Source organism: Humibacter ginsengiterrae (genome assembly GCF_054780115.1).
Genome location: NZ_BAAGWY010000008.1, coordinates 54,506 through 168,670 on the forward strand (window position 1 = coordinate 54,506; position 114,165 = coordinate 168,670).

At 67.7% G+C, this 114,165-nt stretch carries 99 protein-coding genes and 1 tRNA gene (2 of these 100 only partly in view); 36 read left to right on the forward strand and 64 right to left on the reverse strand.

Annotation, left to right across the window (positions count from 1 at the left end; all coding sequences use genetic code 11):
* Positions 1–841, forward strand: the 3' portion of a protein-coding gene (locus ACYVII_RS11225) for a zinc-dependent alcohol dehydrogenase family protein (protein ID WP_460534960.1). Its footprint begins 131 nt before the window's first position; 841 of the gene's 972 nt are visible here — the last part of the coding sequence; its start codon lies beyond the left edge, outside the window; the stop codon is at positions 839–841.
* Between the two features lie 130 nt (positions 842–971).
* A complete protein-coding gene (locus tag ACYVII_RS11230) occupies positions 972–1,427 on the forward strand; it encodes a large conductance mechanosensitive channel protein MscL (protein WP_460534962.1) in 456 nt (151 codons plus the stop codon).
* 44 nt (positions 1,428–1,471) lie between these two features.
* Here the strand turns inward: ACYVII_RS11230 and ACYVII_RS11235 are convergent.
* The 7 genes from ACYVII_RS11235 to ACYVII_RS11265 all read right to left on the reverse strand — a co-directional run bounded on the left by ACYVII_RS11235 (position 1,472) and on the right by ACYVII_RS11265 (position 8,398).
* Positions 1,472–1,556 (reverse strand) — tRNA-Ser (locus ACYVII_RS11235).
* 28 nt (positions 1,557–1,584) lie between these two features.
* Positions 1,585–2,688, reverse strand: coding sequence for a winged helix DNA-binding domain-containing protein (locus tag ACYVII_RS11240; RefSeq protein WP_460534964.1), 1,104 nt, complete (start codon positions 2,686–2,688; stop codon positions 1,585–1,587).
* Positions 2,689–2,720: 32 nt separating this feature from the next.
* Entirely contained in the window at positions 2,721–3,416 is a 696-nt protein-coding gene (locus tag ACYVII_RS11245; RefSeq protein ID WP_460534966.1) for a hypothetical protein, read from the reverse strand.
* A gap of 299 nt (positions 3,417–3,715) precedes the next feature.
* Positions 3,716–5,110: a glycoside hydrolase family 32 protein gene (locus ACYVII_RS11250; RefSeq protein WP_460534968.1), complete on the reverse strand. Its 1,395-nt coding sequence runs from the start codon at positions 5,108–5,110 to the stop codon at positions 3,716–3,718.
* Between the two features lie 50 nt (positions 5,111–5,160).
* Positions 5,161–6,036 carry a carbohydrate ABC transporter permease gene (locus ACYVII_RS11255; protein ID WP_460534970.1) on the reverse strand — a complete coding sequence of 292 codons (876 nt, stop codon included), beginning with the start codon at positions 6,034–6,036 and terminating at the stop codon, positions 5,161–5,163.
* Positions 6,033–6,992, reverse strand: a complete 960-nt coding sequence (locus ACYVII_RS11260) for a carbohydrate ABC transporter permease (RefSeq protein ID WP_460534971.1) — start codon at positions 6,990–6,992, stop codon at positions 6,033–6,035. The genes ACYVII_RS11255 and ACYVII_RS11260 overlap by 4 nt, the downstream gene beginning before the upstream one ends.
* Positions 6,992–8,398, reverse strand: coding sequence for an ABC transporter substrate-binding protein (locus tag ACYVII_RS11265; protein ID WP_460534973.1), 1,407 nt, complete (start codon positions 8,396–8,398; stop codon positions 6,992–6,994). Before ACYVII_RS11265 ends, ACYVII_RS11260 begins: the two co-directional genes overlap by 1 nt.
* Before the next feature lie 269 nt (positions 8,399–8,667).
* On the opposite strand from ACYVII_RS11265, the gene ACYVII_RS11270 reads away from it, so the two are divergent.
* On the forward strand, positions 8,668–9,744 hold the full coding sequence (locus ACYVII_RS11270; RefSeq protein WP_460534975.1) for a LacI family DNA-binding transcriptional regulator: 1,077 nt from the start codon (positions 8,668–8,670) through the stop codon (positions 9,742–9,744).
* Positions 9,745–9,827: 83 nt separating this feature from the next.
* Here the strand turns inward: ACYVII_RS11270 and ACYVII_RS11275 are convergent, their stop codons facing one another.
* From ACYVII_RS11275 to ACYVII_RS11325, 11 genes are all read right to left on the reverse strand, one after another.
* Positions 9,828–10,205 (reverse strand): type II toxin-antitoxin system VapC family toxin, encoded by a 378-nt coding sequence (locus ACYVII_RS11275; RefSeq protein ID WP_460534977.1) that lies wholly within the window; start codon positions 10,203–10,205, stop codon positions 9,828–9,830.
* Entirely contained in the window at positions 10,202–10,459 is a 258-nt protein-coding gene (locus ACYVII_RS11280; protein ID WP_460534979.1) for a ribbon-helix-helix protein, CopG family, read from the reverse strand. The genes ACYVII_RS11275 and ACYVII_RS11280 overlap by 4 nt, the downstream gene beginning before the upstream one ends.
* Positions 10,460–10,502: 43 nt before the next feature.
* Positions 10,503–13,076, reverse strand: a complete 2,574-nt coding sequence (locus ACYVII_RS11285) for a GH32 C-terminal domain-containing protein (protein ID WP_460534981.1) — start codon at positions 13,074–13,076, stop codon at positions 10,503–10,505.
* Between the two features lie 305 nt (positions 13,077–13,381).
* Complete coding sequence (locus ACYVII_RS11290; RefSeq protein ID WP_460534984.1) at positions 13,382–14,263, reverse strand: HAD family hydrolase; 882 nt, start codon at positions 14,261–14,263, stop codon at positions 13,382–13,384.
* Positions 14,260–15,528, reverse strand: coding sequence for a serine--tRNA ligase (serS, locus tag ACYVII_RS11295; protein ID WP_460534986.1), 1,269 nt, complete (start codon positions 15,526–15,528; stop codon positions 14,260–14,262). The genes ACYVII_RS11290 and serS overlap by 4 nt, the downstream gene beginning before the upstream one ends.
* Positions 15,529–15,643: 115 nt before the next feature.
* Positions 15,644–16,987: an alpha-L-fucosidase gene (locus ACYVII_RS11300; RefSeq protein WP_460534988.1), complete on the reverse strand. Its 1,344-nt coding sequence runs from the start codon at positions 16,985–16,987 to the stop codon at positions 15,644–15,646.
* Complete coding sequence (locus ACYVII_RS11305; RefSeq protein WP_460534990.1) at positions 16,987–18,003, reverse strand: Gfo/Idh/MocA family protein; 1,017 nt, start codon at positions 18,001–18,003, stop codon at positions 16,987–16,989. Before ACYVII_RS11305 ends, ACYVII_RS11300 begins: the two co-directional genes overlap by 1 nt.
* On the reverse strand, positions 18,000–18,983 hold the full coding sequence (locus ACYVII_RS11310; protein ID WP_460534992.1) for a Gfo/Idh/MocA family protein: 984 nt from the start codon (positions 18,981–18,983) through the stop codon (positions 18,000–18,002). The genes ACYVII_RS11305 and ACYVII_RS11310 overlap by 4 nt, the downstream gene beginning before the upstream one ends.
* 47 nt (positions 18,984–19,030) lie before the next feature.
* The gene (locus ACYVII_RS11315; RefSeq protein ID WP_460534994.1) at positions 19,031–19,927 is read right to left on the reverse strand and encodes a carbohydrate ABC transporter permease; all 897 of its coding nucleotides are present in this window, start codon (positions 19,925–19,927) and stop codon (positions 19,031–19,033) included.
* 1 nt (position 19,928) lies between these two features.
* Positions 19,929–20,798 carry a carbohydrate ABC transporter permease gene (locus ACYVII_RS11320; protein ID WP_460534996.1) on the reverse strand — a complete coding sequence of 290 codons (870 nt, stop codon included), beginning with the start codon at positions 20,796–20,798 and terminating at the stop codon, positions 19,929–19,931.
* A 147-nt stretch (positions 20,799–20,945) separates the two neighbouring features.
* Positions 20,946–22,247, reverse strand: coding sequence for an ABC transporter substrate-binding protein (locus tag ACYVII_RS11325; RefSeq protein ID WP_460534998.1), 1,302 nt, complete (start codon positions 22,245–22,247; stop codon positions 20,946–20,948).
* A 109-nt stretch (positions 22,248–22,356) separates the two neighbouring features.
* On the opposite strand from ACYVII_RS11325, the gene ACYVII_RS11330 reads away from it, so the two are divergent.
* Positions 22,357–23,589, forward strand: a complete 1,233-nt coding sequence (locus ACYVII_RS11330) for an ROK family protein (protein ID WP_460535000.1) — start codon at positions 22,357–22,359, stop codon at positions 23,587–23,589.
* 33 nt (positions 23,590–23,622) lie between these two features.
* On the opposite strand, the gene ACYVII_RS11335 is transcribed toward ACYVII_RS11330, so the two are convergent.
* A complete protein-coding gene (locus ACYVII_RS11335) occupies positions 23,623–27,105 on the reverse strand; it encodes a carbohydrate-binding protein (protein ID WP_460535003.1) in 3,483 nt (1,160 codons plus the stop codon).
* Between the two features lie 144 nt (positions 27,106–27,249).
* On the opposite strand from ACYVII_RS11335, the gene ACYVII_RS11340 reads away from it, so the two are divergent.
* Positions 27,250–28,332: a diacylglycerol/lipid kinase family protein gene (locus tag ACYVII_RS11340; protein ID WP_460535006.1), complete on the forward strand. Its 1,083-nt coding sequence runs from the start codon at positions 27,250–27,252 to the stop codon at positions 28,330–28,332.
* Between the two features lie 91 nt (positions 28,333–28,423).
* Here ACYVII_RS11340 and ACYVII_RS11345 read toward each other — a convergent pair whose 3' ends face one another.
* A complete protein-coding gene (locus ACYVII_RS11345; RefSeq protein ID WP_460535008.1) occupies positions 28,424–28,840 on the reverse strand; it encodes a GNAT family N-acetyltransferase in 417 nt (138 codons plus the stop codon).
* A gap of 19 nt (positions 28,841–28,859) precedes the next feature.
* Complete coding sequence (pheA, locus tag ACYVII_RS11350; protein ID WP_460535011.1) at positions 28,860–29,858, reverse strand: prephenate dehydratase; 999 nt, start codon at positions 29,856–29,858, stop codon at positions 28,860–28,862.
* Positions 29,859–29,932: 74 nt separating this feature from the next.
* Between pheA and pgm the strand changes: the two genes are divergently transcribed.
* A complete protein-coding gene (gene pgm, locus ACYVII_RS11355) occupies positions 29,933–31,552 on the forward strand; it encodes a phosphoglucomutase (alpha-D-glucose-1,6-bisphosphate-dependent) (RefSeq protein ID WP_460535013.1) in 1,620 nt (539 codons plus the stop codon).
* 131 nt (positions 31,553–31,683) lie between these two features.
* Here pgm and ACYVII_RS11360 read toward each other — a convergent pair whose 3' ends face one another.
* From ACYVII_RS11360 to ACYVII_RS11380, 5 genes are all read right to left on the reverse strand, one after another.
* On the reverse strand, positions 31,684–32,490 hold the full coding sequence (locus tag ACYVII_RS11360; RefSeq protein ID WP_460535016.1) for an ABC transporter permease: 807 nt from the start codon (positions 32,488–32,490) through the stop codon (positions 31,684–31,686).
* A 9-nt stretch (positions 32,491–32,499) separates the two neighbouring features.
* On the reverse strand, positions 32,500–33,342 hold the full coding sequence (locus tag ACYVII_RS11365; RefSeq protein ID WP_460535018.1) for an ABC transporter ATP-binding protein: 843 nt from the start codon (positions 33,340–33,342) through the stop codon (positions 32,500–32,502).
* Between the two features lie 96 nt (positions 33,343–33,438).
* A complete protein-coding gene (locus ACYVII_RS11370; RefSeq protein WP_460535020.1) occupies positions 33,439–34,299 on the reverse strand; it encodes a DUF4097 family beta strand repeat-containing protein in 861 nt (286 codons plus the stop codon).
* Positions 34,300–34,387: 88 nt separating this feature from the next.
* Complete coding sequence (locus ACYVII_RS11375; protein WP_460535021.1) at positions 34,388–34,894, reverse strand: toxin-antitoxin system HicB family antitoxin; 507 nt, start codon at positions 34,892–34,894, stop codon at positions 34,388–34,390.
* 87 nt (positions 34,895–34,981) lie between these two features.
* Positions 34,982–35,620, reverse strand: coding sequence for an amidase domain-containing protein (locus ACYVII_RS11380; RefSeq protein WP_460535023.1), 639 nt, complete (start codon positions 35,618–35,620; stop codon positions 34,982–34,984).
* A 200-nt stretch (positions 35,621–35,820) separates the two neighbouring features.
* On the opposite strand from ACYVII_RS11380, the gene ACYVII_RS11385 reads away from it, so the two are divergent.
* A complete protein-coding gene (locus ACYVII_RS11385) occupies positions 35,821–37,245 on the forward strand; it encodes a L,D-transpeptidase family protein (RefSeq protein WP_460535025.1) in 1,425 nt (474 codons plus the stop codon).
* Between the two features lie 57 nt (positions 37,246–37,302).
* On the opposite strand, the gene ACYVII_RS11390 is transcribed toward ACYVII_RS11385, so the two are convergent.
* Positions 37,303–38,256: an amidase domain-containing protein gene (locus ACYVII_RS11390; protein ID WP_460535027.1), complete on the reverse strand. Its 954-nt coding sequence runs from the start codon at positions 38,254–38,256 to the stop codon at positions 37,303–37,305.
* Positions 38,257–38,545: 289 nt separating this feature from the next.
* On the opposite strand from ACYVII_RS11390, the gene ACYVII_RS11395 reads away from it, so the two are divergent.
* On the forward strand, positions 38,546–40,714 hold the full coding sequence (locus tag ACYVII_RS11395) for an MDR family MFS transporter (protein ID WP_460535029.1): 2,169 nt from the start codon (positions 38,546–38,548) through the stop codon (positions 40,712–40,714).
* A 140-nt stretch (positions 40,715–40,854) separates the two neighbouring features.
* Positions 40,855–41,886, forward strand: a complete 1,032-nt coding sequence (locus ACYVII_RS11400) for a LacI family DNA-binding transcriptional regulator (protein WP_460535032.1) — start codon at positions 40,855–40,857, stop codon at positions 41,884–41,886.
* A gap of 48 nt (positions 41,887–41,934) precedes the next feature.
* On the opposite strand, the gene ACYVII_RS11405 is transcribed toward ACYVII_RS11400, so the two are convergent.
* The gene (locus ACYVII_RS11405) at positions 41,935–42,789 is read right to left on the reverse strand and encodes a DNA-methyltransferase (RefSeq protein WP_460535034.1); all 855 of its coding nucleotides are present in this window, start codon (positions 42,787–42,789) and stop codon (positions 41,935–41,937) included.
* Between the two features lie 58 nt (positions 42,790–42,847).
* Between ACYVII_RS11405 and ACYVII_RS11410 the strand changes: the two genes are divergently transcribed.
* Positions 42,848–43,144: a GNAT family N-acetyltransferase gene (locus ACYVII_RS11410; protein ID WP_460535036.1), complete on the forward strand. Its 297-nt coding sequence runs from the start codon at positions 42,848–42,850 to the stop codon at positions 43,142–43,144.
* Here the strand turns inward: ACYVII_RS11410 and ACYVII_RS11415 are convergent.
* The 5 genes from ACYVII_RS11415 to ACYVII_RS11435 all read right to left on the reverse strand — a co-directional run bounded on the left by ACYVII_RS11415 (position 43,129) and on the right by ACYVII_RS11435 (position 47,180).
* On the reverse strand, positions 43,129–44,163 hold the full coding sequence (locus tag ACYVII_RS11415; protein WP_460535038.1) for a PHP domain-containing protein: 1,035 nt from the start codon (positions 44,161–44,163) through the stop codon (positions 43,129–43,131). The two genes, ACYVII_RS11410 and ACYVII_RS11415, sit on opposite strands and share 16 nt — an antisense overlap.
* Positions 44,164–44,213: 50 nt before the next feature.
* A complete protein-coding gene (locus tag ACYVII_RS11420; RefSeq protein ID WP_460535041.1) occupies positions 44,214–44,522 on the reverse strand; it encodes a hypothetical protein in 309 nt (102 codons plus the stop codon).
* A gap of 69 nt (positions 44,523–44,591) precedes the next feature.
* The gene (locus ACYVII_RS11425; RefSeq protein ID WP_460535043.1) at positions 44,592–45,641 is read right to left on the reverse strand and encodes a lipoate--protein ligase family protein; all 1,050 of its coding nucleotides are present in this window, start codon (positions 45,639–45,641) and stop codon (positions 44,592–44,594) included.
* A gap of 38 nt (positions 45,642–45,679) precedes the next feature.
* A complete protein-coding gene (locus tag ACYVII_RS11430; RefSeq protein WP_460535045.1) occupies positions 45,680–46,525 on the reverse strand; it encodes an alpha/beta fold hydrolase domain-containing protein in 846 nt (281 codons plus the stop codon).
* Positions 46,526–46,541: 16 nt separating this feature from the next.
* Positions 46,542–47,180, reverse strand: a complete 639-nt coding sequence (locus ACYVII_RS11435) for a dihydrofolate reductase family protein (protein ID WP_460535047.1) — start codon at positions 47,178–47,180, stop codon at positions 46,542–46,544.
* A 118-nt stretch (positions 47,181–47,298) separates the two neighbouring features.
* Here ACYVII_RS11435 and ACYVII_RS11440 point away from each other — a divergent pair, with 118 nt between their 5' ends.
* Together ACYVII_RS11440 and ACYVII_RS11445 are read left to right on the forward strand one after the other, a co-directional pair.
* Positions 47,299–47,820, forward strand: coding sequence for a MarR family winged helix-turn-helix transcriptional regulator (locus tag ACYVII_RS11440; RefSeq protein WP_460535049.1), 522 nt, complete (start codon positions 47,299–47,301; stop codon positions 47,818–47,820).
* 5 nt (positions 47,821–47,825) lie between these two features.
* The gene (locus ACYVII_RS11445; protein WP_460535168.1) at positions 47,826–49,127 is read left to right on the forward strand and encodes an MFS transporter; all 1,302 of its coding nucleotides are present in this window, start codon (positions 47,826–47,828) and stop codon (positions 49,125–49,127) included.
* A 62-nt stretch (positions 49,128–49,189) separates the two neighbouring features.
* On the opposite strand, the gene ACYVII_RS11450 is transcribed toward ACYVII_RS11445, so the two are convergent.
* Positions 49,190–50,584: an MFS transporter gene (locus ACYVII_RS11450; RefSeq protein WP_460535051.1), complete on the reverse strand. Its 1,395-nt coding sequence runs from the start codon at positions 50,582–50,584 to the stop codon at positions 49,190–49,192.
* A 323-nt stretch (positions 50,585–50,907) separates the two neighbouring features.
* Here ACYVII_RS11450 and ACYVII_RS11455 point away from each other — a divergent pair, with 323 nt between their 5' ends.
* Together ACYVII_RS11455 and ACYVII_RS11460 are read left to right on the forward strand one after the other, a co-directional pair.
* The gene (locus ACYVII_RS11455) at positions 50,908–52,944 is read left to right on the forward strand and encodes a DUF6807 family protein (RefSeq protein WP_460535053.1); all 2,037 of its coding nucleotides are present in this window, start codon (positions 50,908–50,910) and stop codon (positions 52,942–52,944) included.
* Positions 52,941–54,047 carry a M24 family metallopeptidase gene (locus ACYVII_RS11460; protein ID WP_460535055.1) on the forward strand — a complete coding sequence of 369 codons (1,107 nt, stop codon included), beginning with the start codon at positions 52,941–52,943 and terminating at the stop codon, positions 54,045–54,047. Before ACYVII_RS11455 ends, ACYVII_RS11460 begins: the two co-directional genes overlap by 4 nt.
* A gap of 43 nt (positions 54,048–54,090) precedes the next feature.
* Here ACYVII_RS11460 and ACYVII_RS11465 read toward each other — a convergent pair whose 3' ends face one another.
* The 3 genes from ACYVII_RS11465 to ACYVII_RS11475 form a co-directional block, all read right to left on the reverse strand.
* Positions 54,091–54,468, reverse strand: a complete 378-nt coding sequence (locus ACYVII_RS11465; protein WP_460535057.1) for a hypothetical protein — start codon at positions 54,466–54,468, stop codon at positions 54,091–54,093.
* 29 nt (positions 54,469–54,497) lie between these two features.
* Positions 54,498–55,133 (reverse strand): nucleotidyltransferase family protein, encoded by a 636-nt coding sequence (locus ACYVII_RS11470; protein ID WP_460535059.1) that lies wholly within the window; start codon positions 55,131–55,133, stop codon positions 54,498–54,500.
* An 81-nt stretch (positions 55,134–55,214) separates the two neighbouring features.
* Complete coding sequence (locus tag ACYVII_RS11475; protein WP_460535062.1) at positions 55,215–56,462, reverse strand: UPF0158 family protein; 1,248 nt, start codon at positions 56,460–56,462, stop codon at positions 55,215–55,217.
* Between the two features lie 144 nt (positions 56,463–56,606).
* On the opposite strand from ACYVII_RS11475, the gene ACYVII_RS11480 reads away from it, so the two are divergent.
* From ACYVII_RS11480 to ACYVII_RS11495, 4 genes are all read left to right on the forward strand, one after another.
* Entirely contained in the window at positions 56,607–56,897 is a 291-nt protein-coding gene (locus ACYVII_RS11480) for a type II toxin-antitoxin system RelE/ParE family toxin (protein ID WP_460535170.1), read from the forward strand.
* Positions 56,890–57,192, forward strand: a complete 303-nt coding sequence (locus ACYVII_RS11485; protein ID WP_460535065.1) for a helix-turn-helix domain-containing transcriptional regulator — start codon at positions 56,890–56,892, stop codon at positions 57,190–57,192. Before ACYVII_RS11480 ends, ACYVII_RS11485 begins: the two co-directional genes overlap by 8 nt.
* Before the next feature lie 562 nt (positions 57,193–57,754).
* Positions 57,755–58,039 (forward strand): helix-turn-helix transcriptional regulator, encoded by a 285-nt coding sequence (locus ACYVII_RS11490; protein ID WP_460535067.1) that lies wholly within the window; start codon positions 57,755–57,757, stop codon positions 58,037–58,039.
* Positions 58,040–58,118: 79 nt separating this feature from the next.
* On the forward strand, positions 58,119–58,562 hold the full coding sequence (locus ACYVII_RS11495) for a VOC family protein (RefSeq protein WP_460535069.1): 444 nt from the start codon (positions 58,119–58,121) through the stop codon (positions 58,560–58,562).
* Between the two features lie 10 nt (positions 58,563–58,572).
* Here ACYVII_RS11495 and ACYVII_RS11500 read toward each other — a convergent pair whose 3' ends face one another.
* Genes ACYVII_RS11500 through ACYVII_RS11515 form a run of 4 tightly spaced genes read right to left on the reverse strand, consistent with a single transcriptional unit; the run spans position 58,573 to position 63,048 of the window.
* Positions 58,573–59,712 carry a mandelate racemase/muconate lactonizing enzyme family protein gene (locus ACYVII_RS11500; protein ID WP_460535071.1) on the reverse strand — a complete coding sequence of 380 codons (1,140 nt, stop codon included), beginning with the start codon at positions 59,710–59,712 and terminating at the stop codon, positions 58,573–58,575.
* A gap of 53 nt (positions 59,713–59,765) precedes the next feature.
* A complete protein-coding gene (locus ACYVII_RS11505) occupies positions 59,766–60,683 on the reverse strand; it encodes a beta/alpha barrel domain-containing protein (RefSeq protein ID WP_460535073.1) in 918 nt (305 codons plus the stop codon).
* The gene (locus ACYVII_RS11510; RefSeq protein WP_460535075.1) at positions 60,680–61,588 is read right to left on the reverse strand and encodes an NAD-dependent epimerase/dehydratase family protein; all 909 of its coding nucleotides are present in this window, start codon (positions 61,586–61,588) and stop codon (positions 60,680–60,682) included. Before ACYVII_RS11510 ends, ACYVII_RS11505 begins: the two co-directional genes overlap by 4 nt.
* Positions 61,585–63,048, reverse strand: coding sequence for a Gfo/Idh/MocA family protein (locus ACYVII_RS11515; RefSeq protein ID WP_460535077.1), 1,464 nt, complete (start codon positions 63,046–63,048; stop codon positions 61,585–61,587). The genes ACYVII_RS11510 and ACYVII_RS11515 overlap by 4 nt, the downstream gene beginning before the upstream one ends.
* Positions 63,049–63,168: 120 nt before the next feature.
* Here ACYVII_RS11515 and ACYVII_RS11520 point away from each other — a divergent pair, with 120 nt between their 5' ends.
* The 3 genes from ACYVII_RS11520 to ACYVII_RS11530 all read left to right on the forward strand — a co-directional run bounded on the left by ACYVII_RS11520 (position 63,169) and on the right by ACYVII_RS11530 (position 68,240).
* A complete protein-coding gene (locus ACYVII_RS11520; protein WP_460535078.1) occupies positions 63,169–64,275 on the forward strand; it encodes a LacI family DNA-binding transcriptional regulator in 1,107 nt (368 codons plus the stop codon).
* 554 nt (positions 64,276–64,829) lie between these two features.
* On the forward strand, positions 64,830–67,091 hold the full coding sequence (locus ACYVII_RS11525; RefSeq protein WP_460535080.1) for an alpha-L-rhamnosidase: 2,262 nt from the start codon (positions 64,830–64,832) through the stop codon (positions 67,089–67,091).
* Positions 67,092–67,172: 81 nt separating this feature from the next.
* The gene (locus ACYVII_RS11530; RefSeq protein WP_460535081.1) at positions 67,173–68,240 is read left to right on the forward strand and encodes a LacI family DNA-binding transcriptional regulator; all 1,068 of its coding nucleotides are present in this window, start codon (positions 67,173–67,175) and stop codon (positions 68,238–68,240) included.
* A gap of 9 nt (positions 68,241–68,249) precedes the next feature.
* Here the strand turns inward: ACYVII_RS11530 and ACYVII_RS11535 are convergent, their stop codons facing one another.
* The 3 genes from ACYVII_RS11535 to ACYVII_RS11545 all read right to left on the reverse strand — a co-directional run bounded on the left by ACYVII_RS11535 (position 68,250) and on the right by ACYVII_RS11545 (position 73,182).
* Positions 68,250–69,101: a dihydrodipicolinate synthase family protein gene (locus tag ACYVII_RS11535; RefSeq protein WP_460535082.1), complete on the reverse strand. Its 852-nt coding sequence runs from the start codon at positions 69,099–69,101 to the stop codon at positions 68,250–68,252.
* Positions 69,098–71,797 (reverse strand): glycosyl hydrolase family 2 protein, encoded by a 2,700-nt coding sequence (locus tag ACYVII_RS11540; protein WP_460535083.1) that lies wholly within the window; start codon positions 71,795–71,797, stop codon positions 69,098–69,100. Before ACYVII_RS11540 ends, ACYVII_RS11535 begins: the two co-directional genes overlap by 4 nt.
* A gap of 383 nt (positions 71,798–72,180) precedes the next feature.
* On the reverse strand, positions 72,181–73,182 hold the full coding sequence (locus ACYVII_RS11545; RefSeq protein WP_460535085.1) for a LacI family DNA-binding transcriptional regulator: 1,002 nt from the start codon (positions 73,180–73,182) through the stop codon (positions 72,181–72,183).
* Positions 73,183–73,528: 346 nt separating this feature from the next.
* On the opposite strand from ACYVII_RS11545, the gene ACYVII_RS11550 reads away from it, so the two are divergent.
* The 5 genes from ACYVII_RS11550 (at position 73,529) to ACYVII_RS11570 (ending at position 79,653) form a co-directional block, all read left to right on the forward strand.
* A complete protein-coding gene (locus ACYVII_RS11550; RefSeq protein WP_460535086.1) occupies positions 73,529–73,996 on the forward strand; it encodes an L-rhamnose mutarotase in 468 nt (155 codons plus the stop codon).
* Complete coding sequence (gene rhaI, locus ACYVII_RS11555) at positions 73,993–75,156, forward strand: L-rhamnose isomerase (RefSeq protein WP_460535088.1); 1,164 nt, start codon at positions 73,993–73,995, stop codon at positions 75,154–75,156. Before ACYVII_RS11550 ends, rhaI begins: the two co-directional genes overlap by 4 nt.
* Positions 75,153–76,070 carry an alpha/beta hydrolase gene (locus tag ACYVII_RS11560; protein WP_460535090.1) on the forward strand — a complete coding sequence of 306 codons (918 nt, stop codon included), beginning with the start codon at positions 75,153–75,155 and terminating at the stop codon, positions 76,068–76,070. The genes rhaI and ACYVII_RS11560 overlap by 4 nt, the downstream gene beginning before the upstream one ends.
* A 104-nt stretch (positions 76,071–76,174) precedes the next feature.
* Positions 76,175–78,211: a bifunctional aldolase/short-chain dehydrogenase gene (locus ACYVII_RS11565; RefSeq protein ID WP_460535093.1), complete on the forward strand. Its 2,037-nt coding sequence runs from the start codon at positions 76,175–76,177 to the stop codon at positions 78,209–78,211.
* Positions 78,208–79,653: a rhamnulokinase gene (locus ACYVII_RS11570; protein WP_460535095.1), complete on the forward strand. Its 1,446-nt coding sequence runs from the start codon at positions 78,208–78,210 to the stop codon at positions 79,651–79,653. The genes ACYVII_RS11565 and ACYVII_RS11570 overlap by 4 nt, the downstream gene beginning before the upstream one ends.
* Positions 79,654–79,812: 159 nt before the next feature.
* Here the strand turns inward: ACYVII_RS11570 and ACYVII_RS11575 are convergent, their stop codons facing one another.
* The 10 genes from ACYVII_RS11575 to ACYVII_RS11620 form a co-directional block, all read right to left on the reverse strand.
* Positions 79,813–80,901 carry a GDSL-type esterase/lipase family protein gene (locus tag ACYVII_RS11575; RefSeq protein WP_460535097.1) on the reverse strand — a complete coding sequence of 363 codons (1,089 nt, stop codon included), beginning with the start codon at positions 80,899–80,901 and terminating at the stop codon, positions 79,813–79,815.
* Between the two features lie 37 nt (positions 80,902–80,938).
* On the reverse strand, positions 80,939–82,540 hold the full coding sequence (locus ACYVII_RS11580; RefSeq protein ID WP_460535099.1) for a right-handed parallel beta-helix repeat-containing protein: 1,602 nt from the start codon (positions 82,538–82,540) through the stop codon (positions 80,939–80,941).
* Between the two features lie 2 nt (positions 82,541–82,542).
* Positions 82,543–85,236: an exo-rhamnogalacturonan lyase family protein gene (locus ACYVII_RS11585; protein ID WP_460535101.1), complete on the reverse strand. Its 2,694-nt coding sequence runs from the start codon at positions 85,234–85,236 to the stop codon at positions 82,543–82,545.
* Positions 85,229–85,882, reverse strand: a complete 654-nt coding sequence (locus tag ACYVII_RS11590) for a DUF1961 family protein (RefSeq protein ID WP_460535103.1) — start codon at positions 85,880–85,882, stop codon at positions 85,229–85,231. Before ACYVII_RS11590 ends, ACYVII_RS11585 begins: the two co-directional genes overlap by 8 nt.
* Positions 85,879–86,556: a rhamnogalacturonan acetylesterase gene (locus tag ACYVII_RS11595; protein WP_460535105.1), complete on the reverse strand. Its 678-nt coding sequence runs from the start codon at positions 86,554–86,556 to the stop codon at positions 85,879–85,881. The genes ACYVII_RS11590 and ACYVII_RS11595 overlap by 4 nt, the downstream gene beginning before the upstream one ends.
* Complete coding sequence (locus ACYVII_RS11600; RefSeq protein ID WP_460535107.1) at positions 86,553–87,494, reverse strand: carbohydrate ABC transporter permease; 942 nt, start codon at positions 87,492–87,494, stop codon at positions 86,553–86,555. The genes ACYVII_RS11595 and ACYVII_RS11600 overlap by 4 nt, the downstream gene beginning before the upstream one ends.
* Positions 87,494–88,477 carry an ABC transporter permease gene (locus tag ACYVII_RS11605; protein ID WP_460535109.1) on the reverse strand — a complete coding sequence of 328 codons (984 nt, stop codon included), beginning with the start codon at positions 88,475–88,477 and terminating at the stop codon, positions 87,494–87,496. The genes ACYVII_RS11600 and ACYVII_RS11605 overlap by 1 nt, the downstream gene beginning before the upstream one ends.
* Before the next feature lie 64 nt (positions 88,478–88,541).
* Positions 88,542–90,089 (reverse strand): type 2 periplasmic-binding domain-containing protein, encoded by a 1,548-nt coding sequence (locus ACYVII_RS11610; RefSeq protein WP_460535112.1) that lies wholly within the window; start codon positions 90,087–90,089, stop codon positions 88,542–88,544.
* 21 nt (positions 90,090–90,110) lie between these two features.
* Complete coding sequence (locus ACYVII_RS11615; RefSeq protein WP_460535114.1) at positions 90,111–90,794, reverse strand: YesL family protein; 684 nt, start codon at positions 90,792–90,794, stop codon at positions 90,111–90,113.
* 41 nt (positions 90,795–90,835) lie between these two features.
* Positions 90,836–92,233, reverse strand: coding sequence for a right-handed parallel beta-helix repeat-containing protein (locus ACYVII_RS11620; RefSeq protein ID WP_460535116.1), 1,398 nt, complete (start codon positions 92,231–92,233; stop codon positions 90,836–90,838).
* 403 nt (positions 92,234–92,636) lie between these two features.
* On the opposite strand from ACYVII_RS11620, the gene ACYVII_RS11625 reads away from it, so the two are divergent.
* Positions 92,637–93,566, forward strand: a complete 930-nt coding sequence (locus tag ACYVII_RS11625; protein ID WP_460535118.1) for a 2-hydroxyacid dehydrogenase — start codon at positions 92,637–92,639, stop codon at positions 93,564–93,566.
* Between the two features lie 15 nt (positions 93,567–93,581).
* Here ACYVII_RS11625 and ACYVII_RS11630 read toward each other — a convergent pair whose 3' ends face one another.
* Positions 93,582–94,544 (reverse strand): aldo-keto reductase family protein, encoded by a 963-nt coding sequence (locus ACYVII_RS11630; RefSeq protein ID WP_460535120.1) that lies wholly within the window; start codon positions 94,542–94,544, stop codon positions 93,582–93,584.
* 150 nt (positions 94,545–94,694) lie between these two features.
* On the opposite strand from ACYVII_RS11630, the gene ACYVII_RS11635 reads away from it, so the two are divergent.
* Complete coding sequence (locus tag ACYVII_RS11635; RefSeq protein ID WP_460535122.1) at positions 94,695–95,621, forward strand: FadR/GntR family transcriptional regulator; 927 nt, start codon at positions 94,695–94,697, stop codon at positions 95,619–95,621.
* A gap of 66 nt (positions 95,622–95,687) precedes the next feature.
* Positions 95,688–97,025 carry an alpha-hydroxy acid oxidase gene (locus ACYVII_RS11640; RefSeq protein ID WP_460535125.1) on the forward strand — a complete coding sequence of 446 codons (1,338 nt, stop codon included), beginning with the start codon at positions 95,688–95,690 and terminating at the stop codon, positions 97,023–97,025.
* A gap of 40 nt (positions 97,026–97,065) precedes the next feature.
* On the opposite strand, the gene ACYVII_RS11645 is transcribed toward ACYVII_RS11640, so the two are convergent.
* Positions 97,066–98,043, reverse strand: coding sequence for a transglutaminase-like domain-containing protein (locus ACYVII_RS11645; protein WP_460535127.1), 978 nt, complete (start codon positions 98,041–98,043; stop codon positions 97,066–97,068).
* 92 nt (positions 98,044–98,135) lie between these two features.
* On the reverse strand, positions 98,136–98,633 hold the full coding sequence (locus ACYVII_RS11650) for a hypothetical protein (protein WP_460535129.1): 498 nt from the start codon (positions 98,631–98,633) through the stop codon (positions 98,136–98,138).
* A 136-nt stretch (positions 98,634–98,769) separates the two neighbouring features.
* Between ACYVII_RS11650 and ACYVII_RS11655 the strand changes: the two genes are divergently transcribed.
* Entirely contained in the window at positions 98,770–99,276 is a 507-nt protein-coding gene (locus tag ACYVII_RS11655) for a sigma-70 family RNA polymerase sigma factor (RefSeq protein WP_460535131.1), read from the forward strand.
* Positions 99,273–100,067, forward strand: a complete 795-nt coding sequence (locus tag ACYVII_RS11660) for an anti-sigma factor family protein (protein WP_460535133.1) — start codon at positions 99,273–99,275, stop codon at positions 100,065–100,067. Before ACYVII_RS11655 ends, ACYVII_RS11660 begins: the two co-directional genes overlap by 4 nt.
* Positions 100,068–100,075: 8 nt before the next feature.
* Here ACYVII_RS11660 and ACYVII_RS11665 read toward each other — a convergent pair whose 3' ends face one another.
* Positions 100,076–101,038 (reverse strand): acetylxylan esterase, encoded by a 963-nt coding sequence (locus ACYVII_RS11665; protein ID WP_460535135.1) that lies wholly within the window; start codon positions 101,036–101,038, stop codon positions 100,076–100,078.
* Positions 101,039–101,068: 30 nt separating this feature from the next.
* Positions 101,069–102,370, reverse strand: coding sequence for a UDP-glucose dehydrogenase family protein (locus tag ACYVII_RS11670; protein ID WP_460535137.1), 1,302 nt, complete (start codon positions 102,368–102,370; stop codon positions 101,069–101,071).
* Between the two features lie 95 nt (positions 102,371–102,465).
* On the opposite strand from ACYVII_RS11670, the gene ACYVII_RS11675 reads away from it, so the two are divergent.
* A complete protein-coding gene (locus ACYVII_RS11675; protein WP_460535139.1) occupies positions 102,466–103,137 on the forward strand; it encodes a hypothetical protein in 672 nt (223 codons plus the stop codon).
* Positions 103,138–103,141: 4 nt separating this feature from the next.
* On the opposite strand, the gene ACYVII_RS11680 is transcribed toward ACYVII_RS11675, so the two are convergent.
* The gene (locus ACYVII_RS11680; protein WP_460535141.1) at positions 103,142–104,617 is read right to left on the reverse strand and encodes a peptide MFS transporter; all 1,476 of its coding nucleotides are present in this window, start codon (positions 104,615–104,617) and stop codon (positions 103,142–103,144) included.
* Between the two features lie 91 nt (positions 104,618–104,708).
* Complete coding sequence (locus tag ACYVII_RS11685) at positions 104,709–106,985, reverse strand: glycoside hydrolase family 3 C-terminal domain-containing protein (protein ID WP_460535143.1); 2,277 nt, start codon at positions 106,983–106,985, stop codon at positions 104,709–104,711.
* A gap of 80 nt (positions 106,986–107,065) precedes the next feature.
* On the opposite strand from ACYVII_RS11685, the gene ACYVII_RS11690 reads away from it, so the two are divergent.
* The gene (locus tag ACYVII_RS11690) at positions 107,066–108,145 is read left to right on the forward strand and encodes a winged helix DNA-binding domain-containing protein (RefSeq protein WP_460535145.1); all 1,080 of its coding nucleotides are present in this window, start codon (positions 107,066–107,068) and stop codon (positions 108,143–108,145) included.
* On the opposite strand, the gene rocD is transcribed toward ACYVII_RS11690, so the two are convergent.
* Together rocD and ddaH are read right to left on the reverse strand one after the other, a co-directional pair.
* On the reverse strand, positions 108,146–109,369 hold the full coding sequence (gene rocD, locus ACYVII_RS11695) for an aspartate aminotransferase family protein (RefSeq protein WP_460535147.1): 1,224 nt from the start codon (positions 109,367–109,369) through the stop codon (positions 108,146–108,148).
* A complete protein-coding gene (gene ddaH / locus ACYVII_RS11700) occupies positions 109,342–110,133 on the reverse strand; it encodes a dimethylargininase (protein WP_460535172.1) in 792 nt (263 codons plus the stop codon). The genes rocD and ddaH overlap by 28 nt, the downstream gene beginning before the upstream one ends.
* Positions 110,134–110,356: 223 nt before the next feature.
* On the opposite strand from ddaH, the gene ACYVII_RS11705 reads away from it, so the two are divergent.
* From ACYVII_RS11705 to ACYVII_RS11715, 3 genes are all read left to right on the forward strand, one after another.
* The gene (locus ACYVII_RS11705) at positions 110,357–110,794 is read left to right on the forward strand and encodes an Lrp/AsnC family transcriptional regulator (protein ID WP_440292784.1); all 438 of its coding nucleotides are present in this window, start codon (positions 110,357–110,359) and stop codon (positions 110,792–110,794) included.
* Between the two features lie 108 nt (positions 110,795–110,902).
* Complete coding sequence (locus ACYVII_RS11710; protein WP_460535151.1) at positions 110,903–111,724, forward strand: response regulator transcription factor; 822 nt, start codon at positions 110,903–110,905, stop codon at positions 111,722–111,724.
* Positions 111,721–113,214 (forward strand): sensor histidine kinase, encoded by a 1,494-nt coding sequence (locus tag ACYVII_RS11715; RefSeq protein ID WP_460535153.1) that lies wholly within the window; start codon positions 111,721–111,723, stop codon positions 113,212–113,214. The genes ACYVII_RS11710 and ACYVII_RS11715 overlap by 4 nt, the downstream gene beginning before the upstream one ends.
* A gap of 7 nt (positions 113,215–113,221) precedes the next feature.
* On the opposite strand, the gene ACYVII_RS11720 is transcribed toward ACYVII_RS11715, so the two are convergent.
* A protein-coding gene (locus tag ACYVII_RS11720; protein ID WP_460535155.1) for a C40 family peptidase crosses the window boundary here: on the reverse strand, positions 113,222–114,165 show its 3' portion. 391 nt of this gene lie beyond the right edge of the window; 944 of the gene's 1,335 nt are visible here — the last part of the coding sequence; its start codon lies off the right edge, out of view; its stop codon occupies positions 113,222–113,224.

Sequence of the window (114,165 nt, forward strand, 5' to 3'; positions counted from 1 at the left end):
CGTCATCCGCCGAGGAACGCTCGGGTCGTCGTATCCGCAGGGTATGGTCCCCGGCAGCGAGGTCGCCGGTGTCATCACGTCTGTCGGTTGCGGCGTCGATACCGAGTGGGTCGGCCGACGGGTGTGGGCCTTCACCGGCACGAGCGGCGGGTATGCCGAACACGCAGTTGCGCAGCTCGAAGACGTCACCCCGCTCCCGTCCGGGCTTTCCTCGATCGACGCGGTCACGCTGGGCAGCGCGGCCACCGTCGCGCACTTCGCGCTGGCGCACGCGCGCTTCGCCGCCGGTGAGCGCATACTGGTCCGCGGCGCGGCAGGAAGCATCGGGATCGCCGTCGTCGAGCTGGCGGCGCACGTCGGGGCGAGTTCGATCGCGGTGACAACGGCATCCGCCGAGCGCGGCCGGCGACTTCGCGCCCTCGGCGCCACGCACGTTCTGGACCGCGCCGGAGCCGGCGATCCGAACGCAGCCGAGATGTTCGACGTGATCATCGATATCGTCGGAGGACAGCAACTGCCCGCGTTCCTTGACCGACTCGCACCTAATGGGCGACTGGTGCTGGTCGGAGCCGTTGCCGGGTTTCCGCCGCCGGATTTCGGAATGTCGCTGATGCGCGCATTCCAGCAATCGCGGTCTTTTGCAACATTCAGCCTGGCGACGGTGCCCGTCCATGAACGCAACGCAGTCCGGGCAGATCTGCTCGAGGCGGCTTCCCGTGGCGAGCTCTCTGCGATCGTGCACGACGTGCTTCCGCTGGCGCACGCGGCGGAAGCTCACCGCCGGATGGACGATGGAACCGTCTTCGGAAGGATCGTGCTCGATCCCCGTACCGGCCGGTGAGCCGAGCGGCACCGGAAAATGACGACCCGGGCGCGAAATACCGGCATCGGCCTCATTACGCTACTACGCTCAAAAGGCCAGGTCCCGCGGAATTCTGGCGCTTGAAGAACACGTCCCAAAGGGGGGAAACATGTTTCGAGGATTCAAAAACTTCTTGATGCGTGGTGACGTGATCGTCGTCGCAGTCGGCCTGGTGGTTGCACTCGCATTCAGCACGCTGATCGCCGCATTCACGACAAACATCATCAACCCGCTCGTCGCAGCCGCGCAGGGCGGCAAGACGTCGCCAGGGCTGGGCTGGCAACTGGTCTCCGGCGGCGGCAATGGCACGTTCCTGAACCTGGGAGCGTTCATCTCCGCGATCATCTACTTCATCATCTTCATGCTCGTCGTGTACTTCGTGATCGTCGTCCCCTACCGAGCCGTGATGAAGCGCCAGGGAAAGACCGTGTTCGGTGACCCGACGCCCACAGCCACCTGCCCGTCGTGCCTCTCCGACGACCTACCCCTGGCGGCCACCGCGTGCAAGCACTGCGGCCGCGACGTCCCGGCCAGCGACGCGGGCGCACCAAGCCGGCGTCACTGAACCGCCATCGGCGGAAGCGCGTTCTGATCCGGTCTATTCCTCTGCGGAGGGCGTGGGATTCGAACCCACGAGGCGTTTCCGCCCACTGGTTTTCAAGACCAGCTCCATCGGCCGCTCGGACAGCCCTCCAGCCGCCGAGTCTACCGAGCACAGGCGCCTACTCGAACTCCAACCGCAGACGCAGCAACTCGGCGAGACTCTCGAGCTCGGTGCGCACGGCATCCTTCGCCTCGGACGTGAAGGGCTCGTCCTCGTACACGCGGTGCACCCGCAACACGGATGCCGGCAGATCGCTCGTGGCATCCACCTTGCCGACCAGGCGGTCGCCGTGCAGCACAGGGAGCGCGTAGAAGCCGAACCGTCGCTGCGCCGCCGGCTTGTACATGCCGAGCTGGTAATCGAAGTCGAAGAGCTCGGCGAGACGCTTGCGGTCGAAGACCAGCCGGTCGAACGGGGACAGGATCGCCGTGCGGCCCTCGAACTCGCGGTCGAGCTGCGCGGGATCGACCCGCCAGGTGCCGCGCACGCCCTCGATGACGGCCGGCTCGCCGGTGTCGCCGACATCCATCGGCTCGAGCTGCGTCTGGGTGGTGTGCGCGCGGGCGACGCCGAGCGAGCGAAGGCGGCGGGTGCGGCGCTCGCGCAGGGCGTCCGCCAGCGGCACCACCGGATCGTCGGGGTAGATGCGCTCGGCCAGGTCCCACTGCCGTTCCCGGCCGAGCCGGCCGGCGACCGCGACCTCGCCGCGCTGCTCCATGAACTCGAGCATCATCGCCGAGTTGCGTCCGGTGTTCCACCCGCTGGACTGCCACGGCTTCACGCACTTGTCGTCGGGCAGGTCACGCGAGATCATCGGGCCGCCGTGGCGGATTCGGTCGAGGATGTCCCGCCGCAGCGCGTCGTTCGCCTCCACCCACCCTGCCTGGGCGCGTGCCCAGCCCCGCGCGGCCTCGCCCGGCCACGCCTCCATCTCGGCCCGATACAGGGCGACGTCATGGGCAGGACGCATCATGCTTCGCAGTTCCACCATCACGTGGGATGCCAGTGCTCGCCGCAGATCGTCCGTCCGGTAGAAGCGCCCCAGCCGGCTCCACAGCACGAGGTCGGCGCTCGGCGCGACCGTGGCGGTCGGCTCGTACTGCACGAGGGTGAGCCTGCGCACCGTATCGAGCAGATCGACCGGACGCGCGGCATCCAGCAACTGGGCGCGCACCGCGATGCGGCGGGCATCCTGCCGGGTGAGACGGTGCGGTTCGGTCACGGGGTCAGGCTACGAACCACTACCGACGTGTCCTACCAGTCGGAGGCAGGTGCGGCCACGATCGGCACATCGACGCCGTGCCAGATGGCTCCGTAGTTGTAGTGGCCACCGGCCCAGGGCGAGTCGATGATGGCCTGCACACTGACCGAGACAGGAGCGTTGGAGTCGAACGCCTGCGCGATGCCCGAAAACAGATCGCGCCGGAGTTGCTGCGCGACATACGAGGCCGCGATCGTGAGGTTGTCGTAGCTGCCGAAGCCCGCTCCCCCGCCCGACCCCAGCCCGTTGTTCAGTGGGTTGTTGCGCAGCCACCAGCTGTTCGGGTCGTTCTCGGAGTCCATCCACTGCAGCATCACGGTGAGGTTGTTCGGCGTCACCGGGAACTTGCCGTCTTGCAGAACGAGAGCGGCCCAATCGGCATTCGTCGTGCCGCCGACGGTGATGGCCGACGATCCATCCGGGCGGGTGAACCCTGCTGAATTGAACTTCGGCTGATCCACTGCCGCTTGCGCGACGTGGGCTGAGACATGAAGCGACTGCGTGTTCGCGATCAACTGGTCCGCGTACAGCGTGCCCGCCGGGCCCGTGGCAGCGTTCGCCGGAAGCGCCACCATCGCACTGCCGGCCAGGAAGACGGCGGCCGCCGCCGCAGCCGTCACGCGGCCGCGCGAACGCCACTCCTTCACCGCGGCGCGGTGCTGCACCCGCTTGGCCCGGGCATCCTCCATCTGAGGAATCCTCCGAACAGCCGCCCTGCGCCGGCGCCCGCGGGCAGAGCGCACCGCCGAAGCGGCCTCACGGGCGGCTCGTCGAGTGGGGTAAGCAGTCATGGAATCTTCGATGTCACGGGGCACGCATCGCGTTCACCGCAGCGGGTCGGGGGCGAGGAGTGCTCCAAGTCGACCGAAGCACTCAAGGACCGAGGGTAACAAAGTCCCTTGCGCGCTGGAGCTAAAAGCAAAGGCCATTTCTGGCCTTTGCCGCGACGCCAGCGCCGACCGCCGTCTCGGCGGTCGGTTCGCGGCAGTCACTCCAGCGCAGCTACCGCCGGCGCCGGTTCCCCGATGGTCACTGCCGCCGTCAGACTCCAGATCAGCACGCCGTCCGGCGCCTCGACACTCCAGCCCGATCCGCTGAGCGGATACGCGCGGGTCGTGAGCGAACGTCCGGCGCTCGTGAACGCCTCGATCACCGAACCGTCGAGGAAGACTCGCAGTGCAGGACGGCCGGATGCCTCGTCGAAGGCGTCGGAGGCGACGACACGACCGCCGCGCGCACGGGCATCCGTGCTGGCATGGTCCGTGTCGATCGTCACCGTTCCGCGTTGCGGGTCCAAGTCGATATCGACCCACTCGTCGGCGGCGAAACGCAAGCGGATGCGACCGCCGACCCCGGCGGGGACCACCAGTTCCGACTGAGCGGCGAGCGCTGCGCCCTGAGCAGCACGGGCATCCCCGCATCGCAGTTCGACGAGTGCGGCATGAGGCTCGGTGCACAGCCGGTCGACCCCGGCGGCATCCCGAGCGAGCCACACGTGGCGCGGCAGAGCGATCGCACCCGACCAGCCCTCCTGTTGCCACCATGCCGGGTCGCGGCCCTCCATGATCCAGCCGAAGAGAAGCGGCCCGTACGAGCTCTCGCGCAGCACAGAAGGCGCGTAGAAGTCGTGTCCGTCGTCGACGCGTCGAGGTTCGGGCGTCCCATCGATCGCGAACGCGAGCACGCCGTCGGGGCCGTCAGCGAACGACCACGAGCAGACCACAGCCACCTCGCGTCCAGCCACCCGCACCACCTGCGGACACTCCCAGCCCTCGCCGGTATCGATGGGCCGAGCCCCGTCCTCGATGCGGGTGCGCTGCAACTCGGCCAGATGCCCGTCGTAGCTCCAGTCCAGCCCGTCGCGCGACACGTAGTGGCGGATCGCCGCCAGCCCGCCCTCGGCGACCGCACCGACCGCCATGTGCCAGCCGTCGGCATCCGTCCACACGAACGGGTCGCGGAACATGCGGATGCCCTCTCCCGCGTCTGGATCGTCGAGCAGCCGGGTCGGAGGCCCGAAGTTCGTGCCGTTCTCATCGCTCAGGGCGGTGACGATGTGCTCAAGAGCTCGCCCGTGCACGTGCCCGGAGTAGTACGCACGAACCCGGTCGCCGTCGACCACGGTGTTGCCCGACCAGCAGCCTTCCGAGTCGAGGCCACCGGGAAGCGGGCTCATGGCCGGGCGGTGCAACCTCCAGTGCACGAGGTCGTCCGTCGTCGCGTGCCCCCACTCCACCGGCACCGCCATGTCGGCGAGTGCCCGCGACTGGTAGTACAGATGGAGCACGCCGTCCAGCTCGACCGGTCCGTTCGGATCGTTGAGATATCCGCGCGGCGGACTGATGTGGAACAGCGGGCGGTGATGCGGATGCCGGTCGGCCATCAGCGCAGACTCCTAGCGGGTGTGGTGGGTGTGAGCGGTACCGAGGGCGACTAGCGGAACGAGCCCGCTGTCACGCCCTCGATGAAGTAGCGCTGGGCGAAGACGAACAGCAGAACGCTCGGGATCATGGCGAGGATGACGCCGGCCAGCACGATCGAGATCGACCCGGTTCCGAGGTTGCCCTGCAGCCCCACGAGGCCGAGCGGCAGCGTGAAGTGATCCTGCGAGTTGAGGAAGATCAGCGGCCGGTAGAACTCCGCCCAGAAGCCGGAGAAGTTCAGGATGGCCAATGTCGCGATCGCGGGGGTCGCCATGCGCGCGTAGACGTGCCAGAACACGCCGAACTGGGTGGCGCCGTCGATGCGGGCGGCCTCGCCGAGCTCCCGCGGCATCTGCATGAAGTACTGCCGCATGAGGAACGTGCCGAACGCGCTGCCCAACGCCGGGATGATCAGTGCGCTGAGCGAGTCGCTGAGGCCGAGCATCCTGACGATGATGAACACCGGGATGATGATCGTCTGCAGCGGCACCATCATGGTGGCGAGGAACACGGCGAAGATGGTGTTCTTGCCCGGGAACGAGACCATCGCGAACGCGTAGCCCGACAGCGTGCACGTGATGGTTTGCCCGACCACGATGAGCACGGTCACGATCACACTGTTCACGAAGAACTGACCGATCGGGATCTGGTTGAACACGGCGACGTAGTTGCCGAAGTCCCAGTCCGTCGGAATCCACTGCGGCGGGTTCGAGAACGCCGCGGCGGGCGTGCGGAGCGACGTGCTGAGCGTCCACAACAGCGGACCGAACGCGAAGATCGCGCCGACGATGAGCACGATCATCCCGGCGACGCTGCCCACCTTCACGATGGGGCGCCGGCGACGCCCGGCGATGCGGGCAGTGCTGGAGGCTTCGAGCGTCGTCATTGGTAGAACACCAGCTTTCGGGCAGCGAGGAATTGGATGCCCGTGATCAGCAGGATGATCACCAGCAGCAGAATGGCGATGGCCGACGCGTAACCGAACTGCAGGTTCTGGAATCCGGTCTGGTACATCGAGATGGTCGCCGTCGTGGTCGCCGTGCCTGGCCCACCCTTGGTCATGATGAACGGCTGGTCGAACAGTTGCATCGCGTTGATCATCGCCACGACCGTCGCGAACAGGATGGTCGGACTGATCAGCGGGACCTTGATGCGGAACAGCGTGCGCCATGGTCCTGCGCCGTCGATCGCCGCCGCCTCGAGCACGTCGGTCGGCACAGACGTGAGGGATGCCACGAACAACACGAACGTGAACCCCACCTGCTGCCACACGACGATGACGATCATCGTGATCTGCGCCGTCGCCGGGTTCACCAGCCACGGTACGGCGGGAAGTCCGAGCTGACCCAGGTAGTAGTTGATGAGCCCGAACTTGGCGTCGAACAAGTACCCCATGAAGATCGAGACCGCGGCGGAGGACGCCAGCAGCGGCAGGTAGAACGTCGTGCGGAACAACGCCTTCGTCCACTTGTGCTTTCGGTTGTTGACGAGCACCGCCAGAAGCAGGCCGAGGCCGATCTGCAGGATGACGATGCCGATTGCCAGCAGGATCGTGACGCCGAACGACGACAGCACCTGGTCGTCGGAGAACAGCCTCGTGAAGTTCTTGAGTCCGACGAACTGCGGCGGGGTGATGACGTCCCATGAGAAGAACGAGAGCCCGAGCGACACGAGGATCGGGATGAGCGTGAAGACGGCGACGAACACCACCGCCAGTCCGATCATCAGGTAGCCGAACGTCGCCTGCCGCCGGGCCTCCCGCCGCGCACCTGGGCGGCGGGAGGAACGGTGGGAGGCGGACATGCGCGCGATCTCCCGCGTGCTTTCCGCTGTGGCGGTCATCAGGAGTTCGCCTGGGCCTTCTCGAGGTCGGACTGCATGCCGTCGAGGGCCGCCTTCGCGTTGCCGCTCGACACGGCCTGCGTCGTGCGCTGGTTGAGCGAGGTGGCGAGCGCCTGGTAGTACGGCGGGGCGGAGATCGGCACCGACCCGTTCAGCTGATCCCAGAACACAGACCAGTGCTCCGGGCCCGTGCTCTTGTAGCGGTCGGCCGTCATGAGCGACTTGCGAGCAGGGGTCGTCACGTTGCCCGGGTAGACCAGGCCGAACGTCTCCGGTTCGACCAGCATCTTCACGACCTCCCAGGCGAGGTCCTTGTTCTTCGAGGTGTTGAAGATGCCGTAGCCGGCTGCGCCGAACAGGGACTTGTTGCTCTTCCACGTCGGGAAGGGCGCCACGTCGAACGATCCGGTCTTCATGCCGGCGTTGTGCAGGCCGCCCGCCCAGAAGCCGCCGCCGATCGTCATTCCGATGCGGCCCGACGCGAACAGACCCTGCAGAGTTCCACCGCCTCCCACGTCGGGCGAAGGCGACAGGTTGGCCTTCTGCAGCTCGATCACGTACTCGAGCGCCTCGACGGCAGCGGCGGAGTTCGCGGTCGGTGCGCCCCACTTCCATCCGCCGCCGCGGCCCTTGGCCAGCGGGTTGTTCGCGTAGGCCTTCTTCCACAGCCAGTCCCCGCCGGAGTACTTGCCTTCGGTGAGCAGGTTGCCGTCGTTGGCGTAGAGGAACGAGGTCCAGCTTCCCCACAGCCGCACGACCCAGTCGAAGGCGTTGGTGTTCGACCCGAGCGCGGCGAGCTTCTGCGCGTTGTTGTGGAAGTCATCCATCGTCCACTGCGCCGACGGCGCAGCAAGCCCTGCCTTGGAGTACAGGCCGGTGCTGTAGAACATGCTGCCTGCGTTGAAGCTGTCGGTGAGCTCGTACAGGTGCCCCTGGTACATCATCGATTCGACGAGTGTGGGATGCACGTCGTCGAAGTAGCTCTTCAGCGCGCTCATGTCTTTGGTGACGTAGTCGTCGAGCGGCACGATCATCTGCTTGGCGGCCATCTGCTGCAGGCCCTCGGTCGCCACGCTCACCAGATCGGGAGCGGAGCCTGCGGCGATCTGCGTGAGCACCTTGGCGATGAAGTCGTTCCAGTCGGTGCCGTTGATTCCGGTGATCTCGAGGGTGGCGTTCTTGTCGATCTTCTTGATCTGCGGCTGCAACGCCTTCTGCAGCGTGTTCGCCGCGCTCTGCTGCCCGAAGTAGAGCATCTTGAGCGTGGCCGAGGCGTTCTTGCCGCCTCCACCGCCTCCGGTCGATGAGCAGGCGGCCAAAGATGCCAGCCCGGTCATGGCCAGCCCGGCTCCGCCGAGCTTCAGTAGCGTGCGACGATCCATGGTCGGGCCGAAGCTGCCGGTCATAGTTCGCTCCTCTCTGAGCGTTTGTTCGAGGGTTCTGTTCGAGGGTGTTCGTGTTCTGGGTTCGGATGGTGGGCGGTACGTTTCGAGTCGTCGTATCGGTGTCGGCCGCGGTAACGACATTTACCAATACGTATTTGCCCGAGCAGCATAACCCCAGGCGAGTCGCAATAGCAATACGTATTGGTTTCGTGACAAGATGGTTACGTCGCGAGGCATGGCAGAGCAACGCGATGACAGTTCACTCCGCCACGCGACGAGAAGGAGCGAGGATGCCCGACCACGAGAATCGCCCCCGGTCGCGAGCGGACGCCGGGCAGGCGGCCGGCACCGAGCAACGTCGCGTCACGATGAAAGACGTCGCCAAGCGCGCCGGCGTCTCGCAACCCACGGTGTCGTTCGTGCTCAACGACCGGCGGGACGTGTCCGTCGCCGACGAGACTCGCGCACGCGTCTTGCAGGCGGCCAAGGACCTGAACTTCCAGCCCAATCGCGCCGCGAGGGCGCTGCGGTCGAACAAGTCCTACACGGTGGGAGTCATCGCCAATCGCATCGTCTCCCAGCCCTATGCCGGTCAGATCGTGCTCGGCGTGCAGCAGGCGGTGCAGCCTGCCGGCTACGTGTGCTTCGTGGTCGAGACCTCCGAGTCGGCCGACGCCGTCGACGCCGCGGTGCAGAACCTCGTCGCCCAGGGAGTCGCCGGCCTGATCTACGCCGCTCCGGGCCCCGAGCCGATCCATGCGGCGGCGACCGAAAGCGACGTGCGCACGATCTTCGTGAACTGCTGGGCCGACAACGTGAAGGGTGCGCCTCAGATCCTCGCCGACGAGTATCAGGGCGGGCGCGATGCGGCCGCCGCGACCTTCGCGGCGGGGCACCGGCGTGTGGCATACCTCGGCGGTCCGGCCGACGACTACGCGTGCAAGGAGCGCGAACGCGGGCTTGCGGATGCCGCGCGCGACGCCGGCATCGATCCCCGGAGCATCCGTCGTGAGCACGGGGATTTCCAGGTGCACTCCGGCTTCGACCTGGCTCTGAAGGTGATCGGGGAAGACCAGCCGACCGCCCTGATCTGCGGCAACGATCGCATGGCGGTCGGCGCGCTCATGGCCGCGCACGCCGCAGGGCTCGACTGCCCTCGCGACGTCAGCATCGTGGGATTCGACGACCAGCCCGACATCGCCGACCAGCTGCATCCGCCGCTGGCGACCGTGGCTCTTCCGCACCTTCAGATGGGGTTGGCGGCGGGGGAACTGCTGCTCGCCGACGAGGAGCCTACGGGCACCCGCCTCATCCCGTGCACGTATGTGCCGCGCGGTTCGCTGGCGGCGCCGAGGGCTCGTTCGTGACGAGGCATCCGAGCACGCGCTTACGCCCGGCAGGTGGCTTCGATCTGACCCCGCCTCGACGTCGCAGTGCGCTGGCTACGTCATCAGTACGGCGTCGACAAGTCAGCGAACATCGGGAAGTGCTTGACGTTCCTTGTGAGCAGTTGCGCGTCTAGCGCGATCGTTGTTGCAGCGATCGCGAGGTCTGCAGAATCGATGCCGCGGTTGCGAGGAAGCCACTTCCTCCCGAGTTCGCCTGCGATCTCGGCAACCTCCTCGTCCAGCGCATGCCACGTGACGGCGCCGAGCAGCCTGCGCGTCGCCGCCTCCTCGGACGGGCGCATGCCCGCCAGAACTTCCAGCTTGACGATCTCGCTGGAGTGCAGCACACCGGCCTCACGCGATTCGCGGAGCACTCGCACCGCTTCCCGATCCCCTCGGAGAACGTCGATGAGTACCGAGGTATCGACCACAACCGTCATGGCTGGGCCGCGTCCCGCAATCGTCGACCGGAACGAACGCGCTCTACGTACTCTCCTCCGTCGAGTGCGCGTGCCTTCCATGCACCGGCTGCGCCGTCGATGGCGCGAAGATCGGCCTCGGCGTCTGTTGACGGCCCGTATCTCCACGTCACGGCATCGCGGATGAGTGCGGAGATCGAACGCCCCGTGCGTGCCGCTTCACGGTCGAGGAGTCGCCGCTCCTCGACCGTGAGCGATATTTGCGTGCGAAGCATGATGTAAGACTACATCACGTACATCACGCGCCGATGGCACGGTCTACGGCTGCGTTCCTCCTGCCTCGTCGGTCCAGACCGACTTGAGATTCCAGGCCTTCAGCGAGTCGACCGTCGCCGTGCCGCCCGTGGCGAACGCGCTGACTCCCGTGCTGGAGGCATCCGGGAAGATCTGCTCCGTCAGCACCCGCGTGCCATCGCCGGAGAAGACCTCGACCGATGACGCGTCGACGAGGATGCGCAGGCTCAGCGACCCGTTCGCATCCAGCGGCAGCGGCGCCGAGTTGCGGCCGTTGAACGCCGAGCTGAAGCTCGTGTCGCCCGACTTGCCGCGGTCGACGTAGAGCTCGCCGGTCGTCGTGTCGTATCCGATCTGCGTGTACTGACCGGCTCCGGCGCGCACGTTCAGGCCGAACGACGATGCCGTTCCTGCGCTCAACTGCGCCTGGATCTCCAGCTCGTCCCCGGTCGCCTTCAGCGGGGTCGTCGTGTCGGAGACGCGCAGGTTGCGCACCGTGCGGACCGGTCCGGTGCGCAGCGAGTCGAGACGGTCGACCGGCTGCTGCACGAGTTGCACCTGGCCGCCGATCGTCTGCAGCGAGACGGTGCGCGGGAACGACTCGGCTCCCTGCCACGGCGAGGTCGGCACGTTCGACGCGTACGCCCAGTTGCTCATCCAGGCGATGTCGACGCGCTGACCGTGCGGTGCGTCATTCCAGGTGTTCTCCGCATAGAAGTCCGCGCCGTAGTCGACCCAGTGGGCACGCTGCAGCTGGTTCAGCGCGGGCTGGTCGGCGAGGGTGAAGTCGTCGGCGAGCACATGCCCCCAACCCCCGGTGGCGTGGTCGACGACCTCGATCCGAGCCTGCTGCCCCTGCAGATCCTTCAGGTTCCACGAGGCCCAGTCGAGATTCTCGCTGTTCGCGCCGGTGGACGAGCGCACCACCTGGCCGTTCACGACCAGGTTCACGGATGTCTGCGTGTCCCACGCGGGCGCCTGCTGCGTGGCGAAGACGATGTCGCCGACCATCAGGTGGCCCCAGCCTTGCGAGCCGTCGTTCTGATCGACGACCTGGATCTGCGCCTGCTGCCCCTGATACGAGCTGGTGTCCCAGTTCGTCCAGGCGAGCGTGCCCGAGTTGTTTCCCGTCGCGCTGGCGACGACCTTTCCGCCGACCAGGAGGTTCACCGCCGTCGGGTTCGCCTGGCTCATCGGATGCTCACCGCCGGCCGTCTGCAGATCGATGTACGGGCTGTCGACGGTGAACGTCGGCGAGGTGATCGCGCCTTGCCCGGGATCGCCGTCCGGCCCCCACGTGTCGAGCACGCCCGAGCTCACCTGGTTGCCCAGCTGCTCGTGACTGGGGCCGGTGCCGACGAACGATCCGCTCGTCGTCCATCCCGGGTCGTAGCTCGTCCCCGAGAAGTCGGTGAAGACGGTTCCGGCCGGCAGAGTGCCGAATGGCGCCGCGTTCGGCACGTAAGGGTTGTTCCCGCCGCCGACCAGGAAGTTCAGATACGGCTTGTCGATGGTGAAGGCGGGCGAGGTGAGGGAGCCGGTTGAAGCGTCGCCGCCGTTAAAGCTGTTCGCGACGTATGTTCCCGGGTTCCCGGTGATCGACTGCTGGTTGGGCAGTGCACCGGGCGAGGGTGCGGTGCCGAACGCGCTCCCGGTGGTCGTCCAGTCGCCGTAGCTGCCGGATTCGAAGTCATCGAGCGCGGTTCCGGCCGGCGGCGTGTATGTCGCCGGCCCGTCGGGCGTGAAGCTCGAGCCGTTGAAGTCGCCGACGAAGTACTGCACGCCCGTGCTGCCGACGCTGACGCTGAGCACCCACTTCTGGTTGTGCCGGTTCCCGTCCACGGGCAGCTGGTAGAGGTCGGGCATCTCCCACACACCCGTGGTGGCGCCGGCAGGGCCGAACGTGCCCACCTGCTTCCACGTCTTGAGGTCGGGCGAGGTATAGAACGCGGTCTTGTACTGATCGCTGAGGGCGACCACCATCATCCACTCGTGACCCGGCTCATACCAGAACACCTTCGGATCGCGGAAGTTCACGGACTGGATGTCGATCACGGGATCGCCGGCATACCGCGTCCATGTGCGGCCGTCATCCGTGCTGTACGCGATGTCTTGCGACTGGATGTTCGTGCCCTGCTGCACGCTCGTGTAGACGGCGACCATCGGCGGGTTCTTGCGCGTTCCGAACCCGCTCGTGTTATTCGTGTCGACGACCGCGCTTCCGGAGAAGAACGCGCTGCTGCCCGGGTCGGGAGCGGGACCGGTGACCGGGATGTTCTTCCAGTGCACGAGGTCCTTGCTCACGGCACCCTTCCACGTGCCGTAGCTGAACAGGTAGTACAGGCCGTCCTTGTAGACGAGGCCATTCGGGTCGCCCATCCATCCGGTCGGGAGGCTGAAGTGGTACTGGGGGCGATACGGCTCTTGATACGAAGGCGGCGTGGCCGCGGAGCCGGCGGTCGCGGTGAGCCCGGTGATCGCCAGGGCGCCGACGACTGCGGTCGCGGCGAGTGCGGCGATGCGGCGGCGCGTGCGCCGCCACGGCCCGAGTGGACCGGATCGCCGCTTCCGCGGCGCGTGTTGGGGAGAACTCGTCATGACGAAGGTGCCTTCCTCTCTGAAGGATGCCGACGTCCAGACGGCATCGTCCTGATGGCCTATTGATACGTATTGGTACTGACAACATCGGCCCTCGGATCAAATCGTGGGGAGTGAATGTGTCGCCGCCTACCAATACGTATTAAGGTAGCCGTTCACGATTCTGTCCCTGGTACCGACGTCAGTCAACCCTCGTCGCGTCGCACCGACCTCAATGCGCGCGAGACTGCACACTCAGCCGAGACCGTAGGTGATTACGGCCTTCCCCGGGGGCCCCGGGCAATCTCGCGCCCCTTCGGCCGCACTCAGAGCGCGCGGCTCGCAGCCACCGAGAACAGCACCTCGGCAAGCCCGTCGTCATCCACCGTGCCGGTCACCTCGTCGGCCTCGGCCTTCACCTCGTCGGGCGCCTGACCCATCGAGACCGCGCGCCCCCCGCCGGATCGTGCCAGACGGAACATCTCGATGTCGTTGCGTCCATCGCCGACGACGAGCAGGGCATCCGTCGGCAGTCCCAGCCGGTCGAGCACCCGGGCAAGCGCGCTGCCCTTGCTCACACCCTCTGGTGCGATGTCGAGCCACGCGGCCCAGCCGACCGCGTAGGTGACCTTGCGCAGCCCCATCTGCTCGACGATGCCGAGGAACTCTTCGGCATCGTGCGACGGCGACACGACCACGACACGGCTGACGGGCTCGCGCGCGAGCTGCTCGAACGGCACCGGGTCCGCCGACCCGAGCGTCCAGCCGGAGGAGTCCATGCCCTCCGTGTACTGCCGCGTGCCGTCGGCCTCCTCGACCATGTAGCTGCCCTCAGGGAGGAACCCGTGCACCAGCTCCAGCACCGGCCGGGCGTCGAACGTCTCCACGAGCGCGCGCCGGTATCCGTCCCCGTCGCGCTGCATGATAACGGCGCCGTTCGAGCACACGACGTACTCGGGGGTCATGGCGAACTCCGCCAGCACATCGCGGGCGGTCTCCCAGCTGCGACCTGTCGCCAGCGTCACCTCGTGACCGGCTTCGATGGCCGCGAGCACGGCATCCTTCACCGCATCGGATGCGGACCCGTCTTCGTGCAGCAGCGTTCCGTCGACGTCGAGCGCGACGAGCAGGCGGTCGGATGCCTGCGCCTCGGACGACGAATGTTCCGCTTCGAGATCCTTGCCGACCGCAGATCGCTCGCGGGTCATGCGGCGACCGGCCGCAGCACGTCGAGCCCGCCGAGGTACGGCCGCAGCACCTCGGGAACCGTCACGGAACCGTCGGACTGCTGGTGCGTTTCGAGCAGGGCGACGATCCAGCGCGTCGTGGCCAGTGTGCCGTTCAGGGTCGCCGCCGGGGTGGTCTTGCCGCTGTCGGTGCGGTACCTGATCTGCAGGCGCCGCGCCTGGAACGTGGTGCAGTTCGATGTGGACGTCAGCTCGCGGTACCGCCCCTGCGTCGGCACCCAGGCCTCCACGTCGTACTTGCGGGCGGCGCTGGATCCGAGGTCGCCTGCAGCGGTATCGATCACACGGTACGCCAGGCCGAGGGACTGGAGCAGCTGCTCCTGCAACGCGAGCAGGTGCAGGTGCTCCTCCTGGGCATCCTCTTCGGTCGTGTAGACGAACATCTCGAGCTTGTTGAACTGGTGCACCCGGATGATGCCGCGCGTGTCCTTGCCGCCGCTTCCGGCCTCGCGCCGGTAGCACGTCGACCAGCCCGCGTAGCGCAGCGGTCCGTCGGCAAGGTCGATGATCTCGTCGGCGTGGTAGCCGGCGAGGGCGACCTCGCTGGTGCCGGTGAGGTACAGGTCGTCGGTTCCGAGGTGGTAGACCTCGTCGGCGTGAGCGCCGAGGAATCCGGTGCCCTGCATCACCTCCGGCTTGACCAGGGTGGGCGTGATCATGGGCGTGAACCCGTTCTGCAGCGCGACGTCGAGCGCGTAGTTCATCAGCGCGATCTCCAGCCGCGCGCCGACGCCCTTCAGAAAGTAGAAGCGGGCGCCGCTCACCTTGGCGCCCCGGGCCATGTCGATCGCGTCGAGCTTCTCGCCGAGCTCGAGATGGTCGCGCGGCTCGAAGTCGAAGGTCGGAATCGTGCCCACCTCGCGCAGCGTGACGAAGTCATCCTCGCCGCCGGCCGGAACACCATCGACGATCACGTTGCCGATGCGCCGAACGGCGTCATCGAAGCGCTCCTCGGCAGCGGATGCCTGCGCCTGCGCCTCCTTCACCCGCGCCGCGAGCTGCTGCGCCTGCGCGACGAGCTCCTTCTTCTCATCCTTCGGAGCGGATGCCACACGCTTGCCGAATGCGTTCTGCTCGGCTCGCAGAGACTCGTATTCGGTGATCGCCGCACGCCGTGCCGCGTCGGCGGCGAGCGCGGCGTCCACGGTCTCCGGAGACTCCCCCCGTGCCTCCTGCGAACGCCTGATGAGGTCGGGGTTCTCGCGCAGAAGGACGGGATCGATCATCGCTCAATTCTATGGGCGACTGAGTCGAGAGCTGAGCGAGCTCGCTCGCTCAGCCGAGGCGATGGAGCCCGTGAGCGGCACGCCGCGATATGTGCGCGCTGGGGAGCGTCCGTCCTTAGCGCAGGAAGAGCTCGACCACCGGCACGGCGACATCCGGACGGTGGACCGGCAGAGTGATGGTAAGGGTACCCTCGGGTTGTCCGCCCTGAGTGAGATTGTTCGCCACCGTGTCCGACGCGATGACGCGCGTCTTCAACTCGCTGGCGTCGTTGAGCAGTTGGGCGTACTCGACTCGTCCCGCCAGCCCTGGCAGATGCAGGCTCTCGAACGGCCACGCGAAAAGATGCGCATAGAGCCGGCCCTCGCGTTGCGTGTAGCGCACGTCCGCGGGCGGGCTGAACGAACTCGCGCCCGCACCGTAGATCGATCGTGCGTGCAGCCGCATCCATTCGCCGAGGCCTTGAAGCGACTCCGTTGTGCCGGCGTCGAACGCCCCGCGGCCGTTCGGCCCAACGTTCAGCAGCAGGTTGCCGTTCTTGGAGACTCCGTCGATGAGCATCCGCACGAGCAGGTCGGACGACTTGCGGTCGGTGTTGTCGCGGTCATACCCCCAGCTCCCGTTCAGCGTCTGGCACGCCTCCCACAGCACGGGCAGACCATCGATCTCCATCGGGCCATCCGGCTGGTACTGCTCGGGCGTGACGAAGTCGCCTGGAATGCCGAGGCGATCGTTCACCAGGATGCCCGGCTGAAGCTCCCGCACCATCCCCAGAAGCTCCTCGGCACGCCAGTCGGTAGCGCCCTTGCCGCCCCAGACCGATGGAACCGTGTCTTCCCCATAGGAGAAGTCGAAGAACAGGTAGTCGATGCGCCCGTAACCGGTGAGCAGCTCGCGAATCTGTCCGTGCAGATATCGGCGGTACCGCTCCATCTCGCGTCCCGCATTCAGCGCAGCGACAGCGGGCTCGTCCCGCAACGGATGACGCCCATCCACAGTGAAGTCCGGATGGTGCCAGTCGACTAACGAGTGATAGAGACCGACCTTGAGTCCCGCCTCCCGGGCGGCTTCGACGAACTCGGCCACCACGTCTCGGCCGAACGGCGTGTGCATCACCGTGTAGTCGGTCAGCGCTGAATTCCAGAGGCAGAACCCGTCATGGTGCTTCGTGGTCAGCACCACGTATCTCATGCCCGCCGCTTTCGCCGCTCCAGCCCAAGCCCTGGCGTCGAACTGATCCGGGTCGAAGTGCGACGCGTACCGCTCGTAGTCGGGTACAGACATCCGCTCACGACTCATCAACCACTCGTGCCTTGCGCCGAGCGAATACAGCCCCCAGTGGATGAACATGCCGAATCGGCCGTGGACGAACCACGCGACATCCGCGGTGGCGTCTGTCGGAGAACTGTGCGTGACAACGCGTTGCAACGCGCGCGCCTTACCGGTGCGTGCTTGAGGCATCACCTCGCCAAGGGCGACAGCTTCGCAGGCTCGCCGGTTTCGATCGAGCGGTACGCGGCGTCGATGAGCGCGACACCGGCCAGGCCGACGCGACCGTCGGGCTGCGCGTTCCGATTGTTCCGCGCTACTGCCTCGACAAACGAACCGATGAGACGCCCGTCGAGCGACTCTCCGTAGCCGAAGGTGAGCGCGCCGCGGTCGTTCCAGCCCTCGATGATCGAGGAGAACGGCGCGATCTCTGCTGCACCAGACGTACCGATGACGGATAGGGTGACCAGGTCGCCGGTATCGGCCGAGCCGGCGGGTCGCGACCACGAGCAGTCAATCGAGGCGATCACGCCGCTCGGGTAGCACAGTGAGATGAGCCCGGCAGTTTCGACAGCCGCCTCGGCGTCACCCGGTATGTCGTTCGCGATCGCATAGACATCACTCGGGGACTCCCCGAGCAGATCGTCGATCAGGTCAGCGGCGTGCACAACGTGGTCAGTCACGGCGCCTCCGCCGCTCAGGGATGGATCGGTGAACCAGGACCGCACCGTGGGGATGCTGCCGCAGTTCGTTGCGTTCACCGACACGATCTCTCCCAGGTCGCCACGTCGAACGGCAGACCGCAGTTGCGAATAGGCAGTTGAGGAGCGTACGGGGAGAGCTGTCATCAGAACGATTCCCGCCCGCTCGGCCGCCGCAAGCATGGCAGCCGCATCCTCGACCGCCGTCGCCAACGGCTTCTCGCAGAGAACGTGTACGCGCTCCTCAGCAGCACGTAGCACCAGGTCTCGGTGGCGAACGTTCTCCGTGCACACGACGACAGCATCGGGGTGCCAGGCCCAGACATCCTCGTACGAGTCGAGATAGTCGACCCCGAGCGATTCAGCAAGCCGCGGACCGCGCACCTCAAGCCCGTCGTCAAAGCGGTCGGGGTCCGTTGCGACGAGTTCGACGTTTGAGTGCTGCTGAAGCGCGGCGATGTACTCCAGTGAGTGCGTGTGTGCCAGGGACAGAATGGCGACCTTCATGCCGCAGCCACCTCTTCGTTTTCGGAAAGCGCGACGGAGCGACCAGATGCGGCGGAACGCGCTACCGCCTCGGCAATGCGGATCGCCTCGACGCCGTCATGCGCGGTCACTCGCGTCTCAGTGCCGTCGTCGACCGAGCGGACGAAGTCCGCCAGTTCTGCCCGGTACGGACTCGTCGCAGCATCGAAGCTCGGCAGGATGTCGTCGGCCAGGGCAGGCAGACCGACATGGGAGTAACCGGGTTTGGCTGCGGAATCGGATCGCAGAGTCCCACGCGACCCTGATACGTCGAATCTCGTGCGGAACTCGATCGGAGCCGTTGTCCAGGTCGCCGTCAGCTGGGAGACGGCTCCGGATGCGTGGGTGAGGAACGCCTGCGTGCTCTCGTTGCCCCTGTACGAACGCGTTCGTGCGAACACCCGGGTGACATCGCCCGCGATCCATCGAGCGATGTCGATGTCGTGGATCATCAGGTCCAGCAGCACACCGCCCGACTGCGACGAGTCGAGGTACCAACCGTTCTTCGGGCTTCGGCCCTGCCGGGTGAACCGCTGCACTCCGACCTCGCCGAGCGCGCCGTCTTCCACAGCATTCCGCAGGGCGACGTAATCGGGAAAGTATCGAACGACGTGCGCCGGGAACAAAGGGACGCCCGCCTTGGCGAATCCGTCCGCCAAGTCTTCAGCCTCGGTGAGCGTTCGCGCCAGAGGCTTCTCGCAGACCGTCGGAAGTCCCCGCTCCAGTGCGGCGCGGGCCAGCGAGGAATGCACCTGGGTGGGCGCGCAGATGTCGACGATATCCGCGCCGTCGAGCACGTCGTCGAGGCTCTCGGCCACCGTGCCGCCACCGTGCCGCTCGATCAGAGCGGAGGCGTCGTCGGCCACCGAGTACACGAGCACGTCGAGTCCCAGATCGAGCCACGCGGGAAGATGGGCGTTGGCGATGCCGCCGGCCCCGATGAGGCCAACTGTCCGATTCATCGGCGGTGAGTTCCTTTCGTCAGGAGAAGCGAGCGGGCTGAGGCGGATCACTTGCCGATGCCTTCCGTCATCCCGCTGACGACGCGGCGGCCGACCCAGAAGTAGAGGAGCACCATCGGGGCAACGACGATGACGATCCCGGCGAACAGCCCGCCCCAGTCGGAGGTGTACTGCATGTCGGAGTAGAAGTTGAGCAGGGCGACGTTGAGCGTCTGCATGCCCTGATTCGGAACCAGCAGGAGCACGATCATCGTCTCGTTCCAAAGCCCGAGCACGTTCAGCACGGTGACTGTGACGATGCCCGATTTGGCCAACGGCACCATGATCGTGCGGAATGTGCGGAACGGACCCGCGCCGTCGAGGGCGCTCGCCTCCTCCAGCTCCGAGGGCAACGATCTGAAGTACCCGACGAGAACGAACACGCTGAACGGCAGGCTCATGGCGACATAGAAGATCGCCACCGTGATCCGGGGATCCCAGGCACCCGTGACCCACTCGACCATGAACCGCGAGAGCCCCACGCTGATGAGCACCATCGGCACGGCGAAGGCTTGGAACGGAACGCTCATGCCCGCCGAGAACAGCGAGACGATCGGACCGGCCGAACGGCCCCCGAGCCGTGCGAGCGCATACGCCGCCGGCACGCTCAGCAGCATGATGATCGCCACTGACACCACGACGAGCACGACGGTGTTGAGGGCGGCAATGCCGAGGCCCGAGTTGTTGAGCGTCCTCCAGAAGTTGTCCCAATGCCACGTGGTCGGCAGCCCGATGGGATCGGCGAAGATGTCCCTGGATGACTTCACCGAGTTGAGGAAGATCCAGGCCAGCATGGCGATGTTGATCGCCACCCACAGCCACAGCGACGCCTTCAGCGCGAAGGACACGAAGGTGCTGAGTGCCGAGGAGAGCGATGGCCGGCCGGCTTTGATGACAGCATCCACGTCACATCTCCAGAGGTTCGCGTCGAGAGATCCGACGAGAGAGCAGAATCAGAACGATCGTGATGGCGGTCATGATCACGCCGATGGCGGCCGCGGACCCGAGCTGCGGAATGCCGCCGCCATGTCCGCCTGTGACGCGCAGATACTGCTCGACGGCGAGAGCGCGCGCCTGCAGGGGCGGGTCCCCCGCCGTGCCCGTGAAGGCGATGATGATCTCGAATGTCTTGATGCCGGCGATGACCCAGAGCACGGCCGCGACCGAGACCATGTCGCGCGTGAGCGGGAGCGTGATGTTCCGGAACTGCTGAAGGAGGTTCGCCCCCTCGATCTGCGCGGCTTCGTAGAAGCTGGCCGGAATGCCGTCAACGGCTGACATGAGCAGCACGACGTAGAACCCGGCCGCACTCCAGGTGAGCCCGAGCATGATCACCTGCAGGATGTCGTCCGGCGCGAGCCAAGGCCGTTGCAGCCCGTTCAGGCCCAGCGCGCCCAGCGCCGTGTTGATCAGCCCTTGCGGGTTGAACAAGAACGACACGGACAAGCCGATGGCGATCGGAGAGATGATGAACGGCACGAAGATCGCTGAGCGGATGAAGCCGTGTCCTTTGGTCGTACGCAGCACGATCATGGCCCCGCACGCGATCACGAAGATCGCGGCTCCGACGACGGCCGTCAGAACGAGCGTGTTCCAGAACGATGAGAGAAAGACCGGGCTCGAAAGCATGTTCAGGTAGTTCTTGACTCCCACCCACCGGAAGGGCGAACCCAAGCCTGCCCAAGATGCGAAGCTGAGCGCCATGCCGAACACGGCCGGACCGATGAACAGAACAACGTAGACGATCAGTGCCGGCAGGAGAAGCGGCAGGTACATTCGCCGTCGCTCCCGTTGGAGAGCGCCCCCGACGCGCCGTCGGTCCGAGGGCCGGGATCGATCCGCGAGAAAGGATCCCGGCGCCTCGCCGCTGAGAAGGCTCCCGGCTTCGGCAGTCGTTGAGTCTCGTGCGATGGCCATGCTGTGCTACTGCTTCAACAAAGCGGCTGTCTGCGCCTTGCCCTGAGCGAGGAACTGGTCGACGCTCAACGAGCCGCCGATGAACTTGTCGTCGAGTGGCATGAAGATGTCGGTCCACCACTGCGGGGCGCTGGTCGCTACGCCGTCGAAGTCGTAGCTGATCGTCTTCGTCGTGTCGATGCTCTTCTTGATCCCGGCCAATGACGTCGGTGCCGGGGAGTCGCTTCGGGACGGAATGTTGCCGGCATCGGTCGCGATGCGGTCGTCGTACTTCTTCTGCATGGCGAAGGCGAGGAACTGTGCGATCTGCGCTTGCTTCTTCGACTTCGGATTCGCCGCCCAACCGAGAGCGCCGATCGTGACGACGCTGGGCTTGCCTGCCGTCGTGGGCGGGAAAGCCATCACCATGGGCCTCTGGTTTGCACTCTTTGCCGGCGCGGTCTCGCTGGCCAGCCAGGTGCCGTTCAGGTTGTACAGGTGGTCTCCGTTGGCCCACGCGTTCTGAGCAGCCGGGTACTTCGTCGCCATGTAGTCGGCCTCGAAGAGGTCGTCGGAGACGAGCTTCTCAAGCTCGACGGCCGCCTCGCGGACGGCGGGCTTGTCCCAGGCCGAGGCGCTCTTCGAAAGGCTGGCGAGTGTGCCAGGGCCTCCTGTGGCCAGCATGAGCTGGAAGATCCAGAACGCGTTGTAGGAATCGACCGTGCCGTCGAGCGCGATCGGCTGCTTGCCCGTCTGCTGCTTCTGCTTCTGTGCCAGGGCGAGGAAGTCGTCGAACGTCGCCGGGGGCTTCTTCGCGAACCCCGGATCGACGGTGGCGTCGTACCAGAGGCCCTCGGAAAAGACCGTGTGCGGCACGAAACCGTACCCTTTGTCGTCGGAGATGGCTTTCAGCACGCTCGCTGGGAGAACCTGCTTGATGGTCTTGTTCTCGCCGGGGATCTCCGTGTTGAAGATGGCCGACATGTTGCCGAGCGCGCCGGCTTGGCGGAATTCTGGCGTGTGGTCGATTGCGGAGTCGAAGATGTCAGGGCCGGACCCGGTCGCGATGGCGTTCTTCACCTGGGTCTCTTCGGCATTGCCGAGCCACTGCACGTCGACCTTCTGCCCGGTCTTGGTCTCGTAATCCTTGATGATGCTGCCGAACAGCTTGGCCTGCGGAGTGCCGGATGCCCACGCACTCCAATAGACGAGGGGCGTCTTCGAAGCAGCGCCTTCGCTGTTGGACTGCATCTTCGTTCCACAGCCGGCAAGGGTGAGGGTGACAGCGAGTGCCGCGGCAACCGTTGCGGCGATTTTGCGCTTGCGCATGGGAGGTCCCAATCTTCTGTGATCTTCAATGATCCTGACCGGGCTGCTGTGCCCGTGTTGAGATTATATACACAGTTTCTGTTTTAATTATTTCTCCTAAGGTGAAGCCATGAACGTCCTCCTCGATCGCGGGCAGACACTGCTGCACAACGCAGGCGATCAGTCGCGGCTGCGCCGCCTTAATACGCTTGCGGTCATCGAAGCGATCCGCGAGGAGGCGCTGACCATACCGGTCACCGCGAAAGCGACGGGGCTGTCGAAGACCTCCACCGACTCGCTGATATCCCACCTCGTCCAACTGGGCTGGGTGGTTCCGGTCGATCCGCTCACGCCCACCGGCGCGGGTCGACCGGCCATTCGATACCGCTTCAAGGCCGAGGCCGCCGTCGTTCTGGGCATCGACATCGGCCGCCACACGGTGCGCACTGAGCTCGCCGACCTGAACGGAGAGGTCTTCGCCGCCGCAGACACCCCGGCTACCGAGCAGGACGGCCCGCTCGACGTGCTGGCCTCAGCGGTGGCTCTCGCCGATCGCCTGCTCGCCGACAACAAGCGCGAGCGATCCTCGGTGTGGGCCATCGGAGTCTCACTTCCGGCCGTCGTTTACCAGGATGTGATCACGCGCGGCCCAGTCGGCTGGGCGGGCGTGAATGCGAAGGAAATCCTGGGCGCCGACTTCGACTGCCGCATCGTGGTCGAGAACGATTCGAACCTTGCCGCCTTCGCGGAGGCGTGGAAGGGCAGCGCCGCCGAGGCCTCCGATCTCGTCTACATCCACTCGGGTAACCGAACGGGGAGCGGATTGGTCATCAACGGATCACTCTTCCGCGGCTCCAACGGAGCCGCTGGCGAGATCGGCGCGATCCATGAAGTGGGATGGGAGACGGCGCAGAGACACCTGCACGGCGTCCAATTGGAAGACGGCTCGCTCGTCGACCGCGAAGCGGTGTTCGACGCCGCAGCGAAGGGCAGCGTGTCTGCCCTGGCCGCTGTGCGGCGGTTCAGCGAAGACATCGCCATCGGGGTGGCCGCGCTCGTCCTCACCGTAGACCCGGAAATCGTCGTGGTGGGCGGTGGGAACGTTCGCGCCGGTGAGGTCTTCCTGGAACCGCTGCGGCGGCGGGTCGAGGCTCTCTGCATCGCACGGCCCGCACCACCGATCCTTCCTTCCATGCTGCGCGAGCGTGCATCCATCACCGGCGCTGTCGGATACGCCGCAACTACCGTGCGTGAATTACTCCATGCGGCGGCGGCGAGCGGCGACAGTCTTCCGCGTGCCGATGTGCATCCGTCGAAGTGGCCGGGCGCCGCCGACGAATACGGAGTGCTGCAGATCCGGTGATGGACCGTCGCCGGATCTGCAGCGCTCGTCCTTTTACGACGTCTTCGGCTGTTGGACGATGAAGGCATCCACGATCGCGATACGTCCATCGCTGGCATATGTATCGTCGTTGGTCACTCGAATGGTGTGCGTGCCCGGCGCGAGGTCTCTGACGACGAACACCGGCTGTTGCGCCGCCCTCAGTGAACCGAAGCAGTTGACGGTTGCCTTCTTCGCCCCGTCGATCGCGATGTCCACGCTGCCCATGTCGGTGTAGCGCTCGGTGAGGAATGCGATGCCGGTGCCCGTGAACGTGTACTCCGCGTAGTCGCCCGCGGACGTCGAGTAGTGCACGTCATCGCCGAAGTCTCCTAGACCGCGGTGGCTGTCCGTCCCCCAAGTGCCCGAGTAGGTGATCGCCGAATCCGTATCGTTGACCGTACTGAGGGTGACGTTGGGGTCGGTGACGGTGAGCGTCACACCAGAGGTCAGTCCGTCGAGGTCTACAGAAAGAGTCGCCGTGCCCCAGCCCTTCGCGGTGACGGTCCCGTCCGAGTCGACCGTGGCCACCGACGGGTCTGACGAGGAGTAGGTCACGCCGTCGGTGACGGTCTTCCGCGAGCCGTCCATGCTGATCGCGGTCGCGGTGAGCTTATCCGTGTCGCCGACCGACATCGACGTCGGACCCGCTGCCGCCACCGCCTTCAGCACATCGGTTGTGGCGGTGAGACCGAAGTTCTCGAAAAGCACCCCGGTACCCGTCCGCGGGCTCTCTCCGATGAACCGCACGTTGTGAATGCCCGAGGTCATCTCAACCCAGGCGGACACGTTCTGGAAGTGCCCGTCCCCTCCTGTGTCGGGCACGTTGACAGTCGTCGCATCGCCGTCGACGTCGAACTGAAGCTGCTGAGCCTCATCTGATGCGACACGCAGATCGAGTTTGTAGTACCCCGTGTACGGGACGTAGATGTTCTCGTAACGCAGGTAGTCCTGCTGGTCGATGCTGCCAACCGCAGTGACCGCCTTGCCGTCGTCGTGGTACGTGCCGGCGACAACTCCGGTGTCGGGGCCGTCCCAGCTGTATTCCTTGGCCAGATTCCACTGCATGTTGTAGTCAGGCGCGGCGATCGTCGCGTGATAGCCGCCCTGCCGGTCGAAGCGCATCCAGTTCCAGACGATGTTCGACTCCGCCGAGATCCAGACGACCTTGAGGGCGTGGGTGCCTGCAGCGAGCGGCACGAAGAAGTTGGCCGTCTTCGCGTTGGTCACGCCACCGGTGGGATCGAGCGTCAATGCACCTGTCGCGTCCCTGCCGTCGACCTCGAGGCGGAACGAGAGAGGATCGCTGTTGGTCGTCGAGTACCTGAACTGCATGAGATACGTCGCGCTTGCAGCGACATCGACGTTCTCGTAGCTCAGCCAGTCCCCCGAATCGATCACCGAGACGCCCGGCGTCCCGTCGTCGTCGATGTCGTCGAGAGCCTTCAACCAGGTCCCGCTCTGATCCGTCGCCGATTCCGCCTGAATGGTGAACTCATCGGGATTCGCCAGCGTGAAGCGCATCCAGTTCATGAAGAACCAGCTGCCGTCATCCCGCACGACACGGATCGTGTGCCGTCCCTGCGTCAGCGGGAGCTCCCGCTCGATCGTGCTGTAGACGTTGTAGCCGCCGGTGTCGGGAGTGGCGACCGAGCCCACGGCATCCTTGCCGTCCACCAGCACGTGGAAATGGTCGCCCTGCGATGCGGATACTCGGAACTCGGTCCGATACGTGCCTGTCACGGGCACCGTCACGTTGTTGTACTCGGCCCAATCCCCGGCCTGTCCCATGTAGAGGGCGCCGAAGCCCCCTTCGGCGGGAGGCTCGACGCCGTATGCACCCTGCGCCGCGGTGTAGTCCTCGTTCTCCACGCGGAACTGGAACTGCGCTGGCGGAACGACCGCATCGGGAGCGGACGCCGTGACCATCACCGATCCGACGGGATAGATCTTGTTCTTACCGTCCGGCATCGCCAGCTCGATGCGTGGCATTCCGGTCGAGTCGACCATCGCGACGGCGAGTGTGTATGAGCCGGGGCGCACACTGCGCGGCAGCGTGAACGAAGAGCGCACCTGGTCCGCATCTCCCTTGAACCACTTCGTCTGATCGACCGTGGAGTCGGTGCCGCTCCACGCCACACGGCCATTCGAAGGATCGAGGAGGTACACCTTCAGCGGGTACTTCTTCGGGCTGAAGCCGGCGCCGTTGTTGGTCCACACGCCCGCGAGGTTCAACCTGCCACCGGGCTTCACGCTATCGGTGTACGTCGCCCTTTGCATCACGAACCGATATCCGGAGTATCGCGCGAGGGTGGTGAACCATTCACCGTAGGCCTTCTTCATCGCGTCCCAGTCGGCGAAGCTCGTGTTGTTGATGCCCTGCAGATTCGAGTGATACGCCTCGATAGCGTTCTTGACCACGAGCCGAGGATTGTTGAGCATGATGCTGCTGTTCCAGTTCGAGCCCTCCGACACCTGGATGTGATCGCGGCGCTCCAGACGATTGATGTACGAACTCTCGCTGGTCGTGTCGTACTGCATCCACGCGAACGCACTGTTCACGGTGTCGGATCGGAAGCCCCAGTTCTTGTTCTCCGCCGCGACGTCATAGGCGAAGGCGGTGAATCTCTTGGCCTGGGTGTCTGCATCCGTATCCGTTGGAACCACGTTGGCGCCGGGGTTCTCCATCATCACCATGGACTTGCGGAACGAGTCGCTGTATATCCCCAGGATCTTGTGGAGCGTGGTGGTGCGTGTCGCATCATCCGGCCACGGGAAGTTCAAGGCGTCGTTCCAACCGGACCACTCGCCGAATAGCGAGAACGCACGCAGATCGACCCAGGCAATCCCTCTGTTCCCGTCGTAGCGCTTCGCGAACGCGTGCACCGCCTTCGACAACGCGCTCAAGTAGATGGGGCTGTAGTACAGCGGCTGCTTCGAGTAGTACTTCCCGTTGTACTGTGCGAGCCGATAGGGAGCCTTCTCCACGTCGAAGAGCCAGGCAGGCGGGTACTGGTAGGGAAAGACACCCGGGTCGTTCTTCACGTCGGGGGCGTCAGACATCAGCAACTGGATCTCGGCGGTCTTCCCTTGCTGATCGACCCTTCTCATGAACCTATCGAACCTGCCCCAGGAGAATTTGTTCGCCCTCGGCTCGAAATCGGACCACGCGATCTGAACACGAACGATGTCCGCATCATCGGGGATGCGTTTGCGACCATCGATGAAATCGGTGATCGCGGGATCGTTGCTGAAGGTGTAACCCGCCGCGTCGGCCGGCTTTGGGCTGTTGATGTCGAAGGCGGTGCCGGTGTACGGATTGCCGTGGAGAACCTCGTGCGTGTCCGTAAACGTCACCGTGCGTTCGTGGTCGGTCCGGGACGCCTGCGCAGCGGCAACGGACGTCGAACGATGCGTCACCTTTGATGGCCCGGCTGGCGCCGACAACGCGCCGACGCTCAAGACACCGACGACGATCGCGGCCACGAGACCTTTCATGCGACTTCTCCTCCTTGAGCGCGCTGGCTAATTATTCAGCCGCCGGGTTAATTAATAGCCCATGGACGGTCCCCGCGCAATGAGCTCGTCAGCCGTTCACAGCGCCTTGAACATCGGAACGATGCAGTCGGTAGCGTGGTGTGGGTGAGCGATCCGGTCGCAGCAGCATCCGATCCCGCGTCCGCCGGGCCGTCCCCGGACGCTACCGATGTCGATGTCTCAGACGCCTTTCCTCTGCGCCGCACCGCGGTCGTCTACAACCCGACCAAGGCAGACGTGAAGGCGCTGCGCAAGGCGGTGGCATCAGCGCTGGTGCAGGCCCGAGAGGTGGCATCCGCTGCGGGCGAGCCCGGGTGGGCGGAGCCGGCGTGGCTGGAGACGACGGTCGACGACTCAGGGCACGGCCTCACCAGGCGCGCACTGAGCGACGGCGTCGACCTCGTCCTGGCCGCCGGCGGGGACGGCACGATTCGCGCCGTAGCGGGCGGGCTGCGCGGTAGCGGGGTGCCGATGGGCATCATCGCCCTCGGCACCGGCAACCTCCTCGCGCGCAATCTCGGACTCCCTTACTCGGACCTGCAGGCATCCGTTCGCATCGCCCTCACAGGCACCGACAAGCCCATCGACGTCGGCGTCGCCGAACTCACTCGCGACAACGGGGCATCCAGCGATCACGTATTTCTCGTGATGGCGGGCATCGGAATCGACGCGGCGATGTTCGCGAAGACGAGCTCGGTGCTGAAGAAGAAGGTGGGATGGCTGGCCTACGTGGACGGCGGCCTGCGTTCACTGGGCAAGAAGAAGCTGCACATCCACTACCGGCTGCCCGGGCAGCAGGCGCACTCAGCACACGTGAGCACGATCCTCGCCGGCAACTGCGGCGTGCTGCCGGGCAACATGGAACTGATGCCCGACGCCAGCCTCGATGACGGCGAGCTCGACATCGCGCTCGTTCAGCCGCGCACGATCTTCGGGTGGCTGGCTATCTGGCGCAAGGTGACGTGGGAGAACCGGGTGCTGCGGCGCTCCGCGTTCGGGCGGCAGATCATCCGCTTCACCGGATCCGACAAGGCGAGCATGCTCAGCTACCTGCGCGGGTCGTCGATCCACGTCGAGGTGGAGGGGGCCGAGCCGGTCGAGCTCGACGGCGACGGTTTCGGCGACGTCGTCGGTGCGCACTTCTGGGCGGATGCTGGAGCTCTCGTGGTGCGCGTCCCCGCCGGCTGAGGCGGCGCACCATCGCTCGTTCAGGTCGCACTTTTTGTCGGCTCTGGCGAGACACAGCGACAGAAACTGCGACCTGAACGAGTAATCCTGCTCAGCCCTGCCGGGCCATCCACTTCCACGGTTCGGCGAGCGGCTCGAAACCGAACTTCGCGTACAGGCCGTGCGCGTCGCCTGTGGCCAGCGCGATGCGCTTCAGCCCGAGCGGTTCCAGGTCGGCGACCACACCCTCGATGAGGCTCACGCCCACTCCGCGCCCGCGCGCGGACGGATCGACGAACACGTCGCACAGCCAGGCGAACGTGACGCCGTCGGTCACCACGCGCGCGTACGCGACCTGGTCACCTGACTCGTCGTCGAAGACGCCGTAGTTGCGCGATGCGTCGATCGCGGCATCCTGAACGGACCGCTGCCGCCCTTGCGCCCAGTACGACTGCTCGCTCAGCCAGCGATGCACGAGCTCCCGGTCGACCTCAGCGGTGTTGCACGAGAAGCGGTAGCGGTCATCCATCGCTCCAGGGTAGAGGCGTTCAGGCCTCCGGCTCGCCGCCGATCAGGCCACGCAGCCAGTCGCGCGCCTCGATGAACACGGCGTCCGCGTAGCGCGGGTCGTAGTCGACCGGAACACGGTCGGCACGCGGATACGAGCCCAGGAAGTTGATGTTCGGGCTGAACCGGAACAGGCCGAGCAGGGCATCCGCCACCCGTTCGTCCTTCACGTGGCCGTCGGCGTCGATGACGAACCGGTACCGCCCGAGCTCGTCGCCGATGGGCCGCGACTCGATCAGGCTGAGGTTCACGCCACGCGTGGAGAACTGCTCGAGCATCTCGACCAGCGTTCCGGACTGGTCGGAAGGCAGCTCCACGATGAGGCTCGTCTTGTCGGCGCCGGTCGGCTCCGGGATGCTCCGCGTGCGGCTGACGAGCGCGAACCGCGTCACCGCGTTCGGGTTGTCGATGATGTTCTCGGCCAGCAGCTCGAGGTCGTGGTGATCGACGATCGCCGGCGGGGCGATCGCCGCGTCGGCGGGACTGATCGGGATGCCCGAGGCATCCGTCTCCAACAGCGAGATCGCTGCCGTCACGTTGCTCGAGGCAGGCATGTAGTCGTGCGCCGGCAGGTGCGCGCCGAGCCACTCCTTGCACTGTCCGTACGCGACCGGATGCGCCGCCACGGTCTTCACGTCCGCCAGCTTCGTTCCCGGCCGCCCGACCATGACGAATCCGACCGGCACCAGGTACTCGCCGATGATCCGCAGCTCTGGGATGCGCGCGAGGGCATCCTGGGTGGCGGAGACGCCGCCCTCGATCGAGTTCTCGATCGCGATCATCGCCGCGACGCTGCGGCCAGTGACCACATCGTCGAGCGCCTCGCCGACATTGTTGACCGCACGCCACGGCTTGCCCTGCGCTTCGGGAACCTGCGCGAGCGCGGCCTCGGTGAAGGTGCCGGACGGCCCGAGAAAGCTGTACGTCTGCGTCGACTCGCTGGGCATCTCCGAGCGGCTTTCGGTGCTGGCATCGGGCATGGTGGAAGCCTAATGGTCACCGCGGCAGCGCCCCGACACGCGACGGGACGCGGTCCGGTGTCAGACTTGGTCGCATGTCGGATCGCGCAGGCACTCCAGCAACAGAAGCAGACCTGATCGATGTGGAGGCGCTCGTTCGCGCCTACTACGAGCTGAAACCGGATGCCTCAGTGCCGGAGCAGCGGGTAGTGTTCGGCACCAGCGGTCACCGCGGCAGTGCGTTCGACACGGCCTTCAACGAGGACCACATCGCTGCCGTCACGCAGGCGATCGTGGAGTACCGGCAGTCGCAGGGCACGACAGGACCGCTCTTCATCGGCGCCGACACCCACGCCCTCAGCATGCCGGCCCAGACCACGGCCCTCGAGGTGCTCGTCGCGAACGGGGTCGACGTGCTCATGGACGAGTACGACGACTACACGCCGACACCGGCTGTCAGCCACGCGATCATCGCCCACAACCGGGCCCACCCCGACGGCGCACAGGCCGACGGAATCGTCGTCACGCCGAGCCACAACCCGCCCCGCGACGGCGGCTTCAAGTACAACCCGCCGCACGGCGGACCGGCCGACACGGATGCCACGAGCTGGATCGCGAACCGTGCCAACGAGCTCATCGCCGACGGCTTGAGCGGCGTCAACAGGGCGGAGCCGAGCGGTGTCGCCACCTACGACTTCCGCGAGCACTACGTGGACGACCTGCGGAACATCATCGACGTGGATGCCATCAAGAAGGCCGGCGTGCGCATCGGCGCCGATCCGCTCGGCGGCGCGAGCGCCCACTATTGGTCGCTGATCAGCGAGAAGTACGGCCTCGACCTCACGGTCGTGAACCCGGCGATCGATCCGCAGTGGGGATTCATGACGCTGGACTGGGACGGGAAGATCCGCATGGATCCCTCGAGCCCGTCCGCCATGGCATCCGTTCTGAAGCACAAGGACGACTTCGACGTGCTCACCGGCAACGACGCGGACTCCGACCGGCACGGCATCGTCACGCCCGACGGCGGGCTGATGAACCCGAACCACTACCTCGCCGTAGCCATCCAGTACCTCTACACGCACCGGCCCGATTGGCGACCGGATGCCGCGATCGGCAAGACCCTGGTGTCGTCCTCGATCATCGACCGCGTCGCCGACTCGCTCGGCCGGCGGCTGTGGGAGGTACCGGTCGGGTTCAAGTGGTTCGTGCCGGGCCTCGTCGACGGCTCCGTCGCGTTCGGCGGCGAGGAGAGCGCCGGCGCATCGTTCCTGCGCATGGACGGCACCGCGTGGACGACCGACAAAGACGGCATCCTGCTCGCCCTGCTGGCCAGCGAGATCATCGCCGTCACGGGCAAGAGCCCCTCGCAGCTGTACCGCGAGCTCACGGAACAGTTCGGCGATCCGGTCTATCAGCGGGTGGATGCCGCGGCATCCAAGGAGCAGAAGGCGAAGCTCGGCAAGCTGGACGGCGACACCATCACCGCGACCGAACTCGCGGGCGAGACCATCACCGCGAAGCTCTCCCGCGCCCCCGGCAACGACGCCCCGATCGGCGGCGTGAAGGTCGTGACCGAGAACGCCTGGTTCGCCGCCCGCCCCAGCGGCACCGAGGACGTCTACAAGATCTACGCCGAGTCGTTCCTCGGCGAAGACCACCTGCGGCAGGTGCAGTCCGAGGCGAAGAGCATCGTGGACGCCGCGATCGCCTAGCCGCCCCTGCACTTGAACCAGCCCCAGCCCAAAACAGGCATGATCGCGCTCTCCGCGCGAGAACAGGCAGATTCCGCCTGTTCTCGCGGGATCTGCCTGTTCTCAGCCGACCGGGTTCTCGACCGACCGCCCTACGAGATCTTCTTCCGGTAGATCACCTGGGCGAACACGTACGCGACGACCAGGATGCCCACCAACCACGCCAGCGCGATCCAGATATCACTGCCCACAGGCTGCCCGGCGAACAGGGCGCGGATTGTGTTCACGATCGGCGTCACTGGCTGATATTCGGCGAACCAGCGCACCGGGCCAGGCATGGTGCTGGTGGGCACGAACGCCGAGCTGATGAACGGCAGGAAGATGAGCGGGTACGAGAAGGCGCTCGCGCCGTCCACGCTCTTCGCGGTCAGGCCGGGAATCACGGCGACCCAGGTGAGCGCGAGCGTGAAGAGGATCAGGATGCCCGCCACGGCCAGCCAGGCGCCCACGTTCGCCCCGGTTCGGAAGCCCATCAGAAATGCGACCCCCATCACTACCGCCAGCGAGATGACGTTGGCGACCAGCGACGTGAGCACATGCGACCAGAGCACGGAGGACCGCGCGATCGGCATGGACTGGAACCGTTCGAAGATGCCGCCTTGCATGTCCTGGAACAGCCGAAAGGCTGTGTAGGCGATGCCCGAGGCGACGGTGATGAGCAGGATGCCCGGGAGCTGATAGTTCACGTAGTTGCTGGAACCGGACTGGATCGCTCCACCCAGCACATACACGAACAACAGCATGAGTGCGATCGGGGTGATCACCGTCGTGATGATGGTGTCGAGGCTGCGCGTGATGTGCTTGAGCGTGCGCCCGGTGAGCACCGCGGTGTCGCCGAAGAAGTGCGACCCGGTGGATGCCCGCGATCCGGTCGCGAACTGCGTTGTCGTCGTTGTCATGGTCCTCGCCTACTTCTGGTTGGCGCCGGCGCGGACGCCGGACTTGTTCTGGTCGTTGCTGGTGCCGACATCCGCCGGCTCGTCGCCCTTGTCGCCGACGATCGCGAAGAAGACGTCTTCGAGGCTGGGCTGCTTCTCGACGTACTCGACCTTCGCCGGCGGCAGCATGGCCTTCAGCTCGGCGAGCGTGCCGTCGACGATGATCCGGCCCTTGTGCAGGATCGCGATGCGGTCGGCGAGCTGTTCGGCTTCGTCGAGGTACTGCGTGGTGAGCAGCACGGTCGCGCCGCCCGCGGCGAGCTCCCTGACGGCATCCCATACCTCGATACGGGCCTCGGGGTCGAGGCCCGTTGTCGGCTCGTCGAGGAAGATGACCGGCGGGTTGCCGATGAGGCTCATCGCGATGTCGAGCCGGCGCCGCATGCCTCCCGAATAGGTCGAGACGCGTCGGCCGCCCGCGTCGGTCAGCGAGAACCGGTCGAGGAGCGTGTCGGCAATCCGCTCGGGCTGCTTCACGTGACGCAGCCTCGCGATGAGCACCAGATTCTCGCGTCCGCTGAGGATCTCGTCGACGGCGGCGAACTGGCCGGTCAGGCTGATCGACCTGCGCACGTCGGCGCCCTGCTTGAACACGTCGTATCCGATGACGCTGGCGGTTCCGCCGTCGGCGTGCAGCAGCGACGACAGGATGCGGATGGCCGTGGTCTTGCCCGCCCCGTTCGAGCCGAGCAGCGCGAAGATGCTTCCCTGTGCCACGTCGAAGTCGACGCCGCGCAGCACCTCCAGCTTTCCGTAAGACTTCACCAGGCCCTGCACGTGGATCGCAGGGGACTGGATTGCGGTGGTTGTCATGGTGGTTTCCTTCTCTCTCGTCGTCGCCCCCGTTTTCGGGCGCGACGATCACCGCCCACCTCGGGCGGTACCTGTGGTGTGTGGTGTGGTGTGGTACTAACCCAGCGGGCGACGGATGGTGATGGAGGCGTAGTCCGCGTGCGCTGTGATGGCCACGGTGCGGTCGGTATCGACCGGAGCGGACGCCGCCTCGAGCTCGTTGCGCACCTGCCCGTGCCGTGAGGCGATGTCGAGCCACGCGGCGGTGCCCTCGGGCACCCCGACCTCGATGGAGCCGTAACCTCCGTCGATCTTGACCTCGCCCGTGCCGACCCGGTCGATGCGCACCTCGCCGTGTGCGCACTTGATCTCGGCCGAGCCGTTCAGCTGTTCGATCACGACGTTGCCCGTCGTGGACTTCACCGTGAGCGGTCCTTCGACGTCGCCGAAGGTGGTGTTGCCCGTCGTGTTCTTGACGTTCCCCTCGCCATCCAGCGTGCCGACCCGAATGGATCCGGCACCGTTCGTGACCTGCAGCGGACCAGCGATCCGACCCGCCTGAATCGAGCCGGCGCCGCTGTGCAGCGTGGTCCTGCCGGCCTGCTCGATCCGGAGTTCGCCTGCTCCGGTACGGGCGATGCAGAAGCCGAGCACGCCTTGGGTCTCGACGTTGCCTGCGCCGAGCTTGGCGTCAAGACTTGAGCCGGTCGGCACGGTGATGTCCACGGTCAGCCGCGGGCTGCCGCTGAACCAGGTGTAGTAGCGCAGTGTGCGGGCGATGCGCAGGCCGAGCACGCCGTCGACGAAGTCCACGCTCACCTCGCCGAGGGCTCGCACGTCGTCCTTCTTGGTCGGATCGCCGGCCCGGATCGACACGGTCGTCGTCTTCGTGTCGGCGGCCGTGACCGTCAGGCTGACGACGACGAGCATGTCGAGCACCACCTGGATGGGCTCCGGTGTTTCGTACTCCGTGTTCATGATGGCTCTCCCCTGCGTATTCGAGATGCCTGACTCGAGGTGGAAATGATGGATGCTGCGCTGCCGCCGGATTCCTTGCTCACCTTCGTCACCGAACCCATCCGGTGACGCGCTTGCCGCTGGTCTCCCGCGCAACGGGCCGCGAGGCTCCGCCGTCCAGCGCGGCGGCTACCGTTCGCACCAGCCAGGTGTTGACGGAAACCCCGGCGTGCGCGGCGGCGGCTTCGACGCGCGCCTTGAGCTCATCTGGAAGGCGCAACGTGGTGCGCGTCGTCGACGCGTCCTCGCCCTCCACTGCGGCTGGTGCGGTTGGTGCTTGTGCGGCCGCCGGGGTGACCGACTCCGACCACTCCGGAGCCTGGATCACGACGAATTCGGGCTCGCGACCACGCAGGCGAAGATCGACAGAGCCCGGTGTCAGCTCGGTCGTGATCTCACTCGCAGCCGCGCTCAGCGCTTCGATCAGCATGAGCCGCGCGGCCGCGTCGAGCGCCGTCGTCAGGCGCTCGGCGGTCTCACGCGTCTCGTCCGTGCCGGCGGCGGCCGCCGCGACGAGCTGACGCTGGAGTTCTTCGACATAGGTTTCCAACTGCATGACACCATGGTGACACCATAATGGTGTCACGTCAAGCGTTCGTGCGAACCAGATGACACCACTTGGTGTCACTCGCCGGGCGGGCCGCTACTTGGATGGCGTCGGCGAGGCCGTCGGCGGCAGCGCAACGTGCCAGAAATGGCCCGATGCGCCGGGGTACTCCTTGTCAAGCACGTAGTCGAGGTCGCGATACTCGGTGTCCCTGTTGTGGCCGGCCATCTTGATGTCGACGTGCTTCTTGCCGTCAACGGTGGTGTCGATGACCTTGCTCACGATCTCGACATGGTCGTACTCATCGGTTCCGGCCCAGGAGAACACCACGATGTCGCCGACCGCGATCTTCGAGCGTTCGTCGAACGGGTACTCCGTGAGGCCCAGCGACTTCGCATTCGCGGCGAAGTAGTTGTCCATCGCGGGAACGTAGCCCCATGCCGGACTCCATTCCTCCGCGGCGTCGTGGTTGTACCACTCGTCGTTCATCTTCCAGCCTCGCGCGATCAGCGTCTGACTGACGAAGTTGGCGCAGTCGCCGCCGACGGGATTCAGGTCGCCGTAGACCTTCGTGTTGTAGTGGTCCCAATGCGCGAGCGCGTAGTCGAGCTGCTTCTGAATCGGCGCCGGAAGCGGGGCGGGCCCGGCGGCGCATCCGGCGAGCGCGAGCACGGCGACCACCGAGAAACCGGATGCGAGCCGCCACCATCTGCTTCGCCGTCTCGTCTGCGCCATGCCGTCGACGTTATCGATCGGGGCCTGTGCGCCGGCTCGGCGTGCCGCGCTCTGAGCGGACGCTGAGGTCGGCCATCGACATAACGGATGCACAACGGCTCGCTTATCGGATAGACAGACCAGTTGCCGTTTGCGGCGCGCCATTATATTCTCTGTTGACGTTTCGCCCAGCGGGGGGTCACCGAGCGAACGAGGCAGCCGTGACGGATCAACTGACACACGATCCTGTCGTCGGCGACGGCGCGAACGCGCCGGACGCGACGCGCACGCGTCTTGCCGAGACGCTCCAGGCGACGAGCAAGCCGAAGCGCAAGCGACGGTTCCTCTGGCTCTGGATCGCCGGCGGCGCGCTCGTCGTGCTGCTAGGTGCGGCGCTCACCCTGCTGATCGCTCCGGGAACGACCGTCGCCGGGGTTCCCGTGGGCGGACTGCCGCCGAGTATTGCGGCGAACATGGTCTCACAGCGCCTCGCCGACACGACCATCAGCGTGAACGGCACCAGGATGACCGGGCGCGAGCTCGGCGTGCAGGTCGACGCCGCCGGACTCACGAACCAGGCACTCGCCGACCGGCCGCTGTGGAACATCGGCACCTGGTTCGGCGCTCGGATTCAGGCGCCCGTGACGCTCGAGACAGGCAAGGCCGACAAGGTGCTGCAGCAGGCGCTCCCCGCCCTGTACACGAAGCCGACGGATGCCACTGTCTCATTCGCGAACGGCGCCTACGTCGTGAAGCCGGCCGCGCCCGGCATCCGGGTGAACACGGCTGCGCTCGCGCGGTCGCTGCAGAAGTCGTTCAGCCGCGACATCGACCATGTCGCCGTGCGCACGACGAAGACAGACGCCCTGCCACCGATCAGCACGGCCACCGCCGAGGCGACCGCCAAGAAGCTCAACGGCATGCTCGCCACGATCGGCTTCTACGTGGGCACGGAGCGCACCGTGCCAGTTGCACCAGACGTCGCCGCCTCGTGGCTGACCGTGACATCGAACGACAGCACGGGGAGCTTCTCGATCGCGGCCGATCAGAAGAAGATCCAGACTGCGGTCGACGCGTTGCCCGGCCAGGTGAACCGGCAGCCGGCGAACGCGCAGGACGTCGTCGACGCCACGGGCGCGGTGCTGCGGGTCGACACGGCCGGCCAGACCGGCCGCACGCTCGGGAACACCAGCATGGTGGCGCGCTCATTCGCCACTCAGCTCAGCGACGGCAACGCCGAGTACCGCCTGCCGGTGACGGAGACGCCGTTCCAGACGACGAACCTTCAGCGCAGCATCGAGGTGAACCTCAGCTCGCAGCGCCTCTACATGATGCAGAACGGCGCTGTCGTCGGCTCATGGGCCATCTCGGCGGGGCTTCCGGGAACCCCGACACCAACCGGCCACTTCACCGTTCGCGACCACATCAGGGTTCAGACGATGTCGAGCACGCAGTACGGCTACGTCGTGCCGGACGTGCAGTGGGTCATGTACTTCGACTACAACGGCGACGCCTTCCACGGCGTGTACTGGCACAACAACTTCGGGCATCCGATGAGCCACGGATGCGTCGGCATGCCGATCAGTCTCGCCGAGCAGCTCTACGACTGGACGCCGGACGGCACCGACGTCTACGTGCACTATTGACCGCTTCGCCTTTCACCGCGACTCGAGCAGCGACCGTAGCCGCGCAGGCCGCGCTGCTCAGCGGGTCAGGTGCCAGAAGTGGCCGGTCGCGCCCGGGTGCTGCGTCGTGATCGTCTCGTCGAGGTCGCGGTACGCGTAGTCGTCGTTGTGGCTGGCCAGCTCGATCTTGTACTGGCCGTTCACCTTCGTGATGCGGTCGACGACCTCGACGTGATCCGGCGAGCCGTCGCCGTCCCAGTCGAAGACGGCGATGTCGCCGAGCGCGACCTTGGCGCGGTCGGCCTGCGAGAAGCTGAGCTGTTCGAGACCGAGGCTTGCGGCGTTCTCGGAGAAGTAGTCATCCATCGCGGGAACGTAGCCCCACGCCGGACTCCAGTCGTCGCCCGCCTCGTGGTTGTACCAGTCGTCGTTCATGGTCCAGCCGCGCGCGATCAGCGTCTGGCTGACGAAGTTGGCGCAGTCGCCACCGTCGGGGTTGAGGTTGCCGTACTCGGCCGTGTTGTAGTTCTGCCAGTGCGCGAGCGCGTACTCCAACTGCGCGGCCACGCCGCCCGCCGCCGTGTACTCCAGAGCACCCGGCTTGGTCGCGATCGTCTTGCCCGTCTTGCCGATCAGCTTCAGGCCCACTGTCGCGGGCTGATAGTTGGCCGCGGCCGGCGCCTGGGCGACGACCTTGTCGGCGCTCGCCGAGAGCACGCGCACACTCGCCGAACCGAACGCCACGGCCTTGACGTTCTGCAGGTCGGTGCCCGTGATCGTCACCTTCTGCCCCACGACGGATGCCTGCGCGGGCGACACCGCCGTCACCGAAGGCGACGAAGCAGCGGTGTGCTCCGCGGCGCGCGTGGCGTCGGCGGTGCGAGCGGTGTGCGCCGTGCATCCGGTGAGAACGAGCGCGGATGCCGCCGCCACAGCGAGCACAGCCGCCCGCACACCGGGGACGCGGCGGCCGGAAGCGCGAGGAATGCGGGAGCGGATGCGCGTGTGCGACTCATTCGGGGGGTACGACATGGCGTGATCGACGGTACCGCGTGCTCCTTGGAATCCTCGGTGGGTCCTGTATGGACTCGGCCACCGGAACTCAGGAACTGCTATGGTTCGACGCGCACACTTCTCGGGTGTAAATTTGCAGTCACCGCAAATTTCTCAGCACCGACAACTCTTCACACGCCAACGACGGCGGAGACCGCCGTTCGGCCCGTCTTCGCTTTCGTGTCGCCACCAGCTGTTTCAGCAGAAACGTACGGGATCAATGTCAGAAGCCGCCACGTCAGCGCCGTCAGCGCCCAAAGCACCGATCATGACGCACCGTCAGATCCTCTTCGTGATCTTCGGGCTCATGGCGGGCATGTTCCTCTCCGCACTCGACCAGACCGTCGTCGGAACGGCCATCCGCACCATCGGCGACGACCTGCACGGCCTGAGCCTCCAAGCCTGGGTGACCACGGCCTACCTGATCGTCTCCACGATCGCCACGCCGATCTACGGGAAGCTGTCCGACATCTTCGGGCGCCGGCCGCTGTTCATCCTGGCGATCATCATCTTCGTGATCGGCTCGATCCTGTCCTCGTTCTCGCAGTCGATGATCGAGCTCGCCGTGTTCCGCGCCATCCAGGGCCTGGGCGCGGGCGGCCTGATGTCGATGCCACTGGCGATCATGGGCGACATCCTCGCCCCGCGCGAGCGCGCCAAATACCAGGGCTACTTCCTCGCGGTCTTCGGCATCTCGAGCGTCGCCGGGCCGCTGATCGGCGGTCTCTTCGCCGGCGCGAACCAGATCCTGTGGATCGCCGGATGGCGCTGGGTGTTCCTCATCAACGTGCCGATCGGCATCATCGCGCTGTTCATCGTGATCGCGTTCCTGCACCTTCCGCGGCACAACCACCATTCGGTGCGCATCGACTGGTGGGGTGCGACCGGCGTGATCGTCGCCTTGGTGCCTCTGCTGCTGATTGCCGAGCAGGGCCGTGCCTGGGGCTGGGGCAGCCCCTCCGCGATCGCGTGCTATGTCATCGGCGCCGTCGGGGTGGTCGGCTTCATCATCGTCGAGATGCTGATGAAGGATGACGCGCTCATCCCGCTCAAGCTGTTCCGCTCGAACACGTTCTCGATGGCCACGATCATCGGCGTTCTCGTCGGCTTCGGGATGTTCGGCGCCATGCTGACCATCCCGCTCTACCTACAGCTGGTGCTCGGGTCGAATCCGACGGAGAGCGGCCTTCAACTGCTGCCGATGATCCTCGGCCTGATGATCGCATCCATCACCAGCGGGCAGATCATCGCCCGCACCGGCCACTACCGGCAGTTCCCGATCCTCGGGACGCTGCTGCTCTCCGGCGGATTCTTCTGGCTGACCTTCATGAAGTACGACTACTCGTACTGGTTCGCCGCCGGGGCGATGCTGCTCATCGGCCTGGGGCTCGGGCAGATGATGCAGACGCTCACCATCGCCAGCCAGAACGCCGTGGGTCTGCGCGACATGGGCGTGGCGACGAGCGCGTCGACGTTCTTCCGGCAGATCGGTGGAACGCTGGGCACTGCCGTGCTCATCTCGCTGCTGTTCGCGGTGATGCCCACGAACATCCAGAGCTCCCTGAACGAAAAGTCGACGCTGACCCCCGCACTCGAGGCGGCCTTCGATCCCTCAGTGGCGAAGGCTCCGGAGAACAAGGGCATCATGGGCACGATCTACAACCCGATCGTGAAGAACGTGACCACGGAGACGACCAAGGGCCTCCAGACCACGATGGACAAGGCGACCGCAGCCGCGAAGAGCGGTGTCGACGCTGCCGTGGCGGCGGGCAGGGTTCCCGCGCAGGCTCAGGCGGCGGCCGAGGCACAGGCCGTTCAGCAGACGCAGCAGGCCGTGATCACGCAGATCCAGAAGAAGGTGCCCGTCGCGCGGGTGGACTCGAACGGAACAGTCTCGCTCGACTTCTCGAACGCCTCGCAGCGCAACGATTTCGTCGACACGACGGTTGTGCCTGCGGTGCAGAAGCAGTTGAAGAAGTCCAGCGGCTCCAAGGTGAACAGCAACGACATCAACGACACGTCGTTCCTGAAGAACGCGGACAAGCGGCTGGCCAAGCCGTTCCTCGTGGGCTTCAACGCCTCGGCCGTGACCGTCTACTGGGTGGCGATGTGCGTCGTGCTGCTCGCGTTCGTACTGGCGCTGTTCTTCAAGACGCCGCCGCTTCGGGCGAAGTCGGCGCTGCAGGAGGCAGCCGACGACGAGGCGATGCTCGCCAACGAAGCGGCCACCGAGACAGGCTCGCTGGCGTTGCCCGACGAGGAGGCCGAACCGGGGCTCGTTCCGGTCGGCACGGTGTCGGTGGCCGAGCCGAGCGCGGACAACGAGTCGAGGCCCGAGCACGGCCGACACGCTCGGCCCGCTGCGGCCGACGCAGAGCAGAAGCACGAGCACCGCGGTCGGCACAGCGCCGGCCCCGGCGAAGTCGCGACATCGTAGCACGCGGAGCGATCTGTCCCGTTTTCGTGCGCCGGAGGTGGGCGAGCGGGAGCAGCTGCGTGAGAGCGCGATCATTTTGTGACCCCTACGGGTCGCCCCTGCCACGGAATCGCGATAGGTTCGGGCGGGGAAGGGGCGACATGGGCGTGAAAGCGCAGGCGCAAGCGCCGACGCTCGAGATGGTGGCCGCGCGGGCCGGAGTCTCGCGCGCGACCGTGTCGAGGGTCGTGAACGGATCGCCCAAGGTGAAGCCCGACCTGCTCAAAGCGGTCAACGACGCCATAGCCGAGTTGAACTACGTGCCCAATCGCGCCGCGCGCTCGCTCGCGAGCCGGCGCACCGAGTCCATCGCGCTCGTCATCCCGGAGTCGACGACCCGTGTGTTCGCCGACCCGTTCTTCGCGCTGATCATCCAGGGCGTCGCCGTGTACCTCGCTACGACGGACTACACGCTCGGTATCGTCGTGGCATCCGAAGCCAATCCGGACAAGACGCGCCGCTACCTCACCGGCGGCAACATCGACGGCGCGCTCGTCGTCTCGCATCACTCAGGCGACCACTCCTACGCTCGACTCGGCCGTGCCGTCCCCGTCGTGTTCGGCGGACGACCACTGCACAGCTATGACGGCGATGCCGACACCGTCGAGAGCTTCTACGTCGACGTCGACAACATCGAGGGGTCCTTCAGCGCGACCGAGCACCTCATCGAACGCGGGCGCAGGAACATCGCCACGATCGCCGGTCCCGCCGACATGCCGGCGGGCTTCGATCGCGAACTCGGATGGCGACGGGCCATGACGAAGGCCGGGCTGGACACCACGCTGATCGAGTGGGGCGACTTCTCACCGGCATCCGGAGCGATGGCGATGCGCCGGCTGCTGGCTCGCAAAGTTCCCATCGACGCCGTTTTCGCCGCCAACGACCAGATGGCGCTGGGCGCGTACGCCGCGATCGCCGAGGCGGGGCTGAGCATTCCGGACGACATCGCCGTGGTCGGATACGACGACGACGCGCTCGGATCGGCCGCGTCCCCTGCGCTCACCACCATGCACCAGTCGATGACCGAACTCGGCGCGGCCATGGCCGAGAAGCTCGTGCGTCTGATCGAGGGCGATCCTGTGGAGCACGCGACCATCTTGAAGACCCGGCTGATCGTGCGCGGCTCGAGCTGAGCCGGATCGCTGCATCGGTAGAGTCATCCGGCGATCGACCGCACCCGCCTAGACGAAGGCGACGTCGGGCATCCCCCCGAAGCGGGCGCGCATGACGGCGATCGCCTCCGGGTTGCTGTCGACGAGCACGAAGCGGCGGTCCAGGGCCGCTGCCACTGCACCCGTCGTGCCGCTGCCTGCGAAGAAGTCGAGTACCCAGTCGCCGGGGCGAGAGGATGCCTGCACCATGCGCCGCACCACCCCCTCCGGCTTCTGTGTGGGGTAGCCGGTCTTCTCCCTGCCGGTCGTGGTGACGATGGTGTGCCACCAGACGTCCGTGGGGAGTTTGCCGCGCGACGCCTTCTCCGCCGTGACGAGACCGGGTGCCATGTAGGGCTCGCGGTCGACGGACTCCGAGTCGAAGTGGTAGCCGCGCGGGTTCTTCACGTACACCAGGATCGTGTCGTGCTTCGCCGGCCACCTGCGCTTCGACTTCGCTCCATAGTCGTATGCCCAGACGATCTCGTTGAGAAAGGATGCCCGCCCGAACAGCGCGTCGAGCAGCACCTTCGCGTAGTGGGACTCGCGGTAGTCGAGATGCAGATACAGGGTGCCGTCGTCGGCGAGCAGCCGCCACGCCTCGATCAGCCTGGGCTCCAGGAACTCCCAGTAGTCGTCGAATCGGTCGTCGTAGCACAGCAGGTCGCCGCGGATGCGCTCGTAGCCGCGACCCTGGAATCCGGCTATCGAGCCGGTGGCGTCGCTGCGCACCGCGGTCACCGTACGGCGCTCCTGCCTGCGACCGGTGTTGAACGGCGGATCCAGGTAGATCAGGGTGAACGCGGCATCCGGAAGCGTGGGCAGCACCGCCAGGTTATCGGCCTCGAACACGGTGTTCGGGCTGTCGGGAGACCACGCGGGCATTGCTCCATTGTCGCCGGTTCTCGCACCCTTGCCCGCCAGCTGTGCTTATGGTGGCGACATGAGTGCACAGGTGCGCGACGACCGGGATGCCTCCCGCTACGTGATCGAGCTGGGCGGCCAGATGGTCGGCGCTGCGTATTACAAGAGGTTCGACGACCACATCGTGTTCACGCATACCGAGGTCGACGAGGGGCACCAGGGAGAGGGACTCGCCGGCGATCTCGTGCAGGCGGCGCTGGATGACGCGCGCGGTGCCGGCCTGCGGGTCGTTGCGCTGTGCCCGTACGTGCGGTCGTGGATGCAGCGGCATCCGGAGTACCAGGACCTGCAGAAGGCGTCTCAAAGCGCCGGCTGAGAGTCAGCTCGCCGGGACTCCAGCCAGTCCCGGAGGCGCGGCAGCGGCCACGTCGTGACCACGCGGTCGGCGGGCACGCCTGCCGCCTCTGCACGGACCGCGCCGAGGGCGACGAAGGCGAGATGCCCCGGAGCGTGAGCGTCGCTGTCGATGCTGAACAGGCATCCGGCGTCCAGTGCCATCGCGATGAGGTCGTCCGGGGGATCCTGCCGTTCGGGACGCGAGTTGATCTCCACCGCGACGCCCTCCGCCGCGCAGGTCGCGAACACCTTCTCGGCGTCGAACTCGGACTGCGGACGGGTTCCGCGCGAGCCCTTCACCAGTCGACCGGTGCAGTGGCCCAGCACGTTCGTCGCCGGATCGCGCACCGCGCCGAGCATGCGCGCGGTCATGGTCGCGGCATCCGCTCGCAGCTTCGAGTGCACGCTCGCGGTGACCACGTCGAGGCGGCCGAGCATGTCGCGGGTCTGGTCGAGGGTGCCGTCTTCGAGGATGTCCACCTCGATTCCCCTGAGCAGCGTCACGCCGCCGTCTGCCGAACGGTTCCACGCCTCGATGTCGGAGAGCTGCTGCTGCAACCGCTCGACGCTCAGGCCGTTCGCCACTGTGAGGTGCGGCGAGTGGTCGGTGATGGCGATGTACTCGCGGCCGAGGGCCGTGGCCGCGTCCGCCATCGCCGCGATCGGCACGGTGCCGTCCGACCACTCGGTGTGCGTGTGCAGGTCTCCGCGCAGCTGCGCTGCCAGCGGAGAGTCGGGCCGCTCCGGGCGCGCGTCGCGCAGCGCGACGAGGTAGTCGGGCACGGCGCCCTCGACCGCCTGCGAGATCACCTGGAACGTTCGGTCGCCGATGCCCTTCGTGCGGGAGAGCCGGCCGTCCGCGATGCGTTCGCGAAGCTGCGCATCCGTCATGCCATCGATCGCGGATGCCGCACGCCGGAACGCCTGCACCTTGAACCGCGGCGCGAGGTCGTACTCGAGCAGGAACGCGATCTCGTTCAGCGCGGCTTGGGACTCCATCCGCCCATCATGCCGCGGGCGGCGACGACGTGCGAAGGGCGACGCGACGGTCAGTGCAGCGGATTGCCGTCGGCATCGAGGCGGATGCGCACCGGTCCGTTGCCGAAAATACCCTTGTCGCCGTCGCCGGGGACGGGTGAAGGCACGGGCAGACGAGCGCGTGCGTCGAGCTCGAGCTGTGCCTCGTACTTGGCCGGCGCGAAGACCTCGTCGCCGATCAGCAGAGCGCCGCCGCCCCTGGACGACCCGCCCTTGGAGGAGTTGCGGCTCTTGTCGCTGAGGTCGATCCAGCCGAGCCGATGGGCCACCCACAGCAGCACCCCGACGGCGACCACGCCGAGCAGTATCCACCAACCCACGCCGATAGTATAAGCGAACGTCTAGGAGTCGCCTGCACGGTGCGCCGCCGCGCTGGATGAGCGCTGGTGTCAGGGCACCCGGTAGAGCCAGTCGTCGGTGCCGAACTTCTCTGCGACGAGGCGCTCGGCATCCGCGTATTCGGCGTCGGTGATGTCGCCGGGGTGTGCGCCGTACAGCTCGGTGAATGTCTGTTTCATGCGGTCGATGATCTCCGCACGGCTGAGACCACTCTGCGCCTTCAGCGGGTCCACGCGCTTGGCGGCGGATGCGATGCCCTTGTCGCTGATCTTCTCCCGGCCGATGCGCAGCACCTCGGTCATCTTCTGGCCGTCCATGTCGTAGCTCATCGTCACGTGATGCAGAACGGCACCGTTCTTGAACCGCTTCTGCGCAGCGCCGCCGATCTTGCCCTGCGGGCTGGCGATGTCGTTCAGCGGCTTATACGTGGCATCCACTCCCAGGGAGCGCAGGGCGACGAGCGCCCAGTCGTCGAGGTAGGCGTAGCTGTCGGCGAAGCTCATGCCCGAGACGAGGTCGGCCGGAACATACAGCGAATACGTGACGACGTTGCCCTTCTCCATCATCATGGCGCCGCCGCCGGTGATACGGCGCACCACGTCGAATCCGTATCGGGCCGCGCCGTCAGGGTCTACCTCGTTCTTCACGGACTGGAAGCTGCCGATCACCACGGCGGACTCGTCCCACTCCCAGATGCGCAACGTCGGACCGCGATGACCGGCCGCGAGCGAATTGCTCAGCGCCTCGTCGAGAGCGAGATGCAGGCGCGGTGGCACCGCCTTGGCGTGCACGATGGACCAGTCGTAGTCGCGCCACGCCGTCGCATTCGAGAGCGAGCGGCGGACGGCGACGGCCACCGCCTCCGGCGAGAAGCCGAGCAGGGCGGCATCCGCCGGGAGAGCACGACGGATGGCGTCCGCGATGGCGGCCGTGTCGGCCTCCGCCGAGAGGCCGTTCACCGCGGCGTCGATGGCCTCCAGCGCCGAGTCCGGCTCGAGGAAGAAGTCACCGGACAGGTGGAAGTCCGCGATCGCGCTGTCGACGACGTCGAAGTCGACGACGACCAGCTTGCCGCCGGGAACCTTGTACTCACCGTGCATGGTTCCACCCTACGGATGCGCGCCGGCGCTCCGCGCGATCAGACCCGGGCGGGGAACCGGGCATCCAGCCAGCGCACGAGGTCGCCGACGACCTCGTCGCGGTTCGTCTCGTTGAACACCTCGTGCCGCGCGCCCGGATAGATCACCAGCGTGGTGTCCGAGAAGCCGGAGCGGCGCTTGTAGGCGGCCACGAGCATCCGTGCGCTCGCCGGACCGCCGAGCGAGTCCTCCTCGCCGATCATGACGAGCAGCGGAACGTCGCGGATGCCCCGCGCGGGCCGCCCGTAGAGTCGCAGGCCGTCGACGACGCCGAACAGCTTCAGCACCTTCGCATCGAAGGTGAGGGGATCCGCGGCGAAGTCGGCAGCGACCTGCGGGTCCCGGCTCAGCCACTCGTATCCGGTGGTGCCGAGTGCCTTGTGGTGTTTGTTGAGGTCGCCCGCCTCCATGCGCAGCGGCGTGCGGTACGCGGTTCCGGTCAGAACGAGCGCGTCGACCTCCTCGGCGTGGCGGTTGACGAGCATCTGGGCCATGAGCGAGCCCCAGCTGTGCCCGAGGAGCACGAGCGGAACGTCCGGATTCTCCTTGCGGATGATCCCGTTCAGAGAGCGGATGTCGTCCACCGCCGCGCGCAGGCCGCCCGGGCCCAGCCGGCCAAGCTTGGAGTGGTCGCCGTTCCACTGGCCGAGGCCGGTCCGACCGTGTCCGCGCTGGTCGGCCGCGTATACCGAGAAGCCGTTCTCGTTCAGCATGTTCACGAGCGGCTCGTACCGGGTGGCGTACTCGCCGAGCCCGTGCACCAGGTGCACCACGGCTCGCGGATGCTCGACCCGCCACGCGTAGTACGTGACGGTCACACCCTGTTCGTCTTCGAAGCTCGGCACGGGGCGATTCTCGCAGCTAGACGGTCATGTCGCCCACTGTCGGCTCACCGTTCGGCGCGTAGCGCAGCTGCACCACACCGTTCGAGGACGTCTCGGCCGGCGCCAGCAGCCTCAGGCTCGCCGGGACCGTGCCGTCCTCGAAGAGGCTCTTGCCCGTGCCGAGCACCAACGGATAGACCCAGAGCTTCAGCTCGTCGAAGAGCTGCGCGTCGAACAGCGTGCGGGCGAAATCGATGCTGCCGATGACGTGCACATTCCTGTGCTTGTCGCGTAGAGCATCCACATCGGCGAGCACATCGGGGCCCAGCTGCTTGGAGCCCTGCCAGTCGAGCCGCGGTGTTCCCCGCGACGCCACGTACTTCGGGATGCCGTCGAAGAGGCGTCCGATCACGCCCTCGGCCTCGCCGGTGGTGTGATGCGGCCAGTACCCGGCGAAGATATCGTAGGTGCGGCGGCCGAGCAGCAGGGCGTCCATGCCCTCCATTCCCGCCATGACCCATTCGCCGACGGCCGGGTCGTTCAATGGGGCCTGCCAGCCGCCGAACCGGAAACCGTTCGACGGATCCTCCTCCGGACCACCCGGCGCTTGCTGTACTCCGTCGAGGGTGCTGAACAGATCGATGGTGATGCGGCCCCGCTTCTCGTCGGAACTCATGAGGTCTCCCTTCGGGTGTCTGACCCACCCTTGTCGTCACGAAGCGTTGAACCTCATTGTCCGGCGGAACCGAACGGAGCGAAATACTTAGCCTGGCTAATTTGCTATGCTAAACATCATGACTCCGCCGATCTCGACCGCAGCACGGGCCGATACCTCTGCAGCGCCGACGATCTCCGGACCCGCGGCCGAGGTGCGCACCGAACCCGCCCCCCGGCGCATCACGACCCACGAGCTCTCCGGAAACCTGCGGGTCGCTGTCGCCCGGCTGTCGCGGCGCATCCGGGCCGAGAAGGCCGACGGGGCCCTGAGCGACGGCCAGTACAGCGTGCTCGCCCTGCTGCATCGCGAGGGCGAGAAGACGCTCAGCGAGCTCGCCGACCACGAGCGCGTGACGCCTCCTTCGATGAACCGCACCGTCAACAAGCTGGAGTCCGCGGGTTACGTGGTGAGGCGGGCGTCCGCCGATGATCGACGCAAGGTGCTGTTCGTGCCGACGGACGCCGGCCGTGACCTCGTGAAGGAGACACGCCGGCGGCGGGACGCATGGCTGGACCGCCGGCTGGCGAAGCTGCCCTCCGAGACGCGTTCGCTGCTGGCCGACGCCGCCGAGGTGATGCGGGAACTGGCCGACTCGTGAGCGCGATGTTCCGATCGCTCTCGGCGGTGAACTATCGCATCTGGTTCGCCGGGGCCCTCGTTTCCAACGTGGGAACGTGGATGCAGCGCACCGCTCAGGACTGGATCGTACTGACTCAGCTCACCCACAACGACGCACTCGCGGTGGGCGTCGTGATGGCGCTGCAGTTCGGACCGCAGCTCATCCTGCTGCCGATCACGGGGTATGCGGCCGACCACCTGGACCGCCGCAAGCTGATGATGGCGACGCAGGGCGCGATGGGTCTGCTGGGACTCGGACTGGGCATCCTCACCGTGACCGGCATCGTGCAGCTGTGGCACGTCTACCTCTTCGCGCTGCTTCTGGGCATCGTCGCCGCGTTCGACTCGCCGGCTCGTCAGACGTTCGTCGGTGACCTGGTCGGGCCGAAGATGCTGGGCAACGCAGTGGCGCTCAACTCGGCGTCGTTCAATGCCGCCCGACTGGTCGGCCCCGCCGTCGCCGGCCTCCTCACGGCTGCCGTCGGTGCCGGGTGGGTCTTCCTGCTCAACGCAGTCAGCTTCGCCGCGGTGCTCGCCTCGCTGAACTTCATGCGGCGCGACCGGCTGCATGTCACCAAGCGCGCCGCACGCTCCCGCGGCAGCCTCGTCGAGGGATTCCGCTACGTGCGCCGGCGCCCCGACCTGCTGACCATCTTCACGATGGTGTTCCTGGTCGGAACGTTCGGCCTGAACTTCCCCATCTTCGTCGCGAGCATGGCGAGCACCGTGTTCCATCAGGGCGCCGGCGAGTACGGCATCCTGTCGTCCGTCATGGCGATCGGATCGGTCGTCGGCGCCCTGCTGGCCGCGCGGCGCGAGAAACCGCGCGGGTCGCTGCTCTCCGTGGCCGGTGTGGTCTTCGGTATCGGGTGCGTCGCCGCGGCCGCCGCGCCCAGCTACTGGGCCTTCGGTGCGATGCTCGCCGTCGTGGGAGTGGCATCTCAGACGTTCAACACCACCGCGAACGGCGTCGTGCAGCTCTCCACCGATCCCGTGGTGCGTGGCCGTGTGATGGCGATCTACATGGCCATCTTCATGGGCGGCACCCCGATCGGCGCCCCCATCGTCGGCTGGGTGGCCGACGCGTTCGGACCGCGATGGGCGCTCGTGGTGGGCGGGGCCTCCGGAATCCTGGCGGCGGCCGTCGGCGTGTACTACATGGTGCGCTACCGCGGGATGCGCCTGGCGTTCACCGAACGCCGGCTGCGGTTCACGTTCGCGCAGCCCACGCGCAGCATGGCGCTGGCCGAGATGGAGGGCGACGAGGCGGCCGCGCAGAAGGCGTAGGCATCCGCTCGCCCAAGCTCATCGCCTTCATCCTCGGCGATTGGCGGACGACGGATCCCGCGTCATGTTGGGTCGGGACGCGCAGGAACGGGCGCCGACGGCCCGATCTCGACCGGCGATTCGCGCGGGGTGCGACGAACGGCTCCGGCCAGGAGCGCGGCGAGCATGAGTGCCGCGAACGGCGCGATCAGGGCAACGGTGACGCTCGTCGCGTTCGCCACGAATCCGATCAGCGCTGGGCCGCCGAAGATGCCCACGTAACCGAAGGTGAGCACGCGCGAGAGCACCACCCCGGAGTGCGGCTGGTTGCCGGCAGCGCTGAAGACCTGCGGAACGCATCCGCAGAGGCCGGCCCCGAGCAGAGCCCAGCCGGCGAGCGCAACCCCCAGCGATGGGGCGACCAGCACGGCGGCGAGACCGATCACACCGAGAAGCGCTCCGCCGCGCACGACCGCGACCGGACCCAGCACGGCGACGACGCGGTCGACGACGAGACGTCCGCCGGTCATCGCCACAGCGAATGCTCCGTATCCGAAGGCGGAGAGGCCGGCGGCCGCACCGAACGCCTGCGTCAGCTGCAGTGCACTCCAGTCGGTCGCCACACCCTCGGTGAACATGAGCAGCAGCGCGCACGCTCCGAGCATGACGGCGACCCGGGTCCATCGCACGGGCAGCCGCCGGGGTCGTGCGGTTGACGTCGTGGAATGGGCGGCATCCGCCGCGAACTCGGGCCAGCCTGCGGGGCCGAGGAGGATGTCGCCACCCGTAGTGGGAGCGAGCACGCCTCCGGATGCCCGAGCATCCTCGCCGACGGATGTCACGGCATCCGCTGCGCTCACGATGGAGCGCGGTCTGCTGGCCGCCTCGACCGCGGGGCGCACGAGCCACCCGCCGGCGACAGAGACCGCGATCGTGCACAACAGAGCGGCGAGACCGAGCTGCGGGCGCACGGTCCAGCCGAGCGCGGCCGTGCCGAGCACGGCGAGCGCGCCGGCCGCGCCGCCCAGCGAGAAGAACGCGTGGAACGCCGACATGATCGGCTTCTCGTATGCGCGTTCCACGACGACCGCCTGCAGATTCATGCCGACGTCGTTCAGGCCCATGCCGAAGCTGACGATGGTCATGGCGCAGGCGAGCACGCCGGCATCCCCCGCGAACCCCATCGCCAGCACACCGAACGACGCCGTGGCGAGCCCCGCGATGCAGAGCACCACGCTGCCCGCCCGACCCTGGACGCGGCCGCCGACCTGGGCGCCGGCGACGATTCCGACCGAGCTGATCAGGATGACCACTCCGAGGCCGCCCGCCGAGACTCCGGCGCCCGCCGCCACGAGCGGGATCGTGCCCGACCACATGCCCACCAGGAATCCGGCGGACGCGAAGACCGCGAAGACCGCGACGCGGGCGCGCCGCAACGCGGGACTCGGCGCCTTGCGGCCGCGCAACGTGTCGTACATGGTTCCTCCTCCGGCCGATCGGCGATCGGGTACATGCACACGTCGAATGACCTCAGCGGATTCCGACACGGCAGCCGGCCCGCCCGACGCCGACCGGCGGCCAACCAGACGACCAAGCGCTGGTAGCGTCCTCGCGATCGAACGTTTGAGCTCGGTGTCGAACTTGCGGTCCGGAGGTGCCGTTATCCGCGACGGAAGCGACACATTCGGACCGCGATTTCGCGGCATGCTTGGGCATTCGCTCGCGCGGGAAAGCGCTTTCTGGCAGGATGGAGAGTTGGCAGCATGATGGAGACGACAGCGCCATGACAGAGAGGTCGCCGATGCCAGAGACACATTCCGCTCCAGCGCCGCACGTGGTCATCACGGGAGTCGGCGGTTACGGGCGCCTGCATCTGGAGAACGCCCGTCGGCTCGCGGAGGCCGGGCGCCTCGTCATCGTGGCCCTCGTCGACCCCGCCGTTGCTGCGCAGCGCGACAGCGACGGCGGCATCCCGATCTACGCCGACCTGACCGCCGCGCTGGCCCGGCACAGGGCCGACATCGTCATCGTCGCGACGCCCCTCGACACGCACGAACGCCTCGCGGAGATCGCGATGCGCGCCGGCGCGGACGTGCTGCTCGAGAAGCCGCCGGTGCCCACGATGGCGGCGTTCGAGCGGCTGCTGGAGGTACAGCGCGAGACCCGGCGTGTCGTGCAGGTGGGATTCCAGAGCCTCGGGTCGGCCGCTATCGCCGCCTTGAAGGATGACGATCTCGACCTCGGCCTCACTGAACGAGTCAGCGCGACCGGCCTATGGAGCCGCAAGAAGTCGTACTGGGCACGCGCCAGGTGGGCCGGCCGGCGCACGCTCGACGGCCATGCGGTGGTCGATGGCGTTGCTACGAACCCGCTCGCGCACGCTGTCGCGACCGCGCTCCGCATCGCAGGCTACGACACCGCCGACTCCGTCAGCCGGGTCGAGACGGAGCTGTACCGGGCGAACGCGATCGAGGCCGACGACACGTCCGTCATCCGCATCAGCGGGCCAGGGCATCCGACCGTGACCTGCGTGCTCACGCTGTGCGCCCCACCCGAGTTGCACGACGAGCCAGATCGCGGCGCGACTGTGACCGTTCTCGGACAGCGGGCATCCGCCACCTTCTCCTACACGACGGATGTCGTCAGCATCGGAGACGAGCAGCGCACGTTCGATCGCGCCGACCTGCTCGAGAACCTCATCGAGCATCGGCGCAGCGGCGCGGAGCTCATCGTGCCGCTTGTCTCGACCGGGGCTTTCATGCGCGTCGTGGAGGCGGTGCGGCGGGCGCCGGAGCCGACCAAGATCGATCCCCGCCAGGTGACATGGCACGGTGAGGAGGGCGACGAGTACCCCATCGTCGACCGCATCGTGGAGTCGGTGCGGGCGGCATCCGCGGCAGGCGTCACGTTCAGCGAGCAGGGCGTTCCGTGGGCCATGCGCGGCGTCGACCGCGTGATCGCCGCGGCCGAGGTCGACGGCACGCTGGTGGCAGAAGAGGTCGACGGCGGCGGCACGATCGAGTTCTCGAGCCCGCATCCGTACCTGCATCCGGTGCGCACGCTGAGCGGCGTCACCATCACGGCGGCGCATGCGGCCGATCATGACTGGCACAGCGGTGTGGGGTTCACGGTGCAGGATGCCACAGGCGTCAACTTCTGGGGCGGCCGCACCTACGTGCGCGACAGCGGGTACGAGACGCTCGACGACCACGGGCGCATCGAGGTGGTGCGCACGGACCGGCTCGAGACCGGGCAGCTCGGGGACGGCGTCGAGCACGAACTCGTCTGGCGAGGTCCGGACGGCGAGGCAGTACTCGAGGAGCGGCGGAGCATCCGCTGGCGTCCGATCGCGTTCGGGGGCGACCGGCACGCGTGGGCGCTCGAGGTCGATGTGCACCTCACGCCGGTCGCGAACGACGTGTCTCTCGGCAGCCCGGGCAGCAAGGGCCGCGCCGGCGCTGGGTACGGCGGGTTCTTCTGGCGCTTCCCCGACTGCTCCGAAGTGAGCGTCTTCACTCCGGATGCCTCTGGCGAAGACGACGTGAACGGCTCGGTGGCCGGATGGCTGGCCTTCAGCGCGCAGTTCACGGCCGGTCCCGAACACAACGGGCGGGCATCCGTCGTACTCGCTGGCGGTGACGAGGTCACGGCGGCGGATCCGTGGTTCGTGCGCGTGCGGGACTACCCGGGCATCGGATCGGCCGTCGCATGGGATGCCCGCACTCCGGTCCCAGAGGACGGCCTGACCCGCAGGTACCGCGCGGCCGTGGTCGACGGGAGCGTCTCGCCGGCGGAGGCGGGCGAGCTCGCAACGCTCATCGGGGGGAGCCGATCATGACCGCGACGGCCGGTCCGGCGGCATCGAACCACGACACCTCGGCCCAGCGCGCCTCCGACCGGGCCGTGAAGCGTGCGCGAGTGCTCGACATCCTCGACCGCGCTGGCGAGGCAGACTCCGTTCTGCTGACGAGCGCCGCCGCCGTGTCGTGGTACCTCGACGGCGGCCGGCTCGGCGTGAGCCTGGCGGCCGATCCGATCGTCGCCGTGCGTGTCGCACGCGACACCGACGAGGTGTTCGTCACCTCGAACGAGACCGCGCGACTCGTCGCCGAGGAGTTACCCAGTGGCGTCGTCGTGCACGACCGTGCGTGGTTCGAGCCGCTGGCTGTGCTCGCTTCGGCAGGGGCGCTGCGCGAACAGGACGTGGATGCCGAACTCCGGGCAGCACGGGCCGTGCTGCTTCCGGGTGAGCGACAGCGCTTCCGCTCATTGAGCGCGGATGCCGCAAAAGCCGCCACTGACGTGCTACTCGACGCCGAGCCGACCTGGTCCGAGCGGCGGGTTGCGGCAGAGACAGCCCAGCGGCTGGTGGCCGTCGGCTCCGATCCGCTCGTGCTGCTGGTCGCGGGTGAGTCGCGGGCATCCCTCCCCCACCCGCTGCCCACGGATGCCCCGATCGGCCGCCGCGCGATGCTTGTGATCTGCGCGCGCCGCGACGGGCTCATCGCGAACCTCAGCCGGTGGGTGTCGTTCGGGCCGCTCACCGAAGGCGAGCGCGATGCCGAACGGCGCATCCTGCAGGTCGAGGCCGCCGCGTTCGATGCGACGGTTCCGGATGCCCCGCTGAGCGACGTGCTCGCCACGATCGCGGCCGCGTACCCAGCGAACGGGTTCGACGCCGCCCAGTGGCAGCGCCATCACCAGGGCGGTGCAGCCGGCTACAACGGCCGTGACCCGCGTGCGACGCCGTCGACAACGGATCTCGCGCGACTCGGGCAAGCCTTCACCTGGAATCCATGGGTGCGCGGCGCCAAGGTCGAAGACACCGTGCTGCTGGCCGGGACTCCCGATGCGCCGCTCATCGATCCGATCACGGTCGACGAGCGGTGGCCGACCATCGAGGTTGCAGGGCGGCTCCGCCCGGGCACGCTGGAGCGGTGAGCGGCGGCACGATTGTCGCGGCCGGCGAGCTCCTCGCCGCGACTCAGCCGGCCAACACCGTCCTGGCAGCGTCGACGAGGCGCCGCGCGTGCGAGACATGCCTGGATGCATCCGCTTTCGTGGGTAGCCGATCGCCGTACGACTGCGCGGACTTCACCGCCAGGAGCGCATCGAGGTGCTTCGCCGTTGCAGCATCCGTCGCCGTCCGCAGGGCCTCGACGGCATCACGATGAGACTCCGATGCCACTTTGTAGCCAAGGACATGCCCACAGATCGCGTCGCTCGCCGCTATGCCCGTACTCACCGCGATCTCGGCGGCGTGCTTCCACTCGTGCGGACTCTCCCCCGTCAGTTGGAGTTCGGCCGATGCGAGGCGCGTCTCTGCGTCACGGAACCGTATGCGCACAGCGGCGGCATCCATTGGCTGCCTTCGAGCACTGATCCGAGGATTCATGCGACGTGCTTTGCGCTTCGGCTGAGCGGCGCGCCGAAGACGAGGATGCCGTCGCGGAGAACGTTGACGATGAGCGCGTCGTTCTCCTTGATCCGCTCCGCGACTTCAGACCGGTCGACTGAGACCACCTGCGTCTCGTTACCCGTGATGCGGCCGACATGGCCGGACAGTCGGTAACCGATGTCCGCCCGAGCGTCGCCGTCGAACTCGTCGGGGAACACCACGAAGAGATCGACGTCGGAGTCGAGCGTGGACTCACGGCGCGCGACCGAACCGTACACGACCACCGTGAGCCCTTGTTCGTCCGGGACTTCCTCGGGCACCAACTCCTTGCAAAAGGTGCGGATGCCCCCGAACACCCGAGCGCGCGCATCCAGCCCCGCCTGGATCACCGGCCAGAGCACGTGGTCACGGTTGGCGCGGTAGATGATAGACGGCGGGCTCACCTCGGCCGTCACGACACCTACACGCACAAGTGAACCAAGCGCACGATGCACGCTGGACGTCGAGCCCACGTCAGCGAGCGCGTGCACCCGTCGCCCCGAGAAGCCGGTATCCGCGCGGGCGAGAACGCGAAGCACGGCCGCCTCCACCGTGGTGGTGAGGCCGTCAAGCGGCTCGCTCAAGTTCATATGACGATGCTGGCACAGTTGTCGTGAATCTGGAACGATTGTGTCGGATTTGGAACGACCCGGGGAGCACCCGTCCCGCAGTCAGCCCGGGACTGCGCGGAATCCGCTGTCGGCGAGTGCTTCCCGTGCTCTCCCGATCTGGCGGTCGGTGGAGAACACGTTCCACCGTTCTTCAAGGTCTTCCTCGTGGAGGAGGTCGCGGAATCGCCGGAAGGCGCCTCTGCCCTCGATCGCTCTCTCCAATCGCTCCCGCAGGTCCTGGTCGTGCTGCGACTCGGCGAACGCCTCCATGTCGAGCCACTGCTCGCGCGACTCGGTGAGATGCACGAACAGCCAGCGATCCGGCTCGGCCTCCACGTCGACGGCAGCATCCTCCCCCAACAGCAACGGGTCGGTCTCGCTCTCGTCCAGCACATCGCCGGTGACCAGATCGACGTAGACGCCCAGCGACATCTCGGGACCGCGATCAAGCGAGTAGGCGAGCATCTCGAGGTCGACGGGCACGGGCTGTCCGGCCGGAGTCTCTCCGCGCAGCAGCGCCAGGAGTTCGTCAGCGAGCACCTGATCTCCGGCCGCACCGCGCGACGTCAGGCGGTTCACGACCGACAATGCCGTCGTCTCGGCATCAGGAGCGTGCTCCGCCAGCGCGATCCGTAGTCCGGCGGAGATCTGCTGCAAGGCGTCGTCGATGTCCCGACCGGACAACGCCGCGAGAAAGTGCGACACATCCTTTGCCGCGATCGCCTTGCGCACTTCCGTCAGATCGAGATCGAGCACTTGGCCGTGTGCGGGCCACAGACCGACCAGCATCGGATGAGGATGCGCGGGTCGCTTCGGCGCGCGACTTTGTCCGTCGTCGTCGGACCAGCGGCGACCGTACTGATCAGGTAGCTCCCCCCATCCCCAAGACGGAAGCGGTCCGGGCGGCACCGCGCCGAGCACTTCGATCGGATCGACCAGGTATTCCTCGACGACGCAGCGGTGAGTCCACCGGTCGCCGAGGTCGAAGGTGAACTGGAACTCGGCGCCCAGGCCGACGCTGCCGGAGACCGTGGTGGTAGCCATGTCGAGGGGGCGAAGCAGCGCGCCGTCTGGCGATCCGGCCAGCTCGAGCCCGGTGTCGACATCAGTGACCACGCGTCCGTCGGCGAGTGTGAACATCGTCACGTGCGAGCGATCCCACCGCGCGAACGCATCGTTGATCGCATCCGCCAGCTGCCCGAAAGTGTGCAACGGCCCGACCGCGAACACGCGCCCGGGATACGGCCACAGCTCGTGCCCGCGACCGCCGAGCAACTCGACCGTTACGGATAACCAGGTGCACGCCATGGTTCGAGGATCGCACGTGCGGGCCGAACGGTCACAGGGCTCCGGTCGACACGATCGCGGCGAGGTCGCTGCACTGCAGGCGAGGTCCAACGCAGCTTCAGCAAAGGTTGTGTTGTGAACTACAGTTGACACATAGTTGAGGTTCTGAGAAGCGAAACCTTCAACCGTTGGCTCCGAAAACTGAATGACCGGCAGGCGAGGGTACGCATTCTCGTGCGTATCGATCGACTTGCCGCAGGGAATCCCGGTGATGCGCGATACGTCGGCGGAGGGGTCCTCGAGCTCAGGATCGACTACGGGCCCGGCTACCGCGTCTACTACGTGCAAGACGGTGGCCAGCTGGTCCTGCTGCTGTGCTGCGGAGACAAGTCGACCCAGCAAAGCGACATTCACCGAGCACACCGAATCGCCCAGGAGTGGAGGAATCATGAGTGACGCGACTGAGAAGTTCGGGCCCTACGACAGCGCGGACTACCTGACCGACCTCGAAGATGCTGCTGCCTACTTGGAAGCGGCACTCGACGGCGGCGCGGATGATCCCACACTCGTCGTTCGAGCGCTCGGTGTCATCGCACGGTCGGGCAACATCAGCGAACTCGCCCGCCGTGTGGGCATGAGCCGCGAAGGCCTCTATAAGGCACTCTCGGGCAACAGCAACCCCAGCTTCGCCACCATTGTCAAGGTCGCCGGAGCGCTGGGTCTCAGAATTCACTTCGACTCCGTCGCCTGAGGTGGAAGTCGAAAGAGCGCTCCGGCCCCCACGCTGATGCCCGTGAGTAGAACCCGGCAACGGTTCGTGCGTCGAGGTCAGCAGGTGTCGAGTTCCGGCTCTCCGCTGTCGAAAGCGGACAGCTGATCCCGCTACCGTCGAGAGGTGAACCGAATCGATCGCCTCTACGCCGTCACGGAGGAACTGCGTGCGGTAGCGCCGCGGCCGCGGAGCGCGACCTGGCTCGCGCGGCGATTCGAAGTGAGCGTTCGCACCATCGAACGCGACATCGATGCGCTGCAGCAGGGCGGCGTTCCGATCTGGGCAGAGCCGGGACGCACGGGCGGATACTGCATCGACCGCGATCGAACGCTGCCACCTCTGAACTTCTCTCCCGACGAGGCGGTAGCCGTGGCCGTCGCGTTGCAGCTCACGGCATCCGACAGTCCCTTTCACATCGCGGGAGGCAGCGCGCTGCGCAAACTGCTCGGTGCGATGGCGGAGCGCGACGCAGCGGATGCCGAAGACCTCGTCGAGCGAGTTCACGTGATCGGTGTGCCCGAGCGCGAGACATCCGTTCCGCGTGAGCTTGCGGCGGCGGTTTCGCAGCGGCGCGTGCTCCGTCTGCGGCTACACCGATCGCGACGGCCGGCAGACCGTGCGCGACGTCGAGCCGCTCGGGTACATCCGCTCCACCACCGCCTGGTACCTGCTCGGATGGTGCAGGATGCGCGATGCACCGCGCGCGTTCCGCTTCGACCGCATCGATGGGGTCACGGCGCTGAGCGAGAGGGTGTCGCCGCGCGCTCTGTCGGCCGACGACGTCCAGGTTCCGGAGGGCGACCTGCGCTCGCTGACGCTGCTCTGAGACGTCGGGCTCGATGGATGTTCGGGCTCACGATTTCGTCGGAAACACCGACAGGACGCTGTCGGCACTTCTCGCGAGCATGGATTCCACCAACCTTTCCGACCCTGGAGGAATCATGAATCTCGTCTCGATCCGCCTCATCACCGCCGACGTCGATCGACTCGTCACGTTCTACGAGCGGATGACCGGCGTCAACGCGGTGCGACCGACGCCTGACTTCGCCGAACTGCGTACGAAGAACGGCACGCTGGCCATCGGCAGCACCCGGACGGTCGCGCTCTTCGGCCCTGGCTCCGCCGAACCGGCCGCCAACAGGTCGGCCATCGTCGAGTTCATCGTCGACGACGTGGACGCACTCTTCGACTCGCTGCCGGCCGACACGATGGAGGTCGTGCAGCGCCCGACCACGATGCCCTGGGGAAACCGGTCGCTGCTCGTGCGCGACCCTGACGGCACCCTCGTGAACTTCTTCACGCCGGAGTCGCCGGACGCCGTGGCCAAGTTCGCGGGAACTTCCCGCTGAGGGGGCTGGGCTAGGCCAGCGTGATGCCGAGGCCGGGGCGCGCCGCAGAGGTGAGTGCGGCATCCGCGATGCGCACGGGCGCGGGCTCGGCGAGCAGTCCCAGCCGCTCGAAACCGGCATCCTCGACGTCTTCGACGAGCGTTTCTCGCGGCAGGGCGAGGGCGAGCTGGCCGGATAGCTCAGGCAGCAGGTGCGGGTGCAACTCGACCCCCGCGACCGCCGCATCGGCGCCGGCGTCGGCTGCCGCGCTCGCTCCAGCGCCGGTCACGAGCTCGGCGATCGCGAGGAACGGCGTGATTCCGCCGACGCGGATCACGTTCGGCTGCAGGATGTCCGCCGCGCCCAGCTCGATCGCCTCGCGGAACCGGTACGCCGTGTGCAGATTCTCGCCAAGCGCGACCGGAACGTCGATGCGCGAGCGCAGCTCGGCATGCCCGAGCAGGTCGTCGGCCCGCAGCGGCTCCTCAATCCAGCGCAGCCCGAATCGGCTCAGCTCGCCTATCGCACGCTCCGCCTCGTCGAGGTCCCACAGCTGGTTCGCGTCGATCGCGAGCTCGGAATCCGGCCCGATGGTCTCGCGCACCGCAGCGACCCGGTCGACGTCTTCGGCCAGCGGATGCCCGCCCACCTTGATCTTGACGAGCCGGTAGCCCGCATCCCGCCATCGCCCGGCCTGAGCCACGAGTTCGTCCAGCGAGTAGTGCCGGTTCACCCCGCTGCCGTAGACCCCGACGGATGCCCGGCTCGTACCCAGCAGCTCGGTGACGGATGCCTGCACCGCCCGCCCGGCGGCATCCCACAGCGCGAGATCGAGACCGGCCATCGCGATGGTGGTCACGCCGCCGGAACCCGCCTCGTGCAAGCGCTGCCAGAGCGGCGTCCACAGTGTGCGGGCATCCGCGTCGCGGCCGAGCACGAAATCGCGGATGTCGTGGTCGAGCATGGCCTGCACCGAGTGCGCGCCGATGGTGGGCGTCCAACTGAAGCCGTGGCCGGTGACGCCGGACTCGGTGTCCACGAGCACCTCGATGATGTGCCACTGCGTGACATCCGTTCCCCACGGCCGCAGCAGCGGAACGTCGATCAGCCGCGTGCGAAGGCCGGTGATGCGGCCCAACGCGGCAGTGTCGGTGGGTCGTGCGATGCTCACGGTCGTCTCGCTTTCGCCGGCCTGTCACTTGCGCAACTGAACATCGCGGCCCGCTATGCGACGAGCTCGTCGCCGATCGCGAGGATGCGTCGCAGCTCCTCGACCTGCCGCTCGTCCGGATCCACGAGTGGCGGACGCACCCCGCCGACCGGCAGTCCACGAGCTCCGCTGGACCCGAGACGCACGCCCGCCTTCACCAGCGACACCGCGAACCCTGGCACCTCGTCGCGCAGCCGCACCAGCGGCAGGTAGAACGCGTCGAGGATCTCGAGGCGACGCGCGTCGTCGCCCGACGCGTACGCCTCGTAGAACGCCTTCGCCACCCGGGGCGCCATTGCGAAGGCTGCCGACGAGTACAGCGGGATGCCGATCGCGCGGTACGCCTGCTGCGTGAGCTCCGCGGTGGGCAGGCCGTTGAAGAACGCGAAGTCCTCGCGCCCGGTCGCGGCGACGGCACGCACGAGCTGTTGCGCGACGCCGAGATCGCCGACGCCGTCCTTGAAGCCGAGCACGCGCGGGTTGGTCGCGAGCCGTGCGGCGGCATCCTCGTTGAGGCGTGCAGAGCCGCGGTGGTAGACGATGACCGGCAGATCGGATGCCCGCAGCACGGCCTCGATGTACGCGACCGTTCCCGACGTGGTGCTTCCGACCAGGTATGGCGGGAGCACGAGCAGGGCGTCGGCACCGGCATCCGCCGCGCGCCTTGCGCACTCGATCGCGTGCCCCAGCGGGCCGCCCGCCCCGGCCACGACGGGAACGCTCCCGTCGACCGCCTTCACGGTGGCCGCGACGACGTCGCCGACCTCGGATGCGCTCAGCGCGTGGAACTCGCCGGTGCCGCACGCCGGGAAGACGCCGCCGGGCCCGAACGGAAGGCGCGAGGCCACATGCTCGGCCGTGAGCGCCGTGTCGACGGATCCGTCGGCGGCGAACGCCGTCACGGGAAAGAACAGCACGCCATCGAACTTCATCGGGTACCTCCGGTCAGTACAGGGGCGAGCTCGCTGCGCCAGTCGTGCGTGGGCGTCCAGCCCAGCAGCCGCCTCGCCTTCTCGATCGAGAACGCGGGCGCTGTGCCGGTGAGTTCGCGGGCCGCATCCGCCGTCGAGGGCCAGTAGACCGGCATCAGCTCGGCGAGCGGCCGACGCGCCAGCGCATCGGCGGCTCCGACCATGAACGTCTGCGCGTTCGGAATGTCGTCGAGTCCGGCCACGAGCGTGTCGAGGAACCCGCCCACGTCGCGGGCGTCCACGTAGTTGAACAGAGCGGGGGCTGAGAGCGCCGGATCGTCGAGCCGCTCGAGGATCGTGTGGCCCTGCTGCGTAGGAGCCCCGTGCCACTCCTCGGGAGCGACGACGTAACACGGGCGGAACGCGGCGAGCCGCACCTCGTCGCCCTTCTGCGCCGCGAACATCGCCATGGTCCGCTCGGCGAGCAGCTTCGACAGCGCGTACGCGTTCCACGGTCGCGGCTCGACATCCTCGTCCAGCGGCAGCCGCTCGGGAACCCAGCCGGCCGGCGATCCGTAGCCGAACACCGTCGGGCTGGATGCCGTCACGATCTTGCGAACACCGGCATCCACCGCGGCCTGCATCACGTTGTAGGCGAGCGACGCGTTCGTGCGCAGGATGTGCTGCTCCGGCGCGCTGAACGGCACGGCGATGGCGGCGAGGTGGATGACGGCATCCACTCGCGCCTCGGCGATGACGGCGGATGCCTGTGCCGCGTCGGTCAGGTCCGCGGACACCTGCTCGGCCGCAACCTCGGTCGGGACCGTGAGGTCCACGCCGATCACTTCGTGCCCACGCTCGGTCAGCACCGCGACCACGCTGCGGCCGAGGCGGCCGGAGCTTCCGGTGACGAGAACGCGACTCATCGCGCGTTCTCCGGAGCCGGAGCGACCGGGGAGTACGACGGCTGTCCGACGGCGGGCGACTGCGGCGCGCTCACGGAGCTCGCGTCGCCCAGCCGCACGCCCAGGTCCAGTTCATCGACCCGTACGGGCAGTCCGGTCGCCAGCGAGCGGTTGCCCGCGATTCCGACCGCGATCGCACGGATGCCGTCCTGGTAGTCCGCCGCGCGGCCCAGGTCGTCCTCGCCGCGGCCGACGAACACGTCGCGCAGCAGGATGGCGTCGCCGCCGCCGTGCCCGCCCTCGCCCGCCGGGATCTCGACTTCTTCTGGCGCCTCCCAGTGCCGCTGCAGCAGGATGTGCTCTCCGCGCGGCCGCAACGTTGCCGACCGGGAATCCACCACGGCGGAGGGGTCGACGATGCGACCCCCGCCGTCCAGGCTCACGTCGCTGCGCTCGACGACGTCGAGCTCGACGCGCCCCTCGGTGCCGTTCACCGCGATCCGGTAGCCCTCCCACGGGCTGTGCGCGTTGAGGGAGTAGCTCATGCTCGGGCCGCCCGCGTAGTCGACCACGAGCGAGAGGTTGTCCTCGATGCTGATGCCGGGGTCGAAGACATCCTTGTCGCGCAGGTATCCGTCATACCGCTCGTTGCGCAGATACAGGTCGCGCAGCTTCTCGTCCGCCTCGAGATCGAGCGCGAACGGATCGCCGGATGCCCCGGTGCCGCGTTCCGGACGCTCGCCTCCGCCGCGGCCTCGCCAGTTGTCCGCGCCATAGAAGCGCAAGCCCCCCGAGGCGAACACGCGTGCCGGCACGTCGGAGATCCACCAGTTGACGAGGTCGAAGTGGTGCGACGCCTTGTGGATGAGCAGGCCGCCCGAGTTGGCCTTCTGCCGGTGCCAGCGGCGGAAGTAGTCAGCGCCATGCGACGTGTCGAGCACCCACTCGAAATGGACGGACAACGGGCGCCCGATCGCGCCAGAGGAGATCACGCGCTTGAACGCGCTGTTGCGCGGCGCGTACCGGTAGTTGAACGTCATGACGACGTCACCGTCGGTCTCGCGCACCGCCTCGACGATGCGACGGCTTCCCGCCTCGTCGATGGTCAGCGGCTTCTCGACGACCACGCGGGCACCTGCCCGCAGGGCACGGGAGACGTACTCGGCGTGCGTGAAGTCGGGCGAGGTCACGATGACACGCTCGATGCGCTCGTCACGGATGACGCGCTCGAGCTCGTCGGGATGCGCGGTCACGGGAGTGCCGGCATCCGGAGCCACCTGTGCGATGTGGTTCACGTAGTGCTCGAGGCGGCCCTGATTCGGGTCGAGCGCTGCGACGAGCTCGGCGGCATCGGCGTGCTGGCCGATGATCGCGTCGATGTACATCTGGGCGCGGGAACCGGTTCCGACGATGGCATACCGGGTGCGGTGCGGCACGATGTTCCTCTTTCGAACTGGCCCGGTCGAACGTGCGCCGGACATGACGTGCGCCGCGCCGCCGACCTCGAATCGGGGCTTTCGGCGACGCGACCTGCTAGCGTGAGAAAACGCTTTCTCTCACGATACACGATATCGTGGGGCAGCGTCGAGAAGGGGGCCACGGTGGCCAGAACGAAGTCGGGTGTGCGACGCGGTGGCGCCACGATCGCGGACGTCGCAGCGCGGGCCGGAGTGTCGCTGTCGACCGTCTCACGGGTGATGAACGGCAGCACCACGGTCGATGCCGCGCTCGCCGAGCGGGTGCGGGAGGCTGCATCGTCCCTGGGCTATTCCGCCAGTCCGCTGGCCCGCAGTCTCGTGCTCGGCACCACGCAGACCATCGCGGTCGTGGTGCCCGACCTGGGCAACCCCACGTTCCAGGGCGCGCTGCGCGGGCTCAGCGACGGGGCATCCGAGCGGGGCTACCACGTGCTCGTCGCCGATTCGCATGAGCAGGCGAGCGAGGAGCGGGTTCTGGCTCTGGATGCCCGTCGCCGCTGCGACGGCATCGTCCTGTGTGCGCCGCGCATGCCCGCCGAGGAGCTCGCGGCCGTGCTGCCGCTACTGGCTCCCGCCGTCATCATCAATCGCATCCCGGATCCCGCCACCTCGGCGCTCGGCGGCATGGCTTCGATCGGTCCGGGACCGGCCGAGAGCGCCTCCCCTCAGCGGCGGGACTCGGCACAGCATGTGCCGTCCGTGGTCGCGGATTACAAGGCGGGCCTCACGGGACTACTCGACCACCTCTACGAGCTCGGCCACCGCGAGATGCTCTACCTCGCGGGCAGCCGGCAGGCCGCCTCGAACCTCAACCGGTTAGCCGCCATCCGCGAGTTCCAGGCATCCCACACCGATGCGAGCATCGCGACGAGTCCGTGCGGGGTCGGCTTCGAAGACGGACACGCCTCAGCACAGGTCGTCGTCGACTCCGGCGCGACGGCGGTGCTCGCGTTCAACGACCTCGTCGCCATGGGGCTGCTGAGCGCGCTCGGCGAGAGGGGCATCCGCGTGCCAGAGGATGTCTCGGTCACCGGATTCGACGACATCCCCTTCGCCCGCTACACCACGCCGCCGCTCACGACGGCCGCCATCCCCGTCGAGGACCTCGGCGAGCAGGCGTGGCAGCGCATGTGGTCGCTGCTGGAGGGAACCGCGCCCGCGCACGACCTCTCGTTCGGCCCGCACGTCGTCCCTCGCGGCTCGACCGGCCCGGCTCGCCGCGCCCGCTGAGCGCCCGCGCCAGCCGCGAGCCGTCGAGCCGCGAACGCCGAGTCGCGGAGCCGCCGAGCCGCGGAGCCGCCGGGACGTCGAGCCGCCCCGCCGCTGAACCGTCGAGCCGCGGAGCTGCCGAGCCGCGAAACTAGGCGTATGCACTGACGCTAGGTGCTGTGCGGCTAGTGTCGGCCTGTACACCTAGTGTCGCCACGGATTCACGCGGAGGGCGCCGCAGCCGAGTCCGGAGCGGGAGCCGCGGTAGCGACGGGCGCGCCGTTCTACACGTGGGCATCCGGGTGGAGTTTCTGCTCGTGGTCGTACTCACCTCGACACCGGATTCGTCTCGGTTCCGTGCCTGCTCGACGTGATGTGGGAGAACGGCCACCACGACCTCGCGCATACCTTGCTGCGCCTCGTTCTATGAGCGAGTTTCCGAACGAGGATTGAATCGTCACAACCCGGCGCTTGACACGACGGGGAACGGCTTCTAGCGTCGGATGGAACGCCGTCTTTGAAGCGTTTCAATATCCCACTCACCTTTATCGATCCCGCAGAGAGAGCCCAGCACAATGACGTGGCACGCACAGATGATCGCTCCCGATTCGGCATTCGATTCAGCCCCGCTGCTCCGCAGCGAGTTCGACCTCGACGAAGGGCACGGAGCGGTCCAGAAGGCGACGCTCACCCTCACCGCTCGCGGCATCGTCGAGGCCTGGTTGAACGGCCGAGCCGTCTCCGACGACGTGCTGACGCCGGGGTGGAGCAGCTACGAGTGGAGGTTGCGTTACGCGACCTACGACGTGACTGAGTTGATCGAGGCTCGCACCGCGATCGCACTGGCGCTCGGCAAGGGCTGGTTCGGCGGCCGCCTAGGCTGGACCGGCCGCGGCTGGTTCTACGGTTCAGAGCTCGGTGCGTTCGCCCAGCTCGAGATCGAGTTCGCCGACGGGAGCCGCCAGCTCGTCACCACCGACGAGAGTTGGAAGAGCGGGCCGAGCGCTGTGCTCGCCAACGACCTGTACGACGGCGAGACGATCGACGCGCGCCGCCTCGACGATGCGTGGAAGCATCCTGGATTCACGGCCGACGACTGGGTCGGAGTGCACGCCGTCGACTTCGACACCGCTACGCTCGCGCCCTACATCGGGCCGCATGTGAAGCGCTGGAACGAGCTGCCGGTCGCCGAAGTGATCACCTCACCGTCGGGCAAGACACTCCTCGACTTCGGTCAGAATCTGGTCGGATGGCTGCGTCTTCGTGTGCAGGGACCGGCTGGCACCGAGATCACGGTGCGGCACGCCGAGGTGCTCGAGCACGACGAGCTCGGAACTCGGCCGCTTCGCACGGCGCAGGCCACGGATCGCTTCATCCTCAGCGGCGGCGAGGATGACTTCGAGCCCACGTTCACGTTCCACGGCTTCCGATACGCGGAGATCAGCGGATGGCCCGGCGAGTTCGACCCAGCGGCTGTCACCGCCGTGGTCGTCGGCTCCGAGCTGACGCGCATCGGGACGATGACGACATCCGATCCGCTGCTCGACCGGTTCCACGAGAACGTGGTGTGGGGCATGCGGGGCAACTTCGTGGACGTGCCGACCGACTGCCCGCAACGCGACGAGCGGCTCGGGTGGACGGGCGACATCGCCGCGTTCGCGCCGACCGCGGCCTTCCTGTTCGATGTCGACTCCTTCCTCTCTGACTGGCTCGTCGACCTCGATCTGGAGCAGCAGCACCACGATGGCATCGTCGGGTTCGTCATTCCCGACGTGCTCAAGTTCGCCGACCGGGAGGAGCCGAGCGATCTCGGCCCGATCGACTCGACCGCGATCTGGAGCGACGCCGCGGTCTGGGTGCCGTGGACGCTGTACCAGGCCTACGGCGACACCGACGTGCTGCAGCGCCAGTTCGGCTCGATGGCCGCGCACGTGCGACGGGTCGAGTCGCTGCTCTCCCCAAGCGGGGTGTGGGACGCCAACTTCCAGTTCGGCGACTGGCTCGACCCCGATGCTCCGCCGGAGGACCCGGCACGCGCTAAGGCCGACAAGGGGGTCGTCGCGACGGCATCCGCCTACCGGTCGGCCCGTATCGTCGCCGACGTCGCAAAGGTGCTGGGCCTGACCGAGGAGTTCGCCGAGTTCGACAGGATCGCGACACGTCTGCACCAGGCGTTCAACGACGAGTACGTCGACGAGCAGGGCGTGGTGAAGAGCGACTGCACCACCGTTTACTCGCTGGCCATCGCGTTCGGGCTGCTGAGCCCCGAACACGAGGAGTTCGCCGGGCGTCGCCTGGCGGAGCTCGCCGAGCAGGCCCAGTACCGCATCTCAACCGGCTTCGCCGGCACGCCGTTCATCACGGATGCCCTCACCAAGACCGGGCACGTGGATGCCGCGTATCGCCTGCTGCTCGAACGCGAATGCCCGTCGTGGCTGTACCCGGTGACGATGGGCGCGACGACTGTGTGGGAGCGCTGGGACTCGATGCTGCCCGACGGCACCATCAACCCCGGCCAGATGACGAGCTTCAACCACTACGCGCTCGGAGCCGTCGCGGACTGGATGCATCGCGTCGTCGGCGGCATCGCCCCGCTCGAACCCGGGTACTCGTCAGTGCTGGTCGCGCCGCAACCGGGCGGCGGCCTCACCGATGTGGAGACCGCGCTGGAAACCCGGCACGGCCGCGTCGCCGTGCACTGGACACTGAACGACGGAAAGCTGACGGTGGATGCCGATCTGCCCGAGGGCGTGGACGGCATCCTGCGTCTGCCCGGGCAGGAGGACAGGCCGTTGTCCGGCGGGCGCGCCACCGCGACGGTGTCGCTGCCGGCCTGACCCCCGCGCCGGACTCGTGGACGAGCACCCGATCGATTGAAGCGCTGCAAGCCGAGCCGCGTCGGGCATTAGGCTGACGCCATGCGAGCGCGCGCCGACTCCACGCGAGCGCGGCGGCAGCCCAAGCTCCAGGATGTCGCCGCGCGTGCAGGAGTATCCGCTGGAACCGTCTCGAATGCGCTCAACCATCCCGAGAAGGTGGCACCGGCGACCCTGCATCGGGTCGTCAGCGCCATCGAGGAGCTCGGGTTCACGCGCAACGGCGCGGCGAGTACGCTCGCCTCTGGCACGAGCACCGTCCTCGGACTCGTGGTCATCGACCTGATGAACTCGCTCTTCGTCGACATCACGCGAGGCGCTCAGGGCCCGGCCCGAGCGCATGGTTTCGATCTGCAGATTGCGGACAGCGCCGTCGATGAAGACCAGCAGTTCTCCCACCTGCACTTCCTGCAACGCGCCCGGGCGGCCGGCGTGCTGCTGGCGCCGATCCAGGAACCGCATGAGAGCATCCGGTTCCTCCGCGAGCATTCGGTGCCCGTGGTTCTCGTCAACTACGCCCCCGAACGCGACGATTGCTGCACGGTGCTCATCGACAACGAACAGGTCGGTTACCTCGCCGCGCGGCATCTCATACGGCTGGGTCGCACCCGCATCGCGTTCCTCGGCGGGCTCGATCCGTTGCAGCCGGTGGTACAGCGCCGGAAGGGTGTGCTGCGGGCGATCGGCGAAACCGATGGCATCCAGCTCCTCGACATCGAGACCGCCGACCTCAACCCGCCCAGCGGCTCGGCCGCCGGCGCAGCGTTCGTCGCCATGCGGAGCCAGGACCGTCCGGATGCCGTGCTCGCCGTCACCGACCTGCTCGCGATGGCGATCATCAGCGAATTCAGGGCAGCAGGCATCCGGGTGCCCGAAGACGTCGCCGTCATGGGATGCGACCACAACTCCGCTGCGTGGGGCGGCGCGGTGCCCCTGACCTCGGTGAACCTGCGCGGACAAGAGCTGGGCAAGGTCGCGGTCGGCCTCATGCTCGCCGAGCTGCGGGAGGCTCCGGAGGTGCACGAGCACCGCACCGTCGTCCTCGAGCCCAGCCTCATCGTGCGCGAGAGCACGATCGGCCGGGAGCGTGTCGTTCCCGCGACGGGTTGAGCCGTTGAGTCACCCGGCGAGCGCTCGATGCAACACGGCCAGCCGCTCGTCGGTGGGTGGATCGAGCGACACGCGCGCCGGACCGGCCGGCAGGCCGCGCGCTTCAAGCCCTGCCTTGAGCAGCCGGATGTCGCCGCCACCCACCGCCTCCACCGCCCGGTCGATCGCGGGTTGCCAGGCAGAGGCATCCTCCCCGGCGTTCAGAGCTGAAGCGGCCGCGACGAACGGCTCGGGGAACACCCCGCACACTCCCGACACGACTCCCGCACCACCCAGGCCGGCCAGGCGCACGAGGTCGGCGTCGTTGCCCGCGAGCACGCGGAAGTCCGGCGGCACGGCACGCATGTACTCGGTCACCTCTGCCGCGGAGAGCCCGGAGATCTTCGCACCAGCGATGCCGGGGATCGCGGCCAGGGCGGCCAGTTCGCGCGGGGACACGGTCGTCGTTGCCCGGGCCGGGAACACGTAGACGTAGACCTCGGCCTCCGGGACGGCACTCGTGAGCAGGCGGTAGTACTCGGCGACGGCGATCGGACCGGCCGTCTGGTAGTACGGGGTGATCGCACCCAGCCGAGTCGCTCCGCGGTCCCATGCCGCCCGCGCGAGCGCAACGGCCTGCCGCGCGGTCGCGGCGCCGACGTGAGCGTAGACGCCGTCGGCACCGAACACCTCGAGAGCGCACTCGATCACCGCGAGTCGCTCGTCATCGCTCAGTGCCGTGAATTCGCCGGTCGTGCCTGGGGTGAACACGCTCTCGATCCCGGATGCCCGGATCGCCTCGAACAGCGTCCTCACGCCGGGCAGGTCCAGCTCGCCGTCCTCACGGAACGGCGTGATCGGCGCGCACACCAGCTCTGTCATCGCGACCCCTCCCAGCGCAGCGTCGGAACCGCCAGCAGCCCCGACCGTAGCCCGTCCGCCGCATGCTCGACGTCTTGCATGCGGAACCGGACTCCGTATCGCTCATGGGATGCTGCTACCTCCGCCTCCAGCGACCGCACGACTTCTGGCGCGGCGAGCGCCGCGGCCGTCGCGTTGCCGACGGTGACGCTCAGCACGTTGTCGCCCGGTCGGAGTGCACCCGTCACATCCAGGCGATACGGCGGAGCGTAGAGCGCGCCGCACTCCACCCCGTTCACGGCGACGACGGCGATCTCGCGGATCGGCGGCTCCACCATCGCCCGGAAGGATGCTCCGCGCATGCCCCGCTCGGCGGCCTCGTCCGTGCGCACCGGCGCCGCCTCACCGAAGTCGAGCTCGACGCGTGCCGGCCGTTCGTCACCCCAGAGCGCCGTCGCGTCGAATACGTGCTCGTAGGTCGCCGTTCCCGCGAAGTACGGCCGTTCGTCGCTCCAGTCGTGCGGGAGCGCGGCGGGCGAGGCGTCTTCGCCGGGGAACGTCACCGTCCATGGCCGCGCCTCGTCGCCGAGTGGATGCTCGCCCCTGCTCACCGCACCGGCTTGCGACGCCTTCCCGGTCGCCGAGTTCGATCCCGCGTCGGTTCCGGTGAGCACGAGTACACGCGCCTCGTAGGGCGCCAGCTCGAGGGGGACGACGGGCCCGTCGCCCTCGCCGGTGACCAGCCCGGCCTGCGGATCCCAAAGCTGCCAGCGCACCCCGGTCGCACGCGGACTCACCGAGAACCGGCGGCCCTGTGCTCCCGTGTTGGCGACGAAGTAGACATCGACCTCGTCGACGCGGCGGTGCACGAACCCGATATCGGGGCACGACGGCTCGATGCGCAGGTCGGGCGTCGCAGTCGCGCGCAGTTCGCTGCCCAGTGCGTCATCGGTGGTCACGCGCCAGGTCGATGAGTCATGGGCGGCCGCCGTCTCGCGCGGCACGTCGATCACTGTGCCGCCGGCCTCCTGCACGGCACGAAGCCAGCCACGCGTGCGCTCTGGCAGGCGTTCGACGTGCGGAAGCACCACCGGGCCCGTGGCGGCGACCGCTGCCGGGTCGAGTGTTTCGAGCATCCGATCGTCGACGAGGTCGAAGTCGAATCCCGCATCGCGGATCGCCGCCGGGATCGCGCCGCCGATGATGTCGCGGGCCGTGCGCCACAGGTCGAGCGTCCCGCCCTGGGCGACCCCGAGCATGTCGTACGCGTCGGCGGACGGGAGGTACAGCGTCACGTCGGCGACCGGCTGTCCCTGGCGAAGCAGCCAGCACAGCCGGGTCAGGTACTCGGCGAGGGCCGGCATGGCAGGCCACCACGCGTTACGGTCGTCGAGCGCTCCGGATGCGTAGAACAGCCTTCCGAGGTCTGCGCCGGAGGCAGCAGGCGATGCGGGCCAGCCGTGGCCGATCAGGTGGTTCACACCGAGCAGGAAGTGCTCGTGTGCCTCGCCCTTGAGATCGAGCGGGGTGGCACGCAGCGAGGGCGAGTGCACCCAGGTCCACGCTTCGGCCGAGACGATGTCGCGGCCCAACCGGTGTGCAGCGGATGCCGCCCAGCGCGTCTGCGTCACCCCGCGCCATCCCCAGCCCTCACCCTCGATGATGTCGACGGCGCGGTACGAGCTGAGCCGGGTGAGCGGAACACCGTAGTTCTGCACGCGGAACGGCACACCTCGCTCCGCGGCCCATTCCCTGATCTGCGTCAGGAAGTTCTCCTCGAACAGGTCGGAGAGCGTCTCGTAGAACTCGGCACGGAACCGGTCTGCGCCTGGCGCGTCGAAGCGGAGCTTCCAGAGCTCGTCCAGCGGGTCGCGGGAGCGCCGTTGGCGGAACTCGGCGGGCAGGGTGGGCGTCCAGTCCGCGTCGTAGGCCTCCAGGCTGTCGCAGAAGACGGATCCGATGCGGTCGGCGCCGACGGCATCCACCAGCGGATCGGCGACCGCCTTGAGGTGGTCGCGCACCGCCGTTGCCGAGTAGTGGTCGAGTACCGGTCCTTCGGCACCGGCTGCGGCGCGTTTGACCTGCTGCCCGGTCGGGACCGACCACGCGAGCGCGACGAGCCGTGGGGTGCGCCTGGCAGGTACGAGCGCAAGAGCACCGTCGGATGGCGCTGCTTCGATCGCAAGGCGCTCGAACGACGCCGGCGGCTCCTGAAGGGATCCCTCCCCGACGTACGCGGCGACGAGTTCCTCGCCCGGCCACCGCGGCCCGGCACTGATCGAAACCGAGTCTCCGCCGATCTCGCGTACGTCCCAGAGCAGCTTCCGCGACGCAGTCTCCGCCGTGACGTGCGGACCACCGAACGACCATCCGCTGCCCAGCGTGACGTCGAACCGCAGCCCCAGCGACGCTGCCGTGTCGGCGGCGAACCGCAGGTCGTCGAGGAACCCGGCAGACAGGAACGGATGCTCGACCCGGCTGAGCGGGTACACATACGCGACCTCGACCCCGCCGAGCCCGGCATCCGCCACCGCATTCAGCTGGCGCACGATATCTGACCGCGAGACATCCGGGCCGAACCACCACCAGCGCATCATGGGTCTGGCCCCGGGCGCCGGAGCCGCGAACCCCGCGAGCAGGGCGTCGGCATCTCTCGTCGGCGAGGCTTCACCACCCGTCCCGACGTCGACTCGAATGGGGTCGGGAGGCACCGGCATGGCGGTCCTTTCGCGTCTGCAGCAGTGAGAACGTGCCGTCTCATCCTGAAACGATTCAGGGTGAGAGTCAATGTCGTGCCGCTCCTGCTGGCGCTTCGCGGCATAAGGGAGGATGCCGCGCGTGTTCGGCGTTACGCGATCGTGATAGGGCTCCTCGATTGCGGCTTGACCACGTGCTCAAGGGGTCGTAGTGTTCGAGCTATTGAATCGCTTCAATTGCGGTTCGAAGAATTCCCCGTGGCGAGCGGAACGAACCGACTCGTCTCATGAACCGACCCGGCGTCGGCACCGATCGCACAAGCTTCGAGATGTACTTGGGGCCGGGCAATCCGAACCCGCACTATGCGACAGCGGCAACGAGGCGACCGGCGCGGGCCGACGGTTCAGCCCGCGGTCGACTCGCGCACGACGAGTTCAGGCTGGTAGACGATCTGCTTCGGTTCGAAGCCCTCTCCCCGCTCCGCCTCCCCGAGGAGCAGGTCGACGGCGGTGTGGCCGATCAGCGCGGCGGGCTGCCGCATCGAGCTCAGGGGAACGGTCGCGGCGGCGGCGAAGTCGATGTCGTCGTAGCCGATGATCGCGAGGTCGTCGGGGGGACGGATGCCCGCCGCGATCGCCGCCTGCAGCACGCCGATCGACACCAGATCGTTCGCGGCGAGCACGGCATCCGGACGACGGGACGCCTCGCGCGCCAGCAGTTCGGCGCCGGCCTCGGCGCCGGCTCGCACGGTCAGCGAGGAAGTCGGCACGTACTCGAGCGCCGCGCCCGCACGCTCCGATGCAGCGATGCGCGCTCCGGAGAGACGATCGGCCACCTGCCTGATCGAGTCCAGCCCGCCCACGAAGGCGATTCGTCTGCGGCCGATCTCGATGAGGTGCTCGACGGCGGTGCGGCCGCCGGCCACGTCATCCACCGCCACCGAGGAGAAGCTGCGGTCCGGCGCCTCGCGGTCGACCAGCACGACGGGGATGCCCCGATCCCGCGTCTTGCGCAGCCTCGGCAGGTCGTCGGCGACCGGGCTGATCAGCACTCCGTGCACGCGCTGCTCCTCGAACAGATCGAGGTAGGCGGCCTCGCGCAAGGTGGCCTCGTCGCTGTTGCCGAGCAGTATGGAGAATCCGTCTTCGGATGCCCGCCCCTCCGCGCCGCGCGCCACGTCGGTGAAGAACGGGTTGCCGACGTCGAGAACGATGAGCCCGATGCTTCTGCTGCGGCCCGCGCGCAGCTGGCGCGCCGCATCGTTGCGCACGAAGCCGAGATCGGCGATCGCCGCGTTGACCCGCTCGACGGTGGACGCAGCGACGCGCTCCGGCCGGTTGAGCACGTTCGAGACGGTGCCCACTGAGACGCCGGCCGCGATCGCGACATCGCGCACACTCACCATGAGAGACCTCCTGACGCCCGGTCCGGTGCTCGCGGCCGCTCTGCCGTCGAGGTTGTCTACGCCGGGCGTGTGAAACGAATCATCTCACGCCGTATACGTGTAGCCCGGGAGATGGAACGCCGCTTCACTGTACGAGGTTGACCGCCCCAACGAAATTGCGGTCCCGAAGTGTCGCTTCCACGGCAGCCACGCGACAACTTCGGACCACAATTCGTGGGGAAGTGCGGTGGGCGACGCCCGCACCTCTCCGCAACGCTCGGATAACGGCTGGGCGACGAAGGGACGTCGCGGGTTGCGAGCGGGCACCGTTTATGAAACGATTCAATGGCTCGTGAAAGGAATGCCGATGACGTCGACTCAACGGGTGTGCTTCCGGCTCAGGGTGCGACCGGAGCTTCTGGATGAGTACCGTGCCAGGCACGCGAGCGTGTGGCCGGAGATGCTGCGCGAGATCGAGGCATCCGGACGCCGCAACTACTCGCTGTTCCTGGCCGACGACGGCGAACTCGTCGGATACTTCGAGACAGACGACATCGCGGCCAGCGAGCGCTACCTGGCGCAATCGGAGGTTGCGGCACGCTGGGAGGCGGACATGGGGCGCTTCTTCGTGGCGCTCGACGGACGCGCCGACCAGGCATCCGAACAGCTCCCCGAGGTATTCAACCTCGAGCGGCTGCTGCGGGAGCTTCCGCAGTCGTCAGCAGCACAGGCACCCGACGCGCAGGCATCCGGTCGGCAGGCATCCGAATCCGAATCCGAAACGTCACATCAGGCCCACGGCGTCGTGGGCGAGGCAGGAAAGGCAACCACATGACCATCTCGTCAGACACTCTCGATCTGCTCGGCCGTCAGGCGATCGAGCTGCCGAGCTGGGCGTTCGGCAACTCGGGCACCAGGTTCAAGGTGTTCGGCTCGCCGGGCACGCCGCGCGACCCGTTCGAGAAGATCTCGGACGCCGCCCAGGTGCACAAGCACACCGGCCTCGCCCCCAGCGTTGCGCTGCACATCCCGTGGGACAAGGTGCCCTCGTACTCCGACCTGAAGAAGCACGCCGAAGACAACGGCGTCGCGCTCGGCACGATCAACTCGAACACGTTCCAAGACGACGACTACAAGCTGGGATCGGTCACGCACTCCGACCCGCGCATCCGTCAGAAGGCGATCGATCACCACTTCGAGTGCATCGACATCATGAACGAGACCGGCAGCCGCGACCTCAAGATCTGGCTGGCCGATGGCACGAACTATCCGGGCCAGGACGACATGCGTGGCCGTCAGGATCGCCTGCACGACTCGCTGTCGAAGATCTACGAGCGCATCGGCGACGGGCAGCGGCTCGTGCTCGAGTACAAGTTCTTCGAGCCCGCGTTCTACCACACCGATGTGCCCGACTGGGGCACCTCGTACGCCCAGGTCAGTGCCCTCGGCGACCGTGCGGTGGTGTGCCTGGACACCGGGCACCACGCGCCGGGCACCAACATCGAGTTCATCGTGATGCAGCTGCTTCGCCTCGGAAAGCTCGGCTCGTTCGACTTCAACTCGCGGTTCTACGCCGACGACGACCTGATCGTCGGGGCCGCGGATCCGTTCCAGCTGTTCCGCGTCATCCTCGAGGTGATCCGCGGTGGCGGCTACGCCAACCCCGACGTGGCGTTCATGCTCGACCAGTGCCACAACATCGAGAAGAAGATCCCCGGGCAGATCCGCTCCGTGCTGAACGTGCAGGAGATGACCGCCCGCGCTCTGCTCGTCGACCGGGACGCCCTGACCGCCGCACAGAACGCCGGCGATGTGCTGACGGCCAACGGCATCGTGATGGACGCCTTCTACACGGATGTCCGACCCGACCTCGCCGATTGGCGCGAGTCTCGCGGTCTGCCGCGCGATCCGAGCGCTGCATATGCGGCATCCGGATACCAGGAGAAGATCGAAGAGGAGCGCGTCGGCGGCACCCAGGCGGGATGGGGAGCATGAGCACCGTGTCGACCACGGGATCGGCTTCGGAAGCGGCGCGGGCATCCGGAGTCCAGGTCGAGAATCGCGTGATCGAGGGGCCGCACGGGCCGCTGCGCGTGCGCGTCTACCTGCCGAACGAGCCCGCCGGACCGGGACTCGTGTGGCTGCACGGCGGCGGCTTCTTCGCCGGCGACCTGGACATGCCGGAGGGCGACTGGGTCGCCGAAGAGTTCGCGCGACGCGGCGTGACCGTCGTGTCGGTGGACTACCGGTTGGCGCCGACGCCGGCAGTGTTCGCATCGCCGGAGAAGCCTGCGAAGGCAGAGGGCGTGCACTATCCGGTGCCGGTCGACGAAGTGGTGTTCGCGTTCCGCTGGGCTGCGCAGTCGGGGCTCGCCGACGGGCCCTGGGCGCTCGGCGGCGCGAGTGCAGGCGGCAACATCGCCGCAGGATCGGCGCTGCGCCTGGCGCACGACGGCGGCCCCGTTCCGGCGCTCGCCGTGCTCGCCTACCCGACGCTTCTCGCGGTGCAGCCGCGGCCGGATGCCGCGCTGCGCGGCGCACTCGACGCGAACCCGGATGCCGACCGCTTCGCTCCTGATGCGGTCGCCAGAATGTACCAGAACTACCTCGGTGCGCCTCTGGATGCCGCGCCCGCCGACGATCTGCCGGTCTACGCGGTCCCGGGGCTGGCGACGACCGAGCAGCTGGCATCCTTCCCGCCCACCATCATGATCAACGACGATGTCGACGAGCTCCGCGTCTCGGGCGAGGCATTCGCCGCGTCGCTGCGCACGGCCGGGGTCGACATTGACGCCTCGACCGAGCCGGGCACCGGGCACGGGCACCTGAACCGCCCGGAGGAGGCCGCGGCATCCGCCTCGATCGAGAGGTTCGCGGCGCGCATCCTCCGGCTCGCGCCGTCCGACTGACGGGGCTCGCGTCCGGCTGACCGGGCTCGCGGCATCCGACCGACCACGTTCGCGGCATCCGACTCCGACGGCGCCGACGATCATCCGAATCACTGGAGAACACCATGACGAACCAAGCCGTCACCGACTTGATCGCGCGCAGCAACCGCCTGGGCGCCGATCCGCGCAACACGAACTACGCCGGCGGCAACACGTCGGCCAAGGGCGCGGAGACCGATCCGGTCACCGGTGAGCAGGTCGACCTGCTCTGGGTGAAGGGCTCCGGCGGCGATCTCGGCACGCTCACCGAGAAGGGTCTGGCGGTGCTGCGGCTGGACCGGGTGCGTGCGTTGCAGAACGTGTACCCGGGGGTGGAACGCGAAGACGAGATGGTCGCCGCGTTCGACTACTGCCTGCACGGCAAGGGCGGCGCTGCCCCGTCGATCGATACCGCGATGCACGCGCTGGTGGATGCCGCGCACGTCGACCACCTGCATCCGGACTCGGGCATCGCGTTCGCGACCGCCGCCGATGGCGAGCAGTTGACGAAGGATGCCTTCGGCGGCCGGGTGGTGTGGGTGCCGTGGCGCCGTCCCGGGTTCCAGCTCGGGCTCGACATCGCCGCCGTGAAGCGTGAGAACCCGGATGCGATCGGCTGCATCCTCGGGGGCCATGGCATCACGGCGTGGGGCGACACCTCCGAGGAGGCCGAGGCCAATTCGCTGTGGATCATCCGCACCGCCGCCGAGTACATCGATGCGCACGGCAAGGCCGACCCGTTCGGCGGCGTCCGGGCCGGGTACGAGGCGCTGCCGGATGCCCAGCGCAGGGAGCGCGCAGCGGCGCTGGCTCCCACGATCCGCGGGCTGGCATCACACGACAAGCCCATGGTCGGGCACTTCACCGACTCGGATGTCGTGCTCGACTTCCTGGCGTCCGAGAAGGCGCCTGCGCTGGCGGAGCTCGGCACGAGCTGCCCCGACCACTTCCTCCGCACCAAGGTCAAGCCGATGCTGCTGGACCTGCCCGCGACGGCATCCGTCGAGGAACAGCTCGAACGGCTGAAGGAACTGCACGAGCAGTACCGCGCGGACTACCAGGCGTACTACGACGCGCACGCGACCGAGGACAGCCCGGCGATCCGCGGGGCCGATCCGCTCATCGTGCTCGTGCCCGGTGTCGGCATGTTCAGCTTCGGTGCGAACAAGCAGACCGCGCGCGTCGCGGGCGAGTTCTACGTGAACGCAATCAACGTGATGCGCGGCGCCGAGGCGCTCTCCACCTACTCCCCGATCCCGGACTCGGAGAAGTTCCGCATCGAGTACTGGGCGCTGGAAGAGGCGAAGCTGCAGCGCATGCCGAAGCCGAAGACCCACCAGGGGCGGATCGCGTTCGTCACGGGGGCGGCATCCGGTATCGGCAAGGCGATCGCCACCCGGCTCGCGGCCGAGGGCGCGTGCGTCGTCGTGGCCGACCTCGACCTCGAGAAGGCGCAGGCCGTCGCCGCCGAGCTGGGGACCACGGATGTCGCGATCGGCGTCGCAGCGAACGTGGCGGATGCCGAGGGGGTGCAGGCCGCGATCGACGCCACCGTGCTCGCGTTCGGCGGCATCGACCTCGTCGTGAACAACGCCGGCCTGTCGCTGTCGAAGCCGCTGCTTCAGACCACCGAGAAGGACTGGGACCTGCAGCACGACGTGATGGCCAAGGGGTCGTTCCTCGTGTCGAAGGCGGCGGCATCCGCTCTCCTCGCCCAGGGAATGGGCGGCGACATCGTCTACATCTCGTCGAAGAACAGCGTCTTCGCCGGGCCGAACAACATCGCCTACTCCGCAACGAAGGCCGACCAGGCGCACCAGGTGCGACTGCTCGCGGTCGAGCTCGGCGAGCACGGAGTGCGGGTGAACGGCATCAACCCGGACGGCGTGGTGCGCGGGTCCGGCATCTTCGCCTCCGGCTGGGGAGCCAACCGCGCCGCCACGTACGGCGTGAAGGAAGAGGACCTCGGCCAGTTCTACGCCAACCGCACCATCCTCAAGCGCGAGGTCGTGCCCGAGAACGTCGCCGACGCCGTGTACGTGCTGACGGGCCCCGAGCTCAGCCGCACCACCGGGCTGCACATCCCCGTCGACTCGGGCGTTGCGGCCGCATTCCTGCGATGACTGCCGGCACGCTTGTCGTCGCGATCGACCTCGGCGCGACCAGCGGGCGCGTGATCCTCGCCCGGGTGTCAGGTGACGGCCCCGGGGTGCTCGAACTCGAGGAGGTGGCGCGGTTCCCGAACGAACCGGTGCAGCGCGAAGACGGACTGCACTGGGACATCGCCGCGCTTCGCGAGGCCGTGCTGAACGGGCTGACGGATGCCCGTGCCGCCGCAGAGCGCACCGGGGAGCGCATCGCGTCGATCGGCATCGACTCGTGGGCCGTCGACTACGGCGTGCTGCGCGAGGGACAGCTCATGGCCGCGCCGTTCCACTATCGGGATTCGCGCACCGCCCGAGGCGTCGAGCGCGTGCATGCACTCGTGCCCTTCGAGGAGATCTACGCGCGCAACGGACTGCAGTTCCTGCCGTTCAACACCGTGTACCAGTTCGCGGCGGACCCGCTCGTCAGCGAGGGGCTGGGTGAGAGCATCCTGCTCATTCCCGACCTCTTCGCTTACTGGCTGACGGGCGCCCGTGTGGCGGAGGAGACCAACGCGTCGACGACGGGCCTCGTGCCCGCCGTGGAGGCGGAGCCCCGCTGGGATGCCGAACTTGCGGAGCGCGTCGGCGTGCCCGCAGGCATCCTGCCGCCCGTCGTGCGCCCGGGTGACGTCATCGGCACCCTCAGCGTCGAAGCGGCGGAGCGAACCGGGCTCCCGCAGTCGACGCCGGTGGTCGCGGTCGGTTCGCACGACACGGCATCCGCCGTCGTCGGCACGCCGCTCGACACCGAGGGCTCCGTGTTCGTGTCGTGCGGCACCTGGGGTTTGGTCGGCGTGGAGTCGCCGACGCCGGTGCTGACCGCGGATGCGCGCGACTCCGGCTTCACGAACGAGCGCGGCGTGGACGGCACGACGCGGTTGCTGCACAACGTGATGGGGTTGTGGGTGCTCAACGAGTGTGTTCGCGCATGGCAGGAGGCAGGCGCGGACGCCGATCTCGCCGCGCTCCTGGATGCCGCATCCGCGCCGGCCGTGCCGTTCACCGTGTTCGACATCGACGACCCGCGGCTCATGCCGCCGGGCGACATGCCTGCTCGGGTCGAGCAGCTGTGTCGCGAGGCGGGCGGGCTCGTTCCGCGGGGCATGCACGAGTTCGTGCGCAGCATCGTGGAGTCGCTGGCGGATGCGTTCGCGCGGGCGGCGGCACAGGCATCCGCTCTGGCAGGCACTCCCCTGGCGGCGATCAACATCGTGGGCGGCGGGGCACGGAATGCACTGCTCTGCCAAGCGACGGCGGATCGCGCCGGGGTGCCGGTGATCGCCGGCCCCGTCGAGGCGACCGCGATCGGCAACGTGCTCGTGCAGGCGCGGGCGGCCGGTGCAGTGGGCGGGTCGCTCGCCGACCTGCGCGCGCTCGTCGTCGCCACGCAGCCCACCCTGCGGTACGAGCCTCACTGAGGGATCGTCGTCATCCGACCGGCGACCCGGGCCTGCGCTCGGCCTATCGGGCATCCGCCGGCTCGATCCGCTCCGCCGGATCTAGGCCTGCCGAGGGCCGAACGCGTACGGCCGGGCGGAAGGGAACCCCTCCGCCCGGCCGTGTTCAACGCCGTCTGCTTATGCGGCGTCGTGTCGCACGAACCAGGACGCATCGAGGCGGGCGTCCTGGATCAGGTTGACGACCAGCCCTGCGATCTTCGGTGCTCCGACCGCGTTGGTGTGGGTGCGGTCGACGTACAGGGCTGGAGCCTGGGCGGGTCCGAGTTGTTCCAGGAATGCCTGACTGGCGGCGGTGAGGTCCAGCAGCGGGGTGCCCAGCTGGTGGGCCAGGTCGCGCAGCACCGCGGGCAGGTCGACGCCGAGGTTGTTGACGATCCGTCCGGTGGGGGTGATCTTCCCGTCCGCGTCGAACAGGATCCGGCACGGCGGGGTCACCACGACCGGTTGACCGTGCTGCTGCCGGGCACCGGTGATCAGGGTGGTGATGTTCGCCCGGAAGTCGGCCTCGGTGGTCTGCTTGTCGTTGTGCGCCAGCTGGATGAAGACCTCGTCGCCTTCCCTGATCTGCGGCTTCACGGCCGCCCACAGGGTCGGGTTCCCCAGCCACGACACCGAGCTCTCCCCCGAGTCGGCGAAGTTCACCACCGACAGTCCCTCCCGGAAGAACTGCGGAATCGCCTGCGCCCACCCGTACTTCGGTCCGACCAGCCAGTCCGCCGCGGTCGAATCGCTGACCACCACGATCCGCTGCCGCGGCTGCGGCGGCAGAATCTTCGCATCGATCAATGCCGCATCCGATCCGATGGCGTACACCTGCAGCCCCGGCGTGCCCGGACCCTCCTCCCCGGTGGGCATGCTCTCCGGGTTTCGGACATTCACCGTGACCGTGCGGGTGACGAACTCCCCCGCCGCGGTGTGTACGTCCGCGAACACGGTGCGCCACGCCTCCACCTGCACACCCGTGCTCGCGGCCGCGTCCGCACTGCCGAACTTCAGCATCAGGTCATAATCGCCTGGCGGGACATCGAACGAGAACGCCGGACCGGCGGTCGTGCCGGTCGGCACCGGCGTACCACCGGGCGGTGACGTGACGGTCTCCGCCGCAGCCTCCGCCGTGGCAGGCAGAACGAACGCAGCAGTCGCAGCCGCAGTCATCCCGACCAGGAACCCCCTCCGGCTCGCCCCAGACGCCTTCATGTGTGACATCGTCATTCCTCCACTTCGAGCGGTGTCGGTGATGCGCCTACGCCGTGAGCGCGCCCGCCACCAGGGTCAGCGTCTCGGCCGCATAGGCGCTGACGTGCTTGCCGGACTGGGCGACGAGCTCGTTGGTGAAGGCCCCGAGCTCGTGGTCCTGCAGCTTCGACACGAGGCTGTCGGCGATGCCCTGGTCGTCGATGTCGCCCGACTGGGCGTACACGCCGACGAGTTTCTGCAGCGTCGCGAACACATCGCCCTTGTCCGCGAGGTAACCGAGCCCGGCCTTCTGCGCCGCCGAGCCGGCGACGGGCTTCAAGAAGTTCACGTCGGGAAGGCTTCCGTCCGCCTTTCGCGGGGCGGTGAGCTGCTGCATGTCCAGGCTCTCGAATTCGGATGCCGTCAGGTCGAGCCCGCCGTTCAGCGTCCACGAGTTGTTCGTCTCGTTCGCGGCAGGCGTGTTGTCGTTCATGGTCAGCGGCCCCGTGAACGCGAGGTTGTTGTGCAGCACCTCCCGGTAGCCGGCGATGTTGTCGGGGCTCGTCGGGCTGACGCGTTCCAGCATGTTGAAGTCGGCGCCGTAGCCCGGCTTGTAGCCGGTGTTGTTGATCCAATACGCCGATTGTGCGGGCTGGTGGTTCGCGTAGAAGTTGTTCGCGCCGTTGTCGGCCGCGAGCGAGTCGATCACGGTGTGCAGCGGGATCGGATCCGGCAGCCCGCTGGTCGCGTAGGCGAATCCGCCGACCTTGAAGCCATTCTGGTCGCCGATGCCGTTCTGGTTGCCGTGCATGTCGAACGACCAGTCGTCGATATACGCGACCCGGCCGTGCGATGAGATGCTGTCGAATCCGTCGTCGCTGTTGTGCCACGAGCGGTCGCCGATGAACCACACGTTCTTGGCGTGGGCGCCGAACCCGTCCGTGTTCCCGGCCGCTGTCGCTGTCGGGCCGATGTTGTCGTGCGAGTCGCTGTTCAGCACGACGCCGGTGCCGTCCATCGTGTAGTAGAAGCCGTTGGCCTCGTTGCCGTACGCCGCCATGTCGACGAAGTTGGCGCCGCCCGAAATCCGGAACGCCTCGGACTGCTTCTGCGCACCGACCTTGACTCCGGTCACGTCGAATCCCACGAAGTTGACGTCGGTCACGTTCGTCTGGATGTAGAAGGCGGCCACGCGCTGATCGGTCGGCACATTGCTGAAGTCGAACACGGGCCTCGGGTCGCCCGGGTACGCCTCGTACGTGATCCCGCTCTTATAGATGGGGTTCACGTAGTGATAGACGTCCTCGAACGGATTGTTCGTCTCCGGAATCGTGAAGTCGTTGTAGACGCCTCCACGGATGTAGACCACGTCTCCCGAGGATGCCGCGGCCTGTGCCCGCATCAGGGTCTTGAACGGGGCATCCTTCGTTCCCGGATTGCTGTCGTCACCGGTCGGCGAGATGTAGTACGCGTGCGAGCCGGGCGACGTCGTGTGCGTCAGCACGTTCAGCACGGACAGCGCGGAATCCGTCGGGAGGCTTGCCGCGTTCGTCGTGGCCGTGTCGGTCGTCGACGTCGTGTCGGTGGTCGCAGCGTGGGCTGCGACGGGGGTGAGCAGAAGGCCGGCGACACAGGTGCCGGCGAGGGCGATGCGTTTGATGCTTCTCACGTTCACTTCTCCTTCGAATGCGTGTTGGTGTGGAGCGCCTCGCCCACGAGGGCCAGGTTCTGGATGGCTGCGAGCCCGAATTGCGCCGCAGCGTTCGTCGACACCCGCTCGGCTTCGTCGACGGGCGCGATCACTTCGGGCGGGAGAACCGTGCGAACGTGCAGCACGGCATCCGCGTCATGGAAGTCGCCTCGGGCGAGGAACTCGCCGCTGGCGTCGAACGCGCGCCACACACGACCGGCAAGTTCGGCATCGCCCGTGTGGTGGGCGACGTACGCGAGCAGCCGGCTGTGCGCCTGCGTGAGGTTCGTGCCCTGGAGCACCTGTCCGACGGCCGCGAGCTGTTCCTCCTCGGTGGCGAGGAACAGGCGGCAGTACTGCAGCCAGGCATCCCGGAATCCGGGCACGTCGACCAGGTCGATCAGCTCGCTGCACATCTCGACGAGGCCGAACACGGCACTCAGATGCGAGACCGCGATGCGGTCACGCGAGGTGTCGAAGCGGCCGGTCGTGATGTCGTAGAGCGCCTCTCCCGTGAGGAAGCCGTGCGGCAGCGCTCCGATGTCGGCCATGGTGCCGAGCAACCGGTCGCGCGACCACTCGTCGCCGAACCGCTCCCACTCGGTGAGCCACGTCGCGGCGAGCGCACCCCAGTCCGTGCCCAGCCCGATGGCCAGCGCGTGCTGATCCGGGCGGTAGGTGGCGGCATCCGTGCGCACCTTGCGGGTCGGGTCGAGCGCCAGGAATGTGCGGTCGCTGTCGCGCAGCTCGTGCAGCAGATCGCCGGTGCGCTCGTCGGCGGTGAGGTAGTAGAAGAACCGGCGGTAGGCGGGGTTGCTGATGCGCAGCTGCTTGGCGCTGCATCCCCAGTGCTGCACGTTGTGCCGCGATCCGAGGCCCTTGAACCGGCCGGTGTGATAGGTGTCGACCTCGCCGGTGTGGCGGGTCATCGCCTCGGCCATGCGGAAGACGTCCTTGCGCCCGGTGCGTAGGAACGCGTACCAGAGCCACAGGTCGGGCGAGAGCTCGGAGTTGTCCCACGCGTAACCGCCCACGTCGTACCGCCACACGTGCCGGTCGGGGTCGTAGGTGTGCATGATGTCGCCGAAGTTCCAGAACCCGTACCATCGGCGCTGGTCGACCTGGTCGCGGTAGAACGCGAAGAGGGCGTCGAGCTGGTCCTCCAGCCGCGACCGCTCGGGCGTGCTGCGCTCGGGCAGGCTCCAGTCGCCGAAGACGCCCGCGGAACGGATGCTCGCGGGCGCGGCGGCGAGCTGCGGCGGGTCGGCGACGAGGTCGGCATGCTCCGCGAACCGCGCCGTCGCCGGTGTTGCGTCGTACGGCCGCAGCCACAGCTCGTGCGTTCGGCCGACGCCGTGCGCGTCGCCGAACCCGGGCTCGTAGTCCTCGTACGTGATCTCGAGGCCCTCGAGCTGGGTCTCGTAGTCGTCCTGGCCGAGGCCGTCGTGGTAAAACCGCAGGTCCATCGGCTCGGCCTCCGGCGAGTGCAGCCACGCGGTCAGCGAGCCCTCTTCGGTGGCGGCATCCCGCACATCCAGCTGCACAGGGTACGACTGCCAGAAGTCGCGAACGCCCAGCCCGACGCCGCCGGCGATGTCGCCGAGGTACGCATAGCCGGCAGCCCGGGTTCCGGCGGTGACGCCGACCCAGGCGTGCCCTGCAGCGGTGCGCTTGCGCAGGGTGAATCCGTCGGGGGTCGGCTGCGACAGGGTCACGTCGTTCCACGCCGGGATGAGTTCCAGCCGCCGCGACACCGTGGGCGCCCACTCCTCGACGGGAGGTGTTGGGATGCCCGCCACCTGCGCCGCTCGCACGGCCTCGCCCGGGTCTCGGCGCAGCCCGGTGATGCCGCGCACCGCCTCGGCGAACACGCCGCCGTCCGTTCCCGCGATGCGCACGTGCCGGTCGTGCAGCACCGCGCGAAGCGGGACCGTCACGCGGAGGCCGAGCCCGGCGAGGAAGTCGCGCTCGGCGTCGCCGTCCCACACGAACGAGTGCACGATGCGAATGCCCGGCCGGCCGGCCGTGAAGTACAGCCGCACGGTGAAGGGCAGCCATTCGCGCTCCCCCACCAGAGCGCGGTGGATGCCTTCCACGCGCACCACCGCACGCACGGGCCCGTCCTGCTCCACCTCGATCGATGAAACCTCGCTCTCGAACGCGACCCGCTCGCGGTGGTCCTCGTTCTCCGGCGGCGTGGTCTGCAGCAGACTGACGAGCCGCGCGTCGCGAGCGACCTGCCGGCCCTCGATGCGCACATCCGACACGAGAGCGGGTCCGGAGGCGGGAACGACGAGCGACACCGCACCCGTGTCCACGTTCACGCCCTCGGCGTCACGGGTGACACGCAGACCGGGAGCGGCATCGGTCCGGGTGTCGCCGGATGCCCGTCTCACCCGGTACCCGCTCCGCGCGTCGGCGGTGGCCGCGGCCGCCCATTTCAGGGAGCCGTCGGGCCAGTTCGCGAGTGGCCAGAGTTGCGCTGCGACCCGTTCGCCGGTCTCGTCGACGAGCTCGAGGTCCGACGCGGATGCGACAGCACCCCGCGGAAGAGGAGCGCCGAAGACTGCCGCACCCTCGAGCGTCGCCGGCGGCTCGTCGCCGAGCCAGCGGACGTCGACGCTGTCGAATCCGGAGCGCACCACCGTGGTGTTGTCGTTCATGGTGTCAGTCATGCAGTGAGGTCACCTCGAGATCTCGGTAGGCGGCACGCAGCGGTGCCATGTGGCGGAACCCGATGCGCCCGGCACCGAGAGCGTCGCCGCTCTCGTCGTTCCAGGCGAACAGGGTCAGGTCGTCGATGCCGAAGCGCACCGAAGGACCGTCCTTCTCGACGCGGACGCGGTAGAAGCCGTCGACGTCGGCGATGCCGGGGAGCGGGTCGGCGCCCTGGGCGACGAGCTGGAATCCCGGCGACTTGCGCAGGTTGCTGGTCGTGAAGCGACGCTCGCTCGGCCATTTGCGCCGGTAGTACGACGCGTGCAGCGTGCGGATGTCGCTCGAGTGGTACTGCGGATAGTAGCCGTCTCGGGGTGCGAGCCCGGACGAGAACAGGTCGGCCCCGATGCCCGACGCGGCGAAGAACACCATCGCGAGGCCCTCATCGGTCAGCGGCCGGAACGACCAGGAGACACGGATGCCGTCGGGCAGCTCCTGCGGGCACCACACCGTGAAGTGCGCGTGATCGCCGAGCTCGTCCTCGTCGCCCGTGCTGAACAGCTCGAGCCCGTCGGCACCGGCCGCGGACCCCATCGGGCCCTCGGCGACCCAGTCGGCGATGTCGGCCGGCCCGCTCAGCAGGTTGCGGTAAACCACGCTCACGGGCGCACCTTCCACTTGCCCCATGCCGGCTCGTGCTCGCCCACCCGGCGGATGCCGTCGAGCGAGCGCGCGACGAAGTGCGCGACCGTGCGGGCGCCCTCGTGCGTGAAGTGCGTGTTGTCTGCCGCGCCGTCCGGCCACGCCGGCGAGACCCCGGGTGCAAGATGCACGAAGAACTCCTCAGAACGGTCAGGACCCAGCCACTCGTACAGCCACCGCGTGAACGCGTTCGCGTCGATCAGCGGAACCTCGTGCTCCACGGCCAGGTCGCGCACCGCCTGCGGATAGGGGCCGTGGGTTCGCCGCAGCTCGCCGCCGTCGAACAGGCGACGTTCCACCGAGGTGAGGAGCACGGGGTTCGCCCTCCGGTCGCGCACGTCGCGCACAAACGAGAGCAGATTCTCGCGGTAGCCCCCGGATGCCGCCAGCAGCTCCGGTTCCTTCTGGTCGTTGTGGCCGAACTGGATGAGCACCCAGTCAGCGGGGTGCACCTGCTGCAACAGGGCATCCCACCTGCCCTCGGCGATGAACGAGGCGGTCGTGGCGCCCCCGACGGCGAGGTTGCGCACCGCATCGGGCACGAACTCGTCGAGGTACTCGCCCCATCCGGTGAGCGGGTCTTCCTCCGGCTTCGCGGGGGCGACGGTCGAGTCGCCTGCCAGGTGGACGGTCATCCCTTCACCGCCCCGATCAGCATGCCCTTGGCGAAGTGCTTCTGCAGGAACGGGTAGAAGATCAGCACCGGGATCGTGGCCACCACGACGACGGCGTACTTGACGCCCTCCGACGGCGCCACGTATCCGGGCTGATCCTGCTGGGCGGATTGCAGGTTGGATGCGCTCGTCACCTGCTTGAGGAACATCTGCAGCGTCCACATGGAACTGTCGTTGAGGTACAGCAGCGGCGACATGTAGTCGTTCCAGATGGCCACCGCGTAGAACAGCGCGAACGTCGCCAGCACCGGCTTCGACAGCGGCAGGGCGACACGCCAGAACACGCCGAAGTCGCTTGCGCCGTCCACCCTTGCCGCCTCTTCCAGCTCCGAGGGCAGGTTCTGGAAGAAGTTCTTGATGATGATCAGGCTGAACGGGTCGATAGCCAGCGGCAGGATCAGCGCAAGGTAGTTGTTGAGCAGCCCGAGGTCCTTCACTATCAAGAACGTCGGGATCATGCCGCCGGAGAACACCATCGCGAACACGACGCCGCTCATGATGATGTTGCGTCCAGGCAGTCCGCGCTTCGACAGCGGATACGCCATCAGCACCGTGAGGAACAACTGGATGACTGTGCCGAAGGCGGTGACGAGGATCGTGGTTATCAGGGCCCGGGGAAAGGCGGGCGTGGAGAAGATCGAGTTGTACGCCTCGAACGTGAACGCCTTCGGCCAGAGGAAGAACGAGCTCGACTCGAGCTCGGCCTCCGGCGCGAACGAACGCACCAGCACGAACACGAACGGGAACAGGGCGACGAGCCCGATCGCGGTCAGCAGGGCGACGTTGAAGACGTCGAACACCTTGCCCGCCCTGGTGTTGTAGCGGTAGCGCTCCGCCTTGACTCTGCGCCGCCGCCGGGACGTGCTCACGGTGGTGAGCGCACGGGTTGCCGTGGTCATCAGAAGATCCCGTCCTGTCCGAGTCGCTTGGCGATCCAGTTGGCGCCGCCGATGAGGATGACGCCGACGATCGCCTTGAAGAGGCCGACGGCCGTGGCGTAGCTGTAGGAGCCCTGCGAGATGCCGACGAAGTAGACGTAGGTGTCGAAGACATCCGCAACGCCGCGGTTGAGCGAGTTCGTCATCAGGTAGATCTGCTCGAACCCGGTGTTGAGGATCGACCCCATCGAGAGGATCAGCATCACGACGATCGTTCCGCGGATGGCGGGCAGGGTGACGTGCCACATCCGGCTCCACCGGCCGGCGCCGTCGATCACGGCGGCCTCGTACTGGTTCGGATCGACCCCGGCGAGCGCCGCCAGGTAGATGATCGTGCCCCATCCGGTGCTCTTCCAGATGCTCTGCAGGATGATCAGCGGCCGGAACCATCCGGGCGAGGTCAGGAAGTCGACGTGGGTGCCGAAGACACCATTGAAGAAGTTGAAGAGCACCCCGGAACCCTGAGCGAACAGAAGGTACGTCAGCGCCGCCACGATCGTCCAGGCGAGGAAGTGCGGAATGTAGATCAGCGTCTGCACCGACCGCTTGAGCACCGTCAGCCGCAACTCGTTCAGCAGCAGCGCGACGACGATCGTCAGCGGGAAGCAGATGAAGAGGTTCAGCGCCGCGAGGATCAGCGTGTTGGAGAGGATGCGCGCGAAGTCGGGCCCGCCGAACAGCTGCTCGAACTGCTGCCATCCGGCCCACTGGCTTCCGAAGATGCCGAGGAACGGCACGTAGTTCTTGAACGCGATGATCGCACCGCCCATGGGCGCGTAGCGGAAGATCGCGAAGTAGGCGACGCCCGGCAGGAGCATCAGGTAGAACCACTTGTAGCGGTTCAGGGTGGCCAGCCACCGGCGGGGTCGTGGGGATCTGACCAGGCTGCCGGTCTCATGCACCAGCAGAGACTCGGTGGCCGTGTCGAGCTTCTGTATCGACATCGTGTGCCTCGTGTTTCGTCCGGGGTGGCGGGCCGGATCACACCGGCCCGCCACCCGAATCGGGCTACTTCTTGGACTTCTTGTAGAGGGCGTTGATCTCAGAGACCACCTGCGAGCCGCCGCTGGTCTTCCACTGCTGGATGGCCGCCTTGAGCTGGTCGAGACTGATCTGTCCGGAGATGTACTTGAGGCGCGCGTCGACGATGATGTTGTCGAGCGTGGCGCCCTCCTGCGTGTACGTCTTCGACACGAAGGCGGCCGCGGGGTTGTACACCGCGTGCTTGGTGTCTGCCGCCATCGTGGCCTGCTCGGCGTCATACACCTGCTGGTCGTACGCATTCGCCTGCGCCGGCGGATAGAACTTCGAGCCGTTCACGTTCGTGCCCAGCTGCGCGTAGCTCGCGACGATGTTCTGCAGGTTCGTCGCGTCAGGGCTGGTGATGGCTACCGCTCGCCCGTCCTTGACCGTGAAGTTCTGACCCTCGAGCCCGTTGTTCATGATGATCTGGGCCTGCTTCGAGTTCATCTTGTTGAGGATCGACAGCACGCCCTTGAGCTGCGAGACCGTCTTCACCGACGACTTCGGAATGGCGAGGAAGCCCGAGTACCCGGGAGTCGGCAGGGCGTACATCGTTCCGCTCGGACCGACCAGGTTGCCGGTGACCTGCACCATGTTCTGGTAGGTGTTCGGGTCCTGCTGCGCCAGCAGCTTGTCGATCTGGCGGGCACGCGAATACGTGTCGATGATGATTCCGCCCTTGCCGGTGAGGAACGGCTGGTTCCAGTTCACCGAGTCGAGCGTCGCGTAGTCGGGGTTCATGTACGGCACGAGCTTCTTCTCGTAGCTCAGCGCGTCGATCCACTTGGGATTCGTGAAGCTCGGCTCGAGCTTGCCCCCGGTCTTGTACCAGTCGTTGCCCGCGCCGTACCACGTCTCGATGGCGTCGTACGGGCTGTTGGTGGCGAAGCCGCCGGGCCACTTCGGAATCACGACGCCGTACGTGTCCTTCTTGCCGTCGCCGTCCGGGTCATCGTCGGTGAACGCCTTGGCCACCTTGAGCAGATCCGCCGTGGTTTTCGGCATCGCGAGACCGAGCTTCTTCAGCCAGTCCTTGCGCACCATGACCGACGTGCGCATCACGTCACGAGCGCGGAAGATGCCGTAGACCTTGCCGTTGATGCTGGATGCTTGCTGCACGGCCGGCTCGTTCGTCTTGAGGTTCGGGTAGTCCTTCAGGTAGTCGGTGAGGTCCCAGAATGCACCGGCCTCGGCGTTGCTGACGAAGCCGGAGTCCTTGCCCTGGATGACCATCACGTCGGGGATGTCGCTGCCCGCCAGCGTGATGTTCGTCTTGTCGCCGTATGACGAGTTAGGCACCCAGGTCACGTCGAGCTTGGTGCCGATCACCTTGTCGAGCGCCGTGCCCACCGGGTTGTCGGCGGGCGGCGCCTGTGTGCTCAGGTAGGGCGCCATGACGGTGAGGGTGGAGAACTTGGCCGCCGTCGCCGTCGTCGACTTCGGCGTCGAGGCGGTGCAGCCGGTCAGCGCCAGCGCGGTGGCGCACAGTGCTGCGGCGGATGCCAGCACCGTTCTTCTGCGAGTGATCTTCATGGTTGGACTCCTTTTGCGGTGTCAGTTGGTGGGTTGGGAGGATGCCTCTGCCTGCTCCAGCCGCGCGTCGTTCGCGGCGAAGAGGGCGAGGCAGAGCGCGGTGTCGAGATAGATCCAGGCGCCGATCGAGACGAACCAGAACAGCGCTGGCACGATCGCCGTGGCGAGCACGATGACGCCGGCGAGCGCCGCGAGCAGCACCAAGGTCCACGGCATCGCGACGGCGAACCGCAGCGCGGTGGGCACGTAGCGCCGCCACGGCAGGTCGTAGTGCGCGTACATGGGCCCGAGCACGCCGCCTGCACCGACGACGAGCACGGTGGCGACGACGAGCACGACCACGAACGGCCACGGTGCGTGCGAGTCGAGCGCGTACGCCCAGCTGAACAGCAGCGAGGCGACGACCACGACGACCGGCGCGAAGACGAGGTTCGCCGTGCGCCACTGCCCCCGGTACTCCGCCCAGAAGTCGCGCACGAAACGGATGCCGTCTCCACGCATCCGCCGCCGGGCGAGCGTGTGCGCTGCCGCTGTGGCGGGACCTGCACCGAGCACGACGCCGCCGAGCAGGGTGCCGGCGAACCAGGCCAGGTTCAGTGCGGCCATCCAGGTGACCGCGCCGCAGGCCGTGTAGGCCAGCTGCGCCAGTCCGGACATCTCGCGCCGGGCGGTGCCGCCGCCCTCGTTCGCGCGACCTATCGTCATGGCATGCTCCTTCGCATCCGTTCGGTGTTGCCTTCCGGTGCCTACGACGGGTATGCCGCGAGGGTCCAGTTGTCGCGCAGCATGTCGCCGTCGGCCTGGATGTCGCCGTCGACGATGTTGTCGTAGATGTAGTTCTTGCCAGGGGTCTTGTCGATGATCGAGACGAGTCCGGATGCCTGCCCGCGGAACGTGTTACCGCTGACCCGCACGTTCTGGGCGTTGTTCAGCTGCACGGCCGGCTGCGGGTGGCCGTTGACGATGTTGTCGACGATGTTCACCTGGTCGATCGGCCTCTGGGCGCTGACCCCGTTCAGCAGGATCGGCGCCGGACCGCCGGCCTGGTAGCAGTTGAAGTAGTTGCTCGTGAACTGCACCTGACCCTCGAACTTCACGCCGTACGGGCTCTTGGTCTCCAGCAGCAGGCCGCTGCCGGCGGTGACTCCGAGGTAGTTGTTCGAGATGATCGAGTGGTAGCCGTCGATCATGTGGATGCAACTGGTCGCGCAGCCGTCGATCATGTTGCCGATCGCCTGCACGGTCTCCCAGCCGTCGAGGTAGATGCCCTCGTTGAAGCTCGACATGCTGTTCGTCATGATGATGATCCCGGCGTCGTAGGTGCGGTTCGCGCCGCGCACCCCGTAGACGCAGTAGCCCAGGTGGTAGAAGACGTTCTGCTGGATCGTCGTGTTGTCGGAGTCGTCGAGCCGGATCGCTGTGCCCTGCCCGGAGTGCGCCCCGAGGAACTGGCATTCGGTCACCATCAGCGAGCGCTGGTTGATGCTGGAGATCGCGGTGCCGTCCGCGCCGAGGAAGAACCGGCATCCGGAGATGAGAGTGTCTTGGAACGGCGAGTGCAGCGCGCTCTCGTCGAGCACGACGACGCTCCCGGTGCCGGCGTACGAGAACGACAGGTCGATGAGCTGCAGCGCGGGCCCCGGGTAGACGTTGGCGGTGGATGCCTGCTTCAGGCTGATCCCGGTGGTCACGGCATCCGCGATCACGAGCTCGCTGCTCGACCAGCCGCCGAGACCGACGAGGCGCACCGGACCTGTCGCGTTCAGCGTCGCCGAGATCGGGTACGTTCCCGGCGGCACGACCACGACCACGGAGCCGGACTTCGCGACGGTGTCGAGTGCGGACTGGAACGCCTTCGTGTCGTCGGTCTTGCCGTCGCCCCGTGCACCGAAGTCGCACACGTTGGCGATGCCCAGGTCTTTCGAGGTCACGTCGCCCGTGCTGTGATCATCCGGTTCAGCGGCGTTGGCAGCTGTGCCGGTCAGCGCGACCCCGGCGAGCACGGCGGCGCCGCCGAGACCGGCGAGCGCCGTGCGGCGACTCCAGTTCGCATGCGCACCCGCATTCGCTCCTTTCGGAACGGCGGCCCCACCGCGGAAGTCCTTCGGAAGTTCTGTTTCTGAGATGGAACGACGCACTGCCACCTGAGCCTCCTTGCTCATTGCCGGTTCCGGAATGCACGGCGAATACGGCACCCGCAGATCGCTCCGCGCGCACGCCGAATCGCGCCGCGTGCGCCGGTTCCGATCGAGCCGCTCCCTTGTGGGATCGCGGTCAGATCACGCTGACGCACTCCGGAAAACGCTTTCCCGAAATTGAATGGTTTCAATATATAGCGATGCCCCCCGGCGACGTCAAGCCCTGCTTGGCAACAAGTCCCCCTTCAGGGGCAGACATGTGGACAAACCCGCCGATCAGCGGCCTATTCCGTGAATCGATCCAGCGGGTGTCTTCACCGACGCACGCGCCGGAAACAGCGCGCTGCATCCTCGGGCGGCCTGGTCCAGCCGGCATCCGCCACTCCGCAGCAGCGCTTAGGGTCGAAGCGTGAGCATCGTCGTCAGCGTTCCCGGATCCGCCCTGCTGAACACCTACGAGGCACTGCCCGGGCCCTCGCCGCAGGGCGTCGAGTTCGTGCAGTGGGACCTGAAATCACCGCAGCCGCGCGACCACTTCGACATCGTCGTGCCCCCGTACATGGGCGGCATCGCGGTTCTCGCAGCACTCGAGGGCGTACGTGCCGAGCTCGTGCAGAGCCAGTCCATCGGATACGACGGCGTCGCCTCCGTACTGCCCGCCGGCTTCGTGTTCGCGAACGCTGCCAGCGTGCACGAGACGTCCACCGCCGAGCTCGCACTCGCCCTCATGCTCGCCGCGCAGCGTGGCATTCCAGACTTCGTGCGCGCCGCCGAACGCGGTGAGTGGGCGCCCGAACGCCTGGCGAGCCTCGCCGACCGTCGCGTGCTCATCGTGGGCTACGGCGGAGTGGGGAAGGCCGTCGAGGCACGACTGGCCGGGTTCGAGGTCGAGATCACGCGCGTTGCATCGCGCGCCCGCGACGAGGGCGATCTGCACATCCACGGCATCGATGAGCTTCCCGCGCTGTTGCCAGCCGCGGACATCGTCGTGATCGGAACCCCGCTGACGGATGCCACCCGCCACCTCGTCGACGACGCGTTCCTCTCCGCACTCCCTGACGGCGCCCTCGTCGTGAACGTCGCACGCGGCGCCGTTGCCGACACGGATGCCGTACTCAAGCACGCGACGGCGGGCCGGGTGCGATTCGCGCTCGACGTGACCGATCCGGAGCCGCTGCCGCACGGGCATCCGCTGTTCGCGCTGCCGAACGTGCTGATCTCGCCGCACGTCGGGGGCGCCTCGAGCGCGATGCTGCCGCGCATGGCCCGATTGCTGCGTCGTCAGATCGAGCGGATGCTCGCAGGCGAGCCGCCCCTGAACGTCGTGCTCCGCACGTAGGGGCGGCGAGCGCCGCTATGCTGCCGCCGCGTCCTCGCCAGAGGATGCCTCGCTCAGCGCCGCGAGTTCATCGCCGGTCAGCTGCAGGCTGACGGACTCGAGCAGAGCAGTCAGCTGGTCGACGGTGCGTGCACTCGCGATGGGCGCGACGACCGTCGGCTGCTCGCGCAGCCAGGCGAGCGCAACGGCCGCGACGGATGCGCCGTGCGCGGCAGCGACGTCATCGAGCGTGTCGAGCACGCGGCGTCCCCGATCGTCGAGGTACTTCACCGCGCCGGCAGCGCGAGCGCTGTCGACGTCCACCCCGTCGCGGTACTTGCCGGTGAGGAAGCCACTCGCCAGCGCGTAGTACGGAACCACGCCGAGCCCGAAGCGCTCCGCTCGCTCGCGCAGTGCGTTCTCGAAGTCGCGCTCGACCAGGTTGTAGTGCGGCTGCAGCGCGACCGCGCGGTGCAGGCCGTCACGCTCGGTGACGTCGAACCACTCGTCGATGCGCTCCGGTGTGTAGTTCGAGATTCCGATGGCGCGCACCTTGCCGGCATCCACCAGTTCGGAGAGCGCGCCGACCGTGTCCGCCAGCGGGATCGCCGGGTCGTCGAAGTGCGCGTAGTACAGGTCGAGATGGTCGACCTGCAGGCGGCCGAGCGAGGCATCCGCAGCGGCCTTGATGTTGCTCGGGGCGAGCCCCTTGAAGTCCGGATGCGTGCTCACCTTCGTGGCGATCACGAACGAGTCGCGGTCGGAACGGCGGGCCAGCCAGCGACCGATCGTGCGCTCGCTTTCCCCGCCGTGGTTGCCTGCCACCCAGTGCGAGTAACCGTCGGCGGTGTCGATGAAGTTCCCTCCGGCATCCGCGTACGCATCCAGCACCGCGAAGGACTGGTCGTCGTCGGCGGTCCAGCCGAAGACGTTGCCGCCGAGCGAGAGCGGGTAGACGTCGAGGTCGGATGAGCCGATGCGGGTGCGCGGTGCAGACATGGATTCTCCTTCGTGGGGTGCGGCAATGGTTCTCTACGATGCAACGCGGGTCGCGTGGTTGCATTCCGCGACGTCACGTGCCGTCATGCACGGGATTGTGTGGTCGGACCACAGTGCTACGCTTCTGTGGTCAGACCACAGGAGGCGCCCATGGCGGAGTTGCGCGAGCCGGATGCCGCCACGGCGGAAGCCGCGCCGCCAGCCTCTCGTGCGTGGAGGCTCGCCCTCGAGCACATCGAGTCCAGGCTCCTCAGCGGCGAGTTGCGGCCAGGCGATCACCTTCCCCCGGAGCGGCAGCTCGCCGCGGATGTCGGCGTCGCGCGCTCGTCGGTGCGCGAGGCGATCCGGGTGCTCGAGGTGCTCGGGCTCGTGCGCACGGCGACCGGAAGCGGACCGAACGCCGGCGCGATCATCGTCGCCTCGCCGGACGGCGGCATGAGCGCCGTCATGCGCCTGCACGTCGCAGCACAGGGATTCCCGGTGGCTGACGTGGTCGAGGCGCGGCTCGTTATCGAGCCGGCGATCGCCGCGCATCTCGCGCGGGCGCAGGCACGGGCGAGTGCCTGGTTCCGACAGGATCAACCCGCGGAAGAAGAGGATCAACCCCCTGCGGTGAACCTGACACGGGCATCCGCTCTCCTGGACGCCATGGATGTGCCCGACCTCGAGCCCGCGGAGTTCCTCGCACTCGACGCGAGATTCCACGTGGCCCTGGCCGAGGCATCCGGTAACACGGTGCTGAGCGCCACCATGGCGGGGCTCCGCGACTCCATCGAGGGCTACGTGCTGCAGGCCGTGCCCAACCTGCCCTCGTGGTGGGCGACGTCGGCGAGGCTGCGTGCGGAGCACCGGGGCATCGTGCAGGCGATCCGCGACGGGGACGCGACGGATGCCGCGCGCCGCGTGCACGCCCACGTCGCCGGCTACTGGCAATTGAGGCGAGAGCAGAACGAGCCCGCTCGTTCTGCCGAGCCGATTGCGCCAGTTGAGCGGCGTAGTCGCGAACATTACGCCGAGTCCCGCATCACCCACGACAGGGTTCCCGTCGAGAAGTCGGAAAGTGCGAAGACGCGATGACGCTCGCCGCATTTCTTGACGTCCCGATGACGTAGACGTCCCGCCACGAGATCGAAGGAGACACACATGGTGCAACGACAGCTGCCGCAGGTGCGCGAACTCGCCGCCCTCATGCAGTTCAAGAAACCGCAACTGAACGCGAAGAAGCGGCGGCTCGACTCGGCGCTGACGATTCAGGATCTGCGCCGCATCGCGCAACGGCGCACGCCGAAGGCGGCGTTCGACTACACCGACGGCTCCGCCGAGGGCGAGATCAGCCTGTCGAGGGCACGGCAGGCGTTCGAGGATGTGGAGTTCCACCCGGGCATCCTGCGCCCGGCGGTGGATGTCGACACCACCTGCCAGATTCTCGGTGGCCCGTCCGCTTTGCCGTTCGGCATCGCCCCCACCGGATTCACGCGCCTGATGCAGACCGAGGGGGAGATCGCGGGAGCATCGGCCGCCGGCGCTGCGGGCATCCCATTCACGCTCTCGACGCTGGGAACCACCTCGATCGAGGACGTCAAGGCGGCGAACCGAACCGGACGCAACTGGTTCCAGCTGTACGTGATGCGCGACCGCGAAATCTCCTACGGGCTGGCACGTCGAGCAGCGGCCGCCGGCTTCGACACGCTCATGTTCACCGTCGACACGCCGATCGCCGGGGCCCGGCTGCGCGACAAGCGCAACGGGTTCTCCATTCCACCGGCCCTGACGCTGCGCACGATCGTGAACGCGATTCCGCGCCCGTGGTGGTGGATCGACTTCCTCACGACGCCGCCTCTGGAGTTCGCGTCGCTCTCGTCCACGGGCGGCACGGTCGGTGATCTCCTCGACGCCGCGATGGATCCGACGATCAGCTACGACGATCTCGCCACGATCCGCGGCATATGGCCGGGGAAGATCGTGATCAAGGGTGTGCAGAACGTCGAGGACTCGAAGCGCCTGATCGACCTCGGCGTCGACGGGATCGTGCTCTCCAACCACGGCGGGCGCCAGCTCGACCGGGCGCCTGTACCGTTCTGGCTGCTGCCGGATGTCGTGCGCGAGGTCGGCAAGGATGCCACGGTCATGGTCGACACCGGAATCATGAACGGTGCCGATATCGTGGCATCCGTCGCGCTCGGCGCGAAGTTCACGCTGATCGGCCGCGCGTATCTGTACGGACTGATGGCCGGCGGACGCGAGGGAGTCGACAAGACCATCGACATCCTCCGCACGCAGCTCGTGCGCACCATGCGCCTGCTCGGTGTCTCGAGTCTCGAGGAGCTGAACCCGTCGCACGTCACGCAGCTGACCCGGCTCATGCCGGTGCACCGTGACGCTGCGCTGGCCGCCGAAGCCGCACCCGTGCGTCCACGCGCCACGTCATCGCGGTCCCGCCCGACGTCTGCATCGAAGGCGGCGGCAGGCACGAAGAAGTAGCGTCCAAGCCGCGGTAGCCGTGGGCGGCGGGTGCCGAACCCTAAGCCGCGAGCCGGTCAGGACGCAGCGCCGTACGGCGCGGCGGTCGTCCGTAGGGCGAGAGCGTCAGCACGATGGCGGGTATGCCGAATCCGCTCGCGTTCGCCACCGCGGCGGCCTCGACCGCCGACGTCTCGGGATCCGTTCCCGGGTCGGTCGCTGCGGCGAGCGCCGCCGCGAGGTCGTCGAGCGCGGCGATCTCGTCCCGAGACAATTCGGCCGTGCCGAGGTTCGGATCGGTGAAACGCTCGAGAAAGCTCCAGGCGTCCCAGAGCAGCGGCTCGCGCCCGTTCACCGCAGAGAGATCCATCACGAGGTTGTGCGCGAGGTAGGGCAACGATCGCAGGAAGACGATCGGGTTCGACGGATCGACGACGAATCGCTTCGGATCGATGGCGCCGGTGCGGGCGGCGTGCCAGGCATCCGCTCCCACGAGGAAACGGTCGCGTGGAACGTCGAGCAGGTCCAGCGGCGACCCTGTCTCCTGGTCGGGGAAGCCCTCCGGCAGCTGCGGTTCGACGAGCGCCCAGCGCCCGGCTGCGGAATCCCACACCTCTGCGATCACGTGGTCTAGCCACCAGCCCCGCATCAGATAGCCGCCGAACCCGATGCGCATCCGGCTCGGGATTCGGGCCTCCCGCGCGAGCGCAACGAAGAGGAGCGTGAAGTCACGGCAGCATCCGAGCACACGCTCGAAGTCGCCGCGCTGGTCGGTGATGGATCCGGGCAGCAGCTCACGTGCACGACCGAGGATGGCGTCCGCGTAGCGCAGGTCGATCTCGTCGAGGCGTTCCGGCTCGAAGCCCAGTTCCGTTGGATCGCCCGACGCCCGGTAGTGGAAGATCAGCGTGCTGGCGAGGCGACGGATGCCGGCGACGGTACGCGGGGCATCCGCCAGCCAGTCACGCAGCGGGCCGGGGTCGGAACAGACGCTGTGAGTCACGTAGGCGGCGTTCGTGTGGGTGGCGTAGTCGGTCATCGGTGGTCCTTCGGTCGAGGAGCGGATACCACCGTTCTGCCGCCTGACACCGTGTGAGGGTCAAGCAGCATCTTTGACCCCTGTGAGTGCCCTCAGGACTTTCGGCTCTGCAGGAGCGGCCCCCAGACGGCACGGGCCCCGGCGTCGCCGATGAGCACGATGTCGATCACCGATCCGACCGCGACGACGACGGCGGCGATGCCGATCAGAATGCGGATGCCCACGAGAGCCGTGCCCGTCATCCGTCCCTCGAGCATCCGTTCGCCGAACCTTGTCCACAGCCACTCGATGAGCGCGACGACGAACAGCGGGATGACCCACCCGAGCAGGGTATTGCCGAGGTCGGCGTGCTTCTGGATGGCCGGCGTGACGCCCGTGGCGGCCTCGAGCGCCTCACCGGCGTTCACCGTGACCGGCGTGAGCACGAGCACCACGAGGGCGGCGAGCGGCGTGACGACCCCGAGCCGGCGGGCAGCAGCCGGCCACAGCGCGTGCAGCAGAACGGCGAGCGCGGTCAGCGGTGTCAGCACCACGACCACGTGCACCAGCAGGATGTGCAGCGGCAGGCCCAGGAACGTGTACGAGTCCATAGCCGTGCAACGTAGTTCACGCTCCGATGGATGAGCTTGGCGCCGGAGCGTTGAACCGAACGTGGTCGCACCTCGTGTCTCCTGTGACCCGCCTCGCGCCGGCGCACGCGCGGCGGAGAATGTACACGGAGGCGACATGAGCGCGGATGACGCGGCACTGCTTCGTGCTCTGCACGACGAGCACGCGCCCGCGCTCTGGAGGTACGTGGTCTCGCTCACCGGCGACACCGCACAGGCTGACGACATCGTGCAGGAGACGCTGCTGCGCGCCTGGCGCAAGCCGAGCGTGCTTGACCAGAGCGAGGCATCCGCTCGGGCCTGGCTGTTCACTGTGGCGCGCAACCTGGTGATCGACGGCGTGCGCAGCGCGCGGCACACGCACGAGGTGACGACTGACGTGCTCCCGGATGCCCCGGCACCCGACGACACGGACGCCCGGCTCGACGCATGGCTGATCGCGGACGCGCTCACGTCGTTGTCTCAGGAGCATCGCGCCGTCATCGTGCACGCCTACTACGGCGGGCGCTCCACGGCGGAGATCGCGCGAGAGCTGAGCATTCCGGAAGGAACCGTGAAGTCGCGCATGCACTACGGGCTCCGTGCGCTGCGGCTGGCCCTGCAGGAGAAGGGGGTGACCCGATGAACGACCACGAGACGCCGGACCGCGAGCCTCACCACGACCACGAACGCTTCGCGGAGTGGGATGCCGCCTACCTGCTCGGTGCGCTCTCCCCCGTGGATCGACGTGCGTACGAAGAGCACCTCGCAAGCTGCCAGGTCTGCTCGTCGGCTCTTCGCGAGCTTGCCGGAGTGCCCGGGCTGCTCGGTGCACTTCCGCGCGACGAAGCCCTTGCCCTGCTGCCGGCGCCGTCGACGGATGCCGATGGAGCGGCCCCGGCACCGGACCTCGCCCCGCCCGACCTCGTGCCGGCGCTCCTGCACCGCGTGCGGCACCGCAGGCGGGTGCGGCGCTGGTCGCTGGCGGGTGCGATCGTCGCCGCCGCCGCTGTTGCAGCCGCGATCGCGCTCGTCGTGCCCACCGTGGTGAGCGCGCCGCCTGCTGCATCCGTCGCGACGAGCCTGCATCAGGTGGGGAGCGCATCCTCCAGCCCTCTGACGGCTCGGGTGACGCTCACCTCGAAGAAGTGGGGCACCTCTATCGGCATGGTCTGCGCGTGGAAGGCGGACTCGAGCTGGGCTCCCTACCCCGGTGGAACGTCGCGCTGGGACTACGGGCTCTGGGTCGTCGCGCGCGATGGCACGACCGACCGGGTCGCTACGTGGTCCGCCGGTCCCGGCGACGTCGTGCGCACGACCGACTCGACCGCGATCCCGGTGCGGAACATCGAGCGCATCGAGTTACGTGCCCTCGACACAGGAACCGTGCTGCTAGAGGCTCCGCTGCATGCGGGGCCGGCGCATCCGGCGACCTGAGTCACCGATCAGAACAACGTGCGAAGCGTGGCGAGCATGCGCTGCTCGTCTTCCAGCTGGCCGCCCTCGTGGCCGTTGTACGGCCAGACGACGATCTCCTTGGATGCCCCGGTGTAGGCGTTGAACGCCCCGAACACGGTCGAGGGCGGGCAGGTGGCATCCATCAGCGCGGTCGAGAACCAGGCGGGAGCCTTAGCGCGCTTCGCGAAGTTGACGCCGTCGAAGTAGCCGAGCACGGAGTGCACCGCGGCGACCCGGTCGCGGTGCACCGCGAGGTAGTGGCCGATCTCCTTGTACGGCATGTTGTCGGTGATCACGGATGCCCGCGGAAAGTCGCACAGGAACGGCACGCGCGGGAACGCGGCCGCCACATCGGGCACGAGCCCGGCGACCGCGAGCGTGATGCCGCCGCCCTGGCTGGTACCCGCGACGACGACCCGGTCGGAATCGACGATCTGCAGCGAGCGGGCCGCCTCGACGGCACGCACGGCATCCGTGAACAGGCGACGGTAATAGTACGTGTACGGGCTCTCGATGCCGCGCGTCATCACGCCGGGAACCGACGGACCGCTGCCGTCCGGGTCGAACGTGTCACCGAGACCCCAGCTGGATCCCTGACCGCGGGTGTCCATGAAGAAGTGGGCGAATCCGGCGGATGCCCACAGCAGGTTCTCCAGTGCGTGCCCGCGCCCGCCGCCGTAGCCCTGGTACTGCACGATCGTTGGCAGCGGTGCTGCTGCTCCAGCCGGCACACGCAGCCATGCCTTGATCGGCTGCCCGTGGAATCCGTTGAATGTCACGTCGTAGAGGTCGATCGAGGTGAGCCCGGTGTCGACTCGTGTCAGCTCGACGCCGAGCGGAAAGGAGCGGGCGTCGTCGAGGGTCTCGGTCCAGAATGCGTCGAAGTCGTCGGGCTCACGCTGTTCGCTGGCGTACGTGCGGAGTTCGTGCTCGGGGAGATCGGTGAACATCCCACCAGGATATTGGGCTGCGCCCGCCCGTCAGCTACGACCCATGCCGCGGTAGCGCCAACCGGCGGCGATCCACACGTCGCGGTCGAGCGCGTTGCGGCCGTCGATCACGATCGGCTGCGCCACGAGGTCACGCGTGGCGACCGGGTCGAGCCCGGTGTACTCGGGCCACTCCGTGACGAGGATGACGAGGTCGGCGTCCAGCAGGGCGTCCGTCGTGTCTTCCGCGTAGTCGAGCTGCGGATGCCTCGCGCGCGCGTTCGCCACCCCCCTCGGGTCGGTCGCGACCACGTTCGCACCCAGCCCCTTGAGCGCCACGGCGACGTCGAGCGCCGGGGAGTCACGCACGTCGTCCGAGTGCGGCTTGAACGTGACGCCGAGCACCGCGACCTTGCGTCCGACGACCGATCCGCCCAGCTCGCCTGTTGCGAGGTCGACCACGCGCTGGCGCCTGCGGAGATTGATCGCGTCGACCTCCTTGAGGAACGCCAGCGACTCGCTGCGTCCCAGCTCGTCTGCACGAGCCGAGAACGCGCGGATGTCTTTGGGCAGGCATCCGCCGCCGAACCCGACGCCCGCGTTCAAGAACTTGCGGCCGATGCGGTTGTCGTAGCCGAGGGCGTCAGCCAGCTGCGTCACATCCGCTCCGGTCGCCTCGGCGATCTCGGACATGGCGTTGATGAACGAGATCTTCGTGGCAAGGTAGGCGTTCGCGGCGACCTTCACAAGTTCGGCCGTCGCGAAGTCGGTGACCATGCGCGGCGTTCCGCGCTCGAGCGCGTGCGCGTACACCTCGTCGAGCACCGCGACGGATGTCTCGTCTCCCGCCTCCACGCCGTACACCAGCCGGTCGGGCTCCACGGTGTCGCGCACGGCGTAGCCCTCGCGGAGGAACTCGGGGTTCCACAGCAGCCGCGCGCCCGTCGGCCGGATGCGCTCGGCGAGCCGCGCCGAGGTGCCGACCGGTACCGTGCTCTTGCCGACGACCACGTGCGCGGGCGCCAGGTACGGGAGCAGCGCATCCACGGCGGCGTCGACGTACCGCATGTCGGCAGCATTGCCCTCCCGCGCCTGAGGCGTGCCGACCGCGACGAAGTGCACCGTCGCTTCGGATGCCGCGCTCGTGTCGGTCGTGAACCGCAGCCGACCCGAGGCGATCGACTCCGTCAGCAGATCGGACAGGTCCGGCTCGAAGAACGGCGGCTGCCCGACGGAGAGGCCCGCGATCTTCGCCTCGTCGATGTCGATGCCCACAACGTCGTGGCCAAGTTGGGCCATCGCCGCCGCATGCACGGCACCCAGGTAGCCGCATCCGGTCACCGAGATTCTCATGGACTCGAACGTACCCTGCCCCCATCGGTGGATGCGCCTCGCCCGGTGACCGGTCCCCATCGGCTCCATCGCCGCGCGCGGTTATCATTCGTCGCATGGCTGCAGAGATTCCGGCGGGTTGGTACCCGAATCCGTGGAACGACGCGGAGGAGCTCTACTGGTCAGGCGCGGAGTGGACCGGCATCTCGCGAGCAGCCCACCGTGTCGCTCCCCAGCAGGGGATGCCGGTGGCATCCGACGTCGAGGCCTCCACGATCATGCGGCCGGTCGGCACTGAACTCTCATATGCGCCGCCATCCGCGCCGCAGCAAGGCCCGCCTGCCTACGCTCCCCCGGCGACCCCGCCCGTGTACTCGGACGCGCAGTACGCGGCCCCCTATTCATCGCCCCACGCAGCGCAAGCGCCGATCGCCGCGACCGCGCCGATCCCCGACGCGCCGCACGCAGACGCTGCCGACGCTGCGAGCATCCGCTGGGCATTGAGCATGGGCGCACCGCCGCAGCCGGCGGTGAACCCCCGGGCGAAGTTCGGCCTGATTGCGATGATCGTCGGAATCGTCGCCGCCGTGTTCGCGGTTGTCCCCGGCCTCAGCCTCGCCGCGTGGATTCCGGCATTCGTCGCGATCGGGCTCGGCATCGTCGGCTATCTCGGCGGCCGGCCGCGAGCATCCGCGCTGACCGGGATCATCACCGGTGGTTCGGCCCTTGCCGCGGGCACCGCCGTCTCGATCTGGTTCCTGGTGCAGCTCGGCGTTCTCGGCGGCTGATCTCTCAGCGCACGCCGCGCATCAGCCGTCTCAGCCATGGCGAGATCAGCCCGAGCACCACGCCGATGGCGATCGCGATGGCTCCGAGCAAGCCGAAGTAGACGCCCTCCGTCTTCGGCGAGTAGAGCTCGGCGAGCTGTCCGCTGAGCGCCGTGCCGAGCGCCACGGAGAGGAAGAACAGCGCCACCATCTGAGCATGGAACCGTGCCGGGGCGAGCTTCGTCGACACGGACAGTCCAACCGGCGAGAGCAGCAGCTCCGCGACGGTGAACACGAAGAGGATGCCCACCATCGCCAGGAGCGGTGTGCTGTTCTTGCCGCCTCCGGCGAAAGGCAGGAAGAGCAGGAACGCGACGCCCATCACGACCGTGCCGCCCGCGAACTTCAGCGGCGTGGACGGCTGGCGCTCCCCGAGCCTCGTCCAGATCGCCGCGAAGACACCGCTCAAGATGATGATGAAGATCGGGTTGATGGACTGCACCCACGAGATCGGGAACGTCCAGCCGAAGAGGTCGCGGTTCAGGCGATTGTCGGAGTAGAAGGTGAGCACCGTGAACTGCTGCTGGTACAGCGACCAGAATGCGGCGCTGGCGATGAAGAGCGGGATGAACGCGTAGACGCGGTGACGCTCGACATCCGTCAACCTGCTCGAAAGGATGACCACGAAGTAGCCGATGGCCGCGGCGAGCGTGACCACGATGACGACGATCGACAGGTTGGTGGCCTGGATGACGCCCACCAGCGTGAGCAGAACGATGACGATGACGCCGGCGATGGCGATGCAGACCCAGAGCACGAACTTCGACCGGGGCAGCGGATTGGAGACCTTGCGTGCTTCGTCCGGTAGCCGCTTGCGTCCGAACGAGTACTGCACGAGTCCGATCGCCATTCCGAGGGCGGCGAGCCCGAACCCGTAGTGGAAGCCGATCGTCGACTGCAGCAACCCGGTGAGCAACGGACCGAAGAACGCACCCAGGTTGATGCCCAGATAGAAGATCGAGAAACCGGCATCCCGTCGCGGATCGTGCTCGCCGTACAGCGTTCCGACCACGGTCGTCGCGTTCGCCTTCAACCCGCCGGAGCCCACCGCGATGAGGATGAGGCCCACCCCGAGTCCGACGTACCCGGGCAGGATCGCGAGCGAGAGGTGGCCGCACATGATGACGATCGCGCTGTAGAACAGCACGCGCTCCGAGCCGAGCAGTCGGTCCGCGACCCACGCGCCGATGATCGTCGAGAGGTACACCGCTCCGCCGTATGCGCCGACGATGCCGGCGGCGACCGGCTTGGGCATGGCGAGGCCGCCGTCGGCGACGGAGAAGTAGAGGTAGAGCAGCAGGATTCCCTGCATCCCGTAGAACGAGAACCGCTCCCACATCTCCACCCCGAAGATGTTGGCGAGCGATCTCGGCTGCCCGAAAAAGGTCTTCCCGTGTTCGTTTCGCGTCGTGTCGGTCGGCGCCCCCGCGTCCGCACTCATGCCCTCAGGCTATGCCCCTGTGTTCGGCGCCCCGGCCGGACCGCGGCGCCGCACCATCACCCGATCGGCCGTGTGGGCACCCCGAACTTGGTCAGCCGGCCGAATTCGCCTGCGCGATCAGCGCGTCGATCGTGTCGTCGGTCAGACCGATACCCGGAAAACGGCCGATGCGACGCAGCGGCATCGAGCCCATCATCGCGATGAGCTCCTCGTTCTGGAACATGCCGGCTGCCGCGGGGTTCTGCGCGGCAGCCTGCTGCATGAGTCCGGCGAGCACCTGCTGTCCGCCGGGATGCTTCATCCACTCCGCCAGGGACGACTGCCGGTCGAGCGGCACCACCGGCTCGTTCACGCGCAGCTCGACACCGCCCTGCTCGCGGATGTCGCGCGAGCTCGCACCGACCAGGATCTGCGCCGGTCCGCTCTCGACGTACCAACGCCGTAGCACCGGGTGGAAATACGCGAAGTCGCGATACCCGAGCGTGTACGAGACCTCCCGGCTCTCGCCCGGCTCGAGCGGAACCGCGTGGAATCCCCGCAACTCGTTCAGTGGCCGGCGCACCTGCTCGCTCGGGGCCGACACGTACAACTGCACGACCTCGCGCCCGGCAACCGAACCGGTGTTGGTCACGGTGACGGAGACGTGCACGGCGAGGCCGGCATCCGCTCCTTCGACGCTCATGGAGAGCCCGGAGTACTCGAACGAGGTGTAGGAGAGGCCGTGCCCGAACGGGTAGCTGACAGGCAGCTCACGTGCGTCGTACCAGCGGTAGCCGACGAAGACGCCGTCGCCGTAGCCGAGGTGCCCGTCGCGGCCGGGGAAGTCGAGGAACGCCGAGTTGTCTTCGAGCTTCTCCGGAATCGTCTCGGTGAGCCGACCAGAGGGATTCGCGACGCCGAACAGGATGTCTGCGATCGCGCCGCCGCCCGCCTGCCCGAGCAGCCACCCCTCGAGCACGGCACGAGCGCCGCCCTGCCAGTTCGAGACGCGCACCGCCGAGCCGTTCGAGAGCACGACCACGACGTTCGGGTTGGCCTGCGCCACTGCGGCGAGCAAGGCGACCTGATCGGCCGGGAGGTCGATGTTCTTCCGGTCGTAGCCTTCCGACTCGGCGACCGAAGGCAGTCCGAGGAACACGACGGCGACCTCGGCGGACGATGCCACCGCGACCGCTTCGCGCACCAGCTCACCGGCATCCCCGCTCCCGTCGAGCGTGAAACCGGGCGCGAACGGCACGTCGGAGCCCCCGATGCGACGGATCTCGGTGAGCGCGTCGTCGAGACGCGTCGGCTCGATCTGCGAGCTGCCTGCGCCCTGGTACCTCGGGTTGCGCGCGAACTCGCCGATCACCGCGATCGAGGCGTCGGAAGAGAGCGGCAGGATGCCTCCGTCGTTCTTCAGCAGCACGACCGCGCGCGAAGCCGCCTCCCGTGCGAGCGCGTGGTGCGCTTCGACCAGGCCGTCGGGCACGGCGAGGGTGCTGCCGGCATCCGCCTTCAGCTGCGCGTGGTCGAACACGAGCTTCAGCACGTTGCGGACGGCGGTGTCGAGGGATGCCTCGTCCAGCGATCCGCCGCGCACCGCTGCCACGATCGCCGCGGGACCCGCCTCCGACTCCGGCATCTCGAGGTCGAGACCGGCCGCCACGGAGGCGTCCCGATCGTTCACCGCGCCCCAGTCGGAGACGACCACGCCGTCGAATCCCCACTCGTTCCGGAGCACCTCGGTGAGCAGCCAGCGGTCCTCGGTGGCGTACACGCCGTTGAGCTTGTTGTAGGCGGCCATGACCGTGGCGGGTGAGGCATCCTTCACGGCGCGTTCGAACCCGGCGAGGTAGATTTCGCGCGCGGTGCGCTCGTCCATGTCTGCGCTCACGCGGAAGCGATCGGTCTCCTGGCTGTTCGCCGCGTAGTGCTTGAGGGATGTTCCGACCCCCTTGGACTGGATGCCGCGGATCAGCGCCGCACCCAGCGAACCCGCGATCAGCGGATCCTCCGAGAAGTACTCGAAGTTGCGCCCGCACAGCGGCGACCGCTTGATGTTGATGCCGGGACCGAGCAGCACCTGCACGTCGAGCGCGTTCGACTCCTCGCCGAGCGCCTCGCCGACCCGCTCGATGAGTTCGACGTCCCACGTCGATCCCAGCCCGACCGCGGGCGGGAAGCACGTGGCCGGGTAGCTGCCGCCGATGCCGTTCTCCTGCTCCGGCGGTTGCCGCCGCACGCCGTGCGGACCGTCGCTGAGCGTGATCGACGGAATGCCCAGCCGCTCGATCGCCCGGGTATGCCAGAACCCGTCGCCGGTGACGAGCGCTGCCTTCTCTTCGAGGGTGAGCTGGGAGATCAGGGCATCGACGTCGTTGGCCATGGCATCCATTCTGCGCGCTCTCGGCGGTCGGGCCGCTCCGGGTGAATTCGGTGTCGGATGCCGGGAGTACGGTCGATCGCGTGGTCCACCACCTCACGCGCGACGAGGCGCGCCGCATCGCGGTGCGTGCGCAGCTGCTCGATGCTCAGCGGCCCGGCGACGTCGTGGAGGTGGCCGAGCAGCTCGGGGCGATCAAGATCGATCCGACCGCGACGATCGCGCCGGCACAGCACACCATCCTGTGGTCGCGGATCGGCTGGTCGTACGAGTCCGCCCAGCTCACGAAGGCCGTCGAGATGGACCGAGTGCTGTTCGAGTTCGACGGGAGCTTCCGGCCGATCAGCCTTCTGCCTGCGATGCTGCCTTCGATGCGCACGTGGCCGCGCCGCGAGAGCAGCAGGCAGTGGCTCGAGGCGAACGCGAAGTTCCGAGCGGATGTGCTCGCCCGGCTGCGCGCCGAGGGTCCTCTCCTGGCCGGCGACATCCCCGACACCGCCGCCGTCACGCGGGACACCGACAGCGGGTGGTACGGCCCGAACCAGGTGCCGCACATGCTCGACTTCCTCGCGCGGCAGGGCGAGGTCGCGATCGTCGGCAGGCAGGGGCGGCACCGCATCTGGGATCTCGCCGAACGTGTCTATCCGCAGAATCTGCCCGAATACGACGTCGAGGAGGCGGCGCGGATGCTCGACGTACGCCGCCTGCAGGCCGCCGGCATCGCCAAGCAGAAGTCGCCGTGGACTCCCGTCGGTGAGGCAGGCGAGCCGGCCACGATCGACGGGCTGCGGAGCAAGTGGCGGGTGGACCCCGAGGCACTGGCGACGCTGAACGACGACGCCGACGGCCGGGTCGCGTTTCTCAGCCCGTACGACGGGATGCTCTTCGACCGCCCACGGCTGCGCGATATCTTCGACTTCGACTACGTGCTCGAGCAGTTCAAGCCGAAGTCGCAGCGCAAGTACGGATTCTTCGCACACCCGATCCTGATCGGCGACGTCTTCATGGGCATGCTCGACGCCGAGGTCGACCGCGAGCACGAGGTGCTGCGGGTGAACGCGGTGCACGAGCTGATCCCGTTCGAGCCCGAGGAGGACGAGATGGTGCGTGCCGAGATCGCGGACCTCGGCGAGTGGCTGGGCGTGCGCGTCGCGGAGTTCTGACTACTCGCGCAGCGCCGCCTCGAACTCGTCCATTGCCCAGTCCAGGTCGGCCGGCTCGACGACGATCGGCGGGGCGAAGCGGATCGTCGCACCGTGCGTGTCCTTGACGAGGATGCCGCGGCGCAGCATCCGCTCGGCCAGCTCGCGTCCGGTGCCGATCGCAGGATCGACGTCGACGCCGGCCCAGAGCCCTGCGCCGCGCACCGCGGTGACGCCGTGCCCGACGAGGGCGTCGAGTCGGTTCCGCATGCGCTCCCCCAGCTCCCGGGCGCGGCGCTGCGGGTCGCCGGTGGCGAGCATCCGGATCACCTCGAGTCCGATCGCGCAGGCCAGCGGGTTGCCGCCGAATGTCGAGCCGTGCTCGCCGGGGCGGAGGACGCCAAGCACGTCTCGGTCGGCGACGACGGCGGACAGCGGCATGATGCCGCCGCCGAGCGCTTTGCCCAGCAGGTAGACGTCGGGCACGACGCCCCACAGCGAGCTCGCGAACGTCTCGCCGACGCGTCCCAGTCCGGACTGCACCTCATCCGAGATCAGCAATACGCGGTTATCAGTGCAGATTCGTCGCAGCTCGGGCAGGAAGTCGTCGGGCGGCACGATGACGCCCGCCTCGCCCTGGATCGGCTCGACGAGCACGGCGACCGTGTTCGCGTCGATCGCGGCAGCGACCGCCGCAGCGTCGCCGTACGGCACCGATCGGAAACCCGGAGTGAACGGACCGAAGCCGTTGCGGGCATCCGGATCGTCGCTGAATCCCACGATGGTGGTCGTGCGCCCGTGGAAGTTGCCGTGGAAGACGACGATGTTCGCCGCATCCGGAACGACGCCCTTCACGCGGTAGCCCCAGGCTCGTGCGACCTTGATGCCGGTCTCGACCGCCTCGGCTCCGGTGTTCATCGGCAGCACGAGGTCTTTGCCGGCGAGCGCGGCGAGTTCGGTAACGAACGGCCCGAGCAGGTCGTGATGGAAGGCGCGGCTGGTCAGCGTAATGCGGTCGAGCTGCTCCTTCGCGGCCGCGACGAGCCGCGGGTTGGAGTGGCCGAAGTTCACGGCGGAGTACGCGGCGAGGCAGTCCAGGTAGCGGTTGCCGTCGACATCCGTCACCCAGGCCCCATTGCCGGAGGCGATCACCACCGGAAGCGGCGCGTAGTTGTGCGCGGCGTGCTGGTCTTCGAGGCGCAGGGCTTCGGCGGCGCCTACCGACGAAGTTCCAGGGTGCAGCACTTCACGCCACCTCCTCCTCGGAGAAGCTCGGACAGGTCGACGCCGATCGGGTTGTAGCCGCGCTCGCGCAGCTGCTTCTCGAAGCCGACCGCGCGCTGGGCGATCACCACGTTGTAGCCGTCCGAGATGGAGTTGAGACCGAGGATGCCCGCATCTTCCTCGCTCACGATGATCGCGTCGGGGTAGAGCTGCTCGAGCTTGCGGCGGCTCGGCTCATCGAACGCGGCCGGCACGTAGGCGATGTTGGCGTTCTCGTCGTCCTTCAGCGGGTCGAGTACCGAGATCGCCGTGTCGAGGTGATAGAAACGCGGGTCGACGAGGTTCAGCGTGACGACCTCGCGGCCGAACACCTCGTGCAGCTCGCGGTGGCTCTCGACGCTGCTGCGGAAGCCGGTGCCCGCGAGGATGCGCGTGCCCACCAGCAGGATGTCGCCCTCGCCCTCGTTAACCTGCTTCGGCTCCACGACGCGGAATCCGTGCTGCCCGAACCAGTCCATGAACGCCGGTCCCTCAGGCGCCCTCTGCGGATATGTGAACAACGCCCCGTACGCGATGCCGTCGATGATGAATCCGCCGTTGGCCGTGTAGACCATGTCGGGAAGGCCGGGGATCGGGTCGATCAGGTGCACCTCGTGGCCGAGGCGGATGAAGGTCTCGTAGAGCGTCGTCCATTGGTCGAGCGCGTTCTGCGTGTCGGTCGGCTCCTGCGGATGCATCCACGGGTTGATGCGGTAGCTCACCGTGAAATGCTCCGGACGGCACATCAGGTAGGTACGGTGGGACGGCACCAGGTGCGTCGGCGCCTCCGGTCGCGTCGCGGTTCCGGATGCCCGTTCCTGCGATCCGCTTCGAAGGCGTGCGTCGGTGGAGTCGATGGCCGTCATGCTTTCCAGTCTCGCACCGGGATATTGCGGGTGTGTCCCATCGACTGCATGATCCGTGCGCAAATCCTGGCTGAGACGCAACAGATCCGCATAGAATTGCGGCGTGGACAACCTCGATCGAAACATCATCGACCTGCTGCGGGAGAACTCGCGCGCTTCGTACGGCGACATCGGCTCGCGTGTCGGGCTGTCCGCATCAGCGGTCAAGCGCCGGATCGACCGACTGGTCGTCGACGGCGTCATCCGCGGATTCACGATCAACGTCGATCCCACCATCGACGGCATGAGCACCGAGGCGTACGTCGAGCTGTTCTGCCGCGGGACGGTCTCGCCGAGCGAGCTGCAGCGCATCCTCTCCGCGGTCCCTGAAGTCGCGGAGGCGTGCACGGTGTCGGGGAGCGCTGACGCGATCCTGCGCATCCGGTCCCGCGACATCCCGAGTCTGGAGGCAGCGCTCGAACGGGTGCGGGTGGCCCCAAGCGTCGACCACACGCGCAGCGCGATCGTGCTCTCGCGCCTGGTGCACCGCGAGATCGAATGATGCGGGCGCGGGTCCCAGCGTCGACCGACGCGTCGGTGCGCGGGTCATCTGAGCACGCACATAGCGATTGCTCTCGACGCGCACAGCGGATTCTGTGAGCATGATCGGGTGGACGAATCGACTGCGCGCCTCCTCGTCGTGGAGGACGACCCCGATATGGCGAGGCTGCTGCGACGCGGCCTGATCGCGGAGGGCTACGACGTGCTCTCCGTCGACAACGGCGTTGACGCGCTCATCACCCTGCGCGACAACGCGGTCGACGCGCTCGCGGTCGACGTGATGCTGCCCGGCATGAGCGGTTTCGAGCTGTGCCGCAGGGTGCGGGAGTCCGGCCGCACCATGCCCATCCTTCTGCTCACCGCTCGGGATGCCGTCGAGGACCGCGTCTTCGGTCTCGACTCCGGCGCCGACGACTACCTCACCAAGCCGTTCGCGTTCGCCGAGCTCGCGGCTCGGTTGCGCGCGCTGCTGCGGCGGGATGCCTCGACCAAGCCCACCCTGCGCGTGGGCAACCTCACCATCGACTCGCTGGAGCACAAGGCATCCGTCGCCGGAAAGCAGGTGGCGTTCAGCCCGCGTGAGTTCTCGCTCGTGCGGCTGCTGGCGATGCACGCGGGCGAGATGGTGACGCGCAACGACATCCTGGACGACATCTGGGGAGGTCACGAGCACATCGACCAGAACGTGCTCGACCAGTACGTGTCGTACGTGCGCCGCAAGTTGGATGCCGCGGAGACGGGCATCCGCATCACCACGGTCCGTGGGCTTGGCTACCGGCTCGAGGCGGTCGAGACCTCCGCGAGCCCGGCGCCGGGGAACAACTCGGGACACGGCGTCGCGGCCGGCCAGGGAGCGAATGGCCAGCGGAGCGCGCCCGCGGAGCAGGACCCTGCACCAGAGCACGGTGAGCCGGCCGAGCCGAAGCGGTGAACTGGATCCGCGTCTTCGCCGGTCGCCTCTCGATCACGGCCCGCATCGCGGTGGGCAGCTTCGTGGTCGCGGTGCTGATCGGTGTGGTCGCGGTGATCGGCATCAGGGCAGGCGTGAGCGTCATTCTCGACAACGCCACCGTCACGCTGCTGGAGCACGACGCTGAGCCGTTCGCCCAGCAGGTGGCGAAGAATCCGCGAGACATCGAGACGATTCCCGGCGAGGGACAGTACGTGGCGATCGTCTCGCCGTCCGGGCAGGTGAAGATGTCGAGCCTTCCCAAGTCGCTGCGGCCGTTCGGGCACGCGCCGCTGACGGGCGAGGAGACCATCTCTCGCGTGAGCACGTCGGTACGCGACTACATTGTGCGCACGGCGCCGGTGCTGCGCACTGACGGCGTCTGGCACATCGTCACCGCACGCAGTGAGGACGCGAACGAGCTCGTGCTCGGCAGGCTGAGCGCGGCGCTCATCGTGGGCGCGGCCGCGCTGGTGGCCTGCTTCACCGTCGCGTCGTTCATCCTGGCGCGTGCGGCGTTGCGTCCGGTGAACGCGATGCGCAGGCAGGCCGACGAGCTCGCCCGGCGGCAATCGGCCGGCACGACTCAGGAGCGCGAGGTCAGCGCGCGCGAGCTGCTCGAGGTTCCGCCGGTGCGCGACGAGCTCGCCGCGCTCGCCGTCACGCTCAACGGTCTCATCGAGGGGTTGCGGGCATCCGCCGACCGGGAGAAGCAGCTCGTGTCGGATGCCAGCCACGAGCTCCGCACACCGCTGGCGGTGCTGCGCGGCGAACTCGAGCTCGCCGAGCTCGACGCGGGCGACGCGGATGCCCTGCTCGCAGACATCCGTCAGTCCCACCAGACCGTGCTGCGGCTCTCGAACCTCGCCACGAACCTGCTCGAGCTCTCGCGCATCGACGCTCACGGGCAGCGCGGCGAGACCAACTGGTTCGACCTCGAAGACGAGCTGGCGGCCGCGATCGATCGCAGCCGGCAGGCGGCGGCCATGCAGGGCGTCGACTGCGTGATCGACTTCGAGGTCGTGGCGGACGCGCCCGCCGTCGGCACCGTTGCACTCTCCAACCAGGAGTTCGGCCGCGTCGTCGACAACCTCATCGGCAACTCGATCAAGGCGCTCGCCACCGAGCACGCCGAGCACGCCGAGCACGCCGGCGACGCAGGGCACGGCGACGACGACGACGCGGACGCCGGCACGGAAGACGCCGGCACCGTGACGGCGCGGCTGACGCACGATGAGGCGTCCGTCTGCCTCTCGATCGTCGACGACGGGCCGGGCATGCCGCCGGACTTCGTGCCGATCGCGCTCGACCGGTTCACTCGCGTCGACTCAGCGCGCAATACCACGACCGGCAGCGGGCTGGGGCTCGCGATCGTCGCCGCGCTGGTCGATGCGGCGCACGGCAGCATCCGCTTGGCCTCGAGGCCGCGCGAGGGTCTCACGGTCGAGATCGTGCTGCCGCTGGGGCAGTGAGGGGTCGTCAGGAGGCGAGGACTCTGCCGAAGTGGTAGCCGATGCCGCTCCAGGTGGAGAGCGAGACGATGCGCACCGGGATGCCGTAATCCGGCGCCTCGATGATCATGCCGCCGCCGAGGTAGAGCGCGACGTGCTCGTCGTCGTTGAAGAAGACGAGATCGCCTGGCTGGGCGGCCGCTTCGGAGATGGGGGTGGCGACGGCGTCCTGCGACGGGACGTAGTGCACCAGCGAGACGCCGACGGTGGCGTAGGCCACCATGGTGAGCCCTGAGCAGTCGATGCCGTCGTGGGATGCTCCGCCGAGCGCGTACGGATCGCCCAGGTAGGTGAGCGCCGTCTCGACGATCTTCTCCCGCTCGCCGCCGTACTGCAGCGCCTGCGCAAGGGCGACGGCGACCTCCGGGCCGTTCGGGCCGGACTCGGCGGCGACGATTCCGGCGATGGCGCCGGCGACGTAGTTCTCCTTCTGCAGGGACCCGTCCGCGACCGCGGGCGACACCTGCAGCTTCTGCGCGATCAGCTTCGAGTTGCTGGCGATGGTGGCCTGCAGCTGCTGCGGGCTGATCGACTCGGCCGCGTTGGCGGGCGCCGCGAACATCAACCCCGGGATGAGCGCGAGCACGGCGCTTCCCGCGATGAGCGCCGGCTTGCGGGATGCCTGCAACCGGCGATGCGCGTGTCCACCGGGCTCGTGAGCACCCGCGTTGTGGTGGCGACGGAAGTCTCCGCCGCCGAAGGCGATCCCCTGCGCAGCGGACGCCTGGCGTGGGGTGTTCGGGAGCTCCGCGTCGTCTGCTGGTGTGTACAGCGTCTCGGCGACCGGCTGTGCGGCTCGTGCCTCACGCAGGGCACGGCGCGACGGGTACGATCCCGGCGCCGCTGCTTCTGCCGCCGCAGCCTTCGGGGCGGGCGCGGCGGGCGCGGGCGGCGCGACCGGCGCTTCCGGCC

Coding starts and splice junctions, on each gene's coding strand:
- ACYVII_RS11515 (WP_460535077.1), bottom strand. CDS start 63,048: ATGTCCGGCGCACGTTCGACCGGGCCAGTTCGAAAGAGGAACATCGTG.
- ACYVII_RS11645 (WP_460535127.1), bottom strand. CDS start 98,043: ATGACCGACTACGCCACCCACACGAACGCCGCCTACGTGACTCACAGC.
- ACYVII_RS11535 (WP_460535082.1), bottom strand. CDS start 69,101: ATGACAGAGCTGGTGTGCGCGCCGATCACGCCGTTCCGTGAGGACGGC.
- ACYVII_RS11325 (WP_460534998.1), bottom strand. CDS start 22,247: ATGCGCAAGCGCAAAATCGCCGCAACGGTTGCCGCGGCACTCGCTGTC.
- ACYVII_RS11375 (WP_460535021.1), bottom strand. CDS start 34,894: ATGCAGTTGGAAACCTATGTCGAAGAACTCCAGCGTCAGCTCGTCGCG.
- ddaH (WP_460535172.1), bottom strand. CDS start 110,133: ATGTGCCGTCCGGAGCATTTCACGGTGAGCTACCGCATCAACCCGTGG.
- ACYVII_RS11470 (WP_460535059.1), bottom strand. CDS start 55,133: ATGAACTTGAGCGAGCCGCTTGACGGCCTCACCACCACGGTGGAGGCG.
- ACYVII_RS11510 (WP_460535075.1), bottom strand. CDS start 61,588: ATGAGTCGCGTTCTCGTCACCGGAAGCTCCGGCCGCCTCGGCCGCAGC.
- ACYVII_RS11320 (WP_460534996.1), bottom strand. CDS start 20,798: ATGTACCTGCCGCTTCTCCTGCCGGCACTGATCGTCTACGTTGTTCTG.
- ACYVII_RS11670 (WP_460535137.1), bottom strand. CDS start 102,370: ATGAGAATCTCGGTGACCGGATGCGGCTACCTGGGTGCCGTGCATGCG.
- ACYVII_RS11250 (WP_460534968.1), bottom strand. CDS start 5,110: ATGGCCGACCGGCATCCGCATCACCGCCCGCTGTTCCACATCAGTCCG.
- ACYVII_RS11540 (WP_460535083.1), bottom strand. CDS start 71,797: ATGCCGGTGCCTCCCGACCCCATTCGAGTCGACGTCGGGACGGGTGGT.
- ACYVII_RS11655 (WP_460535131.1), top strand. CDS start 98,770: ATGAGCGCGGATGACGCGGCACTGCTTCGTGCTCTGCACGACGAGCAC.
- ACYVII_RS11685 (WP_460535143.1), bottom strand. CDS start 106,985: ATGGCCAACGACGTCGATGCCCTGATCTCCCAGCTCACCCTCGAAGAG.
- ACYVII_RS11405 (WP_460535034.1), bottom strand. CDS start 42,789: ATGCCCGCGTGGTCTCCCGACAGCCCGAACACCGTGTTCGAGGCCGAT.
- ACYVII_RS11365 (WP_460535018.1), bottom strand. CDS start 33,342: ATGACAACCACCGCAATCCAGTCCCCTGCGATCCACGTGCAGGGCCTG.
- ACYVII_RS11640 (WP_460535125.1), top strand. CDS start 95,688: ATGGTGCAACGACAGCTGCCGCAGGTGCGCGAACTCGCCGCCCTCATG.
- ACYVII_RS11680 (WP_460535141.1), bottom strand. CDS start 104,617: ATGAGTGCGGACGCGGGGGCGCCGACCGACACGACGCGAAACGAACAC.
- pheA (WP_460535011.1), bottom strand. CDS start 29,858: ATGCCCGATGCCAGCACCGAAAGCCGCTCGGAGATGCCCAGCGAGTCG.
- ACYVII_RS11635 (WP_460535122.1), top strand. CDS start 94,695: ATGGCGGAGTTGCGCGAGCCGGATGCCGCCACGGCGGAAGCCGCGCCG.
- ACYVII_RS11270 (WP_460534975.1), top strand. CDS start 8,668: ATGCCCGACCACGAGAATCGCCCCCGGTCGCGAGCGGACGCCGGGCAG.
- ACYVII_RS11390 (WP_460535027.1), bottom strand. CDS start 38,256: ATGTCGTACCCCCCGAATGAGTCGCACACGCGCATCCGCTCCCGCATT.
- ACYVII_RS11445 (WP_460535168.1), top strand. CDS start 47,826: ATGTTCCGATCGCTCTCGGCGGTGAACTATCGCATCTGGTTCGCCGGG.
- ACYVII_RS11255 (WP_460534970.1), bottom strand. CDS start 6,036: ATGACGACGCTCGAAGCCTCCAGCACTGCCCGCATCGCCGGGCGTCGC.
- ACYVII_RS11345 (WP_460535008.1), bottom strand. CDS start 28,840: ATGGATGACCGCTACCGCTTCTCGTGCAACACCGCTGAGGTCGACCGG.
- ACYVII_RS11475 (WP_460535062.1), bottom strand. CDS start 56,462: ATGGCGTGCACCTGGTTATCCGTAACGGTCGAGTTGCTCGGCGGTCGC.
- ACYVII_RS11565 (WP_460535093.1), top strand. CDS start 76,175: ATGACGAACCAAGCCGTCACCGACTTGATCGCGCGCAGCAACCGCCTG.
- ACYVII_RS11335 (WP_460535003.1), bottom strand. CDS start 27,105: ATGAAAGGTCTCGTGGCCGCGATCGTCGTCGGTGTCTTGAGCGTCGGC.
- ACYVII_RS11630 (WP_460535120.1), bottom strand. CDS start 94,544: ATGTCTGCACCGCGCACCCGCATCGGCTCATCCGACCTCGACGTCTAC.
- ACYVII_RS11650 (WP_460535129.1), bottom strand. CDS start 98,633: ATGGACTCGTACACGTTCCTGGGCCTGCCGCTGCACATCCTGCTGGTG.
- ACYVII_RS11455 (WP_460535053.1), top strand. CDS start 50,908: ATGCCAGAGACACATTCCGCTCCAGCGCCGCACGTGGTCATCACGGGA.
- serS (WP_460534986.1), bottom strand. CDS start 15,528: ATGATCGATCCCGTCCTTCTGCGCGAGAACCCCGACCTCATCAGGCGT.
- ACYVII_RS11360 (WP_460535016.1), bottom strand. CDS start 32,490: ATGACAACGACGACAACGCAGTTCGCGACCGGATCGCGGGCATCCACC.
- ACYVII_RS11400 (WP_460535032.1), top strand. CDS start 40,855: ATGGGCGTGAAAGCGCAGGCGCAAGCGCCGACGCTCGAGATGGTGGCC.
- ACYVII_RS11460 (WP_460535055.1), top strand. CDS start 52,941: ATGACCGCGACGGCCGGTCCGGCGGCATCGAACCACGACACCTCGGCC.
- pgm (WP_460535013.1), top strand. CDS start 29,933: ATGTCGGATCGCGCAGGCACTCCAGCAACAGAAGCAGACCTGATCGAT.
- ACYVII_RS11610 (WP_460535112.1), bottom strand. CDS start 90,089: ATGAAGATCACTCGCAGAAGAACGGTGCTGGCATCCGCCGCAGCACTG.
- ACYVII_RS11485 (WP_460535065.1), top strand. CDS start 56,890: ATGAGTGACGCGACTGAGAAGTTCGGGCCCTACGACAGCGCGGACTAC.
- ACYVII_RS11615 (WP_460535114.1), bottom strand. CDS start 90,794: ATGACGATAGGTCGCGCGAACGAGGGCGGCGGCACCGCCCGGCGCGAG.
- ACYVII_RS11440 (WP_460535049.1), top strand. CDS start 47,299: ATGACTCCGCCGATCTCGACCGCAGCACGGGCCGATACCTCTGCAGCG.
- ACYVII_RS11465 (WP_460535057.1), bottom strand. CDS start 54,468: ATGGATGCCGCCGCTGTGCGCATACGGTTCCGTGACGCAGAGACGCGC.
- ACYVII_RS11280 (WP_460534979.1), bottom strand. CDS start 10,459: ATGCTTCGCACGCAAATATCGCTCACGGTCGAGGAGCGGCGACTCCTC.
- ACYVII_RS11495 (WP_460535069.1), top strand. CDS start 58,119: ATGGATTCCACCAACCTTTCCGACCCTGGAGGAATCATGAATCTCGTC.
- ACYVII_RS11550 (WP_460535086.1), top strand. CDS start 73,529: ATGACGTCGACTCAACGGGTGTGCTTCCGGCTCAGGGTGCGACCGGAG.
- ACYVII_RS11505 (WP_460535073.1), bottom strand. CDS start 60,683: ATGAAGTTCGATGGCGTGCTGTTCTTTCCCGTGACGGCGTTCGCCGCC.
- rhaI (WP_460535088.1), top strand. CDS start 73,993: ATGACCATCTCGTCAGACACTCTCGATCTGCTCGGCCGTCAGGCGATC.
- ACYVII_RS11600 (WP_460535107.1), bottom strand. CDS start 87,494: ATGACCACGGCAACCCGTGCGCTCACCACCGTGAGCACGTCCCGGCGG.
- ACYVII_RS11290 (WP_460534984.1), bottom strand. CDS start 14,263: ATGACCCGCGAGCGATCTGCGGTCGGCAAGGATCTCGAAGCGGAACAT.
- ACYVII_RS11425 (WP_460535043.1), bottom strand. CDS start 45,641: ATGCACGGTGAGTACAAGGTTCCCGGCGGCAAGCTGGTCGTCGTCGAC.
- ACYVII_RS11330 (WP_460535000.1), top strand. CDS start 22,357: ATGAACGTCCTCCTCGATCGCGGGCAGACACTGCTGCACAACGCAGGC.
- ACYVII_RS11605 (WP_460535109.1), bottom strand. CDS start 88,477: ATGTCGATACAGAAGCTCGACACGGCCACCGAGTCTCTGCTGGTGCAT.
- ACYVII_RS11450 (WP_460535051.1), bottom strand. CDS start 50,584: ATGTACGACACGTTGCGCGGCCGCAAGGCGCCGAGTCCCGCGTTGCGG.
- ACYVII_RS11585 (WP_460535101.1), bottom strand. CDS start 85,236: ATGACTGACACCATGAACGACAACACCACGGTGGTGCGCTCCGGATTC.
- ACYVII_RS11380 (WP_460535023.1), bottom strand. CDS start 35,620: ATGGCGCAGACGAGACGGCGAAGCAGATGGTGGCGGCTCGCATCCGGT.
- ACYVII_RS11595 (WP_460535105.1), bottom strand. CDS start 86,556: ATGACCGTCCACCTGGCAGGCGACTCGACCGTCGCCCCCGCGAAGCCG.
- ACYVII_RS11525 (WP_460535080.1), top strand. CDS start 64,830: ATGACGTGGCACGCACAGATGATCGCTCCCGATTCGGCATTCGATTCA.
- ACYVII_RS11265 (WP_460534973.1), bottom strand. CDS start 8,398: ATGACCGGCAGCTTCGGCCCGACCATGGATCGTCGCACGCTACTGAAG.
- ACYVII_RS11665 (WP_460535135.1), bottom strand. CDS start 101,038: ATGTTCACCGATCTCCCCGAGCACGAACTCCGCACGTACGCCAGCGAA.
- ACYVII_RS11305 (WP_460534990.1), bottom strand. CDS start 18,003: ATGAAGGTCGCCATTCTGTCCCTGGCACACACGCACTCACTGGAGTAC.
- ACYVII_RS11285 (WP_460534981.1), bottom strand. CDS start 13,076: ATGACGAGTTCTCCCCAACACGCGCCGCGGAAGCGGCGATCCGGTCCA.
- ACYVII_RS11300 (WP_460534988.1), bottom strand. CDS start 16,987: ATGCCTCAAGCACGCACCGGTAAGGCGCGCGCGTTGCAACGCGTTGTC.
- ACYVII_RS11310 (WP_460534992.1), bottom strand. CDS start 18,983: ATGAATCGGACAGTTGGCCTCATCGGGGCCGGCGGCATCGCCAACGCC.
- ACYVII_RS11415 (WP_460535038.1), bottom strand. CDS start 44,163: ATGGAGTCCCAAGCCGCGCTGAACGAGATCGCGTTCCTGCTCGAGTAC.
- ACYVII_RS11575 (WP_460535097.1), bottom strand. CDS start 80,901: ATGTCACACATGAAGGCGTCTGGGGCGAGCCGGAGGGGGTTCCTGGTC.
- ACYVII_RS11410 (WP_460535036.1), top strand. CDS start 42,848: ATGAGTGCACAGGTGCGCGACGACCGGGATGCCTCCCGCTACGTGATC.
- ACYVII_RS11675 (WP_460535139.1), top strand. CDS start 102,466: ATGGCTGCAGAGATTCCGGCGGGTTGGTACCCGAATCCGTGGAACGAC.
- ACYVII_RS11260 (WP_460534971.1), bottom strand. CDS start 6,992: ATGACCGCCACAGCGGAAAGCACGCGGGAGATCGCGCGCATGTCCGCC.
- ACYVII_RS11570 (WP_460535095.1), top strand. CDS start 78,208: ATGACTGCCGGCACGCTTGTCGTCGCGATCGACCTCGGCGCGACCAGC.
- ACYVII_RS11275 (WP_460534977.1), bottom strand. CDS start 10,205: ATGACGGTTGTGGTCGATACCTCGGTACTCATCGACGTTCTCCGAGGG.
- ACYVII_RS11660 (WP_460535133.1), top strand. CDS start 99,273: ATGAACGACCACGAGACGCCGGACCGCGAGCCTCACCACGACCACGAA.
- ACYVII_RS11370 (WP_460535020.1), bottom strand. CDS start 34,299: ATGAACACGGAGTACGAAACACCGGAGCCCATCCAGGTGGTGCTCGAC.
- ACYVII_RS11395 (WP_460535029.1), top strand. CDS start 38,546: ATGACGCACCGTCAGATCCTCTTCGTGATCTTCGGGCTCATGGCGGGC.
- ACYVII_RS11560 (WP_460535090.1), top strand. CDS start 75,153: ATGAGCACCGTGTCGACCACGGGATCGGCTTCGGAAGCGGCGCGGGCA.
- ACYVII_RS11245 (WP_460534966.1), bottom strand. CDS start 3,416: ATGGAGGATGCCCGGGCCAAGCGGGTGCAGCACCGCGCCGCGGTGAAG.
- ACYVII_RS11435 (WP_460535047.1), bottom strand. CDS start 47,180: ATGAGTTCCGACGAGAAGCGGGGCCGCATCACCATCGATCTGTTCAGC.
- ACYVII_RS11530 (WP_460535081.1), top strand. CDS start 67,173: ATGCGAGCGCGCGCCGACTCCACGCGAGCGCGGCGGCAGCCCAAGCTC.
- ACYVII_RS11230 (WP_460534962.1), top strand. CDS start 972: ATGTTTCGAGGATTCAAAAACTTCTTGATGCGTGGTGACGTGATCGTC.
- ACYVII_RS11545 (WP_460535085.1), bottom strand. CDS start 73,182: ATGGTGAGTGTGCGCGATGTCGCGATCGCGGCCGGCGTCTCAGTGGGC.